Origin of the sequence: Loktanella sp. F6476L, from assembly GCF_023015725.1 — a bacterium.
GTDB lineage: Bacteria > Pseudomonadota > Alphaproteobacteria > Rhodobacterales > Rhodobacteraceae > Yoonia.
On sequence record NZ_JALKAR010000008.1, the window covers coordinates 56,835 to 154,550 of the forward strand.

General features: G+C 55.9%; 106 protein-coding genes (1 of these 106 cut by a window edge). 66 read left to right on the forward strand and 40 right to left on the reverse strand.

The genetic code is table 11. The features are described 5' to 3' along the window. A protein-coding gene (locus MWU61_RS15140; RefSeq protein WP_247129239.1) for a LacI family transcriptional regulator crosses the window boundary here: on the reverse strand, positions 1 to 156 show its beginning. Its footprint begins 873 nt before the window's first position; only the first 156 of its 1,029 coding nucleotides appear in the window; it begins with the start codon at positions 154 to 156; its stop codon lies beyond the left edge, outside the window. A gap of 203 nt (positions 157 to 359) precedes the next feature. Here MWU61_RS15140 and MWU61_RS15145 point away from each other — a divergent pair, with 203 nt between their 5' ends. The 7 genes from MWU61_RS15145 to MWU61_RS15175 all read left to right on the forward strand — a co-directional run bounded on the left by MWU61_RS15145 (position 360) and on the right by MWU61_RS15175 (position 8,842). Next, positions 360 to 1,586, forward strand: a complete 1,227-nt coding sequence (locus MWU61_RS15145) for an ABC transporter substrate-binding protein (RefSeq protein ID WP_247129240.1) — start codon at positions 360 to 362, stop codon at positions 1,584 to 1,586. A gap of 94 nt (positions 1,587 to 1,680) precedes the next feature. Next, on the forward strand, positions 1,681 to 2,598 hold the full coding sequence (locus tag MWU61_RS15150) for a sugar ABC transporter permease (protein ID WP_247129241.1): 918 nt from the start codon (positions 1,681 to 1,683) through the stop codon (positions 2,596 to 2,598). Between the two features lies 1 nt (position 2,599). Then, the gene (locus MWU61_RS15155; RefSeq protein ID WP_247129352.1) at positions 2,600 to 3,496 is read left to right on the forward strand and encodes a carbohydrate ABC transporter permease; all 897 of its coding nucleotides are present in this window, start codon (positions 2,600 to 2,602) and stop codon (positions 3,494 to 3,496) included. Positions 3,497 to 3,500: 4 nt separating this feature from the next. Further along, positions 3,501 to 4,580, forward strand: a complete 1,080-nt coding sequence (locus MWU61_RS15160) for an ABC transporter ATP-binding protein (RefSeq protein ID WP_247129242.1) — start codon at positions 3,501 to 3,503, stop codon at positions 4,578 to 4,580. Position 4,581: 1 nt separating this feature from the next. Next, the gene (locus MWU61_RS15165) at positions 4,582 to 6,948 is read left to right on the forward strand and encodes a glycoside hydrolase family 2 protein (RefSeq protein ID WP_247129243.1); all 2,367 of its coding nucleotides are present in this window, start codon (positions 4,582 to 4,584) and stop codon (positions 6,946 to 6,948) included. A gap of 10 nt (positions 6,949 to 6,958) precedes the next feature. Next, positions 6,959 to 7,705, forward strand: coding sequence for a sugar phosphate isomerase/epimerase (locus MWU61_RS15170; RefSeq protein WP_247129244.1), 747 nt, complete (start codon positions 6,959 to 6,961; stop codon positions 7,703 to 7,705). A 12-nt stretch (positions 7,706 to 7,717) separates the two neighbouring features. Beyond that, complete coding sequence (locus MWU61_RS15175) at positions 7,718 to 8,842, forward strand: Gfo/Idh/MocA family oxidoreductase (protein WP_247129245.1); 1,125 nt, start codon at positions 7,718 to 7,720, stop codon at positions 8,840 to 8,842. Here MWU61_RS15175 and MWU61_RS15180 read toward each other — a convergent pair. The 3 genes from MWU61_RS15180 to MWU61_RS15190 form a co-directional block, all read right to left on the reverse strand. Beyond that, positions 8,839 to 9,057, reverse strand: a complete 219-nt coding sequence (locus MWU61_RS15180) for a DUF2945 domain-containing protein (protein ID WP_247129246.1) — start codon at positions 9,055 to 9,057, stop codon at positions 8,839 to 8,841. The genes MWU61_RS15175 and MWU61_RS15180 overlap by 4 nt on opposite strands. A gap of 40 nt (positions 9,058 to 9,097) precedes the next feature. Beyond that, positions 9,098 to 10,282, reverse strand: a complete 1,185-nt coding sequence (rlmN, locus tag MWU61_RS15185; RefSeq protein WP_247129247.1) for a 23S rRNA (adenine(2503)-C(2))-methyltransferase RlmN — start codon at positions 10,280 to 10,282, stop codon at positions 9,098 to 9,100. Positions 10,283 to 10,421: 139 nt separating this feature from the next. Continuing rightward, entirely contained in the window at positions 10,422 to 10,946 is a 525-nt protein-coding gene (locus tag MWU61_RS15190; protein ID WP_247129354.1) for an invasion associated locus B family protein, read from the reverse strand. 185 nt (positions 10,947 to 11,131) lie between these two features. On the opposite strand from MWU61_RS15190, the gene MWU61_RS15195 reads away from it, so the two are divergent. Both MWU61_RS15195 and MWU61_RS15200 read left to right on the forward strand, forming a co-directional pair. Then, entirely contained in the window at positions 11,132 to 12,127 is a 996-nt protein-coding gene (locus MWU61_RS15195) for an asparaginase (protein WP_247129248.1), read from the forward strand. Between the two features lie 10 nt (positions 12,128 to 12,137). After that, positions 12,138 to 12,926, forward strand: a complete 789-nt coding sequence (locus tag MWU61_RS15200; RefSeq protein WP_247129249.1) for an exodeoxyribonuclease III — start codon at positions 12,138 to 12,140, stop codon at positions 12,924 to 12,926. On the opposite strand, the gene MWU61_RS15205 is transcribed toward MWU61_RS15200, so the two are convergent. Then, on the reverse strand, positions 12,921 to 13,562 hold the full coding sequence (locus MWU61_RS15205; RefSeq protein ID WP_247129250.1) for a GDSL-type esterase/lipase family protein: 642 nt from the start codon (positions 13,560 to 13,562) through the stop codon (positions 12,921 to 12,923). The two genes, MWU61_RS15200 and MWU61_RS15205, sit on opposite strands and share 6 nt — an antisense overlap. Before the next feature lie 104 nt (positions 13,563 to 13,666). On the opposite strand from MWU61_RS15205, the gene MWU61_RS15210 reads away from it, so the two are divergent. The 4 genes from MWU61_RS15210 (at position 13,667) to MWU61_RS15225 (ending at position 15,816) form a co-directional block, all read left to right on the forward strand. Continuing rightward, positions 13,667 to 14,581 carry a co-chaperone YbbN gene (locus MWU61_RS15210; protein WP_247129251.1) on the forward strand — a complete coding sequence of 305 codons (915 nt, stop codon included), beginning with the start codon at positions 13,667 to 13,669 and terminating at the stop codon, positions 14,579 to 14,581. Positions 14,582 to 14,608: 27 nt separating this feature from the next. Further along, complete coding sequence (locus tag MWU61_RS15215; protein WP_247129355.1) at positions 14,609 to 15,247, forward strand: LON peptidase substrate-binding domain-containing protein; 639 nt, start codon at positions 14,609 to 14,611, stop codon at positions 15,245 to 15,247. Next, entirely contained in the window at positions 15,244 to 15,423 is a 180-nt protein-coding gene (locus tag MWU61_RS15220) for a Trm112 family protein (protein WP_247129252.1), read from the forward strand. Before MWU61_RS15215 ends, MWU61_RS15220 begins: the two co-directional genes overlap by 4 nt. Positions 15,424 to 15,492: 69 nt before the next feature. Next, the gene (locus MWU61_RS15225) at positions 15,493 to 15,816 is read left to right on the forward strand and encodes a hypothetical protein (RefSeq protein WP_247129253.1); all 324 of its coding nucleotides are present in this window, start codon (positions 15,493 to 15,495) and stop codon (positions 15,814 to 15,816) included. Here MWU61_RS15225 and MWU61_RS15230 read toward each other — a convergent pair. Then, positions 15,813 to 17,060 (reverse strand): UbiH/UbiF/VisC/COQ6 family ubiquinone biosynthesis hydroxylase, encoded by a 1,248-nt coding sequence (locus tag MWU61_RS15230; RefSeq protein ID WP_247129255.1) that lies wholly within the window; start codon positions 17,058 to 17,060, stop codon positions 15,813 to 15,815. The two genes, MWU61_RS15225 and MWU61_RS15230, sit on opposite strands and share 4 nt — an antisense overlap. 46 nt (positions 17,061 to 17,106) lie before the next feature. On the opposite strand from MWU61_RS15230, the gene MWU61_RS15235 reads away from it, so the two are divergent. From MWU61_RS15235 to MWU61_RS15250, 4 genes are all read left to right on the forward strand, one after another. Beyond that, the gene (locus MWU61_RS15235; protein ID WP_247129256.1) at positions 17,107 to 18,465 is read left to right on the forward strand and encodes an amidase family protein; all 1,359 of its coding nucleotides are present in this window, start codon (positions 17,107 to 17,109) and stop codon (positions 18,463 to 18,465) included. A 100-nt stretch (positions 18,466 to 18,565) separates the two neighbouring features. Then, entirely contained in the window at positions 18,566 to 19,744 is a 1,179-nt protein-coding gene (locus MWU61_RS15240; protein ID WP_247129257.1) for an aminotransferase class I/II-fold pyridoxal phosphate-dependent enzyme, read from the forward strand. A gap of 10 nt (positions 19,745 to 19,754) precedes the next feature. Beyond that, positions 19,755 to 22,781 (forward strand): DNA translocase FtsK, encoded by a 3,027-nt coding sequence (locus MWU61_RS15245; protein WP_247129258.1) that lies wholly within the window; start codon positions 19,755 to 19,757, stop codon positions 22,779 to 22,781. Positions 22,782 to 22,960: 179 nt separating this feature from the next. After that, on the forward strand, positions 22,961 to 23,575 hold the full coding sequence (locus tag MWU61_RS15250) for an outer membrane lipoprotein carrier protein LolA (RefSeq protein WP_247129259.1): 615 nt from the start codon (positions 22,961 to 22,963) through the stop codon (positions 23,573 to 23,575). A 51-nt stretch (positions 23,576 to 23,626) separates the two neighbouring features. Here the strand turns inward: MWU61_RS15250 and MWU61_RS15255 are convergent, their stop codons facing one another. Then, positions 23,627 to 24,211, reverse strand: coding sequence for a lytic transglycosylase (locus tag MWU61_RS15255; RefSeq protein WP_247129261.1), 585 nt, complete (start codon positions 24,209 to 24,211; stop codon positions 23,627 to 23,629). Positions 24,212 to 24,286: 75 nt separating this feature from the next. Further along, positions 24,287 to 25,168 (reverse strand): AEC family transporter, encoded by an 882-nt coding sequence (locus tag MWU61_RS15260; RefSeq protein ID WP_247129262.1) that lies wholly within the window; start codon positions 25,166 to 25,168, stop codon positions 24,287 to 24,289. A gap of 82 nt (positions 25,169 to 25,250) precedes the next feature. Between MWU61_RS15260 and hspQ the strand changes: the two genes are divergently transcribed. Both hspQ and MWU61_RS15270 read left to right on the forward strand, forming a co-directional pair. Continuing rightward, on the forward strand, positions 25,251 to 25,577 hold the full coding sequence (gene hspQ, locus MWU61_RS15265) for a heat shock protein HspQ (RefSeq protein ID WP_247129263.1): 327 nt from the start codon (positions 25,251 to 25,253) through the stop codon (positions 25,575 to 25,577). Between the two features lie 330 nt (positions 25,578 to 25,907). Next, positions 25,908 to 26,432: a hypothetical protein gene (locus MWU61_RS15270; RefSeq protein ID WP_247129264.1), complete on the forward strand. Its 525-nt coding sequence runs from the start codon at positions 25,908 to 25,910 to the stop codon at positions 26,430 to 26,432. Here the strand turns inward: MWU61_RS15270 and MWU61_RS15275 are convergent, their stop codons facing one another. Continuing rightward, positions 26,433 to 28,010, reverse strand: a complete 1,578-nt coding sequence (locus tag MWU61_RS15275) for a gamma-glutamyltransferase family protein (protein ID WP_247129265.1) — start codon at positions 28,008 to 28,010, stop codon at positions 26,433 to 26,435. A gap of 123 nt (positions 28,011 to 28,133) precedes the next feature. On the opposite strand from MWU61_RS15275, the gene MWU61_RS15280 reads away from it, so the two are divergent. The 8 genes from MWU61_RS15280 (at position 28,134) to MWU61_RS15315 (ending at position 37,869) form a co-directional block, all read left to right on the forward strand. Further along, positions 28,134 to 29,294 (forward strand): acetyl-CoA C-acyltransferase, encoded by a 1,161-nt coding sequence (locus MWU61_RS15280; RefSeq protein ID WP_247129266.1) that lies wholly within the window; start codon positions 28,134 to 28,136, stop codon positions 29,292 to 29,294. A gap of 100 nt (positions 29,295 to 29,394) precedes the next feature. Then, complete coding sequence (locus tag MWU61_RS15285; RefSeq protein WP_247129267.1) at positions 29,395 to 29,847, forward strand: GAF domain-containing protein; 453 nt, start codon at positions 29,395 to 29,397, stop codon at positions 29,845 to 29,847. Between the two features lie 101 nt (positions 29,848 to 29,948). Next, complete coding sequence (locus MWU61_RS15290; protein ID WP_247129268.1) at positions 29,949 to 30,518, forward strand: helix-turn-helix domain-containing protein; 570 nt, start codon at positions 29,949 to 29,951, stop codon at positions 30,516 to 30,518. Positions 30,519 to 30,530: 12 nt separating this feature from the next. Then, positions 30,531 to 30,914, forward strand: coding sequence for a GFA family protein (locus MWU61_RS15295; RefSeq protein ID WP_247129269.1), 384 nt, complete (start codon positions 30,531 to 30,533; stop codon positions 30,912 to 30,914). 9 nt (positions 30,915 to 30,923) lie between these two features. Next, positions 30,924 to 33,374, forward strand: a complete 2,451-nt coding sequence (locus MWU61_RS15300) for an FAD-dependent oxidoreductase (protein ID WP_247129270.1) — start codon at positions 30,924 to 30,926, stop codon at positions 33,372 to 33,374. A gap of 71 nt (positions 33,375 to 33,445) precedes the next feature. Further along, a complete protein-coding gene (locus tag MWU61_RS15305; RefSeq protein ID WP_247129271.1) occupies positions 33,446 to 34,333 on the forward strand; it encodes a homocysteine S-methyltransferase family protein in 888 nt (295 codons plus the stop codon). 3 nt (positions 34,334 to 34,336) lie between these two features. Further along, positions 34,337 to 35,308, forward strand: coding sequence for a helix-turn-helix domain-containing protein (locus MWU61_RS15310; RefSeq protein WP_247129272.1), 972 nt, complete (start codon positions 34,337 to 34,339; stop codon positions 35,306 to 35,308). 110 nt (positions 35,309 to 35,418) lie between these two features. Continuing rightward, a complete protein-coding gene (locus MWU61_RS15315; RefSeq protein WP_247129273.1) occupies positions 35,419 to 37,869 on the forward strand; it encodes an FAD-dependent oxidoreductase in 2,451 nt (816 codons plus the stop codon). A gap of 12 nt (positions 37,870 to 37,881) precedes the next feature. Here MWU61_RS15315 and MWU61_RS15320 read toward each other — a convergent pair whose 3' ends face one another. The 7 genes from MWU61_RS15320 to MWU61_RS15350 form a co-directional block, all read right to left on the reverse strand. Further along, positions 37,882 to 38,961: a sensor histidine kinase gene (locus tag MWU61_RS15320; protein ID WP_247129274.1), complete on the reverse strand. Its 1,080-nt coding sequence runs from the start codon at positions 38,959 to 38,961 to the stop codon at positions 37,882 to 37,884. 312 nt (positions 38,962 to 39,273) lie between these two features. Beyond that, positions 39,274 to 40,614, reverse strand: coding sequence for a S41 family peptidase (locus MWU61_RS15325; RefSeq protein ID WP_247129275.1), 1,341 nt, complete (start codon positions 40,612 to 40,614; stop codon positions 39,274 to 39,276). A gap of 20 nt (positions 40,615 to 40,634) precedes the next feature. Continuing rightward, entirely contained in the window at positions 40,635 to 41,747 is a 1,113-nt protein-coding gene (locus tag MWU61_RS15330) for a peptidoglycan DD-metalloendopeptidase family protein (RefSeq protein ID WP_247129276.1), read from the reverse strand. After that, a complete protein-coding gene (gene gpmI, locus MWU61_RS15335; RefSeq protein WP_247129277.1) occupies positions 41,744 to 43,261 on the reverse strand; it encodes a 2,3-bisphosphoglycerate-independent phosphoglycerate mutase in 1,518 nt (505 codons plus the stop codon). The genes MWU61_RS15330 and gpmI overlap by 4 nt, the downstream gene beginning before the upstream one ends. 102 nt (positions 43,262 to 43,363) lie before the next feature. Further along, the gene (rlmH, locus tag MWU61_RS15340) at positions 43,364 to 43,834 is read right to left on the reverse strand and encodes a 23S rRNA (pseudouridine(1915)-N(3))-methyltransferase RlmH (protein WP_247129278.1); all 471 of its coding nucleotides are present in this window, start codon (positions 43,832 to 43,834) and stop codon (positions 43,364 to 43,366) included. Next, the gene (gene rsfS / locus MWU61_RS15345) at positions 43,834 to 44,226 is read right to left on the reverse strand and encodes a ribosome silencing factor (protein ID WP_348108767.1); all 393 of its coding nucleotides are present in this window, start codon (positions 44,224 to 44,226) and stop codon (positions 43,834 to 43,836) included. The genes rlmH and rsfS overlap by 1 nt, the downstream gene beginning before the upstream one ends. 142 nt (positions 44,227 to 44,368) lie before the next feature. Continuing rightward, positions 44,369 to 44,935 (reverse strand): hypothetical protein, encoded by a 567-nt coding sequence (locus tag MWU61_RS15350; RefSeq protein ID WP_247129281.1) that lies wholly within the window; start codon positions 44,933 to 44,935, stop codon positions 44,369 to 44,371. A 70-nt stretch (positions 44,936 to 45,005) separates the two neighbouring features. On the opposite strand from MWU61_RS15350, the gene MWU61_RS15355 reads away from it, so the two are divergent. Next, the gene (locus tag MWU61_RS15355) at positions 45,006 to 45,539 is read left to right on the forward strand and encodes a DUF2975 domain-containing protein (RefSeq protein WP_247129282.1); all 534 of its coding nucleotides are present in this window, start codon (positions 45,006 to 45,008) and stop codon (positions 45,537 to 45,539) included. Beyond that, positions 45,539 to 45,757 (forward strand): helix-turn-helix transcriptional regulator, encoded by a 219-nt coding sequence (locus tag MWU61_RS15360; protein WP_247129283.1) that lies wholly within the window; start codon positions 45,539 to 45,541, stop codon positions 45,755 to 45,757. The genes MWU61_RS15355 and MWU61_RS15360 overlap by 1 nt, the downstream gene beginning before the upstream one ends. Here the strand turns inward: MWU61_RS15360 and MWU61_RS15365 are convergent. Next, entirely contained in the window at positions 45,754 to 47,124 is a 1,371-nt protein-coding gene (locus MWU61_RS15365) for a mechanosensitive ion channel domain-containing protein (RefSeq protein WP_247129285.1), read from the reverse strand. The genes MWU61_RS15360 and MWU61_RS15365 overlap by 4 nt on opposite strands. Before the next feature lie 96 nt (positions 47,125 to 47,220). Between MWU61_RS15365 and MWU61_RS15370 the strand changes: the two genes are divergently transcribed. The 8 genes from MWU61_RS15370 to MWU61_RS15405 all read left to right on the forward strand — a co-directional run bounded on the left by MWU61_RS15370 (position 47,221) and on the right by MWU61_RS15405 (position 53,686). Then, positions 47,221 to 47,502, forward strand: a complete 282-nt coding sequence (locus tag MWU61_RS15370) for a hypothetical protein (RefSeq protein WP_247129286.1) — start codon at positions 47,221 to 47,223, stop codon at positions 47,500 to 47,502. 236 nt (positions 47,503 to 47,738) lie between these two features. Beyond that, complete coding sequence (leuC, locus tag MWU61_RS15375; RefSeq protein WP_247129287.1) at positions 47,739 to 49,145, forward strand: 3-isopropylmalate dehydratase large subunit; 1,407 nt, start codon at positions 47,739 to 47,741, stop codon at positions 49,143 to 49,145. Between the two features lie 9 nt (positions 49,146 to 49,154). Beyond that, complete coding sequence (locus tag MWU61_RS15380; protein ID WP_247129288.1) at positions 49,155 to 49,667, forward strand: hypothetical protein; 513 nt, start codon at positions 49,155 to 49,157, stop codon at positions 49,665 to 49,667. After that, positions 49,654 to 50,124, forward strand: coding sequence for a hypothetical protein (locus MWU61_RS15385; RefSeq protein WP_247129289.1), 471 nt, complete (start codon positions 49,654 to 49,656; stop codon positions 50,122 to 50,124). Before MWU61_RS15380 ends, MWU61_RS15385 begins: the two co-directional genes overlap by 14 nt. Next, complete coding sequence (locus MWU61_RS15390) at positions 50,121 to 50,585, forward strand: hypothetical protein (protein WP_247129290.1); 465 nt, start codon at positions 50,121 to 50,123, stop codon at positions 50,583 to 50,585. Before MWU61_RS15385 ends, MWU61_RS15390 begins: the two co-directional genes overlap by 4 nt. A 48-nt stretch (positions 50,586 to 50,633) precedes the next feature. Then, positions 50,634 to 51,239: a 3-isopropylmalate dehydratase small subunit gene (gene leuD / locus MWU61_RS15395; protein ID WP_247129291.1), complete on the forward strand. Its 606-nt coding sequence runs from the start codon at positions 50,634 to 50,636 to the stop codon at positions 51,237 to 51,239. 513 nt (positions 51,240 to 51,752) lie between these two features. Next, the gene (locus MWU61_RS15400; protein WP_247129292.1) at positions 51,753 to 52,688 is read left to right on the forward strand and encodes a hypothetical protein; all 936 of its coding nucleotides are present in this window, start codon (positions 51,753 to 51,755) and stop codon (positions 52,686 to 52,688) included. Between the two features lie 92 nt (positions 52,689 to 52,780). Next, positions 52,781 to 53,686, forward strand: coding sequence for an endonuclease/exonuclease/phosphatase family protein (locus MWU61_RS15405; RefSeq protein ID WP_247129293.1), 906 nt, complete (start codon positions 52,781 to 52,783; stop codon positions 53,684 to 53,686). Here the strand turns inward: MWU61_RS15405 and MWU61_RS15410 are convergent. Beyond that, positions 53,609 to 54,517, reverse strand: a complete 909-nt coding sequence (locus MWU61_RS15410) for an NAD-dependent epimerase/dehydratase family protein (RefSeq protein WP_247129294.1) — start codon at positions 54,515 to 54,517, stop codon at positions 53,609 to 53,611. The two genes, MWU61_RS15405 and MWU61_RS15410, sit on opposite strands and share 78 nt — an antisense overlap. A gap of 100 nt (positions 54,518 to 54,617) precedes the next feature. Between MWU61_RS15410 and MWU61_RS15415 the strand changes: the two genes are divergently transcribed. The 3 genes from MWU61_RS15415 to MWU61_RS15425 all read left to right on the forward strand — a co-directional run bounded on the left by MWU61_RS15415 (position 54,618) and on the right by MWU61_RS15425 (position 57,758). After that, the gene (locus tag MWU61_RS15415; protein WP_247129295.1) at positions 54,618 to 55,514 is read left to right on the forward strand and encodes a LysR family transcriptional regulator; all 897 of its coding nucleotides are present in this window, start codon (positions 54,618 to 54,620) and stop codon (positions 55,512 to 55,514) included. Between the two features lie 59 nt (positions 55,515 to 55,573). Further along, on the forward strand, positions 55,574 to 56,677 hold the full coding sequence (gene leuB, locus MWU61_RS15420) for a 3-isopropylmalate dehydrogenase (protein ID WP_247129296.1): 1,104 nt from the start codon (positions 55,574 to 55,576) through the stop codon (positions 56,675 to 56,677). Positions 56,678 to 56,798: 121 nt separating this feature from the next. Further along, positions 56,799 to 57,758, forward strand: coding sequence for a DMT family transporter (locus tag MWU61_RS15425; protein ID WP_247129297.1), 960 nt, complete (start codon positions 56,799 to 56,801; stop codon positions 57,756 to 57,758). Positions 57,759 to 57,789: 31 nt separating this feature from the next. Here MWU61_RS15425 and MWU61_RS15430 read toward each other — a convergent pair whose 3' ends face one another. Next, positions 57,790 to 58,782: an NAD(P)H-quinone oxidoreductase gene (locus MWU61_RS15430; protein WP_247129299.1), complete on the reverse strand. Its 993-nt coding sequence runs from the start codon at positions 58,780 to 58,782 to the stop codon at positions 57,790 to 57,792. Between the two features lie 12 nt (positions 58,783 to 58,794). Continuing rightward, complete coding sequence (locus MWU61_RS15435; RefSeq protein WP_247129300.1) at positions 58,795 to 59,496, reverse strand: COQ9 family protein; 702 nt, start codon at positions 59,494 to 59,496, stop codon at positions 58,795 to 58,797. A gap of 103 nt (positions 59,497 to 59,599) precedes the next feature. Between MWU61_RS15435 and rpsU the strand changes: the two genes are divergently transcribed. Together rpsU and MWU61_RS15445 are read left to right on the forward strand one after the other, a co-directional pair. Further along, positions 59,600 to 59,806 carry a 30S ribosomal protein S21 gene (rpsU, locus tag MWU61_RS15440; protein ID WP_100367708.1) on the forward strand — a complete coding sequence of 69 codons (207 nt, stop codon included), beginning with the start codon at positions 59,600 to 59,602 and terminating at the stop codon, positions 59,804 to 59,806. Between the two features lie 86 nt (positions 59,807 to 59,892). After that, positions 59,893 to 60,774, forward strand: a complete 882-nt coding sequence (locus tag MWU61_RS15445; protein WP_247129301.1) for an alpha/beta hydrolase — start codon at positions 59,893 to 59,895, stop codon at positions 60,772 to 60,774. An 81-nt stretch (positions 60,775 to 60,855) separates the two neighbouring features. On the opposite strand, the gene rnhA is transcribed toward MWU61_RS15445, so the two are convergent. From rnhA to MWU61_RS15470, 5 genes are all read right to left on the reverse strand, one after another. Further along, positions 60,856 to 61,308 (reverse strand): ribonuclease HI, encoded by a 453-nt coding sequence (rnhA, locus tag MWU61_RS15450; protein WP_247129303.1) that lies wholly within the window; start codon positions 61,306 to 61,308, stop codon positions 60,856 to 60,858. A 1-nt stretch (position 61,309) separates the two neighbouring features. Beyond that, the gene (locus MWU61_RS15455) at positions 61,310 to 61,903 is read right to left on the reverse strand and encodes a methyltransferase domain-containing protein (protein ID WP_247129304.1); all 594 of its coding nucleotides are present in this window, start codon (positions 61,901 to 61,903) and stop codon (positions 61,310 to 61,312) included. Continuing rightward, entirely contained in the window at positions 61,903 to 62,361 is a 459-nt protein-coding gene (locus MWU61_RS15460) for a DUF3429 domain-containing protein (protein ID WP_247129305.1), read from the reverse strand. Before MWU61_RS15460 ends, MWU61_RS15455 begins: the two co-directional genes overlap by 1 nt. A 114-nt stretch (positions 62,362 to 62,475) precedes the next feature. Further along, positions 62,476 to 63,426, reverse strand: coding sequence for a 4-hydroxy-3-methylbut-2-enyl diphosphate reductase (ispH, locus tag MWU61_RS15465; RefSeq protein WP_247129306.1), 951 nt, complete (start codon positions 63,424 to 63,426; stop codon positions 62,476 to 62,478). 191 nt (positions 63,427 to 63,617) lie between these two features. Further along, the gene (locus MWU61_RS15470; protein WP_247129307.1) at positions 63,618 to 64,190 is read right to left on the reverse strand and encodes an NYN domain-containing protein; all 573 of its coding nucleotides are present in this window, start codon (positions 64,188 to 64,190) and stop codon (positions 63,618 to 63,620) included. A 92-nt stretch (positions 64,191 to 64,282) separates the two neighbouring features. On the opposite strand from MWU61_RS15470, the gene folK reads away from it, so the two are divergent. From folK to recO, 13 genes are all read left to right on the forward strand, one after another. After that, on the forward strand, positions 64,283 to 64,882 hold the full coding sequence (gene folK, locus MWU61_RS15475; RefSeq protein ID WP_247129308.1) for a 2-amino-4-hydroxy-6-hydroxymethyldihydropteridine diphosphokinase: 600 nt from the start codon (positions 64,283 to 64,285) through the stop codon (positions 64,880 to 64,882). Between the two features lie 77 nt (positions 64,883 to 64,959). Further along, a complete protein-coding gene (gene rpoZ / locus MWU61_RS15480; protein WP_247129309.1) occupies positions 64,960 to 65,313 on the forward strand; it encodes a DNA-directed RNA polymerase subunit omega in 354 nt (117 codons plus the stop codon). Positions 65,314 to 65,344: 31 nt separating this feature from the next. Beyond that, on the forward strand, positions 65,345 to 67,483 hold the full coding sequence (locus MWU61_RS15485; protein WP_247129310.1) for a bifunctional (p)ppGpp synthetase/guanosine-3',5'-bis(diphosphate) 3'-pyrophosphohydrolase: 2,139 nt from the start codon (positions 65,345 to 65,347) through the stop codon (positions 67,481 to 67,483). A 12-nt stretch (positions 67,484 to 67,495) separates the two neighbouring features. Next, positions 67,496 to 68,152, forward strand: a complete 657-nt coding sequence (locus MWU61_RS15490) for a DUF2062 domain-containing protein (RefSeq protein WP_247129311.1) — start codon at positions 67,496 to 67,498, stop codon at positions 68,150 to 68,152. 33 nt (positions 68,153 to 68,185) lie between these two features. Then, positions 68,186 to 68,938 (forward strand): pyridoxine 5'-phosphate synthase, encoded by a 753-nt coding sequence (locus MWU61_RS15495; protein WP_247129312.1) that lies wholly within the window; start codon positions 68,186 to 68,188, stop codon positions 68,936 to 68,938. Next, entirely contained in the window at positions 68,935 to 69,243 is a 309-nt protein-coding gene (locus tag MWU61_RS15500) for a Dabb family protein (RefSeq protein WP_247129313.1), read from the forward strand. The genes MWU61_RS15495 and MWU61_RS15500 overlap by 4 nt, the downstream gene beginning before the upstream one ends. A gap of 32 nt (positions 69,244 to 69,275) precedes the next feature. Then, on the forward strand, positions 69,276 to 69,734 hold the full coding sequence (locus tag MWU61_RS15505) for a hypothetical protein (RefSeq protein ID WP_247129315.1): 459 nt from the start codon (positions 69,276 to 69,278) through the stop codon (positions 69,732 to 69,734). Then, a complete protein-coding gene (acpS, locus tag MWU61_RS15510) occupies positions 69,731 to 70,129 on the forward strand; it encodes a holo-ACP synthase (protein WP_247129316.1) in 399 nt (132 codons plus the stop codon). The genes MWU61_RS15505 and acpS overlap by 4 nt, the downstream gene beginning before the upstream one ends. A gap of 96 nt (positions 70,130 to 70,225) precedes the next feature. Then, complete coding sequence (gene lepB, locus MWU61_RS15515; protein WP_247129317.1) at positions 70,226 to 71,062, forward strand: signal peptidase I; 837 nt, start codon at positions 70,226 to 70,228, stop codon at positions 71,060 to 71,062. Further along, entirely contained in the window at positions 71,059 to 71,739 is a 681-nt protein-coding gene (gene rnc, locus MWU61_RS15520; protein ID WP_247129318.1) for a ribonuclease III, read from the forward strand. The genes lepB and rnc overlap by 4 nt, the downstream gene beginning before the upstream one ends. Beyond that, on the forward strand, positions 71,736 to 72,659 hold the full coding sequence (era, locus tag MWU61_RS15525) for a GTPase Era (RefSeq protein WP_247129319.1): 924 nt from the start codon (positions 71,736 to 71,738) through the stop codon (positions 72,657 to 72,659). Before rnc ends, era begins: the two co-directional genes overlap by 4 nt. Continuing rightward, positions 72,656 to 72,982, forward strand: coding sequence for a DUF1491 family protein (locus MWU61_RS15530; RefSeq protein ID WP_247129320.1), 327 nt, complete (start codon positions 72,656 to 72,658; stop codon positions 72,980 to 72,982). The genes era and MWU61_RS15530 overlap by 4 nt, the downstream gene beginning before the upstream one ends. A 69-nt stretch (positions 72,983 to 73,051) precedes the next feature. Continuing rightward, complete coding sequence (gene recO / locus MWU61_RS15535) at positions 73,052 to 73,783, forward strand: DNA repair protein RecO (protein WP_247129321.1); 732 nt, start codon at positions 73,052 to 73,054, stop codon at positions 73,781 to 73,783. Here the strand turns inward: recO and MWU61_RS15540 are convergent. From MWU61_RS15540 to MWU61_RS15560, 5 genes are all read right to left on the reverse strand, one after another. Continuing rightward, positions 73,771 to 74,154, reverse strand: coding sequence for an META domain-containing protein (locus tag MWU61_RS15540; RefSeq protein WP_247129322.1), 384 nt, complete (start codon positions 74,152 to 74,154; stop codon positions 73,771 to 73,773). The genes recO and MWU61_RS15540 overlap by 13 nt on opposite strands. 52 nt (positions 74,155 to 74,206) lie before the next feature. Beyond that, on the reverse strand, positions 74,207 to 75,895 hold the full coding sequence (locus MWU61_RS15545; RefSeq protein WP_247129323.1) for an acyl-CoA dehydrogenase family protein: 1,689 nt from the start codon (positions 75,893 to 75,895) through the stop codon (positions 74,207 to 74,209). Positions 75,896 to 76,022: 127 nt separating this feature from the next. Continuing rightward, a complete protein-coding gene (locus MWU61_RS15550) occupies positions 76,023 to 76,562 on the reverse strand; it encodes a DUF3859 domain-containing protein (protein WP_247129324.1) in 540 nt (179 codons plus the stop codon). Between the two features lie 48 nt (positions 76,563 to 76,610). Then, positions 76,611 to 77,396: an aminoglycoside phosphotransferase family protein gene (locus tag MWU61_RS15555; protein WP_247129325.1), complete on the reverse strand. Its 786-nt coding sequence runs from the start codon at positions 77,394 to 77,396 to the stop codon at positions 76,611 to 76,613. A 93-nt stretch (positions 77,397 to 77,489) separates the two neighbouring features. Next, entirely contained in the window at positions 77,490 to 79,088 is a 1,599-nt protein-coding gene (locus MWU61_RS15560; protein WP_247129326.1) for a phosphoenolpyruvate carboxykinase, read from the reverse strand. Between the two features lie 311 nt (positions 79,089 to 79,399). Here MWU61_RS15560 and MWU61_RS15565 point away from each other — a divergent pair, with 311 nt between their 5' ends. Genes MWU61_RS15565 through MWU61_RS15595 form a run of 7 tightly spaced genes read left to right on the forward strand, consistent with a single transcriptional unit; the run spans position 79,400 to position 84,779 of the window. Next, positions 79,400 to 80,101, forward strand: coding sequence for a response regulator transcription factor (locus tag MWU61_RS15565; RefSeq protein ID WP_247129327.1), 702 nt, complete (start codon positions 79,400 to 79,402; stop codon positions 80,099 to 80,101). An 11-nt stretch (positions 80,102 to 80,112) separates the two neighbouring features. Further along, on the forward strand, positions 80,113 to 81,855 hold the full coding sequence (locus MWU61_RS15570) for a sensor histidine kinase (protein ID WP_247129328.1): 1,743 nt from the start codon (positions 80,113 to 80,115) through the stop codon (positions 81,853 to 81,855). A 14-nt stretch (positions 81,856 to 81,869) separates the two neighbouring features. Beyond that, on the forward strand, positions 81,870 to 82,289 hold the full coding sequence (locus tag MWU61_RS15575) for an HPr kinase/phosphatase C-terminal domain-containing protein (protein WP_247129329.1): 420 nt from the start codon (positions 81,870 to 81,872) through the stop codon (positions 82,287 to 82,289). After that, complete coding sequence (rapZ, locus tag MWU61_RS15580; RefSeq protein ID WP_247129330.1) at positions 82,286 to 83,209, forward strand: RNase adapter RapZ; 924 nt, start codon at positions 82,286 to 82,288, stop codon at positions 83,207 to 83,209. Before MWU61_RS15575 ends, rapZ begins: the two co-directional genes overlap by 4 nt. Next, positions 83,206 to 83,598 carry a PTS fructose transporter subunit IIA gene (locus MWU61_RS15585; RefSeq protein ID WP_247129331.1) on the forward strand — a complete coding sequence of 131 codons (393 nt, stop codon included), beginning with the start codon at positions 83,206 to 83,208 and terminating at the stop codon, positions 83,596 to 83,598. Before rapZ ends, MWU61_RS15585 begins: the two co-directional genes overlap by 4 nt. A gap of 2 nt (positions 83,599 to 83,600) precedes the next feature. Beyond that, positions 83,601 to 83,870, forward strand: a complete 270-nt coding sequence (locus tag MWU61_RS15590) for an HPr family phosphocarrier protein (protein WP_247129333.1) — start codon at positions 83,601 to 83,603, stop codon at positions 83,868 to 83,870. Between the two features lie 51 nt (positions 83,871 to 83,921). Further along, entirely contained in the window at positions 83,922 to 84,779 is an 858-nt protein-coding gene (locus MWU61_RS15595; RefSeq protein ID WP_247129356.1) for a lysophospholipid acyltransferase family protein, read from the forward strand. A 5-nt stretch (positions 84,780 to 84,784) separates the two neighbouring features. Here MWU61_RS15595 and MWU61_RS15600 read toward each other — a convergent pair whose 3' ends face one another. Continuing rightward, entirely contained in the window at positions 84,785 to 85,660 is an 876-nt protein-coding gene (locus tag MWU61_RS15600; RefSeq protein WP_247129335.1) for a 3-hydroxybutyryl-CoA dehydrogenase, read from the reverse strand. A gap of 160 nt (positions 85,661 to 85,820) precedes the next feature. Between MWU61_RS15600 and MWU61_RS15605 the strand changes: the two genes are divergently transcribed. Then, positions 85,821 to 86,675: a DUF6473 family protein gene (locus MWU61_RS15605; protein ID WP_247129336.1), complete on the forward strand. Its 855-nt coding sequence runs from the start codon at positions 85,821 to 85,823 to the stop codon at positions 86,673 to 86,675. A gap of 54 nt (positions 86,676 to 86,729) precedes the next feature. Here the strand turns inward: MWU61_RS15605 and MWU61_RS15610 are convergent, their stop codons facing one another. The 6 genes from MWU61_RS15610 to MWU61_RS15635 form a co-directional block, all read right to left on the reverse strand. Then, complete coding sequence (locus MWU61_RS15610; protein ID WP_247129337.1) at positions 86,730 to 87,659, reverse strand: FAD-binding protein; 930 nt, start codon at positions 87,657 to 87,659, stop codon at positions 86,730 to 86,732. Between the two features lies 1 nt (position 87,660). Next, the gene (locus MWU61_RS15615; protein ID WP_247129338.1) at positions 87,661 to 88,419 is read right to left on the reverse strand and encodes an electron transfer flavoprotein subunit beta/FixA family protein; all 759 of its coding nucleotides are present in this window, start codon (positions 88,417 to 88,419) and stop codon (positions 87,661 to 87,663) included. A gap of 192 nt (positions 88,420 to 88,611) precedes the next feature. After that, entirely contained in the window at positions 88,612 to 89,184 is a 573-nt protein-coding gene (locus MWU61_RS15620; protein ID WP_247129340.1) for a cob(I)yrinic acid a,c-diamide adenosyltransferase, read from the reverse strand. Between the two features lie 3 nt (positions 89,185 to 89,187). Further along, a complete protein-coding gene (locus tag MWU61_RS15625; RefSeq protein ID WP_247129341.1) occupies positions 89,188 to 89,394 on the reverse strand; it encodes a twin transmembrane helix small protein in 207 nt (68 codons plus the stop codon). A 71-nt stretch (positions 89,395 to 89,465) separates the two neighbouring features. Further along, positions 89,466 to 90,293, reverse strand: a complete 828-nt coding sequence (locus MWU61_RS15630) for an SDR family NAD(P)-dependent oxidoreductase (protein WP_247129342.1) — start codon at positions 90,291 to 90,293, stop codon at positions 89,466 to 89,468. Between the two features lie 45 nt (positions 90,294 to 90,338). Next, on the reverse strand, positions 90,339 to 90,863 hold the full coding sequence (locus MWU61_RS15635; RefSeq protein ID WP_247129343.1) for an SH3 domain-containing protein: 525 nt from the start codon (positions 90,861 to 90,863) through the stop codon (positions 90,339 to 90,341). 139 nt (positions 90,864 to 91,002) lie between these two features. Here MWU61_RS15635 and MWU61_RS15640 point away from each other — a divergent pair, with 139 nt between their 5' ends. Together MWU61_RS15640 and MWU61_RS15645 are read left to right on the forward strand one after the other, a co-directional pair. Further along, the gene (locus MWU61_RS15640; RefSeq protein WP_247129344.1) at positions 91,003 to 93,321 is read left to right on the forward strand and encodes a DNA topoisomerase IV subunit A; all 2,319 of its coding nucleotides are present in this window, start codon (positions 91,003 to 91,005) and stop codon (positions 93,319 to 93,321) included. Between the two features lie 101 nt (positions 93,322 to 93,422). Further along, the gene (locus MWU61_RS15645) at positions 93,423 to 95,318 is read left to right on the forward strand and encodes a PhoX family phosphatase (RefSeq protein WP_247129345.1); all 1,896 of its coding nucleotides are present in this window, start codon (positions 93,423 to 93,425) and stop codon (positions 95,316 to 95,318) included. A gap of 38 nt (positions 95,319 to 95,356) precedes the next feature. On the opposite strand, the gene MWU61_RS15650 is transcribed toward MWU61_RS15645, so the two are convergent. From MWU61_RS15650 to MWU61_RS15660, 3 genes are read right to left on the reverse strand one after another with little or no spacing between them, the layout of a single operon-like run. Then, on the reverse strand, positions 95,357 to 95,728 hold the full coding sequence (locus MWU61_RS15650) for a VOC family protein (RefSeq protein ID WP_247129346.1): 372 nt from the start codon (positions 95,726 to 95,728) through the stop codon (positions 95,357 to 95,359). A 50-nt stretch (positions 95,729 to 95,778) separates the two neighbouring features. Further along, a complete protein-coding gene (locus MWU61_RS15655) occupies positions 95,779 to 97,011 on the reverse strand; it encodes a sigma-70 family RNA polymerase sigma factor (RefSeq protein WP_247129348.1) in 1,233 nt (410 codons plus the stop codon). Positions 97,012 to 97,017: 6 nt separating this feature from the next. Next, positions 97,018 to 97,368, reverse strand: coding sequence for a YciI family protein (locus MWU61_RS15660; RefSeq protein WP_247129350.1), 351 nt, complete (start codon positions 97,366 to 97,368; stop codon positions 97,018 to 97,020). Between the two features lie 210 nt (positions 97,369 to 97,578). Between MWU61_RS15660 and MWU61_RS15665 the strand changes: the two genes are divergently transcribed. Beyond that, positions 97,579 to 97,716, forward strand: a 138-nt coding sequence (locus MWU61_RS15665; protein ID WP_247129357.1) for a GTP-binding protein, incomplete at its 3' end; no start/stop codon positions are given.

Below are 97,716 nucleotides of genomic sequence, written 5' to 3' on the forward strand. Positions count from 1 at the left end.
CACCTTCGTATCGCTACCAATATCGGGGGCGTCGTTCAGCGCACGCGACACAGTTGGGACGGCGAGACCGCTCATCTGTGCAATGGTCTTCAACGTCGGCTTGCCGCCTGCTGGTAATGCGGCCTCAAGTGTCATTGGCGATTTGGTGCGTGCCATCGTGTTTCCTCCCCGTATCGCGACAGAATCCGGTGATTCTGTTTTATTTTCCGCGACCCTACTATCCGCTTTTTTGTGCAATTCTAAGGTCTTGGTGAATAATTGCGTTGAACGTACCTACAATGATTTTTTATGTCTTGCTAGAACTATCTAAATCGATATAGAATTTTCTACAACGATTTAGAACCAGGGAGGAGAGAATCGTGAAGCTAACAACTAAACTCTTGGCGGCGACTGCAATGGTCAGCGCATCCGCAGCATCTGCGGTAGAACTTGAAGTGACGCATTGGTGGACATCTGGTGGCGAAGCTGCCGCTGTGTCCGAGTTTGCGAAAGCGTTCAACGAAACAGAGCACACATGGGTCGACGGCGCGATCGCCGGATCCGGCGGTACTGCACGTCCAATCATTATTTCCCGTATCCTCGGCGGCGACCCAATGGGTGCGACACAGCTGAACCACGGTCGTCAGGCGGAAGAACTGATCGAAGCTGGTTTGCTGCTTGACCTGACAGACGTTGCCGAAGCTGGCGGTTGGACTGACATTGTTAACCCAACATCGCTTCTCGATTCCTGCACACTGGACGGTAAAATCTACTGTGTGCCTGTAAACATCCACTCTTGGCAGTGGCTGTGGTTGTCCCACGCTGCGTTTGAAAAAGCTGGCGTAGACGTCCCAACCGACTGGAACGAATACATCGCAGCTGCTGACGCACTGAAAGCTGCTGACGTGATCCCACTGGCGATGGGTAAGCAGGGTTGGCAGCAATCCGGTGCATTCGGCGTTATGGCCGTTGGTATCGCTGGTCAGGACGCATGGCTTGCTGTGAACCGTGACCACGACGAAAGCGTTGCGGCTGGTCCTGAGTACGCAAAAGTATTCGAAGCGGCTGCTGCTGCACGTGAGCTGGCTGCTGACAGCAACGTTCAAGACTGGAACCAAGCGACAAACCTCGTGATCACTGGCCAAGCTGGCGCACAGATCATGGGCGACTGGGCGCAGGGTGAATTCTCTGTAGCTGAAGCTGTTGCTGGCGAAGACTACTCCTGCTTGCCAGGTCTGGGTCTGAACGAAGTTCTGGATACAGGCGGCGACGCATTCTACTTCCCAGTGAACGACGATCCTGAAATCACAGCGGCCCAGAAAGAACTGGCTGCATTGTTGATCTCTCCTGAAGTTCAGGTGTCTTTCAACCTCGCCAAAGGCTCTTTGCCAGTGCGCGGTGACATCGATCTGTCTGCAGCCAACGACTGCATGCAGAAGGGTCTGGAAATCTTGGCATCTGGCGGCATCTTGCCATCCGGTGACATGAACAACTCTGCTGATACATCAACACAGATCGAAGATCTGATGGCTCAGTTCTGGTCTTCTGACATGTCCGCAGCCGATGCGCAGGCGAAATACGCCGACATCATCGCAGACGCTGACTAAATCTTTCGATCAACCTCCCCGGTTCGGCGCGTCTGACGCGCCGGGCCGACCCGAAGACCCCACCCGACAACCTTTCCTAGATGGAGCCGACACGATGACCGTGGCCTCGGACCCCCCTGCACGTCCAGCAAAGCGACCAAGTCGCTTATTCCGCAACCCGATGGCCAAGATCGCGTCCATCCCAATGATCCTGACCGCCCTTGTGGTATTTGTCGGGGCGACGACGTGGACAGTCGTTTATTCTTTCACCGGCTCGCGCATGTTGCCCAAAACCAAATGGGTTGGCTTTGACCAGTATGAACGGCTGTGGGACACAGATCGGTGGTGGATTTCGATCACCAACCTCGGGATTTACGGCATCTGTTCGATGATCTTTACGTTGGTCGTGGGCTTTACGCTGGCGGCATTGCTGGACCGCAAAATCCGGTTCGAAAATGTGTTTCGGTCCATTTTCCTATACCCTTTCGCGCTGTCATTCGTTGTGACAGGTCTTGCTTGGCAGTGGATTTTGAACCCCGAATTCGGCATCCAATCTGTTGTGCGCGGCTGGGGCTGGGAAACATTCACCTTCAACCCGCTCAATGACCCCAACACTGTGATGTTCGGTCTGCTGATCGCCGGTTTGTGGCAGGGCACGGGTCTTATCATGTGCATCATGCTCGCTGGTTTGCGCGGTATTGATGAAGATATCTGGAAAGCCTGCCGCGTTGACGGCATCGGCACTGTGAAAACCTACATCAAGGTCATCATCCCGATGATGCGTCCTGTGTTTATCACATCCTTGGTGTTGATCGCATCAGGTATCATCAAACTTTACGATCTTGTGGTCGCCCAAACGGGCGGTGGACCGGGCCTTAGTTCCGAAGTCCCCGCAAAATACGTGATCGAATATATGTTCCGCGCACAGAACCTTGGACAGGGGTTTGCAGCCTCAACCATGATGCTGTGTTCCGTGATCATCATTCTTATCCCTTGGGCATACCTCGAATTCGGAGGGAAGAAACGTGGCTGATATGACAACCAACACAATGACCGGTCCACGCGGACCAAAACCGAAAAAAGCGTTCAGCCGGGGCAATATCTTCCTCTATGGCACGTTGATCATGGTCTCCATGTATTACCTGTTGCCGCTCTACGTGATGATCGTGACATCGTTGAAAGGCATGCCGGAAATCCGCCTTGGCAACGTGTTCGGGCCACCAATGGAAGTCACATTCCAACCGTGGGTCAAAGCATGGGCCGAAGCCTGCACAGGCATCAACTGCGACGGTTTATCGCGCGGATTTGGCAATTCGGTCCGTATTCTGATCCCGTCCGTTCTGCTGTCCATCACGATTGCGTCCATCAACGGCTACGCGCTGTCGAACTGGAAATTCAAAGGGTCAGAGGCGTTCTTTACCATCCTGATCATCGGGGCCTTCATCCCATACCAAACAATGCTGTATCCGATCGTGATCCTGCTGCGTGAAATCGGGCTGATGGGGTCCATCGGCGGGCTTGTCCTTGTGCACACCATTTTCGGTATGCCCATTCTGACGCTGCTGTTCCGGAACTACTTTGCCTCGATCCCCGAGGAATTGTTCAAAGCGGCCCGCGTCGACGGTGCTGGGTTCTGGCGGATTTACTTCCAGATCATGTTGCCGATGGCGCTGCCGATCTTCGTGGTTGCGATCATTCTGCAGGTGACTGGTATCTGGAACGACTTTCTCTTTGGGGTCATCTACACCAAACCCGCGACGTATCCGATGACGGTCCAGCTCAATAACATCGTGAACTCGGTGCAGGGCATCAAGGAATACAACGTTAACATGGCGGCGACATTGCTCACCGGTATGGTTCCTCTCATCATCTATTTTGCCTCGGGCAAACTCTTCGTGCGCGGCATTGCCGCCGGCGCAGTCAAAGGCTGAAACCATGACAAATTCTGTAGAAATCAAAAACCTCGACCTCAGCTTTGGTGCTGTGAAAGTCTTGAAGAACCTCAATCTCGATATTCGTGACGGCGAATTCATCGTTCTGCTCGGGTCATCCGGCTGCGGCAAGTCAACGCTGTTGAACTGCATCGCGGGCCTGCTCGAAGTCACCGACGGCCAGATCTTCATCAAAGGTCAGAACGTCACATGGGCAGAACCGTCTGAACGCGGCATCGGCATGGTGTTCCAATCCTACGCGCTTTACCCGCAGATGACCGTGAAGGGGAACTTGTCCTTCGGTCTGAAAAACGCGCGCTTGCCGAAAGCCGAGATCGAAGAACGCGTGGCACGTGCCGCGTCTATTCTTCAAATCGAGGCGTTGCTTGACCGTAAACCGGGCGCACTGTCAGGCGGTCAACGTCAGCGGGTCGCCATCGGTCGTGCGTTGGTGCGTGATGTGGATGTGTTCCTTTTCGACGAACCGCTGTCCAACCTCGACGCGAAATTGCGTGTTGATCTGCGGGTCGAATTGAAACGCCTGCACAACCAGCTGCAGAACACGATGATCTACGTGACGCACGATCAGGTCGAAGCGATGACATTGGCCGACCGGATTGCTGTCATGAAAGGCGGCAAGATCATGCAGCTTGGCACACCCGACGAAATCTACAACCAACCTAAGAACCTGTATGTGGCTGACTTTATCGGGTCACCGTCAATGAACTTCATCGAAGGGCACCTTGAAGACGGCGTGTTCAAAAAGGGTGAATTGACGCTGCCCATGACCGGTTACGCCTTTGCAAGCCCACAAGTCACGGATCGTCCAGTGACGATCGGTATCCGGCCCGAACATATCGTGACCGGCGAACTTGCCGCCAAAGCACCTGTGCAAATGGCCGTGTCTGTCGATCTGGTGGAATCCATGGGGTCCGACACGTTGGTCTACGCAACGATGAACGGCGAACCCTTCCGCATCCGGATGGACGGGCAGGCAGTAATCAAATCAGGTGAAACGCTTGGCATCGGTATCGATCCGTCACGCGCATCCCTGTTCGACAATAAAGACGAGGCACGTCTGTAATATGGCTACACATCTCAATACTGACTGGACCCTTACGGACGGGTCCAGTGCCTACACTTGTCCAATTACGTTCCCTAACGATGGCATTTCGGCGTTGTACGACGCTGGACTGATTCCTGATCCGTATTTCGGCAAAAATGAACTTGATCTGCGGTGGATTTGCGAACGCGATTGGACTGCGACGCGGACGTTTGATCTGATCGACGTGGACGTTGATCTGGTTTTGTCGCGCATGGATACGGTCGTGACCGTGCGGGTCAACGATGTGGTCGTGTTGGAAGCCCAGAACGCGTTCCGCGACTACCGCGTTGCACTTGGCGGTGTGGCCAAATCTGGTGAAAACACCATCGCGATCACGTTCCACAGTCCGGTGGACGCGGGCCGTGCATTGCAAGACGCGCATGATTTCGAACTGCCGATTTCCAAAAACTGCCCGATCCCGTTCGGAAACTTCCTGCGCAAACCCGCCTGCGATTTCGGCTGGGATTGGAACATCGCGCTGGCCCCGTTTGGCATCTACGGCGACATCGCGCTGGAACCATCCAAAGCCGCCCGCATCGACACGTTGAATATCCATCAGGATCACAGCGGCGACGGCGTGCTTGTGACAGTTCAGGTGGCGACAACAAACCACGATGGCGGGGTGACGCTCGACTTTGACGGCCAGACCATCACGGGCGCGGCGGTGCACGGGTTGTGCACGCTTAGTGCACGCGTATCACAACCGAAATTGTGGTGGCCAGCAGGGCAGGGCGATCAGCCGCTCTACGACCTGAAAATCACCGCTGGTGACGCGACAGCGACCCGCCGTCTTGGCCTGCGCCAGATGGAATTGGTCACGGAAAAAGACGACGTAGGGCTTGGATTCAAGTTCCGCGTGAACGGGCGCGATGTGTTCTGCAAAGGGGCCAACTGGATTCCCGCAGACGCGCTGGCGGGTCGCATCACGGACGACAAAACTCACGCGCTTCTGGTCTCTGCGAAAGAGGCCAACATGAACATGATCCGCGTTTGGGGCGGTGGCCGGTACGAACCAACATCCTTCTACGACAGCTGCGATGAACTCGGGCTGTTGGTCTGGCAAGACTTCATGTTCGCCTGCAACCTCTACCCGTCTGATCGCGCTTATATCTCTGAAGTTAAAGCAGAAATTCGCGATAACGTCGCACGGATGCACCATCACGCCTGCCTTGCAGTTTGGTGTGGCGACAACGAACTCATCGGGGCATTGGGCTGGTACGATTGTTCCATCAACGACCGCGATCGGTACTTGGTCAACTACGACCGTCTGAACCGCGCCATCGAAGATACGCTACTTGAAACCGACCCGCACGCGATCTGGTGGCCGTCATCACCATCACCCGGTCCGCTGAATTTTGGCGACGCGTGGCACGATGATGGGTCAGGCGACATGCACTTCTGGTCGGTTTGGCACGAAGGCCGCGATTTTGACCACTACCGCGATGTAAGTCCTCGTTTTTGTTCGGAATTCGGATTCCAGTCCTATCCTGGCATGAACGCCGTGCGTGACTTTACCGGCGAAGCGGACCGCAACATCGCGGCACCCGTTCTGGAAAGCCACCAGAAGAACGAAGGCGGGAACGCGCGGATCGCGGAAACGATGTTCCGCTATTTCCGCTGGCCTGAGAAGTTCGAAGATTTCGTCTACCTCAGCCAAATCCAACAGGGCGTTGCGATCAAAACAGCCGTCACGCATTGGCGCACGCAAAAGCCGCGCTGCATGGGCACGATCATCTGGCAGCTGAACGATACGTGGCCCGTCTGTTCATGGGCGTCGCTGGATTACGGCGGGGACTGGAAACTGATGCACCACATGGCGCAAGCGTTCTACGCCGACGTCATGGTCACTGCCGTGCCCACGGGCGACACGATCACACTGCGCGGAACCAACGACGCACATGTGTCAGTCGATGTTGCGGTGACGGCACAAGCTGTTGATATGGCTGGTAATCTGCGCCCGTTGGCGAAAGCAACTTCTACGATCGGGGATACATCCATTGATATGCTCAGCATGCCAGTAACCGATTTGAACGACGGCGAAATGCTGGTCGTATCGTGGAAAAGCGATCAGGGCGAGGGGCGCGAAATCTATACGCCGAAGCCGTACAAAACCTTCGATCTGCTCCCTGCGAACGTCGCCATGGACATCACGGGGAACACGATCACATTGACTGCACAGGGCCTGTCTTTGTTCACCTCGCTCGAGGCAGACACACAGGGACGTTTCTCTGACAACGCGTTTGACATGCTGCCCGGCGAAAGTCGGACCATCACATTCACGCCAAGCGACGCGTCTCAAACACCAACCTTTACACTGCGCGATTTGCACAGTGCCACGACTGCCTAGAGGACATCGAATGACTCATATTTCTTACCAGCTTTATTGTTCGCGGAACTCCCCGCCGCTGTCTGAAACGTTGAAAATGCTGTCTGCAGCAGGCTTCAAAGAGGTCGAAGGGTACGGCGCGCTTTTCGACGATGTGGACGCGGTGAAAGCGGCCTTCGAAGACACAGACCTGAAGATGACAAGCAGCCACATCGGCCTTGATCTGATGGAAGGCGATCCTGCCAAAGCGATTGAAATCATTCGCGATTTCGGAATGCGGGCGGCGTTTGTACCGTATCTGCAAGAAGACGAACGGCCGACAGATGCGGCTGGCTGGACTGCCTTCGGCGAACGGCTTGCCAAGATCAGCGAACCCTTTGTGGCAGCTGGGATCAAGTTCGGTTGGCACAACCACGACTTTGAATTGGTTGCGACAGAAACAGGTGAAATGCCGCTCGATCTGATGATGGCGGCGGCACCTGACATGATGCTGGAACTCGACCTTGGTTGGGTGACGCGCGCGGGCGAAGACCCTGTCGCATGGATCAACAAATACGCAGGCCGGATCGCAGCGGCCCACATCAAAGACGTCGCGCCTGCGGGTGAAAACACAGATGAAGACGGCTGGGCTGACGTTGGCCATGGCACCATGGATTGGGCGGCGATCCACGCGGCTTTGCAAGCTGCGGGCGTTGATCACTACGTCGTTGAACACGACAATCCGTCTGACCACCAGCGCATGGCGACACGCAGCCTTGCCAGTGCGTCCAACTTCTAAGGAATTGATAATATGACACAACTTGGTGTTGGCATCATCGGATGCGGGAATATCTCGAAAGCGTATTTGACACTTGCGCCGATCTTCAAATCGCTGAAACTGGTCGCGGTTGCGGACCTCAACATGGACAATGCAAACGCGCGTGCGGCTGAATTTGACGTGCGGGCGGACACGGTAGACGACATTCTGAAAGCATCCGACGTCGATGTGATCGTAAACCTGACGATCCCCGATGCGCACTTCGCCGTGACCAAATCCATCTTGGAAGCAGGCAAGCACGCCTATTCCGAAAAGCCATTGGTCCTGACCTTGGAAGAAGGTCAAATCCTGCGCGATCTGGCTGCGTCGAAAAACCTGCGGGTCGGCTCTGCGCCTGACACGTTCCTTGGAGGGGCGCATCAGCAGGCCCGCGCAGCGATTGATGGTGGCCAAACCGGCAAAATCATCGGCGGCACATGTCACGTCATGGGCCACGGGATGGAGGCATGGCATCCAAACCCTGACTTCTTTTTCAAACCCGGCGGTGGTCCGGTGCTCGACATGGGGCCGTATTATGTCACCAACCTGATCCAACTGATTGGGCCCGTGAAATCGGTGGCTGCTTTGGCGAACAAAACCTTCCCAACACGCACAATCGGCAATGGCCCGCGCGATGGCGAAGTCATTCCGGTGGACGTCGCAACAAACATCCACGCGCTGCTGGAATTCGAAAACGGGGCAGCCGTGACGATGGGGGCCAGCTGGGATGTTTGGACAAATAAGCACACGAATATGGAGCTTTACGGCGAAGATGCATCAATCTTTGTGCCTGATCCGAACTTCTTTGGCGGTGACGTCGAAATCGGCGGGCAGGACCGTGACATCAAGGTGCTTGATGCATGGGATCACCCATTTGGTGTGAACAACTTCGAGGACAACAGCAAAGCCAACTATCGCTGCGCGGGTCTAGCGGATATGGCCGCGGCCATCGCTGAAGGGCGTGACCACCGCTGTAATGTCGATGTCGCGGTGCATGCGACGGACGTCATGACAAGCATCCTGAAGTCCGGCGAAGAACGCCGGTTCATCACGCTATCCACGACATGCGAACGCCCCGCAGCACTGTCACCGGATGAGGCACGGGCGCTGTTGGCCTAAGACGCCTTCGACAGCTCTGATTCAGATTTCAGGACGGCGTCACCGTCGTCCTGTTTGATGTAGTAAGCGGGATTATCGCTATCCGCATCGCGGGTGACTTCGGTGCCGCTGATTTTGCGCGTCACCTTTTCGGTGTAGGATTTTTCAACCTGACCAGTGCCGGTCCCGTTGCCCCAGTTCCATTCAACCTTGTCGCCCTTGTTATACTTGGTCATGCTGATCTCCTTTTCAGAAGGCACAACAGGGTAAAGGGCGTCAGGTTCCGGTTTCAGCCGCGATTTGGGCTTTGGATTTACGGCCGCGTTCTGTTTCAGACTTCAATTGACCACAGGCGGCCATGATATCTTCACCGCGTGGGCGGCGAACTGGTGACGAATAGCCAGCGTTATGTACAATATCAGCGAACTTGCGAATGCGGTTGTTTGATGACCGTTTGTACGGCGCACCGGGCCATTCATTGAATGGGATCAGGTTGATCTTGGCGGGGATGCCGTCGATCAGTTTGACCAAGCGATGCGCATCTTCGTCGCTATCGTTCACACCGTCCAACATCACATATTCGAACGTGATCCGCTCTGAATTGGATACCTTCGGGTAACTGCGCAACGAGTCGAGCAAATCGGCCAAAGGCCAGCGTTTGTTGATCGGGACCAACTTATCGCGGACTTCATCGGTGGTGGCGTGGAACGAAATAGCCAACTGACAGCCGATTTCTTCGGCAGTGCGAGCAATCTCTGGCACGACACCAGACGTCGACAACGTAATACGGCGGCGCGAAAGCTGGATGCCATGCGGGTCCATCGCGATTTTCATCGCATCACGGACGCTTTCAAAGTTGTAAAGCGGCTCGCCCATGCCCATCAGAACGATGTTCGACAAAAGGCGGGTGCGGTCGGCTTCGGTGCGGGTGCCGGGTTCTGGCCATTCGCCCAAATCATCGCGGGCCACCATGACCTGACCGATAATTTCAGCCGCAGTCAGGTTACGCACCAGCTTCTGTGTGCCCGTATGACAGAACGAACAGGTCAGCGTGCACCCAACCTGCGACGACACACATAGCGTGCCGCGATCTGTCTCGGGAATATAAACGATCTCAACCTCGTGGCCGCCAGCAATACGGACCAGATATTTGCGGGTACCATCTTCGGACACCTGACGGGTCACAACCTCTGGTACAGCGACAACAAATGTCTCGGCCAACATCGCGCGGTAATCTTTCGCGAGGTTCGTCATCTGTTCAAAGTCGCGAACACCCCAGTGGTAAATCCATTGCCAAATCTGGCCGACCCGCATCTTCGCCTGCTTCTCAGGCGTACCGGCAGCGATCAACGCATCACGCATCGCATCGCGTGTCATTCCGACAAGATTCGGCAGGCCACCGCCCGTATCCTTACGGGGGATCGTCAGCATATCAGGTGTAACAGGGGCCGTGGCGGTCATAGCAGAATCTCCAACATCTGGGCCTCATATAAACAACAAACGCCGGTTTCCAATGAAAACCGACGCCTTATTTCTTTTGGTCGTAAATACCTCGGGGGTATGGGGGCTGGCCCCCATCCGATTTTTCGCGAAAAATCGACTACCCCGCGCAGCGCCGTGCGGCTTCTTCAACTGCGGCGGTGAAGCCAAGCAGTGAAAACGTATCTTTTGTGACCGTGCCGCGACCAGACCGCGCTGTCATGCTGGCACCAGACCCGCGTTTCATCGCAGCAACGATTTTCGCGTCGTCTTCAGGTGTCGCAGGCCAAGCCCATTCACCTTCGGTGAACAGTTCAAACGTTGTGCCGCCGATATCCAGCGTTGCAGTTGATCCGCTCGCAAATGGATAACCGCCAGTAAAGGCGACTTGGCCTTGGACAGACGCACCCGGACGGTAGAAAACGAACAGCAGGATATCGCCACGGCGCACCTGCACGACGTTCCCGTCACGGCTGTTTACGGTTTCTTTTGGGGCCGATACACCCCAGCATTCGGTCGGGTTATCTTCGACAAACACGCTCCAATCGGTGTTTGCTGCGACCCGGTTTGACGATTCCTGTGCGCTGACGCTGCTGCTCGCGGCGATCAGGGCCGTTGCCGTCAGGATCCGTGCAAAATTCTTCATCATAGTGACAGCCTCCACGCTGTGATTGCCTCTGGATGCCCAACTCAGCCATCCGTGCATCTGATGTGCACCTTTTCGGCTAGCGGGTCGTGTTTCAACTCGATAGGCATAGGGTTAGCAAAAAACTGCCCAGTTGGGAAAGCCCTAAAGGCCAACCACCTGGCGTTGTGACATGAGGGACGCAGATGACACACCCAGTAGACCTGATCGAAATTTGGCGGGGCGACATGATTGAATGCATGCACCAAGGCCATGCAGTCGTCTGCGATGCGTCCGGTCAGATCATTGACGCATGGGGTGATCCGGAAACTGTGATCTTCCCACGGTCGTCTTGTAAGATGCTGCAGGCGTTGCCGCTGGTTGAAAGCGGGGCTGCGGACGCCTTTGGGTTGACTGAAAAACAACTGGCCTTGTCCTGCGCGTCCCATGACGGGTCCTACATTCATACAGAAGCCGTTTCTGCATGGATCAAGGACCTTGGGCTCGCGGAACCCGATTTCCGCTGTGGCCCGCAGGTGCCCGGCGATAAGGACGTGCGCGATGATCTGATCCGCGCGGGTGACCAGCCTTGCCGCATCCACAACAATTGCTCGGGCAAACATTCCGGTTTTCTGACGCTGAACAAACATCTCGGCGCAGGGACCGAGTATACGCAGATCGACCATCCCGTGCAGCAAGCCTGCAAAACAGTATTCGAAGAGGTGACACAAGAAACATCGCCCACCTACGGCATCGATGGTTGTTCCGCCCCGAATTTCGCCAGCACCCTGCACGGGTTAGCGCGGTCGATGGCGTTTTTTGCATCGGCCCACACCCGCAGCGATACACGTTCAACAGCCGCCGCCCGCCTTGCGCAGGCGATGATGGCCTATCCTGAAATGGTTGCAGGCGAGACCCGTGCATGTACCAATCTGATGCGGGCCATGGATAGCAAGGTCGCCGTGAAAACGGGTGCAGAAGGCGTGTTCATCGCGATTATTCCTGAAAAGCAGCTCGGCGTGGCGCTGAAAATCACAGACGGCGCGACCCGCGCCAGCGAAGCCGCGATTGCAGCGATCCTTGTGAAGCTCGGCGTGTTGGATGCCAGCCACCCGACCGCCAAATCCCTAATGACACCTGATATTCGCAACTGGGACGGCCTTGTGACGGGCCGGATTTCCCCTGTTTCTGCACTGATTTAAGGACTGCCCGATGCCGTTTACACTTGCCACTTGGAACATCAACTCTGTCCGCTTGCGCGAAGACATCGTGCTGCGCTTGATGCGTGAAGAAGCACCCGATGTGCTGTGCCTGCAGGAATGCAAAAGCCCGGTCGAGAAAATCCCGATGGATGGCTTTCGCGACCTTGGCTACGAACATGTCGTGGCGCGCGGGCAAAAGGGATACAACGGCGTGGCGATCCTGTCGAAAATCCCGATGGAAGAGGCGGGCGCATACGACTACGCCGATCTCGGTCATGCCCGTCATATCGCGGGCAAGCTGGAAAACGGGGTAACCATCCACAACTTCTACGTGCCTGCAGGTGGCGACAAGCCGAACCGCGAGATCAACGAAAAATTCGGTCAAAAACTGGATTATTTGCGCGATATGCAGGCCGGTTTTACTGCGGATAAACCGGAAAAATCTATTCTTGTCGGCGACTTGAACATTGCGCCACGCGAAGATGACGTGTGGGACCACAAGAAACTGTTGAAAGTGGTCAGCCACACGCCGGTAGAAGTTGAAGCCTTGGCCGCAGTGCAAGCCGCTGGCGATTGGGTCGACGTCACCCGCGCGGATGTGCCTGAAGGCAAACTGTACAGCTGGTGGTCGTATCGGTCACCTGATTGGGACACCGCTGACAAAGGCCGCCGTTTGGACCACGTTTGGGCCACCCCCGATATCGCCGGGTCCGCGTCCGGCAGTCGGGTCATCCGCGACGTGCGCGGTTGGGAAAAGCCAAGCGATCATGCGCCTGTTTTCGCGACCTTCGATCTATAGCGACGCGATCTTGGCTGCGACCAACCGTCCAAGTGTTTGATGCGCGATCTCATCAAAATGAACGCCGTCTTCGGCGCAGGTTGTGACATGCGGGCTCGCATCAAGGAATGCGATCCCAGCATGGGCGGCGAGATCTGCGTAAAGGGCTGGTAGGGCCGCTGATTTGCCTGCTGCCTGCCAAAGCTCTGCCACGAAGGCGCCGCGTTCTTGGACCACTGGCGGGGCGATCAGCAGAATTTCAAAACCACCGTGTTTGGCCTGTACGTCCGGGTCCTTTGCAATCGCAATCAGCCCCGCTACAGCGCTTGCAATACCTTGCGCTGTCAGGCCGAAGTAGGGTTTGCAGTCATTCGTCCCTAACATGATCGTCAGCAGATCAATGGGCTTGTGGCTACCAAGCGCAATCTGTAGTCCGATCTGCCCGTTCATATGCGCGCCCATAATGGGATCGCAGGCCGCCGTCGCTGTCCGCCCCGGTAGGCCTTCTTCTATCAGCCGCCACGACGATCCGAGTGCCTGGGCGGTCACGCTTGGCCAACGTTGACCGACGCCATAACGAAAATTGTCGGATGCCGCAGTCATCGGCATCGTGCCATGGGTGTTGCTATCGCCGAATGTGAGCAGTGTTTTTTGCATCTTTTTGGTCTAAGGCCAGCGCTGTCGCCAGTAAACCTTGAAATGGCCCTTGGCCTTTTGGTGCGCGTCTCCATATATAGTCCAACTGATTTGAGGAGAGCCCGATGTTAGAGCTTGGCACGACACCATCCGAACCCGCCGCCGCTGATATGATTGTAGATGGCACCGACGCGACCTTTATGCAGGACGTGATTGAAGCCTCGCAAACGGTTCCCGTGATCGTGGATTTTTGGGCCCCGTGGTGCGGACCATGCAAAACTTTAGGACCAGCGATTGAAGCGGCGGTGACTGCCGCTGGCGGTCGCGTGAAACTGGTCAAGATCGATGTTGATGCCAACCCTGGCTACGCGGGCCAGTTGCGGGTTCAATCGATCCCGACGGTGTTCGCGTTTCATCAAGGCCAACCTGTTGACGGTTTTCAAGGGGCGTTGCCGCCGTCCGAAATTCAGGCCTTTGTCGATAAGATTGCGGCGATGGGCCCCGAAGCTGACAATGGTTTGGCCGACGCGATTGAAGCTGCAGAGCAAATGCTGACGGACGGTGAAGCCGCCGATGCCGCAGAAACATTTGCCGCAATCCTGCAGGAAGACCCTGCGAATGCTGCTGCTTATGCGGGGCTTGTCCGGTCATATCTGGCGCTTGATGATGTTGATCAGGCAGAGGCCGTGTTGAATGGCGCGCCTGCCGAAATCTCAACGGATGCGTTGCTGGAAGCAGCCCATGCCCAAGTCACATTGGCGCGTGAAGCACAAAACGCTGGCCCGCTTGCTGAATTGGCGGCATCGGTTGACGCGAACCCAGACGACCACCAAGCGCGATTTGATCTGGCCGTCGCGCAGCATGCGGGCGGCGACGCCGAAACCGCCGTCGCGACGTTGCTCGAACTGTTCCGCCGTGATCGCGAATGGAATGATGGTGCGGCGCGAGCCCAATTGTTCAAGATTTTTGACGCGCTCGCGGCGAATGATCCAGTCGTTTTGAACGGGCGCCGCAAATTGTCGTCTTTGATATTTGCCTGATCAGGGAAACACCCTACCTTGTTCGTTATGAACAAACACGAATTGCCCGACACGATCCCGGTGTTTCCATTGCCCGGCGCATTATTGCTGCCGCGGTCTCGCTTGCCGCTTCATTTGTTTGAACCGCGGTATCTGGCGATGATGGATGACGTCTTGAAAACAGACCACCGGTTGATCGGGATGGTCCAGCCCTTTGATGGTCCGGGAAAGCCGGATCAGCTGCACAAAATCGGCTGCGCGGGGCGGCTGACTGCGTTCTCTGAAACCGAAGATGGCCGCTATATGGTGACGTTGTCGGGCATGTCGCGGTTCCGCATTATCGAGGAAACAGAAGGATTTGCGCCCTACCGCAAGTGCAAAGTCGACTGGGGCGGTTTTGGTCGTGATCTAGGTCCGACCGAAATGGATGACGACTTTGACCGGTCTGCATTCCTGAAAACTTTGGGACGCTTTTTTGAAGACCAAGGTCTGAATACGGATTGGGAATCGCTGTCCGAGGCCGAAGACGAATTGTTGATCAATTCACTGTCGATGTTGTGTCCGTTTGAACCCGAAGATAAGCAGGCATTGCTTGAAGCACCGTCATTGACGACGCGCCGCGAAACACTGGTCACACTGATTGAATTCGCGCTACGGGGCGGATCAGCAGAGGAAATAATGCAATGAACGCCGACACTTTTGACCCGAAAATGCTTGAAGCGCTGGTTTGTCCCGAAACCCGCAATGCGTTGAAATACGACGCCGAAAAGCAGGAACTGGTGTCCGAAAATGCGGGCCTCGCGTTCCCGATCCGTGGTGGCATTCCCGTCATGCTTGTCGATGAGGCGCGTGTGCTCGGCTAAATTGCCGAAGTTTACTTTATATTTTGAATTTTACGGTCTCCTGAGCGAAGTTGCTAAAGGGGATTCTGAATGAGAAATATGCATCCGGCTGACGAATTGGCCATGATCCGAACTGATATTCGTCGGCTGCGTGAACGCGAAGATTATCTGCGGAAGGGGTTTTTGTCGTTGCGGCTGCCGACCCACGGCGTCGACGCTGTCGCGACGGTTAAAATCGTGAAAAACCGCCGGTTATGTCAGCATAAACTGCCCGCACATCTGCTGGATGATCCTGATCTTTGGGAAACGCAGGTTATCCGTCACGTGCATATCGACGAAGTGGGCCATCCGGCTGCGCAAATCCCGATGTGGGCCAATCAAGCGGCCAACTGCGATCTGATCGAACCGATCTAACGCTTCATGAGGTCGGGAAGGTCACCAGTCAGGCCTGCCGCTTCGCGCATAAATGATCGGCGCAAGTTCGGCGCCTTGTTGACCAGACCCATCCCCAGATCGCGCGCTGCACGCAGGAGGGGGTTATCGTTGGAAAACAGACGGTTGAATGCATCTGTCGCAACCGCAAGCGTCGCCGTATCAAACCGACGCCATTGTTGGTAGCGCGACAGCGTTTGTGCGCCACCAATGTCCTCACCACGCGCGCGGGCTTCTTTCAGCACCTGTGCTAGGGCTGCAACGTCGCGCAATCCTGCATTCAGGCCTTGGCCCGCAATCGGGTGTACACCGTGTGCCGCATCACCAACCAGCGCAACACGGTCTGCGATAAAACTGTCGGCAAGCGATAGGCCAAGCGGATAGGTGAACCTTTGTCCGACCAATGAAATCTCGCCAAGGAAACTGCCAAATGCTGGCCGTAGCGCATCCAAGAAACCCGCGTCATCAAGTCCTGCGATCATGTTCGCGCGACTGGTTTCTTCTGACCACACAATAGATGATCGGTTTTCGGTCAGTGGCAGAATTGCGAGCGGCCCATTGGGCATAAAGAATTGGTGCGCGATGCCGCTGTGCGGTTTTTCATGGGCGACTGCGCAAACAATCGCAGTTTGGTCATACCCCCACGCGGTCCGCCCGATACCAGAACGTTCAGCAGTGCCGCTACGGCGACCATCGGAACCGATCAGGACCTTGCCGGACATCGTGCTGCCGGATGCTAGCGTCACCTCTACCTCGTTCGGTTTAACTGTTTGACTTACAACGGTTTCGCCCGACACTTGCGTAATCAAAGGCTGCGCGGCCATGGCATCCAAGAACGCCCGCCGCAGGTGCCGATCTTCGACGAGATACCCCATCGGCCCTTCTTCGATTTCAGCATGGTCAAAGTGCATCATCCAAGGCGACGGGCCTTCGCCCGCGCGGCCATCGGTCACTTTAATCTCGAGCATGGGTTGCGCATGATCAGCGACCTGTTCCCAGACGCCAATCTGCCGCAACAGTCGCATCGACGTCAGCGCCAGCGCATAGGATCGCCCGTCAAAGTCACGGTCTTTGCGCGTATCTTCAGGCAGGGCGTCAATAATCGTGACCGAAAACCCTGCTTTCGCTGCTGCCAATGCCAAGGCCGGACCGTTCAGACCGCCACCTACGATAATCAAATCATTGCTCATGGGCCTAGATATGGGGGTCTGCACGGGATTGTCCATGCGCCGCGTCGCCGCTACCTTCGACGTGAATAAATAGGAGACCGCGATGCAAGACTGGCTATGGATGACCGCCGCTGATTTGGGGCGCGGGGTTGCGGATGGGACGATTGACCCCGTTGCGTTGACCGAAACCTATCTGACAGCCATCGACGGACATCCGTTGCGCGACCGCATTTACGCGCGGGTCAGCCACGATCGGGCACGGGCAGAGGCAAAAGCCGCAGCAGCACGTGCCGCCAGCGGGCTGCGCAGATCGCCATTCGATGGTGTGCCTGTGTCGTGGAAAGATCTATTCGACACAGCAGGCTTAGGAACTGAAGCAGGGACCAACCTGATGGCAGGCAGGGTCCCTGATGCCGACGCAGACGTTTTGCAAAACGCCACTGCCGCTGGCCTTGTTTGCCTCGGCAAGACCCACATGTCTGAAATCGCATTTTCGGGGTTGGGCCTGAACCCCATGACCGCAACACCGCCCTGCAAAAACGATGCAGAGGCGGTGCCGGGCGGGTCGTCCAGTGGCGCCGCCGCATCGGTCGCATTTGGGCTGGCAGCGGCTGGCATTGGGTCAGATACGGGCGGGTCGGTGCGCATCCCGTCGGCATGGAACGATTTGGTCGGGCTGAAAACAAGCCACGGATTGCTAAGCCTCAAGGGCGTCGTGCCGCTTTGCCAGACTTTTGATACGGTCGGGCCGCTGTGCCGGTCTGTCGAAGACGCGAACCTTCTGTTTGGCCTGCTCGGCGGTACCAAGCCCGCCGATCTTGGCGCGGCATCTTTGGCGGGCTTGAATGTCGCGATCTTGGATACCATCGCAATGGACGGTGTGCGTGACGCACCGCTACAGGCTTTCGAAAACGCTGTCGCGGTGCTGGAAGCACAGGGTGTAAACGTCACCCACGCAAGTTTCCCGCAATTGGCACAAGCCTTTGATGTCGCTGGAAACCTGTACGCGGGTGACAGTTACGGTTGGTGGCGGGACAAAGTTGAAGCCGCGCCAGAAAAGATGTTCCCGCAAATCCTTGAACGTGTACGCGGCGGGCAGCACGTTTCTGCGGCTGATTACGTCAGCGGATGGAATTTGCTACGACAGGTGCGCGACGCCTTCACGGCCGCGTTCGCGGGGTTCGACGCCGTGATCATGCCAACGGCCCCGATTTTGCCGCCCAACGCAGATCGGCTTTTGACCGACGACGCCTACTACAAAACCGAAAACCTGCTGGCATTGCGCAATACTCGCATCGCGAACTTGTTAGACCTCACGTCTTTGACCCTGCCCACAGGGACACCGTCCTGCGGGATCATGTTCAACACACCAAAACACGCCGAAGCGCGTCTATTGCGGATCGGCGTTGCGGCAGAGGCGGCATTACGCGCAGGACAGGACACAAAAGACACAATCGCCTAACGGCTTGCCACAATCTGCCCACGCTATTCTGGACAGACGCCTAAACCAGCGGCTACGTTGGACAAAAGCGGGGCGAAATGATCCCGTACATGAGGCAGTTATGGTATACCCTGAGCGGTTTTCTTCCCTTCCGGAAGCGACATGGCCCCGTTTGCGTGGGCTACTCGATCATCGGACACCCGGTGGCGAGGTCATTAATATGACCATCGGCGAACCACAGCACGCGTTCCCTGATTTCGTTGGGCCACTGTTGGCAAAGCACATGGGCGATTTCCGTAAGTATCCGAATAATAACGGAACTGTGGCCCTGCTGGACGCGATCACACTGTGGTTGGACAAGCGGTACAATGTATCTGTGACGCCAGACAATATCCTAAACCTGAACGGCACCCGTGAAGGATTGTTCAACGCGGCAATCGCCCTTGGGCCGGAGACGAAGAATGGCAAACAGCCTGTCGTTTTGTCGCCGAACCCGTTTTATCCGGCCTATTCCGCTGCTGCGAATGCGATTGGGGCTGAAGCGATTTTTGTGCCTGCGACGGATGAAACCGGGCATTTGCCGGATTACACAGCCATGCCAGAGGACGTGCTGGAACGCACAACGCTTGCCTACATTTGCTCGCCAGCAAACCCGCAGGGCGCAGTAGCTGACGAAGCGTATTGGACAAAACTGATCGCCTTGGCGGAAAAGTACGACTTCAAAATCTTCGCCGACGAATGTTATTCCGAAATCTACCGCGACACGCCGCCTGTTGGTGCGTTGGAAATGGCGCAGCGCTTGGGATGCGACCCTGACCGCGTGATGATCTTCCATTCGCTGTCGAAACGGTCGAACCTTGCTGGTCTGCGGTCCGGTTTCTGCGCTGGTGGTCTTGAGAGCATTCGCCGTGTGCGCCAATTGCGCGCCTACGCGGGCACGCCGTCGCCGGAACCGTTGCAAGCCGTGGCAGCTGCGGCATGGCTGGACGAAAACCACGTGATCGAAAACCGCGCCCTTTACCAACAAAAATACAAAGCCGCCGACCAGATCATGGGCGATGTGCCGGGCTATAAATCACCCGACGCCGGTTTTTTCCTGTGGTTGCCCGTTGAGAACGGCGAAGCCGCAGCTGTGAAGCTGTGGGAAGAAACAGGTGTGCGCACGTTGCCGGGGGCCTATTTGGCCCGCGATTTCAACGGCGTGAACCCAGCAGACAAATTTTTACGGGTCGCTATGGTGGCCCCAACACAAGAAATGCAGCGCGGTCTGACGATCCTCCGCGACTGTCTCTACGACTGAGGGAATAACGATGGCATCTTATCAGGCACGCAAGCGCGATCCACTTTTGGACAGCAACACACAGGCGGTGATCGAAAAACGCAGCAAGGAATTGCTGGGTTTTGCGTTGATCGGCGTGGGTTTGTTGTTCGCGGCGATGATCTACAGCTTTTCGCCAAACGATCCGTCGTGGATTTCCGCAACTGACGCACCTGTGCAGAACTGGTTGGGTCAATCCGGCGCGTCCGCCGCTGCAACCTTGATGATGATCGTGGGCAAAGGCGCTTGGATGATCCCGCTCGCGTTGGTCGCGTGGGGCCTGCGTTTTGCGCTGCACTACGGCCACGAACGCGCGATGAGCCGTGCGATCTTCGCGCCCATCGCTGTTGTCGTTGCGTCCCTTTATGCCGCGACATTGGTGCCAAGCGTGAACTGGCCACCGAACTTTGGCCTTGGTGGCCTGTTCGGTGACACTGTTCTTGGCGTGACGCTGCAAATCCTGATCCCTCTGGGTGCGCCGTTTGCGTTGAAATTGCTGTCACTTATTTTGGCGGTCTGCATGATTGTGGTGACGCTGTTCACCTTGGGTTTCACCAAAGAAGAAATTCGCACAGGCATCCGCTTTATGTTCTTGGGAGTAGTAATGGCCTACGCGCTATTGCTACGCGTGCTTGGCAGAGGTGCCGCCGCCTCTGCCAATGCCGCAAATGGTTTGGGCCAAACGATTGCTGCAAAGCGCGAACAATCCCGTTTGAACCGTGAAGCAGCAGCGCTAGCCGCAGCCGAAGAAGCCGAAGCCGCTGCCTTGATCCCCGATCCGATTATGCCGGTTCCAGCCGCTGAAATGAAGAAACGTTCGACAGCCGTTGTGCGCGCAAACCCAGCGATGCCTGTGGAAACACCGCGTAAAATGCCGCCGATGCCGGGGTCTCAGGTCGAAGAACCTGCTGTTGCGGCGCCTGTCGAAGAACCTGTTCTCACGGCACCAGCACGCGAACCTGCCCCGCAATCGACTGGTTTCTTAGCTGGTTTGCTCAAGCGCAACGCGCCCGAACCCGTAGTTGAAGAAGCACCTGCAGCGCCTGAAGATCGTGTATCGGCACGGATCGCTGACGCTGTTCGGTCTCGCAAAGGTCCATCACCTGTCACCGATTTAGGTGCACGGATTGAACCATCACTGACCAAAGGGCGCGGTCCACAGCCGATGATTTTGGACACCACACCACGTGGTCTGCCGCCATTGCCGGAAGACGTGCCAATGGTCGAAGCGGGCTTTATGGACGCGCCTGTCGATGATCCTGTGATCGAAGAGATCGCAGAAATCGAAGCGCCGATGGAAGTCGCGACACCCGTGCGTCCAGTTTTGCAGCGTAATTTTGCACCCGTGCAAGAACCTGTCGCTGAACCAGAAGTCCAGCGCGTGGAAATTCCAGAGCAGGCCCCGAAGAAGGTCGTGCAGCATCCGCTGAAACGCGAAACGCTGCCGTCCAAGCAAGCCTTGCGCGAAAGCCAGCCTGCGTTGCCGCTGGAAGAAAACAAATACGCTGACTTTGAAATGCCGCCGCTGAACCTGCTGCGCGGGCCAGAGACGATTGAACGCTATGTTCTGTCCGACGAAGCACTGGAAGAAAACGCGCGGATGCTGGAAAGCGTTCTCGACGACTACGGCGTCAAAGGCGAAATCGTATCTGTACGTCCGGGTCCCGTTGTCACGATGTACGAACTCGAACCGGCCCCCGGTTTGAAAGCATCGCGCGTGATCGGCCTTGCCGACGATATCGCACGGTCCATGTCCGCGCTGTCCGCACGTGTGTCCACAGTGCCGGGCCGGTCTGTGATCGGGATCGAATTGCCGAACGAGAAACGCGAAATGGTCGTGCTGCGCGAAATGCTGTCTGCACGTGACTTTGGCGATAGCAGCATGAAGCTGCCGCTTGCGCTGGGTAAAGACATCGGTGGTGAACCGATCATCGCGAACCTTGCGAAGATGCCTCACCTTCTGATCGCGGGTACAACCGGTTCCGGTAAATCCGTGGCGATCAACACGATGATCCTATCGCTGCTGTATAAGCTGTCGCCAGAAGATTGCCGGATGATCATGATCGACCCGAAAATGCTCGAACTGTCCGTTTACGACGGCATCCCGCATCTGTTGTCCCCCGTTGTGACTGACCCGAAAAAAGCGGTTGTTGCTCTGAAATGGGTCGTGGGCGAGATGGAAGAACGCTACCGCAAAATGTCCAAAATGGGCGTGCGGAACATCGACGGCTATAACGGGCGTGTACGCGAAGCACTTGGTAAGGACGAGATGTTCAGCCGTACCGTGCAAACTGGTTTCGACGATGAAACCGGCGATCCGGTATTTGAGACAGAAGAATTCAAGCCAGAGGTGCTGCCATACATCGTCGTCGTTGTGGACGAGATGGCCGACCTGATGATGGTTGCCGGTAAAGAAATCGAAGCCTGCATTCAGCGTCTGGCGCAGATGGCGCGTGCATCGGGTATCCACCTGATCATGGCGACGCAGCGTCCGTCCGTTGACGTCATCACCGGTACGATCAAGGCCAACTTCCCAACGCGGATTTCATTCCAAGTGACGTCGAAAATCGACAGCCGCACCATCCTTGGTGAAATGGGCGCTGAACAACTGCTGGGCATGGGTGACATGCTTTATATGGCGGGCGGCGGTAAGATTAGCCGTATCCACGGACCATTCTGTTCGGACGAAGAAGTCGAAGAAATCGTGAACCACCTGAAAGGCTTCGGTCCACCAGAATATATGTCCGGTGTTGTTGAAGGCCCAGAAGACGGGAAAAGCAGCGATATCGATCTGGTGCTTGGCCTTGGCGACGGGTCCGATACGGAAAACGCGTTGTACGACACGGCTGTGGCCATCGTCATCAAGGACCGGAAATGCTCAACCTCCTACATCCAGCGAAAGCTCGCGATTGGGTACAACAAAGCAGCGCGGCTCGTGGAACAGATGGAAGACGAAGGCGTCGTTTCATCAGCAAACCACGTCGGCAAACGCGAAATTTTGGTGCCTGAACAGCACTAGGATCGCCTTGTGAGCGACAGTTGAAATAGGGGCGGGGCGCGTAAAGCGTCTCGCCTTTCCTTATTTTAAAGGGTGATAACCCGTGACGGCGGCATGTTATCGCTTATCATGTGGCACAACGGCCATGTTGGGCTTATGTCCTTGGGTGAAACATTGCCCGGTAACTGATAGGTAGCTTTATGAAACGACGTGATTTTCTGTCCATTGGTGTTGCAGCACTTGCGACCCCCGCCTTAGTGACCTCTGCCTCTGCGCAGCAATTGTCATTGGGTGAAGTGTCCGGATATCTGAACCGTCTTGTGACTGCTCAGGGTGGTTTTACCCAGATCAATGGCGACGGAACGCTGTCCACGGGCCAGATTTTTATCAAACGGCCGGGTCGTATCCGGTTCGAATACAACGCGCCGGACAATTCTTTGATGATTGCTGGCGGTGGTCAGGTGGCGATCTTTGATCCGCGGTCTAACACGGCACCGGATCGGTATCCGCTGAACCAGACTCCGCTCAGCATTATTCTGGAACAGAACGTTGATCTTGGTCGCCGCCGCATGGTGACGGGCCATACGTCCGACGGCACATCCACGACCGTGACCGCGCAAGACCCCGATCATCCGGAATACGGCAACATCCAACTGGTGTTTACGGCGAACCCTGTTGAGCTGCGTCAGTGGGTTGTGACCGATGATACCGGTGGTCAGACGACAGTGATCCTGAACGACGTGGTGCCGGGTGCGGGTATCGCTGAATCAAAGTTCAACATTGTCAGCGAAATGCGCCGTCGCGGTTTTGAATAAAACCCGCGCATAGAGCAAAAAAGCCCGCGTCACTGACGCGGGCTTTTTTGTTTAAATCTTGCCGCAGGATCGCAGCTGGGCCTCATAGGTCGTGGCGCGTCGTGCCACTTCGCCCGCGATCCGGATCAGCCACGGTTTGCGCCGCCATGTACCGCGCAGATATCCTGACCGCCCATCGTGGTAGGCCAGATACTGATTGCGCGTGTCACCCAATGGCACGCCAGTTTCGCGGACCGTCGCGGTCATATACCAGCCCATAAAATCGGTCGCATCACGGATGCTTTCACGGTCAGCGCCGCGCCCGCCTTCTTGGTCTTGGTATTCTTCCCACGTGCCATCAAGCGCTTGGGAATAACCAAGTGCGGATGACTGCCGTCCAATCGGGATCACACCCAAAGCATATTGATGCGGCGGACGGTTGTTCGAAATAAACTTACTCTCTTGGTAGATCATCGCCATGATCGTCGGAACAGGCACACCCCATTTGCGTTGGGTTGCCTTGAATGCCCGCAGGTATTCGGGTCGTTCGTTCACAATGGCACATGCATTATCAAGATCACGCGGGGCCGTGCCGTATCCAGAGGAACAGCTGCCTAGCAGAACTAAAAGTACCATTGCGCGGAAGAAACTGCTCATCGCCTCACGCCTATCATTTGTTTTTTTCCAGCCTAGCCCAATGCGGCTTGGCTGTGAACGGTGAATTCGCCGCAGTTAGATCACAAATGCAAGGATGAGCGGTAAACTGATCACAGAAAGCACCGTTGATGCGACGACCAATCCCGCGACAGGCTGGGCATCGGCCCCGTATTTTTCGGCCAGCATGTAGGATGTAACCGCAACGGGGGTAGAGACCTGCACAATCAGCACCGCTGCCGCCACGGGGGACAGCCCAAACCACGTCGCAGCCCACCATGCAGCACCTGCACAAACGCCGACCTTCACGACGGACAAGATCACGGCCTGCGTCATCGCCTTTGTCTCTAACCGCGCAACGGCAACCCCAAGTGTAATCAGCATGATCGGAATCGCCATTTGGCCAATCAGTTCTAGTGCATTCGTTAGGAATTCAGGGGTCTGCCAGCCGTTCCACAGGAACAACGCGCCAAGTAACGTGGCGGCAACCAGCGGTTCTTTGACAACCTTGGTTAACGACCCGCCGCCAGACACCAACCAAATGCCAACCGTGAACGACAGGATCGCCATGACGGCGAAAACAACCACCGCGTAACCCAATCCGACCTCGCCAAAAGCGAGCAAAGCAAGCGGTAGACCAAGGTTGCCGGTGTTCCCGAATATCAACGGGGCAAGGAAGGTCTGCATGTCCAGCTTGCAAACTTTCACGACGACCGAAAAGGCAATAGCAACAAGGGTGTAGGCAACAAGGCTGGCCAATGTCAGCGTGGCCAATGCCTCTGGGTCGATCTCGGTTTTCATCAACGCCACAAAGATCAAACAAGGCACCGAAAGCGTCATCGCAAGGCGGGTTACAAACTCTACGCGGTATTCAAACCCCATCTTGACCCATGCAAAGCCAACAGCGGCAAGAAGAAAGACTGGGGCAGTGATGTTCAGGACTGTCAGTGCAAGGTTCACAGACTGTTTCCTTTTTTTGAAGGTGTTTACCGTGGACTTTGGCAGGCTTCCGCGGCTAGTAAAAGGGTAGGGGACTATTGTTATGTTTAAGACGCGTGCAAAATATCATTTGGGACAAGTTGTCCGTCATCGCAAACATCCGTTTCGCGGTGTTGTTTTTGATGTCGATGCAATGTTTTCAAACACCGACGCTTGGTACGAAGCGATCCCAGAAGACAGCCGTCCGGAAAAAGGGCAGCCGTTCTACCACCTTTTGGCTGAGAACGACCAAAGCTACTACGTGGCTTATGTGTCCGAACAAAACCTTGTCGCAGACTACTCTGGCCAGCCGGTAGAACACCCTGATCTCGACGACCTGTTCGGTCCCTTCGAAGATGGGCACTACCCGCTTCAGGTGCAAATGAACTAAGCCATAGGCTTGGATGCGACGCATCGCGGTACGTGATCCCAATTATCTTAAGATGATCATTTCAAAGACTATTTGATCAATGTTTGGGCTGTTGTTCAGGCATTTCTGTTTCGACGGCAAGTTTCGAAACGAATACCAATACTGATGGGTAGGTTGCGGAAAGAATTCTCGACACAATCGTAACGATAGCGTTAGCATAAGGTTAAGATCAGCGCTTTGCTCGCTCCTGATCGCTCAATAGCTGCCTAACGAGAGAGATTTGTTTTGGAGATTTTCGAAACGTACTTAGATATTTTGCGCGCCACCCATCTATTCTGCTTCGCAATGGGAATGGGCACGGCGCTTTATTTTGACTACCGGTCTTTCCAGTCGCTTTCCGATCCAATCGGTAAAGTTGACATCGAAGACCTCGAACGCATCCACGTTTGGATCACCGCCGCATTTGTCGGGCTTTGGATCACTGGGATTACATTGATCTACATCCGAACCGGTTTCCAGCTTGAAGCATTTTCGCCAAAGCTCTGGACGAAGATATCCATCATGGTCCTGATGACCCTGAATTCGTTCATGGTCGGGGCGTTCATCCGGCCGATGATGCGTAACAACATGATGCGCCCGATGATTTCATTGCCGCCGATGCAATTTGCGGTCGCGACCCAAGTTGCGGTCGTGTCATTGTTCTGCTGGTCGTCAGGTCTGTTGCTGGGGTCCAGTGCCGCGCTCAAAACCGCCCCATGGGACGTGTTGTTGGTCATTTTCCCGATCTGGTTTGCCGTGCTGACCATCGGTGGCCATTTGACCATCGTGTTCGTGCGCCGGCGTGCCCTTGGGCACTTCGCGGCACCCGCCGAATAATCAATACCCTAAGGCGATCCCATCTTTTCTGGGGTCGCTTGCCCCTTCCAATACACCACTGTCATGGATCGCAATGGCCTGTGATCCGCCCATCGGACCTGATGGCGTGACGACAACGTGGCCCATATCGGTCAATTCCTGCCTGACCGCATCGTCATAGGTGCTTTCCATCCGCAATTCGCCAGCTTCCGCAAAACAACGCGGCGCGTCCATCGCGGCCTGCATATCCATCCCGTAGTCGCGCATGTTGCTAATGAAACGCGCATGACCCGTTGGCTGATAGGCCCCGCCCATGACGCCAAACGGCATGTACGGTTTGCCATTGCGACACAGCAACCCCGGAATGATCGTATGCATCGGACGTTTGCCGCCCATTGCTTCGTTCGGATGCCCTTCGTCCAATGTGAACCCCGCACCGCGGTTCTGGAACAAGATCCCGAACTTGTCGGACGCAAGCCCCGACCCAAACCCGTGGAAAATCGAATAAATCAACGACACGGACATCCGGTCCTTATCGACGACGGTGATGTAAACGGTATCTTTGTGGACGGCTTCGGTACCGGGCAATGACGCGGGCAGGGCACGCTTGGGATCAATCAGCGAGGCCAGCTTGGCGGCTGTATCCGGCGACAACATATGCGCCAATCGCGCGGTGTGATCCGGATCGGCAATCACGCGGTTGCGGGTGTCATAGGCCAGTTTTGTGGCTTCCGCTTCGATATGGGCCCGCAGCGCACCCAGCGGTTCCATCGCTTTCAGATCGAAATGCTTGAGGATGTTCAGGATCAGGATCGCAGTCGCACCTTGGCCGTTCGGCGGATGCTCATACAGATCAAGCCCGCCATAGCCGCCGCCAATCGGATCAGTGTAATCGCTTGAAACAGCGGCGAAATCGTCCAGCGTATGCGTGCCACCCAAAGCGTTCAGCGACGCGACCATGTCTTCGGCCACTTCGCCTTCGTAAAACCCTTCGCGAGCGTCCATCGCGATACGGCGCAACACCTCTGCTTGCTGCGGTGATCGGAACATTTGTCCAGCGACAGGTGCTTTATCATCAATCAGATACTGGTCACGCGCGACGCCTTGCAGATCGCCTTGCAACAGGTTCCAGTCAAAGGCCACGCGCGGCGCGACAGGCACACCAGCCTCCGCATAATGAATCGCAGGGGCGAGCGATGCCTTCAGGCCGATCTTGCCAAAATCCCGCGATAACGTGCAAAACGCATCAATCGCACCGGGTACGGTGACGGCTTCTGGCCCACGCAATGGCACGGTCGAATGCCCCTGATCACGCAGTTTCGCGGCGTCCAGTCCAGCAGGCGCACGACCCGACCCGTTTAGCGCAATCACGCGGTCTTCACCCGGTGGGGTCAACAATACGAAACAATCGCCACCGATCCCCGTCATCTGCGGTTCGCAAATCCCGAGTAGAACAGCGCCAGCAATCGCCGCATCAACGGCGTTTCCGCCCGCCTCTAGAATCTGCACAGCAACCTTCGCGGCCAGCGGATGCGACGTGGCGCACATACCGTTGCTTGCAAAAACGGCCGACCGGCCCGGTGTCGAAAAATCGCGCATCATATTCCCCCGAGGTTTGCACGCGACCTTACGAAAATGCAGCCGCATCGCAATCGAAAACCGGACCTTTTGCTTCACAGATTTCCGGTCTAGCCTGCGCGCAATTGGTCAGGGAGGACTAAAATGGAAAACGTGGTCATCACAGGGGCGGCACGTACCGCCATGGGCGGATTTCAAGGGGATTTCGCAGATGTCGACGCAGCCACATTGGGTGGTGCGGCGATCAGGGCGGCGGTTGCGCAGTCCGGCGCGGTCATTGACGAAGTCTTGATGGGCTGCGTGCTACCGGCTGGACAAGGGCAAGCGCCTGCACGTCAGGCGGCGTATAAGGGCGGTTTGACAGATAACGTGCCCGCGACGACGCTGAACAAAATGTGCGGGTCCGGCATGAAAGCGGCGATGATGGCCTTTGATCAAATCGCGCTTGGCGGGGCCGATCACGTCGTTGCAGGGGGCATGGAAAGCATGACCAACGCGCCGTATTTGCTTCCGAAAATGCGGGCAGGGGCGCGGATCGGCCACCAAGGCGTGATCGACAGCATGTTCCTCGATGGTCTCGAAGACGCCTACGATAAAGGACGCCTGATGGGCACATTCGCCGAGGATTGCGCCGATAAATTCAAATTCTCGCGGGCCGACCAGGATGATTACGCCCTGCAATCGCTCGCCAACGCAATCAAAGCGCAGCAAAGCGGGGCCTTCGCGGACGAAATCACACCTGTCACGTTTGAAACGCGGCGCGGCAGTGTGACGATTGGCGAAGACGAACAACCAGCCAAAGCGCGGCCCGAAAAGATCCCGACATTAAAGCCTGCATTCCGTAAAGACGGCAGTGTCACAGCAGCCAACGCATCGTCCATTTCGGACGGCGCTGCTGCCCTCGTGCTGTCCGTGCAAAGCAAAGCTGCGGGTCCGGTGCGTGCCATCATCAAAGGCCACGCCAGCCACGGCCAAGCCCCCGGTTGGTTCACGACCGCCCCTATTCCCGCCGCGCAAAAACTGATGCACCGGATCGGTTGGACGACAGCCGACGTCGATCTGTGGGAAGTTAACGAAGCCTTCGCCGTGGTGCCCATGGCCTTCATGCATGACCTCGGTATTCCGCGCGACAAAATCAACGTAAACGGCGGTGCCTGCGCATTGGGGCACCCGATTGGGGCGTCTGGGGCAAGGATCATCGTCACGCTTTTGAACGCGCTTGAAAAACGGAACCTCAAACGCGGGATCGCTGCGATTTGCATCGGTGGCGGCGAAGGCACAGCAATCGCAATCGAACGTCCCTAACTTCTTTTGGTCAAAAATATCTCGGGGAGGTCTGGAGGGGCTGGCCCCTCCAGTGTAGCGGCGCGGAACGCGTCGCATATCCATTCAAACAGGCAGCACCATGCAAGCAGACTACGACACTCTTTCCAAAACCATCGCATCCTTGACCGAAGGCGAAACCGACACCGTGGCCCTAATGGCAACGATTGCCTGCGAATTGCATCACAGCGACGACCGTTTCGACTGGACCGGATTTTACCGCGTCACAGCGCCCGAAATGCTCAAAATCGGACCGTATCAAGGCGGGCACGGTTGTTTGCAGATCCCGTTTTCACGGGGCGTTTGTGGGGCTGCGGCGCGGACAGGTGAAACCCAATTGGTCGACGATGTTGACGCCTTTCCAGGGCACATCGCCTGCGCGTCGTCTACGCGATCAGAGGTCGTTCTTCCCGTTAAAAACAAGGCGGGCGAAGTGATCGCGGTGCTGGACATCGATAGCAATCAACCGGCGGCTTTCACGACTGCTGATGCGTCCGCGTTACAAGCGATATTAGACGCTACTTTCGCGCGCTAAACAGAGAAATTTCACCAAGACTACCACTTGGTGAAATTTTGCTTTCAAATTTCACGGACCTGTGTCACGTTGCTGAAAATGAAACCAGCGATGCGATTCCGATGAAGCACGACATCCCCCCTGATGCCCAAACACTTGGTGCCGACCTGCGTGCATTGCGCAAGGCGCGCGGGATGACTTTGATCGCTTTGGCCGACGCGCTCGGCAAATCGGTTGGCTGGCTCAGTCAGGTCGAACGCGACCTGTCTGAACCGACCGTTGCCGATCTGCGTGCAATGGCAAAGGTGCTGGACGTTTCGGTCTCCAGCCTATTCCGCACAGCATCCGCCCCCGGCGAAGAAGGCCTGATCGTCCGCGCCGACGCCCGCCGCCCCATCGGATCGCGCGTCGCGGGATCTACGGAACAATTGCTGTCACCCGATCTGACCGATGATTTCGAAATGATCCATTCGGTCTTTGAACCCCATGCTGCCCTTGTTGAACCTGCCTCACGGCCCACCCAAGAGGTCGGTTATATCGTGTCGGGCCGGTTCGATTTGTGGCTCGACGGCACGCTCTTTCACCTGACTGCTGGCGATAGTTTTCGCATTCGCGGTCATCAGTACCGCTGGGCAAACCCGCATGACGAACCTTGTGTCGTCATCTGGGTCATCGCTCCGCCAATCTATTAAGGGATAGGACAGATGGTAACAGGTCAGTGCGAATGTGGTGCGGTGAAGTTTGAAACTGCGACCGTGCGTCCGGAAGTGACATTTTGCCATTGCAGCCAATGCCGCCGCTTATCCGGCCACCTTTGGGCATCGACCCATGTGCCGTTCAGTGCCGTTACCTTCACCAATGACGCAGGCCTTGCATGGTACGCGTCATCTGGTTGGGCCGAACGTGGCTTCTGCAACACCTGCGGGTCCACCTTGTTTTACCGCCTGACCGGCAAAGACGATCTTGGGATCGCGGCAGGCTGTTTGGACGATGATGCAGGGCTAAAGCCCGGCAAACACATCTTTGTCGCTGACAAAGGCAATTATTACGAAATAGCGGGCGATGCGCCCCAACTGGATACACACTAGGGAGGTATCATGTCAGATTTTCCAACAACGGCGCGTGTCGTCATCATCGGCGGCGGAGTGGTTGGCGTATCGACGCTGTACCATTTGGCGAAAGAAGGCTGGACCGATTGTGTTCTGCTCGAAAAGAACGAATTGACGGCGGGCTCTACGTGGCATGCCGCGGGCAACTGCCCGAACTTCGCGCCGAACTGGGCCGTGATGAACATGCAGCGGTATTCGCTGGACATGTACCGGACGCTGGCGGACGACGTTGATTATCCGATGAACTACCACGTCACGGGCGCGCTGCGTTTGGGGCACACCAAAGAACGTAAACAGGAATTCGAACAGGTCTGCGCACAGGCGCGCGCGATGGGCCTGCCGCTCGAGATGATCGGCATCGAAGACATGAAGAACTTCAACCCGTTCATTGAAACGCACGACCTGTCGGCGGTGTTGTGGGATCCATTGGACGGCGACATTGATCCGGCCCAGTTGACCCAAGCTCTGGCGAAAGGTGCCCGCGATCTGGGCGCACGGATCGAACGATTCTGCCCCGCGACTGGGGTGACGCAAAAGCCGTCCGGCGAATGGATCGTGCATACCGAAAAGGGCGACATCACCTGCGACAAAGTCGTCAACGCCGCTGGTTACTACGCCGCCCGCGTTGGTGAATGGTTCAAGCCATACGGCGGTCGAGATGTGCCGCTGACCGTCATGTCTCACCAGTATTTCCTGACCGAAGAAATAGACGAAATCGCTGCGTGGACCAAAGAGAACGGTAAGAAAACCCCAATGATCCGCGATGTGGACAGCAGCTATTACCTGCGTCAGGACAAGAACGGTCTGAACCTCGGGCCATACGAGAAAAACTGTAAGGCGCATTGGACAACCAAAGACGATCCGATGCCGCATGACTTTAGCTTCCAGCTGTACCCAGATGATCTAGAACGTCTGGAATGGTATATCGAAGACGCGATGGAACGTGTGCCTGTCCTTGGCACTGCTGGTGTTGGCCGCAATATCAACGGTCCGATTCCCTATGCGCCCGACGGTCTGCCGATGATCGGCCCGATGCCCGGTGTGACGAACGCGTTTGAGGCGCATTCCTTCACCTTCGGCATCGTTCAGGGCGGTGGGGCCGGTAAAGTGATGGCCGAATGGCTGATCAACGGTGAAACCGAAATCGATATGTGGGCCGTCGACCCGCGTCGTTACACCGATTACGCCGATGCGGACTATTGCGAAGCCAAAGCGCTGGAAACCTACGGCCACGAATACGGCATGCATTTCCCGCACAAAATGTGGCCAGCGGGCCGCGACAAAAAGCATTCGCCAAATCATGACCGCCTGATCGCTGATGGGGCGCAAATGGGGGCCTACAACGGTTGGGAACGGGCGACTTGGTTCGCCGAAGACGGCGAAGACACGTCCGTTGAATCTACCGAGACATGGGAACGCGAAGGCCCATGGAAAGCAGGCGTAGCCCGTGAAGTGGACGCCGCGACAAACGATGTCGCGGTTCTCGATATGCCCGGTTTCTCGCGTTATGCGCTGACGGGTGAAGGTGCGGCTGAATGGCTGCGCACCCAAATCGCGGGGGCTTTGCCAAAAGCGGGCCGCATGAACCTTGGGTACTTCACCGACACACGCGGGCGGATCGTCACAGAGGTTACGATCATCCGTTGGGGCGAAGATGATTTCTGGCTGATGACGGCTGCCGTGGCGCAATGGCATGACTTTGAATTCCTCAAAGGCCGCCTTGCACCGGGTCTGACGATGACGGACATCACCAAAGAATGGTCAACGCATCTTGTATCAGGCGAAAAGTCACGCGGCCTGATGGCGCAGATCAGCGATGGTGATTTGTCGCTGGGATGGCTGACAATTCAGGACGCGGTTGTCGCAGGCAAGGACTGCAAACTGTTCCGTATCAACTTTGGCGGCGAACTCGGTTGGGAAGTCCATACCAAGTTCGACGATGCAGCACCCGTCTACACCGCAATCCGTGATGCAGGCGCCAAGCCATTTGGCATGTTCGCGCTGAACGCCATGCGGATCGAAAAAGGGTACCGGACGTGGAAGGGCGATTTGTCCACCGACTACACCCTGCTCGAAGGCGGGATGGAACGGTTCATCCGGTTCAACAAAGAACAGGATTTCCCGGGCAAAGCCGCATTGTTGGCTGAAAAGCAGCAAGGTAGCAAAAAGATGTTCTGCACACTGACCTTTGACGACGTGCCACCAGCAGACGCGCCTTACATGTCGCCGATCATGCATGGTGACGACGTCGTTGGCGAAACAACGTCCGGCGACTGGGGCTTCCGCGTGGGTAAATCCATCGCTTTGGGGATGTTGCGGACCGACCTGAACACGCCCGGCACGCAGGTCGAAGTTGCGATCTACGGCAAACGTTACACGGCCACCGTGCATGAAGACGCACCGCTGTGGGATGCCGATAATACCCGCATTCGGGCGTGATGATTGACGTCCCATGAAAAAACTATAAGGGGCGGCAATCTTCGCCCCTTATCTACGAAAGCGACCCTGACATGACTCGCGATATCATCCTTCTTGACGGCGGCATGGGCCAAGAATTGGTTCACCGCACGGACGACAAACCAACCCCGCTTTGGTCCACACATGTGATGTCCAAATATCCCGGTTTGGTGGGTCAGGTGCATACCGACTACTTTGATGCCGGTGCCACGATCGCGACCACAAACACCTATGCTATTCACCGCGACAGGCTTGTTGGCACCGAACTGGAAAACGATTTCGAAGCGCTGATGAAAACAGCCTTGAAAGAGGCCACGGACGTCAAACGGGATGGCACGCAAATCGCAGGGGCAATCGGTCCGCTGATCGCGTCTTACCGCCCCGACATTCACCCTGATCATGATACAGCAGTTCCGTTGTACGCAGAGGTCGCCGAACTGCTGAAAGCATCGGTCGACCTGATCATCTGCGAAACAGTCGCATCGGTCAGCCACGCGCAGTCGGTTCTGGCGGGTGCAATGACTGCCGGAAAACCTGTTTGGATGGCGTTCACGCTCAACGATCAAGACGGCACAATACTGCGGTCCGGCGAACCTTTGGCTGATGTAATTGACGTATGTGGCGATGCCGCGGCGCTTTTGGCGAACTGTTCCGCCCCCGAAGCATTAGACGCGGCGATGCCTATTCTGGCGCAATCGGGTAAACCTTTTGGCGGTTATGCAAACGCGTTCACAATGATTACCAAGGACTTCCTTGGGGCAAAGCCAACCGTTGATGCGCTCGAAGAACGCAAGGATATGGGCCCAGACGCATATGCCGCGCATGTTATGAATTGGGTCGCGCAAGGGGCAACAATCGTTGGCGGATGCTGCGAAGTTGGGCCGAAACATATCCAAACCATCGCCGACAAACTGCGCGAAGCAGGACATAGGATCGTCTGACACATGGCACCAACCACATCTTCGGCCGCCGCCCAACAGCCCATCGTTTGCGACATCATTGTCGCAGGCGGGTATGTGTTGACGGAATTGGCCGGGGTTGTGGATGTGTTGCGCTTGGCGAACCGGATCAGTAACCGCGAGGTGTTCCAATGGACCTATCGGTCGACATCCGGCGGTTACATCAGCAGCAGCAGCGACGCGGTTGTTGATACGGTGTCACTGCATCAACGCTCTGCGGCGGACTACGCGTTTGTTTTGGGCAATGCGGATGCTAACCATCCAGCGTTATCCCTAGGGGCGGTTCTATCTAGCTACACAACCCGCCAAGCACGGGTCATTTTGCTGTCCGAAGCGGCAAGTCGCTATATCGCGGACAAACGTGAAGACGGGGCAAAGCACACCACGCATTGGGAAAATCGGGCGGTTTTGCTGGAACGGCTCGGCCTGTTTGACACCAAATCCGCGCTTGCCGTCGATGCGGGTGCGATTGTGACCTGCGCTGGTATGGGGGCGACCGTGGATGTCACGCTGTCCATCGCAGCGCAGCATTTGTCGTCGGCCACGATGATGACCATCGCGGATATCCTGCTGCATGAACGCATCCGTCACTACAACACGTTGCAGCCCTTCGCGGGTCGTGCGGCATTGGCAACGGGGGACGCGGATCTGGATACCTGCGTCAGCCTGATGCAGGCCAATATCGAATTCCCGTTGCCTATCGCTGAAATCGCGGATCAAACCGGCGTTTCCAAACGATCACTCGAACGGAAATTCCATTCGGTTCTGCGGACCACGCCCAATGGCTATTACCGCGAACTGCGGCTTGGGAAGGCAAATAACCTGCTGCTCAACACCGATATGTCGATCAATGAAATCGGTCTGGCCTGCGGTTTTCCGTCCGGTTTTTCGGCAATCTACAAAGCGACATTCGGGATGACGCCAAACGCGGCACGGCGCAAAGGGCGCACAAAGTAGTTTGCGTTGAAATGGGTATTTTGCGCCATCTTTGACGCATTTTGATGGATCGAATCCGGCCCGTCGTGCCACCTTTTGCACAGACATATTTGCGGAAGGATTCTGTCGCCATGGCCACCCCACCTAGCAAAGCCCGCGTCGTCATTATTGGCGGCGGCGTGATCGGTTGCTCTGTTGCCTATCACCTTGCAAAACTTGGCTGGAAAGACGTTGTGCTGCTGGAACGCAAACAGCTGACGTCAGGGACAACGTGGCACGCGGCAGGCTTGATTGCGCAGCTGCGGGCGACGTCAAACATGACCAAGCTCGCGAAATATTCGCAAGAACTCTACGGGAATCTCGAAGCGGAAACAGGCGTCGCAACAGGTTTCAAACGCAACGGATCAATCACCGTGGCGCTGACCGAAGAACGCAAAGAAGAAATCTACCGCCAAGCAGGCATGGCCCGCGCGTTCGGCGTCGATGTCGAAGAAATCAGCCCGACAGAGGTCAAAAACCGCTACGAACACCTCAACATCGACGGCGTAACTGCTGGCGTTTACCTGCCGCTGGACGGGCAGGGTGATCCTGCCAACATCGCGTTGGCATTGGCAAAAGGTGCACGGCAAAACGGAGCGCAAGTGATCGAACGGACGCTGGTCACAGGCGTCAAAAAAGATGGTCGTCGGATCACCGGTGTTGATTGGGAACAAGACGGCGAAGCAGGGCATATCGCCTGCGATATGGTCGTGAACTGCGGCGGGATGTGGGGCCATCAGGTCGGCAAAATGCTGGGCACGAACGTGCCTTTGCATGCCTGCGAACACTTCTACATCGTCACCGAAAACATCCCGAACCTGACGCAAATGCCAGTGCTACGGGTGCCGGACGAATGTGCCTATTATAAAGAAGATGCAGGTAAAATCCTGCTCGGGGCGTTTGAACCCAACGCCAAACCTTGGGCGATGGATGGCATCCCGAAAGATTTCGAATTCGACCAGCTGCCCGAAGATTTCGATCACTTCGAACCGATCCTAGAACAGGCCGTCGAACGCCTGCCAATGTTGGCAGAGGCCGGCATCCACACCTTCTTCAACGGTCCTGAATCCTTCACGCCCGACGACGCGTACCATCTTGGTCTCGCGCCAGAAATGGACAACGTGTGGGTCGCAGCAGGCTTCAATTCCATCGGTATCCAATCGGCTGGTGGGGCTGGAATGGCGCTGTCGCAATGGATGGACAGCGGCGAAAAACCGTTCGATCTGGGCGACGTGGACATCAGCCGGATGCAGCCGTTCCAAGGCAACAAAACCTATCTGTTCGAACGGTCCAAGGAATCCCTTGGCCTGCTTTACGCCGACCATTTTCCGTTCCGCCAAAAAGCAACCGCGCGCGGAGTGCGTCGGACACCGTTCCATCACCACCTGCTCGAACGCGGCGCGGTGATGGGTGAACTTGCTGGCTGGGAACGCGCGAATTGGTTCGCGCGCGAAGCGCAAGAAGCGCAGTACGAATATTCTTGGTCGCGCCAGAACTTCTTTGACAACGTACGCGAAGAACATATGGCCGTCCGCCAGAATGTGGGCATGTACGACATGTCATCGTTCGGCAAAATTCGGGTCGAAGGGCCTGATGCGATGGCCTTTATGAACTACATCGGAGGCGGCAATTACGACGTCCCCGTTGGTAAAATCGTTTACACGCAGTTCCTGAATTCCACAGCCGGAATCGAAGCCGACGTGACGGTCACGCGGATCGAACCGGACTGTTTCCTCGTGGTGACGCCTGCGGCCACACGGATTGCCGACCAGACGTGGATGCGGCGCAACAAGGGCAATTTCAACGTTGTCATCACCGACGTGACAGCGGGCGAAGGCATTTTGGCCATCATGGGGCCACGATCACGCGAGTTGCTTCAGGCTGTGTCGCCGAACGATTTCTCAAACGAAAACAACCCATTCGGAACAGCGCAGGACATCGAAATCGGCATGGGCACGGCACGTGTGCATCGGGTCACCTACGTCGGGGAACTCGGCTGGGAGGTCTACGTGCCAGCCGATCAATGTGGTCACGTGTTCGAAGTGATCGCGGCGGCGGGCCACGATTTCGGGATGCGATTGTGCGGCATGCACATGATGGACACCTGCCGGATGGAAAAAGGGTTCCGTCATTTCGGCCACGACATTACTTCCGAAGATCACGTGTTAGAGGCCGGATTGGGGTTTGCGGTGAAAACGGACAAACCGGAATTCATTGGACGGGACGCGGTATTGCGCAAACGCGAAACGGGTCTGACCCATCGCCTCGTGCAATTCAAACTGACCGATCCTGAACCGCTTCTTTACCATAACGAACCGATCCTGCGGGACGGGAAGGTCTGCGGTTACCTGTCATCCGGTGGCTATGGGCACCACGTCGGGGCGGCGATTGGGATGGGCTACGTGCCATGTAGCGAAGCCGGTGAAAAAGTCGCCGATATGCTGGCCAGTTCATATGAAATTGATATCATGGGCACGCGGGTCAAGGCCGAAGCGCAGCTTAAGCCGTTCTATGATCCAAAAGGTGAGCGCGCCAAAGCCTAGGTTTTGCGCCGCTTATCCAGCGACGTTCATCAACAATTCGAGGTGAAGCCCCTGCGGCTTCATCTCTTTTGTGACTGTGCCGCCAAGGTTGATCGCGCAGTTTTCCAACAAAACTGTTCCAAATCCGCTTTGCGCTTCAGGTTGCGCATCTCGCGTGTCCGATGTTTCGGACCACACAAGCCGGACCATGTCGTCGGCCATTGGCGTCACCGCAATGTGGATTTCACCGACCGGTGTGGAAAGCGGGCCATACTTGGTCGCGTTCGTCGATATTTCGTAAAGAACCATGGCCAAGGGCGACACTTTGCGCGGATGAATCATCAGCGCGGGGTCGCAATCAATATGGACACGGGCAGGGGCGTCCTGCTTATCCGTTAACCACGGTTTCAACGACGATACGATAATATCATGAATGCCCAACAGCGAATCCGCATCCGCCGTCGTACGCGCCATGCGCGCCGATACGGCATGGGCCATTGCCATCGCTTCGACCTGGGATCGCAGCGTCGTGACAAATTCGTCTTTGCTGTCTGTGGTGCGATCACCAAGATTGATCAAAGCACGGATTACCGCAAAGGCGTTCTTGACTCTGTGGTCCATTTCGGCAGCCATGATAGCCAGTTTTTCTTCGCCAACCTTTTGTTCCGTCGCATCCCAACTGACGCCGACAGCACGCAAAGCCGTGCCATCCTCGGCCCACTCGGTGATTTGCGCCCGCGCACCCAGCCATTGAACCGGCATGCTCGGGTCAGCGCGACGCCTGCGGTATTCAACATCGTAGGTCGGGGTTTCACCGCTTATAGCCTTGGCGACGATGGCCTGAACACGGTCCAGATCAATAGGATCGATTAGGTCAAACCCATCCGCAAGCGACCACGGCTGCGCATCGTAATCGAGACCCAGAAGATTTGCGATGAAACGGTCGCCCAATACCTGTTCGGTCACTAGGTTCACTGACCAGCAGCCCATTCTGCCTGCATCCAAGGCAAGCAAAGCGCGTGTTGACGCATTGAAATTGTCGAACGGGTCCAACCTGTCCCTCATGCGGGTAACCGGCGCGGCTGTAATATCCGATTTGATTATAGAACTCATGAGGTGAACATTCCGTCGGTCAAGGCAGTCGTAACATTGGTCGTCAAACACCACTTTAGGTTTCAGTCGCGCGGTGATTGTACAGCTGCACAACACTGTCATGGATCGCCAAATTTGTCGAACTCACCCCGTATGTTTCGGCCGCAACATCGTAAAAACACAAACTGTCTACCGCGGCTCATCGTGAACATAGCGCGTTGCTATGAATTTTCAGTTAATTGATTGCATGCGGGTGCGTGCCTGAAAATTACGCGGCACCAATGAAAAAAGGCGCAACCACGGTTACGCCTTCTTCACATTGGTTAACCGATCTTAGTCCGCGACGGGACCAAGGGCGTTGAGACCTTTGAGGATGTCGATGGCATAGGCCAGTTGATAATCGTCTTCGCGCAACTGCGCTGCGGTTTCGGCGCGTGCCCGATCCGCTTCGATTTGATCGATCTCATCTTCTGTCAGACTGTCGTTATCCAGCGATCCGCGCAGATCTGCCTCTGACCGGAACTGACGTGATGTTTCCTCTTCCGCATCCGGATCAACAGGTGCAGGGCGCGGCTGTTCGACGATGATGTCAGGCGAAATGCCTAAGGCTTGGATCGAACGCCCTGACGGAGTGTAATAACGTGCCGTCGTCAGACGCATCGCCCCTTCGCCTTGTAATGGCACAACGGTCTGAACGGACCCTTTACCAAAGGATTTCGTTCCAACCACAATCGCCCGACGATGGTCTTGCAACGCACCTGCCACGATTTCGGACGCAGAAGCAGAGCCACCGTTGATCAGCACGACAATCGGTTTCCCTTCCGCCAGATCACCTGGCTGCGCGTTGTACCTATCCCCATCTTCAGGGTCGCGACCACGCGTCGATACGATTTCGCCTGCTTCAAGGAACGCGTCGGACACGTAAATCGCTTGGTTCAACAAACCACCGGGGTTGTTGCGCAGATCAAGGATCACGCCATCGATGTTGTCGATGCCACCTGCTTCTTCGACTTGCTCGCGCAGGCCTTCTTGCAGGTTCGGGAATGTCTGATCGTTAAATGTGGTCACACGCAGAACAACGGCATTGCCTTCGGTCCGGTGACGGACGGCAGTCAATTTGATCGTGTCGCGAACGATAGAAACCTCGAACGGCTCAATCTCGCCTTCGCGAACCACGGTGATGATAATTTCGGACCCAACAGGGCCGCGCATCAGGTCAACTGCGTCGTCCAAAGTCAGACCCAGAACGCTTTCGCCATCCACTGCCGTGATGAAATCGCCCGCCAGAATGCCAGCAGCATCCGCAGGGGTGCCGTCCATCGGGGACACGACTTTGACGAAACCTTCTTCTTGGGTCACTTCGATCCCAAGACCGCCAAATTCACCACGCGTCTGAACCCGCATCGCGGCCGCATCTTCTGCGGACAAATAAGACGAATGCGGATCAAGCGACGTCAACATGCCGTTAATGGCCGCCTCAATCAGGTCCTTTTCTTCAACGTCTTCAACGTAACCCGCACGGATACGTTCAAAGATGTCACCAAACAGGTCCAACTGTTCGTAAACAGACGCATTATTCTGCGCTTCCTGCGCGATCAACGGGCCTGCGATCTGCGTCGTTGCGATCAGTCCCAAAAGGCTTCCGCCCACTGCGGCGGTCATCAGCTGTTTCATACGTCTTCCCGTTTTTTGTCTTATTCTATCGCGAACCACGTCGCTGGATTGACCGGAGTTTGCCCGTCTCTGACTTCAAGATAAAGCGTTTGTGACTGTGTTCCATCTAATGATCGCGCAATTTCGGTCAATTCCGCGTCAGATTGCGGCGATGATCCGCCCAAAAGACCCAATGGGGCGCCCGCATTGATGATTTCACCGACCTCGCCGTAGACCTCTGCGAGGCCCGCAAAGATGAACATCACGTCAGCAGTGGGTTCAATAATCACAACATTTCCGTAGTCCAGCAGGGGACCACGAAACAGGATCGTCGCAGGTGTCGGGCTGGTCACAAGGGCGCGGGGACGGGCGGCCACGATAACACCGGGTCGCGTTACACCGGCGGCATCAGGGCTATTGAACCCACGCAAAATCTGGCCCTGCACAGGAAGGGACAGATCGCCCTTCGCGGCCAATGCATCTGTATTCTTTGGGCCGGTCAGTGTGGCATCGCTAATACCAGCGGCAAAACTATCCAACGTATCGGTACTGGCCAACAGCAACGCGGTTTGCACCTGATCTTCGACAAATCGCTTCGGCAGATCAGTCCGCTCTTGGATCGCAAGGCTTAATGCGGCCCGCGCAGACTGGGCACCTTGCAGACCAAGGGTCAGCGTTTCCTCTGCGGTCTCTTGCAGCAGACGCAACACGGCTAATTCTTCCAACTGCGTCTTCAAAGCATCCGCTTCGGCATGCAACGCAGGCGTGACTTCGGCGACGATCATACCAGATCGGGCTGTGCCCGTTGGGCCATTCGGATGCAACATCAGCAACGGGGCAGGGGCGCGACTGATCGACTGTAATACGCCCAACAGCTCGCCGATTTCGGCGGATTTTAATGCCAGCGATGTTTCCAGCGTCTGCTGCCTGATCGCTGCACGGCGCAACCCGTCGCGCATGGCGATCAACCCTTCTTCGTAGCCTTTGACGGCTTCGGTCAATGCCGCAACACGGTTACGCCCGCCGGACGCTTCGGACATCGCAATGCCCGCACGGGTCAACTGTTCGGCCGCCGCACGGGCCGCCGTGGCAGGATTGTCTTGCGCGAAAACAGGCCCCGCAAGAGCCAACAAAAGAAGGGTTGCGCGTATCATCTCACGATCAGGGTCTGACCCGTCATTTCTTCCGGCTGCGGCAGTTCCATCAGGTCCAGCACAGTCGGGGCAAGATCAGCAAGCCGGCCATTGCGTAACGTGACACCATCAGGCCCCCCCACCAACGCGACGGGGACAGGGTTTGTTGTGTGGGCCGTGTGCGCGCCGCCGGTTTCCGGATCAATCATCGTTTCGCAATTGCCGTGGTCTGCGGTGACGATCATCGCGCCGCCAGCGGCTTCCAACGCGGCCAGCACTTTGCCTAACCCACGATCAACAGCCTCACAGGCGGCAACGGCGGCATCGATATCACCGGTATGGCCAACCATGTCAGGGTTCGCGAAATTTGTGACGATCATGTCGTAGCCGTCGTTGATCGCGCCGACAAAGGCATCGGTGACTTCACCAGACGACATTTCTGGCTGCATGTCATAGGTGGCCACTTTCGGAGATTTCGGCATGAAACGGTTTTCGCCTTCCGCTGGCACCTCGATGCCGCCGTTCAGGAAGAACGTCACGTGCGGGTACTTTTCGGTTTCGGCCAAACGGAACTGGGTCTTGCCCTGCTTGGACACCCATTCGCCCAATGTGTTCGGGATCACGCGTTTGGGGAATACGGTTTCGAACCATGCGGTGTGCTTGTCGGAATATTCGACCATGCCAAGTTTCGCGCTGAGTTCAGGCATGTCGCGGGCAAACCCGTCAAAATCTGGATCAGCAATCGCGGCAAGGATTTCGCGCGCGCGGTCTGACCGGAAATTCAGGCAGAACAACCCGTCGCCCTTTGCAAATCCTGCGTAGCCATCAACGACAGTGGCCGGAATAAATTCATCCGTTTTGTCGGCATCATAAGCCTGTTCAATCGCCACTTCGGGATCTTCCGCCGTGGCTTCGCCCTGACCCAGAACCATCGCGTTATAAGCCGTCTCGACGCGCTCCCACCGATTGTCGCGGTCCATCGCAAAGTAACGGCCAATCACAGTCACGATTTCAACCGCCTCTGGCAGTTCAGCGCGCAAAACAGATAGGAAGTCGAGCGCCGAAGCCGGGGCAACATCCCGCCCGTCCGTAATCGCATGCAGCACAGTCGGAACACCCGCATCGTCCAATGCTTCAGCGGCCGCGATGATATGTGCGACGTGTCCGTGCACACCACCATCCGACATCACGCCCATCAAATGGGCCGTGCCACCTGTGTCTTTCATCTTGGCAATAAACGCGACAATTGCGTCTTGGCTCGCAAAGCTGCCGTCTTCAATCGACAGGTCAATCTGGCCCAAATCCATCGCAACAACGCGGCCCGCGCCAATGTTCGTATGACCAACCTCGGAATTACCCATTTGGCCGCTCGGCAAACCGGCGTCCGGTCCGTGGGTCAACAATTGGGCGTTCGGACCTTGCATGATGCGGTCAAAATGCGGGGTACGCGCCAGCAACGGGGCGTTGCCCTCGCGATCGTCACGTAATCCCCAACCATCCAAAATACACAGTACAACAGGTTTCGGCGCAGTCATCTCAAACTCCTTCTGGGCTTACATCGCGTCTATCCGATCCATCACAAAAGGAAAACCGACGCGGGCGTCTTTTGGCTGCAAATATCCCCGCCGGAGGCTCCCTCAGGCGCGGTGATACGGGCCATTCGATAGGATCGATGCGGCACGATACAATTGTTCGGCCAACATCACGCGGACCAGCATGTGGGGCCAAACCATTTTACCAAAACTCAAGGACGCATCAGCGCGGGCACGTAGGCTTGGATCAATCCCATCGGCGCCGCCAACCACAAAAGTCAGGTCGCTGCGACCTTGATCACGCCATTGCCCCAAACGTTTCGCAAAAGCAGGGGATGACATGACATCGCCGCGTTCATCCATTGTGCAGATCAATGATCCGGTCGGAATAGCACGTTCGAGCAAAGCAGCCTCTGCAGGCATGCCGCCGCCTTTCTTATCCTCGACCTCGATCAGTTTCGCAGGGCCAAGGGCAAGGGCGCGACCCGTGCGGTCAAACCGGGTCAGATAATCGTCGTAAAGGTCGCGCTCGGGCCCCTTTCGCAAGCGGCCCACAGCGCAGATATGAACGCGCATCAGTCGATTGCCGCAGGCGCCTCAACAGGGCCGGAACCCGGTGTCCACATTTTTTCCAACTGATAGAACTCGCGGACTTCAGGGCGGAAAATATGTACGATGACGTCGCCTGTATCGATCAAGACCCAGTCGCCTGTGTCTTTACCTTCGATCTTCGAAAGGACGCCAAATTCGGCCTTCAGTTTGTCCGCTAGCTTTTCGGACATGGCAGACACCTGACGGGTGGACCGACCTGATGCGATGACCATGTAGTCACCCATCTCGGACTTGCCGCGCAGGTTGATCTGCACAACATCTTCACCTTTGTCGTCATCAAGTGATTTCAGGATCGCCGCGAGAAGCGTTTCGCTGTCAGCGGTCTGGGCGCCGGTCATTGTGACCGCTCCACGAATGGCTGCATCTGCAACCGATGGGGATAAAGACAGAACATTGTCCTCCGTCGCGCGCCGTCAAAAGGGAAGAATGGGAGGCTCGGCGCGGTTGCCTGACTCCCATTTATCAACCAAATCAGCCTTTTTCAACCAACCCATTTGGTTATTCGCAACGGGCCGCTGGAAGGTTTTGTGCATCATCATCAAGATCTTCGACAGCCTCAATGGCATCCATGACACGTGCATTGCGGATTAAAGGCATGAAACCGCCATCGACCTGCGTGCGAATCGATACAGAAAACGTGGCGTCGTCGGCAGGACCGTCGCCCACAGAACAGGCAACAACTGAAACACCGAAACCGCCCGATGATGCGTCAGGATCATTGGCTTCCCATGTGCGCGCCTTGGTCTGAAAGGCCCGAACCATGTCCAAATCACGCGGATTGATGCGGAATAGAATGCGTCCATCGGCAGACTGGCGGCGCTGTAAAACATAGGTTTCAGTAACGTCCTCACCAAGCACTGTGTGGGACATGAACAGATTGATCGTTGCACCATCCGGCGCGATATCACCGCCTTCAGGCATATCAACGGCGACTTCAAACCCGGCAGGATCGGCGGTGAGAGGGGACGTGGCGTTCAGCGCTGCAACCGTGGACAAAACCACGGTCCCACAGCCTTGCAGTGCAAAACCTAGCGCAATGGATAGGGCGAGTATGATCGACTTCATAAGAATCTCCTTTGACAGGTATATTTTATTGTTTTACGATAAATTTTAGAAATGAAAAGAGGATTCTGAAATGCAAGTTGATCGTGTGCGACGCCTCGCCGGACCGCTCTATATCGCGACAATCGTCGTGATGGCGTTTGTCGTCATTGGAACTATCGCTGGACTGATCCTGACCTTCCCAACCGCTGAAACCTTGCAGCAAAAGTTTCCGGCATTTGCGGTCACCCCCGACATCCCCTATCATCTGATCTGGCTGTCGATGCTCGCGGGGCTGTTGTCGCTGGCCGTTTGGGTCTGGACGCTTGATCAAATGCGGCGCCTGTTCGGGTGCTACAAAAAGGGGGCCGTGCTGACGGATCAATCCGCAGGCTTTATCCAACGGATCGGCGTTGGTTTTATGGGGGTCGCATTGATCGAAATGATATTGATCCCCGTGCAATCGGTCATTCTTACATGGGCAAATCCGGCCGGAGAACGCGCAATTTCTGTTGGGCTCAACAGCGACATGCTTGGTTTTTTGATTGCAGCAGGCTTGATGACCGTCATCGGTTGGGCCATGCGCGAAGCCGCAAGTGCAGCAGCTGAAAACAAGGCATTCGTCTAATGGAAATCATCGTCCGTCTTGATGTGATGCTGGCCATGCGCAAAATGAAATCGCGCGATCTGGCCGCGGAAATTGGGATCACTGAACAAAACCTCAGCCTTCTAAAATCTGGCAAAGTCAAAGGGATCAGGTTCGAAACGCTGGCAAAGATTTGCGCAGCACTTGATTGCCAACCAGGTGATTTGTTGGAGGCCGCGCCGTCCGACGGTGACGCTTAATCCAATGCAACGCTTGGCGGTTTTATCGGACCGCCTTCCAATACTTTAACCTCACGCTGCGGGAATGGGATCGAAATGCCGTTTTCCTCGAACGCGTCCCAAAGCGCGAGGTACACATTCCCCCGAATGTTGGTCAGGCCGCCCGTCGGGTCGGAAATCCAGAACCGCAGAATGTAGTCCACCGAACTGTCGCCAAAACCGACGATATGGCACACGGCGGGGCGGGTGGTCAGGACGCGGTCCACGCTTTTCGCGGCTTCAATCGCGATGCGGCGCACTTCGCGCGGGTTGTCGTGGTAGGCGGTCCCGAAATAGATATCGAGCCGGACAAAATCGTTTGAATGGGACCAGTTGACCACTTGGCCCGTAATCAAATCCTCGTTCGGGATCAAATATTCCTTCCCGTCGCGGGTGACTACGGACACGTAGCGCGCGCCCAATGAATTGATCCAGCCGAACGTCGTGCCAAGGCTGATCACATCCCCCGGTTTCACCGATTTATCGAGCAGAATAATCACGCCGGACACTAGGTTCGACACGACCTTTTGCAGACCAAAACCAAGACCCACACCAATCGCACCGGACAGGACCGCGAGGCCGGTCAGATCAATGCCAATCGCTTTGACGCCTGCGTAAAACGCTATGCCGTAGAACCCGATTTGCAGCATCTTCACGATCAGAACTTGCATCGACGGGCTGATGTCTTCGTTCTGGCGAATTTTGTTTGATGTGGACGTGGTCAGTAGCCGCGCGACTGCGATCAACACGCTCAGGATGACAATCGCTTGGACGAGCAGCAGCAGGGAAAACCGAACCGACCCCACGCTAAAACCTGCGCTATCCAAAAGCGTTTCGGCTTCCCCCACGAGGTCCAAAATTTCTAAGGTCGCGTAAATCCACGCGCCGTAACGCACAAATTTGCGCAAAAACGGGCTTTTGATCAGGCGGGTCACAAAAACGATGAAGAGCCAAGCAAATGCCAGCGTCGCAACAATGCTCAGCAGGTAACTGCGGCTTGGCCATGTCCATTCACGCAACGCAAATACGGTCAGCCACAAAAGCGCGACGTAGAAGATCGGGCGCAGCCGTTGATGGATGACAACAAGGATACGAATACGCCATTTCGGCCAGTTTTCGCGGTTCGCCATCCATGTTCGGATATGCGGACCTAGAACGGCCCTAAGAACATGAGCGACCGCAAACAGACCGACCGCAATGGCGATCTGGTAAAGGTTCCATGGACGGAAAAGACTATCGAAAAGCGCCTCGGCGCGGACCAGCAAACTTTGCCCGACATCAATGATCTGATCGACCTCAAGATCACGTGGTTCAACCGCAAGATCAAGCGCTTCGGTGTGTTCTGCCATTGGTGCCCGCTTTTGTTTCTTTGTAAAACCGTCGCACGTCTTGGGGGATGCGATCAAGTGGTGGATAAGCCCAAGGGACGCGTGTAGGTTGCGAACATGTATTCGATTTATCCATTTGTAGCAGCGTTTTTGCTTTTGATCTGGGGTGCGATTTGCCCGTTTGCCGTGCTGATTGCGCACCCGATTTTTCTGTTTAGCGGTTGGTATGTTGCGCTGTTTGTTCTGATACCCGTCGTGTTGTTGACCGGACGCATTTGGTACAAAAGCGTCATGCCGACTCGTTTTGACGTGGGTGTCGCGATTGTCGGCACCCTTGGATGTCTGGGCGCGGGTTACTTTCACCTCAGTACGCTTGTTTATTTCCAGTACGCGCTGTGATCGGCTTGTAATTTAACGCTCATCTGTCGCGTGCTGTGCGGGCTTGGCCCTTGATAGAATGGGCATAGACGTATATCTGCTACGGCATGAAACAGAATTTCGACATGGATGATCGCGCACGACTGCCTTGGCGGTTCTATAGTGCTGCATGCACTTTGCTATCCATGGGCTGACTAGTCCTTCGTTTCCGCTCGCCCACTTACATCATCACCACCAAACCACGGGAGAGGACCAACATGTCCCCCAAAACGCTTTATGATAAAATCTGGGATGCGCACGTCGCGCATGAAGCAGAGGACGGCACCTGCCTGCTGTATATCGACCGTCACCTCGTCCACGAAGTGACATCACCGCAAGCCTTTGAAGGTCTGCGCATGGCGGGCCGCAAGGTACGTCGTCCGGATCAGACAATTGCTGTGCCAGATCACAACGTGCCAACAACGCTTGATCGCGCGAACGCGGCGACGATGACCGAAGACAGCCGTATTCAGGTTGAGGCTTTGGACAAGAACGCCAAAGATTTCGGCCTGCACTACTACCCAGTGTCCGACGTCCGTCAGGGTGTTGTGCACATCGTTGGTCCTGAACAAGGTTGGACATTGCCGGGCATGACCGTTGTTTGCGGCGACAGCCACACGGCGACACACGGCGCATTCGGTTCCTTGGCACACGGCATCGGGACATCCGAGGTTGAGCACGTTCTGGCGACGCAAACGCTGATCCAGAAGAAATCCAAGAACATGAAGGTCGAAATCACTGGCAAACTTGCCCCCGGTGTGACCGCGAAAGACGTAACCATGGCCGTGATCGGCCAAACGGGTACGGCTGGCGGCACCGGCTACGTGATCGAATATTGTGGTTCTGCGATTGAAAGCTTGTCCATGGAAGGTCGCATGACCGTCTGTAACATGGCCATCGAAGGCGGCGCACGCGCGGGCCTGATCGCACCTGACCAGACAACATACGACTACTGCATGGGCCGTCCACACGCACCAAAAGGCGCGGAATGGGAAGCGGCGCTGGCTTATTGGAAAACGCTCTTCACCGACGAAGGTGCGCATTTCGATAAGGTCCTGACGATCAAAGGCGAAGACATCGCACCGTTGGTGACTTGGGGCACATCACCAGAAGACGTTCTGCCGATCACATCTGTCGTGCCATCGCCCGACAGCTTTGAAGGCGGCAAAGTTGGCGCGGCTCAGCGGTCCATCGACTACATGGGTCTTGAGGCTGGTCAGAAACTGTCTGACATCGAAATTGACACTGTGTTCATCGGGTCTTGCACCAACGGGCGGATCGAAGATTTCCGCGCTGCGGCTGAAATCCTGAAGGGCAAAAAGATCAAAGACGGGATGCGCGCAATGGTCGTGCCCGGTTCCGGTCTGGTCCGTGCGCAAGCCGAAGAAGAAGGCATCGCGCAAATCTTCAAGGACGCCGGTTTCGAATGGCGCCTTGCGGGCTGTTCCATGTGTCTTGCGATGAACCCTGATCAGTTGAAGCCCGGCGAACGCTGTGCGGCGACATCCAACCGTAACTTCGAAGGCCGTCAGGGCCGGGGCGGTCGGACGCACTTGATGTCACCAGCAATGGCGGCAGCAGCAGCGATCACAGGCAAGCTGACTGATGTTCGGGACTTGATGTAAGCCATGCAAATGAAAAGACGGGGCTTTCTGACAATGTTTGGTGCTGCAATCGCAGCGCCCGCATTGCCTATGGCCGCACCAGCACCTGCAGCGGCGGCGTATAGCCGTTACATGTATGGGCTGGCCGTCTTTCATGCGCGGACCCGTGCACATGTCAGTGCGCGGGGGCTTGCTTTGGGATTGAAGGTTTCGACAGCGCAGGCTGAAGCGATGATTGCTGAAATGACGGCCAATGGATTGGTGAAAGCTGTTGGTGTCTCGGGCGGAAACGTGCGGGCTGTTAGCAATATCTTAAAGCCGGATGCGTGGGGGCTGGATAAGGCAGCACGTGCAGCGCGGTCCACGGCACGCAAAGTCAAGCAGGCGGCGCGTGCGATGGAACTGGAACCCGACTTATCGCCATTGACGGTGCACCTGCACCAGATCTGTCGCAAAGCGGGTTACGCGGTGCACGGGTTGTGCACGCCTTGTGCACGCAATTCACAGGCCGATTTCGGGAGGATCACCTATGCAACGACGTAGCTTTCTGCGGATGATTGGGGCGGTTGTCGCGACACCCATGATACCGACCGTTGGGGCTGCTGGGGGCTTTTCCAGTTCGACTTATGACCTCGCGATCTTGCATGCCAAGAAGTTCCCGTTGGTCAGTGTGGGTGGTTTGTCCAAACGCATCGGGATCGGTAAACCACAGGCCGAAGCGATCATCGAAAAGATGTCGTCTGAAGGTCTGCTTGGTGCGTTGAACCCAACACGGCCCGGTACGGTCAAAGCGTCGAGCAAGATTTTCGTGAACCCCAACGCGGGTCTCGCGAAAGCCTACGAACGACGTCAGGCCAGATCGGCGAAAGCAAAGCATGATCAACAGACGACGCGGCCATCGCAGCCTCGGGTCTCTGACATGTTTTCGCATTTGCACCAGCTTTGTAAGGCTAACGGCATGGACCTGTCTCCCCGGTGTTTCAGTGGGGTGCACGCATGAAACGGCGTGGTTTCCTGCAAGCATTGGGGGCGGCGGTAACGGCGCCGTTCGTGCCGCTGCCTGCGCTTGCGCGGACCGCAACTGCGGCGCCTTACAGTGCTGCGGCTGTTCATGCTGCGATCTATCACGCGAAATCGCGGTCGGTGTTCAGCGTCTGGGGACTTGCGAAAGCAACCAACATGACGCCGGACCAAGCCGTGGCTGTGATGGAACATCTGGCGGAACGGGGCGTCTTGGGACCGTTGCAAGGCACCACACATGGCGGGCGCTGGGCATCCAGCAATATCATGCAAAGTCAAACACTTGCCAAGGCGCGGGCGGCACGCGTTGCCCGCGAACTGCAAGTGAAAGCAAGCCAAACGCGCAAATTGCATTTCGACATCGACCTGACAAAGCTCACCGCACGGTTGCGGACAATTCAAGCACGCTATGAAAGCCAGCAACCGCTGGACATGGCGTAATTACAAAGATCAAAGTCGCCCAATCAGGGCGCAAGAAGGACACGACACATGGAAAAGTTTAACCAACTCAGCGGTATCGCGGCCCCAATGGATCTGGTCAATATCGACACTGATATGATCATCCCAAAGCAGTTCTTGAAAACCATCAAGCGCTCTGGCCTCGGCGTGAACCTGTTCGACGAAATGCGTTACAATCTCGACGGTACTGAGATCGAAGATTTTGTTCTGAACCAGCCTGCCTACCGCGAGGCGTCTATCCTCGTGGCAGGCGACAACTTCGGTTGCGGGTCATCACGTGAACACGCGCCTTGGGCCATCGCCGACTTTGGCATCCGCTGCGTGATCTCGACCAGCTTCGCCGACATCTTTTACAACAACTGCTTCAAGAACGGCATCTTGCCAATCGTGCTGCCAGAAGATCAGCGCGACGCGTTGATGAAAGACGCAGAGAAGGGCGCAAACGCGCGGATCGAAGTCGATCTGGAAGCACAGACCGTGACAGCGTCGGATGGCACGACATTCAGCTTTGAAGTTGACGCCTTTAAAAAGCACTGCCTGCAGAACGGTCTGGATGACATCGGACTGACAATGGAAAAGGCAGCGGCGATCGACACGTTTGAGGCCAGCGCCGGCCAAGCCCGTCCTTGGGTCTAAGCAAACCCCCTAAAGATCGATAAAGCCCGGCACAATGTGTCGGGCTTTTTTGTGGTTGGATGCCACATTCGCGGTTTAAACAACGCGAATTCGCCGTTTTGTGTCGAAATTGGACGGCCTTACGCCATAGAGAATCGGAATAAAGACCTGCACGGACAGCGTTGGAATGGGCCTAAACCCCTGATTCAATTGTGGTCATTCGAAGGCAAGTTCTTAGAAAAAACACATTTCCCGTCAGCTGCCCGACACCAAAACACCTGCAAATGGCGCGAAACATGAATCGCCGAAAAGGCCCATTAATCAAATATTAACCGCTGAATCGACGGTCGATTGCCCTAAATTTCATGTGGCAGGCTGGATCAAAACGGCTGGCGCTTCGTGAAATATCGCGCCGGTGTCTGGTTTTTTCGATGCATTGCTGCACCACTTGTGTCGCAAAACCGCCGCAGTTTTATCGTCTAAAATTTTCAAGGATTGATGACAAAAACAAAGTTAGGCAAAAACGTGGCAACAATGAGGCAACTCGCGCTCAAGTCGCGGGACATAGACGGAACAGGCGAACGGCAAAGTATCGTTCCCGGCCGGAACGAGGGTAAATTCGCAGTGTATCAACGACTGCCAGGAGCGATTGCGCGCGGGCTATTTGTGATCCTATTGATCATTTTGCCGTCTGCCTTTTTGCCGTCTTCATCGGGTGATGCACGCGTAGTCGTGATGCTTGTCGCTCTTTTTGCCGCTATCTTTACGATTGCAGAATATTCGTCCCAAAGCCCCAGCTTGATCGAATTTCGCGATGCGCCACCATACAACCGCGTGCGTTTCATTGCACTGTTTATTGCGATTTTTGCGATGTCTGTCATTCTCAGCGGGGACGCTTCGCACACGCCATCGACCTTCGTGATGTTCTTTGATGTCATTGGTGAACGGATTGGGGCGTCGATCGATTTCCCGTATTCGCCGGTACGGTTGATGTTGGTGATGATGCCGAACGACACATCGCCCGAAATCATGAGCTCATTGCGGACTGCTGCCGGGCTTAGCTACCTTGCGTCATTGGTGTCGCTTCTGGTCTTTATCATACTGCTGCGGATGCGCGCATGGCCACGTCGCAGTAAGACCTTTAACGTTTGGGTCAACTTGCCAACTTTTGACCCTGCCGCAGGTGGTGACGTCGTCGATCGGTTGAACCGCGATAGCCTTGTTAACCTTATGTTAGGTTTTTTGCTGCCATTCATTATTCCAGCGATGTTGAAGGTCGCGTGGACCTTTACGAACCCGCTGAGCTTTGAAGATCCGCAAACTTTGATCTGGGTTGTGGCAATATGGGCGTTCCTTCCTGCAAGTCTTTTGATGCGTGGCGTCGCGCTTTCGCGGGTGGCAGGGATGATCCATGTGCAGCGCAAAAAGGCCTACGCCGCCGCCGCTGCCGAAGGTATGCTGCCAATCTAATCTGCCTGCTTTGGACGTGCAGTGGTGCGGTTGCCGAGAACCTGCGCATTGCGACCTATGCAGCCCCATTCAGTCGCGATGGTCCCGGTCTTTTGTTGCGTGACCTGCAGAAGGGGGAAGATGCAGAACTGGCCGCGGCCCAAGCTGTGATCGCACATATTGATCCCGACATCCTGCTTCTGACCGATTTCGATTTCGACTATGACAGCATGGCGTTGCAGACGCTTGCGATGCTGCTGGACTATCCTCACCATTTTGCAGCGCGCCCGAACACGGGTGTACAGACAGCGCTCGACCTTGATGGGAACGGGTGGTTCGGGGAAGCCCGCGACGCCCAAGGTTACGGTCGGTTCTCGGGGGATGGGGGGATGGCCGTCCTGTCGCGCTTTCCAATCGACGCGGCGCAGGTGACGGATCATTCGCACCTGCTGTGGCGCGATGTGCCAGACGCGGTTCTACCAACGATGATGACGGATGATGTGGCGGCTGTGCAGCGGCTTTCTACCAGCGGTCACTGGATCGTACCGATCAAGACAGATGCAAGCACCGTCAACCTGCTGGCTTTTGCCGCAACACCGCCCGTCTTTGATGGTCCAGAGGACCGCAATGGCCTGCGCAACCGCGACGAATTGCGGTTGTGGACGTATGTGTTGAACGGGGTGTACGGCGATGCGCCGCAGGATTTTGTTGTCATCGGAAATGCGAACCTTGATCCGGATAAGGGGGACGGGATCAAGGACGCGATGGTTGACTTTCTGTCCGACGACCGTTTGCAGGACCCGCACTTTGGCTTGAACACTGCCGATTGGGATGACGATGGTCCCGGAAATCTGCGGGTGAGTTACGTTTTGCCCGCAACAACGTGGACTGTGACCGACGCGGATGTTTTCTGGCCCGCGCCGGATGACGATTATGCCGCGCTACTGGGCGACGATGGCTTGGCCGCTGGCGTGCACCACCTTGTTTGGGTGGACGTCAGACGGGACGCCGGACAATAGAGCGGTGCGCAGGTCCGTCGGTTTGAAATCCGGCAGCAATCGGTCGAATTTTTCATGGCCAAGCTGATGGGACGTGTTCGGCAGATACCGCATCTTGCGAAACTCGCGGATCATTTCGTTGAACGGGGCCACGAAAGCCATCAACCACCATGGAAAGTAGGACAGCTTCATCGGTTTGCCCAAGGCGTCCGCCATTTCGTCGCGCAATTGGTTCATCGTAAAGCAGTGACCGGGGAAGGGGATGTCTTCGAACCGTGCAAGATCGTTCCGCATGGCAGCAAGTTTCACCGCCGCCCGCGCCCAATCGGGCAGGTAGGCATGCGCCTGCATCGCGTCAGGGTCACCCAGCGTGGTTACAACCCCTTTGCCGACTTTGGCCACGTGCACCATTGAATAGGCGTCGCCGTCTTGACCCGGATCAATGAAATGCCCCGCACGGAGGATGATCGTTTGCACGCCTGCATCACGATATGCGGCTTCCATCGCGACCCTGATGTGCCCCTTTTCGGTGACAGGTGCCTGCGGGGTTGTTTCGTCCCAGATGCCACCCTTGTCGCCAAAGTTATATACGTTGCCGGGTACGATGACTGTTGCGCCGCTGGATTGCGCTGCCGCAATAACTTGGGACGTGATCGCGGGGATGTTTTTGGCCCAATCGTTGTATTTCGGCGGGTTCAGCCCGTTTACAATCACATCAACACCTTGCGCCTGTGCCGTCATATCAGTGCCGCGCTTGTAATGGCGGACCGTCCAACCTGCATTCCAGAATGCTTCTGCTGCGTGTTTGCCGATTTTGCCGCTGCCACCAAGGATCAATACTGTCTGTGTCATGGGTTGGTTTCCTGTTGATTTGTATCTGTTGCGGTTAAATTGACCCATGCGTGTGCGTATTTAAATTGCCTGATTATGCAGGTGTCCTATACGTAAACGTATGGATAAGACGCTGCAGCCTCTTGATTGGTCGCTCGCCCAAGCGTTTCTTGCTGTGGCGGAAACGGGAAGCCTGTCGGCAGCTGCCCGAAAGCTTGGCACGACGCAGCCGACCATTGGCCGCCAGATCAAAGCGATGGAACAGCAATTGGGTGCGGAGTTGTTTCATCGTGCGCCGCGTGGTCTGTCGCTGACCCACACGGGCACGCAACTGGTCGAACCAGCCCAAGCGATGCGCGATGCGGTGAACCAGATGACTCTGACGGCTGCTGGTCAGTCGGCCAGCCTCAAGGGCACGGTGCGGATCACGGCCAGTGTGGCGACGTCTGTCTACCACTTGCCGCAGATCATCAGCGATATCAGAGCGGCGGAACCTGATATCGAGATTGAACTGCTCGCATCTGACGAAAGCCGCAATCTACTGTTTCGCGAAGCTGATATCGCGGTCCGCATGTATCGGCCAACGCAGGAAGACCTGATAACCCAGCATATCGGAGAAATCGCTTTGGGCGTTTTTGCGTCGCGCAGTTATCTGAAACGCAAAGGCGGATTGGATGATCCGGCCCGGATCGCGGAACACGATGTCGTTGGTTACGACGCGGACACGAGCATCATTGACGGGATGCGCGATGCGGGTGTCCCCGTTGATCGGCACTTTTTCAAAGTCCGTTGCGACGATAACATCGCGTATTGGAACCTCGTGCGGGCAGGCTGTGGCGTTGGGTTTGCACAAAAAACGCTGGGGTTGGACGACCCCGAGATTGTCGAGATTGACCTCGGCTTCCCGTTACCAACGCTACCGGTTTGGTTAACTGCCCACGAAGCGATGCGGCGCACCCCGCGGATTAGACGTGTCTGGGACATGTTGGCAGCAGGCTTGGCACCCTTGGTATCTTGAACAAATGGCCTAAGCGGGGTACGCCGCGTCCAACAGAATTTAAGCCAAGGACGCAGCATATGTCGAACCCATCCCTTTTGATTCTTGCCGGTGACGGCATCGGCCCTGAAGTCATGAACGAGGTGAAGCGCGTCATCACGTGGTTCGGCGACAAACGTGACATGAAGTTTGACGTGTCCGAAGATCTGGTCGGTGGTGCCGCATACGACAAACACGGCGTGCCTTTGGCGGACGAAACAATGGCCAAGGCGCAAGAAGTTGACGCTGTTCTGCTCGGCGCTGTGGGCGGTCCGGCGTACGACGATCTGGACTTTTCAGTGAAGCCAGAGCGCGGCCTGCTGCGCCTGCGCAAAGAAATGGACCTGTTTGCGAACCTGCGTCCGGCGCAGTGCTTTGACGCGCTGTCCGACTTTTCGTCCTTGAAGCCTGAACTGGTGGCCGGTCTGGACATCATGATCGTGCGCGAACTGACATCCGGCGTCTATTTCGGTGAACCACGCGGTATCCACATCGAAGACAACATGCGTGTCGGTGTAAACACGCAGCGTTACACCGAAGCTGAAATCGAACGCGGCGCACGTGCGGCGTTTGAACTGGCCATGAAGCGGGACAAGAAACTGTGTTCCATGGAAAAAGCCAACGTGATGGAATCCGGCATCCTGTGGCGCGACGTGGTGACAGAAGTCAGCGCAGACTACCCAGAGGTCGAATTGTCCCACATGTATGCTGACAACGGGGCGATGCAGCTGGTGCGTGCACCAAAGCAGTTCGACGTGATCTACACCGACAACCTGTTCGGCGATATCCTGTCCGACTGTGCGGCGATGCTGACCGGATCGCTTGGCATGTTGCCGTCCGCATCCCTTGGTCTGCCAATGGAAAACGGTCGTCCAAAAGCGATGTACGAACCGGTACACGGCTCTGCGCCTGACATCACAGGCCAGGCTAAGGCGAACCCGATTGCCTGTATCCTGTCGTTCGCAATGGCGCTGCGCTATTCATTCGATCAAGGCGCGGAAGCGGATCGTCTGGAAGCTGCGATTGAAAAAGTGTTGGCTGATGGCGCACGGACTGGCGACCTGATGGGTCCAGAAGGCGGCACACCGCTGTCCACAATCGAAATGGGCGACGTCATTTTGGCGGCGCTTGACGCGTCGCTCTAAATCAAAACGCCATGTGTTTTGTGAAGGGCTGCCAATCTTGGCGGCCCTTTTTGCTTCGTGCCCTTGACCAAGCGTGAACCTTTTTGCACTAAACACTGGTAGCGGTAACGAGGACCTTATCATGACGCCCAATGCAAAAGGTGCGCTGTTTGCGCTTGGCGCGTTTGCGGTCTTTTCGACCCATGACGTCTTTATCAAGGTATTGGGTGGATCATATTCCCCGATCCAGATCGTGTTCTTTTCAGTTTTGTTGTCGTTCCCCTTGGCCACTGTGATGCTGATGCGGGATGCAACCGCTGGGACGCTGATCCCAAAACACCCTTGGTGGTTGGCCTTGCGGACGGCCGGTGCGGTCGTCACCGGTATTTCAGCGTTTTATGCATTCTCGGTTCTGCCGTTGGCGCAAGTCTACGCCATCATCTTTGCGTCGCCGCTAATGATCACGGTTCTTGCTATTCCGGTGCTGGGTGAAAAGGTCCGGCTGCGTCGGTGGATTGCGGTTCTGGTAGGTCTTGCCGGGGTGTTGGTCGTATTGCGTCCCGGTGCAACTGATCTGACCTTAGGCCATGCAGCCGCGCTGATGACTGCGATTGGTGGGGCGGTTACGGCAATTGTTGTCCGCAAAATCGGGTCAGAAGAACGGCCTGTTGTGATGCTGCTATACCCGATGGTCGTGAACTTCATCGTGATGGCGATGCTGTTACCGTTGGTTTACGTGCCGATGCCGATCAATCATTTGGGCATGCTCGGGATTGTCGCGATATTTGCGTGGATTGCGCAACGGATGATCATCACGGCCTATCAAAATGGTGAGGCGGCGATCATTGCACCTATGCAATATTCGCAAATCCTGTGGGCGAGCGTTTACGGCTTCTTCTTCTTCGACGAACTGATCGACATGAACACGGCGATTGGGGCCGCGATCATTATTGCGTCTGGTCTCTACATTGTTTTGCGCGAAAGCGGCGCAGGCAATTCCGCCAACACGCCAGTTCTGCGCAGCCGGTCGCGGGTGGAAACAGGAACAACCCCACGGGCGTCACTGATCATCCGGATGACAGGACGCACACCGCCGCGGTAAGAAACCGATTTTCGGAAGAATCGCGCGCGGTTTAACCGCCGACGCGTAAAACGATCTTACCAATATGCGCAGAGCTTTCCATGCGGGCGTGTGCCGCCGCCGCATCATCCAGCGCAAATTCCTGATCCATCACAGGCGCGACTTTGCCAGCGGCAAGTAGTGGCCAAACTTTTTCACGAAGGTCCGCTGCAATCCGCGCTTTTGCCAAATCTGATTGGGGTCGCAAGGTCGATCCTGTCATCGTCAGCCGCCGCGTCATCAGCTGAACCATATTCAATTCAGCCTTCATGCCCTGCAAAAATGCGATTTGCACCAGACGACCATCATCAGCGAGCGCTTTCAAATTACGCTGCATGTAAGGCCCGCCAACCATGTCGAGGATCACATCCGCCCCGCCTGTAGCGCGCATCACTTCCACAAAATCCGCGTCACGGTAATTGATTGCCTGTTCGGCGCCTAGATCTACGCAAGCCGCGCATTTGTCGTCTGATCCGGCCGTTGTGAAGACCCGCGCGCCGAATGCTTTCGCCAGTTGGATTGCTGTTGTCCCGATACCCGACGATCCACCATGAACCAAGAACCTCTCACCTGCTTGCAGGCCCCCGCGCTGGAACACGTTGGACCAAACGGTGAAGAACGTTTCTGGCAGGCACGCGGCCTGTTTCAACGTCATGTTCTCCGGCACTGGCAGGCAGTGGGCGGCAGGTGTGACCACGTATTCAGCATAGCCGCCACCGGGCAAAAGGGCGCAGACCTGATCGCCCACGGCCCAATCGGTCACACCTGCGCCAAGCGCAACGACCTCGCCGGCACATTCCAAACCGGGCAGGGGGCTTGCGCCCGCTGGCGGATTATACAGCCCTGCGCGTTGCAGCGCGTCAGGCCTGTTAACGCCCGCATAAGCGACCTTGATCAGCACTTCACCGTGCGCAGGCGTTGGCGTGTCCGCCATGTCAGGTGTCAAAACCTCTGGCCCGCCATGCTGTGCTATTTTTACGACGCGGCTTTGCTTGGGAAGGGTCATCAAAGGTCTTTCTTAGGAAGATTTGTGCGTGCGCCACACGCCCGGCAGGTCATCGCGTGTTGCGGTTTGCGGTGCTTTAATGCCCGCGGTCAGACGATCCATCAAGGTGGTCAGCGGACGCAAGGCAGGATTATCGCGGGTTGCGGATTTCACCCGTTCGAACTGCATCACGTTGTCGATACGGCGGTCGATGAATGCGTCGGTGGCGTGATGCCCGTCCGTTTCATCCCCAAGCCAGAACAAAACGACTGACCCGTAGACTGCCGATAAGGTTGCGCGTTTTGTGTACCAGTTTACGTCTTCAGACGTGTCGCCAAGGGCGGTCCAGATCGCATCGGCGGTCCCCCAGATCAGTTTGGCACCGTCTGGCGCCATATGCGGCAGGGCAAACAGCGTCGATCCGCGGCGCACCACTTCCTTGTCGTCAATCACAGACAGGCGCAGGCGCACGGCCTCTGCGACCTTGTCGCGAAACCGCATGCCTGCAAGATCAGCCTCTGCCAAGGCTTTGGCCATCGCGGCGTCACCCATCTGATGATAGGCAATCGCCAAATCCGTGGCACCACGCGGGCAGGCCGCGCGGGCTGCGTCCAAACCGATTCCCGCGTCGCTTGCGGCAGCTTTGAACGTCTCAACACCCCAGCCATCAAAGGGGACATGGGGCACAGCGGCGGCGACAAGATGCTGGGTCACTTGGTCAACAGATACGGTCATCACGGATCTCCTTATGGACCTTTGACAAGTTAGGGCGTCGTTGCTATATGCCCACTTCCTGCAACTTATTGCAAATCCAACTTAGAGAGGTGGTGAAAACCACATGCAGGTTAGTGTTCGTGATAACAACGTCGATCAGGCGCTCCGTGCTCTGAAGAAAAAACTTCAGCGTGAAGGTGTGTTTCGTGAGATGAAGCTCAAGCAACATTTCGAAAAGCCATCCGTGCGTAAAGCACGCGAAAAGGCCGAAGCAATCCGCCGTCAGCGTAAGCTGGCTCGGAAAAAGCTCCAGCGCGAAGGTATGCTCTAAGCACCCCTTTTCGATGTACGATCAAAGAACCCCCGTGGCTTGCGCTGCGGGGGTTTTTCTTTGCAAAACAGCTGTTAAGCTGCGGCATGTTTCCAGATTTCCAGACCTTTGATATCGCAACGAACGGCACGACCATCCACGGTGTTATCATCGGTGGCAGCGGTCCGCCGTTGTTGTTGCTGCATGGGTATCCGCAAACCCATGTGATGTGGCACAAGGTGGCGCCTGATCTGGCGCAACGCTACACGCTGGTGATCCCTGATCTGCGCGGCTACGGCGCATCCGGCAAACCACCAACGGACGCGGACCACAGCCCCTATTCGAAACGTGAAATGGCCCGCGATATGGCGGGCGTTATGTCGCACTTCGGACATACGCGATTCGCCGTCCTTGCCCATGATCGGGGCGCGCGCGTGGCCCACAGGCTTGCTGTCGATCACGCAGACCGGGTTTCGGCGATGATCCTGCTCGACATCGCGCCCACGCGCGAAATGTACGCCAACACAACGGCGGCCTTTGCAACGGTCTATTGGCACTGGTTCTGGCTGATCCAGGACGCGCCATTCCCGGAAACACAAATTGCGGCTGACCCATTATTCTACCTGAATAAAAAGCTGCGATCATGGGGGAATAAGCCGAAACCGTTCAGCGATGCGGCCTTCGCGGCGTATGCGGAGGCGATCAAAGATCCGGCCACGATCCATGCCATGTGCGAAGACTACCGTGCCGCCGCGACAATCGACATCACACACGATGATGAAGAGGGCATGATCACCTGCCCGCTGCATGTATTGTGGGGGGCTGAGGGTGCGATTGAGGCGCATTTCGATTGCCTCGATCTTTGGAAGCAACGGGCGACGACGGTGACCGGGCATAATCTGCCGGGTGGACATTATCTGGCGGAAGAACTGCCAGATATGGTCGCGCAAGAGGCGCTTCAGTTCTTCGCAGCCCAGCCGCGTTGGTAACGCTCTTCTTTTGGTCTCAAATATCTCGGGGGTGTGGGGGCTGGCCCCCACGCGTGGCGACGCCGAAGGCGGCGCAAAGCCTCAGGGTTTAAATGGCGCCATACCCGCGCGCGCCAATTCATCAGCGCGTTCGTTTTCTGGATGTCCCGCGTGTCCTTTGACCCATTCCCATGTCACCTGATGGCGCGCTTGCGCCGCATCCAATCGCTTCCAGAGTTCCACGTTTTTCACCGGCTTCTTTGCGGCATTTACCCAGCCGCGCTTCTTCCAGCCATGAATCCAAGACGTGATCCCGTCTTTGACGTAGGAACTGTCGGTCACCACCGTCACGACGCTGGACCGCTCCAAGGCTTCAAGCGCTGAAATCGCGGCCATCAGCTCCATCTGGTTGTTGGTGGTGTTGGCCTGTCCGCCGTTCAGCTCGCGTTCTTTCAGAACATTTTCGCCATCCTTCGCAATCAGAATAGCGCCCCAGCCGCCGGGGCCGGGATTGCCTGAACAGGCCCCGTCAGTATAGGCAAAAAGATCAGGCATTTCAGTCCTTTCGAGCGCGAATAGTCACCCATGGTGAGACGTCACCGGCTAAACCGGGGCCCATGCCTTCGTCAACGGCAAGAATGGAAAAACCGGCGTTCGTCAGCAATTCCGACAGCTCCGGAATGGTCACAAATGTGTACATGCGCCCCAAACGATCGCGTGTCGCGTCCGTCCCAGTCTTCATCGCAACGCTGAACACGCCTTGATCGCGTAACGCGGTGGCGATTGCATCCAAATGACGTGGTAGATCGCCGCGCTTTGCGTGCAGGAGGGAGAAATTCGCCCAGACGCCATCGTAGTCCGCAATCATGTCCAGTTCGTCAAACGTCAGTTTGCGCGCACCTAGATCGTGAAGGTCATTGGCGATCTTGATCATCCCGTCCGATGCATCGGCTGGATCACATTCAAATCCGGCGGTGCGCATATGGGCAGAGGCGGTCGCAGGCCCGCATCCCAGATCAAGCACCCGCCCACCGTTTGGCAGCAGGTTCATAAATGCGATCAGTTGCGCATCGGGGCGCGATTTTGCGAATTTTGCGGCATAGTCGCCAGCGGCGGTGTCATAGAAAGCAATGGTTTCGTCATCTATCATCACAGCACTCCGGTTAGTAAGCAAAGCACGACAATAGCGGTCAGCAGAACGCGCAATTTCATCCACCACGCAGGTGCCAGCCCTTGCCGCCAGAACTGCCAGTCGAGCAACAGTAGACCGACAAATCCTGCGATCAGGTTCATGCTTGCTCCAACTGCGCCGCCACCGGTCATAAAGAACGCCCATAAGGCAGGGAGCACTGACAAAATGTAGCCGCCCGTGGCCTTTGCACCGTCGGCCTTCGTAGCAAAGCCCCACAAAACGCCCGACATGAACGACAGGATCACAGCGCCGTAGTAAAGCTGCACGTAAGGCCCAACAAAACGGCTCCCAATTACACCCGAGGCCTGCAAGCCAAGTGTCGGCACCAGTGTGGTCAACGCACCCCAAACAAAGGGTGCGAGCCCTGCCAATCCCAACATAAGGGCGGATCGCGGGATGTTTTGCGGTGATGTCATGTGACCCTCATGTCTTGGTGCGCCCTCGATCAAGCACACGACTGTCGCTTCTTTGACGTTTTCCAAATCCCCGCCGGAGGCTCCCGTCGCGTTGAAAAGGCCCCGATTTCCCGTTTAGGCGGGTTCGCGCAAAACACGCGGTACTTTGAATTCGACGTTTTCGACCGCAGTTTCGACCATCTCGACTGTCACATCAAAGCGGTCTTTGAAGGCGTCGATGACTTCGTTGATCAGTACTTCAGGGGCGGATGCACCGGCGGTGATCCCCATGGATGTGATGCCTTCCAGCGCCCGCCAGTCAATGTCGGTGGCCCGCTGCACAAGTTGCGCATATTCGCAGCCAGCGCGTGCGCCGACCTCTACCAAGCGTTTCGAGTTGGACGAATTGGGCGCCCCCACGACGAGCATCGCATCGCATTTTGGCGCCATTGCCTTGACCGCTTCTTGGCGGTTTGTGGTGGCGTAACAGATGTCTTCTTTGTGCGGGCCGATGATCGCGGGGAACCGGTCGTGCAGGGCAGCGACGATGTCTTTGGTGTCGTCCACCGACAGGGTGGTTTGTGTCACAAAGGCCAGTTTGTCAGGGTTGCGCGGTGTGACAGTCGCCACGTCAGCGACGGTTTCCACCAGTAGCACTTCGCCGTCTGGCAACTGCCCCATGGTGCCGACGGTTTCAGGATGACCTTCGTGACCGATCATGATCATTTGCAGACCGTTGTCGGCATGACGCTGCGCTTCGATGTGTACCTTGGATACAAGCGGGCAGGTGGCATCGACGTAGACCATTTCGCGTTTTGCGGCGGCTGCGGGAACTGCTTTTGGCACACCATGCGCGGAAAAGATCACAGGCCGGTCGTCGGGGCATTCATGCAGTTCTTCAACGAATACAGCGCCTTTGTCGCGCAACCCGTCGACCACAAATTTATTGTGGACGATTTCGTGGCGGACGTAGACAGGTGCCCCCCATTTTTCCAACGCCATTTCAACAATCTTGATGGCCCGATCTACGCCCGCGCAAAAGCCGCGCGGCGCTGCAAGGTATAGCGTTAGAGGGGGCTTTGTCATGACTGTCTCCGGCTTGGCTTGTGGTAGAGGTAAGCCTTCGTAGCGGCGGCGTCCAGAGGGCCAGATTTGATCCAAAGGGGCGCCTACGGCGCAAGCCATGTTTGGCGGTCAATCAATGAGGCCAACATGGGCGTTGCGCAGCCGAACGAATAGGTGCGCAACGCGATTGGTAAGAACAGAAGCTGGCCGCTTTACGCGTCCGTAGTTTCTGCCGCTGTTTCTTCAACGCGCGGTTCGCGTGTCGGGCGACCGATCACGTCGCGCAATTCATCCAGTTCGATGAAATTGTCGCACTGACGGCGAAGCTCATCCGCGATCATTGGCGGTTGGCTGCGAATAGTGGACACCACTGAAACTCGTACGCCTTTGCGCTGTAGTGCTTCAACAAGCGGACGGAAATCACCGTCGCCCGAGAACAGCACAACGTGATCGACATGTGGCGCAAGTTCCATAGCATCGACAGTCAATTCGATGTCCATGTTCCCTTTGACTTTACGCCGTCCCATAGAGTCAGTGTATTCTTTTGCCGGTTTGGTCACCATGGTGAAACCGTTGTAATGCAGCCAATCCACGAGTGGACGGATCGGCGAATACTCATCGTTTTCTAGAAGTGCTGTGTAGTAGAAGGCCCGTAGCATTTTGCCGCGGCGCATAAACTCTGCGCGAAGCAATTTGTAATCGATGTCAAAACCGAGCGATTTCGCTGCTGCATAAAGGTTCGAGCCATCAATGAAGAGCGCGAGACGCTCGTCACGATAAAACATGGAAAAATTCCTTTCAAAATACAAAGCTTGCACAAACCGTGAGTGTGAGTGGTAGATGCCGTGCAAGCTTCAATACAAATAAGGATATTCCGTTGACCTCGCAAGTCCAGTCAAAGCCACGTAAGCATCACGACGTTGTGGTTGCTTTAGGGGCTAACCAGCGGTCAAACCTCGGAAAACCTGAGGAAACTATCAATTTGGCCTGCGGCGCCCTATCCGAACGGGTAGGTTTTTCTATACGTAAAAGCCACCTGTATCAAACGCCCGCTTTTCCGGCAGGCGCGGGGCCGGATTTTGTGAATGCGGCGGCGGTTTTCAAGACGCATTTACCACCTGGCGCGATTTTGCAGATTTGTCATGAGATCGAAGAAATGGCAGGCCGTACCCGCGAAATCCGGTGGGGTCAGCGGACCTTAGACATTGATTTAATTGCATTTGATGACGTCGTGTTGCCTGATCATACCACCCACGAAAAGTGGCGAATGCTGCCGTTGGAAGACCAGGTTCGCCTGTCGCCCGATCAATTGATTGTGCCGCACCCCCGCCTGCAAGATCGCAGTTTCGTGCTGGTCCCGATGGCGGATGTGGCCCCCGACTGGGTTCATCCAATTTTGGGCCAGACGACACGGCAGATGCTGGATGCGCGACCTGCCGCCGAAAAAGACACGGTTTGTCCGCTGGATGCGGCGTGAATCTGCTTGTCAATTTCTATTTCTGCGCCTAAAGACGGGGCTTCCTAGGAATCCACCCGCTGAATTGGAGTGCGCTCATGGCTCGCGTCACCGTAGAAGATTGTGTCGATAAAGTCCCTAACCGGTTTGAACTGGTCATGTTGGCCGCACATCGCGCCCGCGAAATCGCATCCGGTTCTCCGATCACTGTTGGCCGCGACAACGACAAGAACCCTGTTGTGTCACTGCGTGAAATCGCGGACGAAACACAGACTGCTGACGATCTGCGCGAGCGCATGATCGAAGCAAACCAGACGCAGATCGAAGTGGACGAGCCAGAAGAGGACAGCATGTCCTTGCTGATGGGCGCAGAAGCTGACAAGCCTGCAGAGGACGACATGTCCGAAGAGAAACTGCTGCGTGCCCTGATGGAAGCGCAAGGTCAACGCTAAGGCGCGACCACGAATAAAGGCGCAGGACGAGATGACGACTGCTGACGATCTGATCGCTCTGGTCCGCGCCTACAACCCTCGTACAAATGAACAGATGTTGCGCGACGCATATGCGTTCGGCGACGAAATGCACGACGGTCAATTCCGCCATTCAGGCGAAAAATACTTTACCCATCCTGTTGCTGTGACTGTCATCCTTGCTGAACAGCAAATGGATGACGCGACCCTTGTCACCGCTTTGCTGCACGACACGATCGAAGACACGAAGGCGTCTTTTGCCGAAGTCGAAAAACGGTTTACCCGCGAAATCGCTGAATTGGTGGATGGTGTCACGAAGCTGACGAATCTGCAGCTAAATTCACGCGAGACGAAACAGGCCGAGAACTTTCGCAAGTTGTTCATGGCCACGTCCCGCGATTTGCGTGTGACATTGGTTAAACTGGCCGACCGTCTACACAACATGCGCACGATCAAGTCGATGCGCCTCGATAAGCAGGCCCAGAAGGCCCGCGAGACGATGGAAATCTTTGCCCCGCTCGCCGGGCGCATGGGTATGCAGTGGATGCGCGAAGAACTGGAGGATTTGGCGTTCCGCGTTCTCAATCCCGAGGGGCGCAATTCCATCATCCGCCGTTTCATCACATTGCAGCGCGAAACAGGCGATGTGGTCCAAAAGATTACTGCCGATATGCGGGTCGAACTGGAAAAGGCGGGGATCAGCGCAGAGGTCGTGGGCCGCGCCAAGAAACCCTATTCGATCTGGCGCAAGATGCAGGAAAAAGACCTGAGCTTTTCGCGGCTGTCCGACATCTACGGGTTTCGCGTCCTGACGGCGACAGAGGCAGATTGTTACCGCGTTCTTGGGGTGATCCACCAGCGTTGGAAATCTGTGCCAGGTCGGTTCAAAGACTACATCAGCCAGCCCAAAACAAACGGTTACCGGTCGATCCATACAACTGTGTCAGGCCGTGATGGTAAACGCGTAGAGGTCCAGATCAGAACCCGTGAAATGCACGAAGTTGCCGAAACAGGTGTTGCCGCGCATTGGTCCTATAAAAACGGGGAACGTGTCGAAAACCGCTTTGCCGTTGATCCTGTTGAATGGATCAACAAGCTGACAGAACGGTTGGATCAGGAACAAGGTCACGAAGAATTTCTCGAGGCTGTGAAGCTTGAGATGTATCAGGACCAAGTGTTCTGCTTCACACCGAAGGGCGACGTGATCAAACTGCCGCGCGGTGCCACGCCCATTGATTTTGCCTATGCGATCCACACGCGGATCGGGTCTGCCATTGTGGGGGCTAAGGTTGACGGTTTGCGGGTGCCGTTGTGGACGCGTTTGAAGAACGGTCAATCGGTCGAAGCGATCACCGCCGAAGGCCAGACCCCGCAAGCGACTTGGATTGATATTGCCGTGACGGGCCGCGCCAAAACGGCGATCCGCCGCTCGTTGAAAGAAGAAGATCGGGATCGGTTTATCAAGCTGGGCAGCGAACTGGCGCGGGTCGCGTTTGAAAACGTTGGTAAGAAATCAACCGACAAGGCGTTGCAAACGGCAGCCAAAGCATTGGCGATTGAAAGTGTTGATGAACTGTTGTGCCAACTTGGCAGCGCAGAAATCACGGGCCGCTATGTCGTTGCCGCGATCTATCCAAAACTTGTTGAAAAAGAAGGCGAACAGATTGCGGCGAACCGTGCGGTGGTGGGCCTGTCCCCGAACCAGCAGCATCGCCGCGCGCGGTGTTGCCAGCCTGTACCGGGCGAACGGATCATGGGGATTACGTATCGCGGCGAAGGGGTGGTGGTGCACACCATTGATTGTGACGCACTTATCGATTTTGAAGATCAGCCGGAACGTTGGATTGATTTGCAATGGCAGGATGGCGTGCACGGTGCAGTCAACGCGGTGACGCTTGATCTGACGATCACGAACGACGCGGGTGTTTTGGGCCGGATTTGTACCTTGATCGGGGAACAGACGGCCAATATCTCGGACTTGAAGTTCATCGAACGCAAGCCAGATTATTACAGGTTGATGATGGATGTCGACGTCAGTGACGTTGAACATTTCCATCGGGTGCAAACAGCCCTTGAAGCCGACAGCAATGTGTCATCCATTGGCAGGCATCGCGACCCCGGGTTGGCGAATGTCGAACGAAGCGGCACCTAAGAGGACGTAAACTTGGTTTTTAAGCGCAGGGATAGACGCCCGGTCTGGCAAGTGGTTGCCGACTTTATCTATCCGCGCGGTGGGTGGTCGCGCGCGGCCCAATACGTCAAACACCGGGTGCGCAGGCTTCCTGATACCCCTGAAAAGATTTCGCGCGGGGTGTGGGCCGGAGTTTTCACCGCATTCACCCCGTTCTACAGCATGCACTTTGTCGTGGCGTTCCTGTTGGCGCGTCTCATGCGTGGGAACGTGCTGGCCGCGCTTATGGGCACGTTTTTCGGCAACCCGCTGACCTATGTTCCGATTGCGGTCGCATCGCTCGGGACCGGACACTGGTTGCTCGGAACCCGTCCGGTTGACGACGTTGACGCATCGATCGGGGCAAAATTTGGCGGCGCGTTCCATGATCTATGGCACAACTTTCTGGCAATTTTCACGCCAGCGCGTGCCGATTGGCATGGTCTGGCGATTTTCTATGACGAAGTGTTCTATCCCTACATGATCGGCGGGATCATCCCTGGCATTATCTGCGCGACGTTTTGTTACTACCTGTCTGTGCCGCTGATCAGCGCCTACCAGAAACGCCGCCAGAAGGTGCTCCGCGCAAAATTGGCATCGTTACAAAAGAATACTGGGCAAAACGATGACGGCGGTCCAACGTCGGGCTAGATGCTGCGTTAATCGATTGCAAAGGACACTGCGATGACCTCTTCAAAACTACGGCTTGGCGTGAACATCGACCATGTGGCGACTGTGCGGAATGCGCGGGGCGGGGCGACCCCCGATCCGGTGCGCGCGGCGTTGCTGGCGCAAGAGGCAGGCGCTGACGGGATCACTGCCCACCTGCGCGAAGATCGGCGTCATATTCGTGATGCCGACATGGCCGCCATTGCCGAAGCGATTGATATCCCATTGAATTTCGAAATGGGCGCCACGGAAGAGATGCAAAAGATCGCGCTCGCCACAAAGCCGCATGCTGTCTGTCTGGTGCCAGAACGCCGCGAAGAACGCACCACCGAAGGTGGGCTTGATGTGGCTGGTGATGATAACCGCCTTGCTGCCTACATTGCCCCATTCAAAGACGCAGGCACCCGCGTGTCGATGTTCATTGGTCCGGAGATCGCACAGGTTGAAGCATCGGCGCGGATTGGCGCGGACATTATCGAACTGCACTGTGGTTTGTACTGCGATCTGCACGATGAAGGGCGTTTTGATGAACGCGATGCCGAACTTGCGCGCCTGACGGCGATGGCGACCCATGCACATGGTTTGGGTCTTGAAGTCCACGCAGGCCACGGTCTGTCGTTTGACAATGTGACGCCCGTGGCAGTGTTGCCTGAGGTGGTCGAATTGAACATCGGTCACTTCATCATCGGCGAAGCGATCTTTACGGGCCTTGGTCCAGCAATCAAAGAAATGCGCCGTATCATGGACGCGGCGCGGGGCCTTTCATGATCCAACATATTGTGATGCTTGGCCTGCCTGAAGGCTACGACGCGGATGAACTTGATGCCGTGATGCAGGGGCTCGCCGCGCTTGATCTGCCGGGGTTCACAGGTTTCACCCATGGTTCAAACCGCGACCTTGAACACAAGACACCAGACTATCCTTACGGCTTTATCTGTACGTTCACCGACACCGACGCGTTGCGAATTTACGCGGCACATCCGGGTCATAAGGCGCTTGGCGGACGGTTGGTGTCGCTCTGCGGCAGCGGCGACGCAATCATGGTGATCGACCTTGAAGTGCCGGCCACCTAAGCGCATTCTTGGGCGATAGACCGGAGATGATTATGAAATCGATTTTATCCATTCCGCTGGTGGCGCTGTTTGCGGCTCCGCTGTCCGCGCAAACCGTCAGCGATTGTGACTGGGAATCTAGCGCCCGTAATTTGATCGAACCATGGGAAGATCACACAAAGGTCTTTGCTGAAGGGGCCGTGCGCCTTGCCATGTTGGACACGGTCGAACCGGCTGTAGCAGCGATGCATCTGTTGGTCTTATCCCCGCCCTACGACGAAGTTGGCGACAGGCAGTGCAAGACGATTGGGTCCGGCGACCGCATCGGGTTCAGTGGGATCAGGTGGGACGCCTTAACGGCCGGATATGATCCGGCGGCTGGGTTGATCTTTGAAGTCCCCGTTAGCCGATACGATCCCGAAAGCGACGGGTTCCCGACCAGCCTATTGTCGTTCACGCTGAACCAATCCACAGGTGAAATCGACGCGGTCATTTTGGCGGATACCGAATGATCCTGGGCATCGGGACCGATCTGGCAAACATCGAACGGATTGCGGGAACGCTGGAACGGTTCGGGGATCGTTTCAAAAATCGCGTGTTTACGGATGTCGAACAAGCCAAAGCCGAACGGCGTCGCGACGTGGCTGGCACCTATGCGAAACGCTGGGCCGCGAAAGAGGCCTGTTCAAAAGCGCTCGGCACGGGGCTTTCCATGGGAATCGCGTGGAAAGATATGTCGGTCACAAATCTGCGCACCGGCCAACCCGTGATGCATGTCACAGGTTGGGCAAAGGACCGTTTGGACCAAATGACGCCCCCCGGACACGAAGCCACAATTCACGTCACAATGACCGATGATCACCCGTGGGCGCAGGCCTTTGTCGTGATTGAGGCCAATCCCCTATAAATCAGTGGCGTTTTCCAGCTTTGCCGTTGTGGCATCGCTTGACACAGCGCAGTGTCGCCCGCATGTAGCCTTGCAACTCATCAAAGGAATTTGCCCATGTCCGAAGAGCCCGGATTTTTCGCAAGCGTCAAAGAAACCGTTAAGACGGTTGTCTATGCCTTGCTGATTGCAGGCCTGTTTCGGACGATCTTTTTCCAGCCGTTCTGGATCCCGTCAGGGTCCATGAAAGACACGCTGCTGATCGGGGATTTTCTGTTCGTGAATAAGATGGCGTATGGCTATTCCTACGCGTCATGCCCGTCGATCCGTATCCCGGCTGTTGGCATTGATATCGGTGCTGACGATTTCTGTGGCGTGTTCGAAGGTTCAAACGAACGTTTCTTGGGGTCTGAACCGGAGCGCGGCGATGTTGTCGTATTCCGTCATCCTGTGACGGGGCGTGATTTCATCAAACGTCTGATTGGGATGCCGGGTGACCGCATCCAAATGATCGACGGTGTTTTGCAGATCAACGACGAGGCTGTGGTTCTCGAAGATGGCGGCGTGTTCGAAGAAGTGATGGAATACCAAGGCCCGCAAGGTCTACGTCCGCGTTGCGAAAACGGCGCTGTGGGGCAAGGCGCGATTTGTGAAAAGTCGCGTCAGTACGAAACACTGCCCGGTGGCACACGTCATTCGATCCTGAACATCGGCGATCAGTTCTCTGATAATACTGGCGTGTTTACCGTGCCAGAAGATCACTTCTTCTTCATGGGCGATAACCGCGACAATTCCACTGACAGCCGTGTCGCACAGGAAGCACGCGGCGTTGGTTTTGTTCCCCGCGAAGATATCGTTGGCCGTGCTGACCGCGTGATGTTCTCATCCGCCGGTCGGTCCATGCTGGCGTTTTGGACATGGCGCAGCGACCGTTTCTTTAAGGCGATTGAATGAAGCTGTCGGCGGAACTTGCTGCTTTTGCAAAACGGATTGGCCATGATTTTGCCGATCCGTCCCTATTGATCCGCGCGGTCACGCATTCGTCGATGATGTCCGCGCATCGCGACGATAACCAACGGCTCGAATTTTTGGGCGACCGTGTGCTGGGTCTGGTGATGTCCGACGCCTTGCTGAAGGCTGATACGGATGCGTCCGAAGGCCTGCTTGCGCCGCGTTACAACGCGCTTGTGCGCCGTGAAGCTTGCGCAGATGTTGCCCGCCAGATTGATATCGGTGCTGTCCTGAAACTCGGTCGGTCCGAGATGAAATCAGGTGGGCGGCGCAAAGAAGCGTTGCTGGCTGATGCAATGGAGGCTGTGATCGCTGCTGTGTTCTTGGACGCAGGGTTCGAGACCGCCCAAAAGATGGTCGTGACCCTTTGGGGTAATCGCATCTATAATGTGGCTGACGACGCGCGCGACGCCAAAACCGCCCTGCAAGAATGGGCGCAGGCCCGTGGCGAACCGCCGCCCGCCTACGTCGAAGTGGCCCGCTCTGGCCCAGACCATCAGCCGGTATTTACGATTGAGGCGCGCCTGTCCTCCGGTCCCGCTGAAAAAGCGACCGCCGGATCAAAACGCCAAGCCGAACAAGCCGCCGCAACCGCCCTTTTGAAGAAAGTCGACCCATGACAGATACAACACGCGCCGGATTTGTGGCCCTGATCGGCGAACCAAACGCCGGTAAATCAACGCTTTTGAATCGGATGGTCGGCGCGAAGGTGTCCATCGTGACCCACAAGGTGCAAACCACACGGGCGCGTATTCGGGGTATCGCGATTGGCGGTGAATCCGGCGAAGCGCAATTGGTTTTCATCGACACACCAGGTCTGTTCAAACCGCGCCGCCGTCTTGACCGCGCCATGGTAGCAGCCGCGTGGACAGGGGCAGGGGATGCGGACATCGTGGTGCTGATGATCGAAGCGCACCGCGGGATCAGCGAAGGCGTGAAGGCGATCCTTGCGTCGCTGGAAGAACGCACAGGCGGAGGCAAAGTTGCCTTGGCGATCAACAAGATCGACAAGGTGAAGACCGAAGCACTGCTCGCGCTGACGTCCGAGATGAACGAACGCTACCCATTCGCGGAAACCTTCATGATCTCCGCTGAACGCGGACATGGGGTGAAGGCGCTGAAAACATGGCTTGCTGGTGAAGTGCCTGCTGGCCCGTGGCTGTATCCCGAAGATCAGATCGCCGACTTGCCGATGCGCAATATCGCAGCCGAGATTACACGCGAAAAACTGACGCTGCGCCTGCATCAGGAATTACCGTACGAGCTGACGGTCGAAACCGAAAATTGGGAAGAACGCCCCGACGGGTCCTGCCGCATTGATCAGGTCGTTTACGTTGCTCGCGATGGCCACAAAGGCATCGTGCTTGGCAAGAAAGGCGAAACCGCGAAAGCTGTGAATACAGCGGTGCGGTTGGAACTTGAAGAATTTCTTGGTCGTCGCGTCCACCTGTTTGTGCAGATCAAAGTGCGCAAAAACTGGTTGGAAGAAAAAGAACGTTACTCAGAAATGGGTCTCGAATTCAAAGACGGCAACGCTTGAAACTGACGGCTGACATCTGGGTGTCGGCCTATTTGACGCGCCTGCGCCTGTCCGAAATTCCCGCATTTGTCGTGCAAAAAGGGGATGCGACAGCGGGGGCGGTGCTCATTAAGCTGAATACACTTGATGGGCAGGCCTGCTGTTACCAACGCAGTTTCGATTTGATGACGGGCGACCGGAAATGGGTCGTGCTGTCGGACGGGCCCGAACCGGATGTTGACGGATCAATCGCAAAACAACGCGGCTTTGATCCTGATCTTTGGGTGATCGAGGTCGAAGATAAACAAGGCCGCCACCTGTTGGATGAATCTGGCTTGGACTGAGTTGTTGCGGGCAGAAGAAACAGATCGCCCGCCCTTTCCAACGCGTCTGTTTCCCCCCACATTAGCGCCATGATCAGTTGGACCGATGACGCAGCCCTTTTGGCCACTCGCCCGTTTGGGGAAACCTCGGTCATTATCGAAGTGTTTTCCGAAGAACACGGGCGTCATGCAGGCGTCGTGCGCGGTGGCACCAGCCGCAAGGTTGCACCATTGTTGCAACCCGGCGCGCAGCTATCGGTGACATGGAAAGCGCGGCTTGATCAGCACCTTGGGTCGTTCACCGTTGAACCCATCCGCAGTCGTGCCGCTGCCGCAATGGGCGACAGGTTATCGCTGGCAGGCCTGAATGCGGTCTGCGGTTTGCTGACGATGGTGCTGCCCGAACGCGAAGCCCATGCGCCACTGTATGACCGCACGATGGGACTGCTTGATTTGCTGGGGCAGACGGATATCTGGCCGTTGGCCTATTTGCGGTGGGAACAGGCGTTGCTAGAGGAAATGGGTTTCGGCATGGATCTGTCCGCTTGCGCTGTGCGCGGCGTGAACGAGGACCTCGCGTTCGTATCGCCCAAGTCGGGCAAAGCCGTCAGTCGCGACGCGGCAGGTGAATGGGCGGATCGTCTGCTGGCCCTTCCGCCTGTGCTTGCGGGCAAAGGCGACGCGACGCCGGGCGAAATTGTGAAAGCATTGGCTACAACGGGCTATTTCATTGAAAACCGCCTGATCAAAAGCCTTGGTGATCGCCCAATGCCCGCTGCACGCGCCAGATTGTTGGATGCGATCGGCCGTTATTCGACCTGAAACACCATTTCGCGGTCGTCTGTGTTGGACAGGATCAGCACATTTTCGAATGCTTCCGCCAACGTCATGTCTGCGAGCGTGGCGAAATATATCTGCTCTGCCGCGAGATCGGGACAGGCCATGCGCGTGCTCGCGATGGGGTCAAGGTTGAACCACGGATAGGGGAGGGTTTGCGTGCTATGAAAGCTGTTGCAAGGGCCGCGTCCTGTCACGCTGCCGTTGTCGCCGAAGCTGATCGTCGCGCGCGCCGCAAAATCGGTGCCATCGATGTCTATCAGTCTATAGGTCGCGTCGCGCACGGCGTAGCCTGAGATGGTTTCATCGGGGCCGCAAGCGGTGAGCAAAAGCACGATGGGAAGAAAGCGAAGCATGGTGTTGCGTCGCATTGCAGGCCTGCGAAGGCAAGCCTGCTACACGTATGTTTTACCCAAGCAGCCGCCGCGCGATGACTTGCGCTTGGATTTCTGCGGCACCTTCAAAGATGTTCAGGATACGCGCGTCGCACAAGATACGGCTGACTTTGTATTCCAGCGCAAAACCGTTGCCGCCGTGGATTTGCAGCGCGTTATCCGCGCAGGCCCATGCCACGCGCGCGCCTAACAGTTTCGCCATACCCGCTTCCAGATCGCAGCGGCGATCAGCGTCCTTTTCGGCGGCCGAGAAATAGGTCAACTGGCGTGCCACCATGATTTCAACGGCCATCATCGCAAGTTTGCCCGATACACGCGGGAAATTGATCAGGGATTTGCCAAATTGTTTGCGGTCTTGCGCGTATTGCATCCCGACATCAAGCGCGGATTGCGCGACACCGATGGCGCGGGCTGCCGTTTGGATGCGCGCAGATTCAAAGGTTTGCATCAATTGCTTGAAACCCTTGCCGGTTTCGCCGCCCAACAGGTTTTCGCCCTTCACAGCAAATCCGTCAAAGGCCAGTTCGTATTCTTTCATGCCACGATAACCGAGAACCTCGATCTCGCCACCGGTCATGCCGTCGGTTGGGAACGGGTCTTCATCCGTGCCCGGGGTCTTCTCTGCAAGGAACATCGACAGACCTTTGTAGTCGGTCGTGTCGGGATCGGTCCGTGCGAGCAATGTCATCACTTGGGTGCGGGCGGCGTGGGTGATCCACGTTTTGTTACCGGTCACTTCCCAATCGTCACCCTTCTTCACCGCACGCGTACGCAGCGCGCCAAGGTCGGATCCGGTGTTAGGTTCTGTGAAGACGGCCGTCGGCAGGGTTTCAGCGCTGGCCAATTGCGGCAACCACTTCTGTTTCTGCTCTTCGGTGCCGCCGCATAGGATCAGTTCTGCTGCGATTTCGGACCGCGTCCCAAGTGATCCAACACCGATGTAGCCGCGCGACAATTCTTCGGAAACCACACACATCGACGATTTCGACAGGCCAAAGCCGCCGTATTCTTCAGGGATCGTCAGTCCGAACACGCCCATTTCGGCAAGCTCGTCGATGACTTCCATCGGGATCAATTCGTCCTTCAGGTGCCAATCATGGGCAAATGGTTCGACCTTTTCGACCGCGTAGCGGCGGAATTGGTCGCGGATCATTTCCAGTTCTTCATCCAGACCGGACGCGCCCACGGTCACATTCGCGGACTGTTCCTGCATCAGTTCGACAAGACGGGTGCGGGCGGCCTGCGTGTTGGCGTTGTCAATCAATGCTGCGACTGCACTGTCCGCTGCGAAAGCTGCCTGATCCGCCGCTGACACGCCCATGTCGCGCAAACGGATCATTTCGCCTTGGTTCATTTGGATGCCACCAGCGATCTGCGCAAGGTATTCGCCAAACGCGATCTGGTGGATCAATTGTTCTGTTTCGCCAAACTTACCGTCAGCCGTCAAACGATCAGCCCAAGCCTGCATTTGCTGCAATGATTGGTCGTATGTGGCCAACCAAGCATAGCCATGCGCCGCCGTTTGATTTTCTTCGATCAACGCGCCGGAGATGCGCCCGCCATCTGTGGTCAGCGCTGCGACGCTGGTTTTTGCAGCTTGCACGATGGTCGCCACGGCGGGCAATGACGCGGCGGTCTGTGCCAGCAGATCAGGCATTCCTGCGGTTGCGATCAATGTCATGTCTTGTCCGTCATGGGCCATGGGGCGACTCTCCTGCTTGTGCAGGTGCAGAGATAAAGTGTTTGCATCCGCAGCGCAACAATCATTCGTCAGGTAATTCGTGTTTGAACAAAAGTGTCGCAGCGACTTGCCTGATCGCGAGCCCGTCCTACGAAAACAAGTCTACATAGCCGCAGATATCGGCCAGTTCGGGTATTTGTTCTGCAGGCAGTACTTCGAATGTTGTGCGGTAAAGAGTTTCGCCAGCATAGGACGCTTCGATCTGCCAGATGCCGGGCAAGAGTTCATAGTCAAAGTCGAACTGATAAAACGTCAGGGACGGGTCCGTGCCGCGAATAGTTGACGTGAACGTCTGCACGGTTTGGCCCGTCGCGCCCATCGGCGGGTGGGTCACCGTCATTTGCACGCCATTGATGCCGTCAATATCGAGCGCTTGCGACTTGATCCCGAACCCGATCCCAAGCACCGCAGGCACCCGCCGCGTCGCTGCGACAAACGCAGGCTCTTCTTCAATAACATGGGTCGTTCCCGCGATCGTACCGGGGGCTTCCCGCACGCCAAGCGTATCTGGTGCACAAATGACCCCAACTTCCATACTCGCAATCGCCGGCGCCTTTACATCGGGCTGCGGGGCTTGGGCAAAAGCCACAACGGGCATACAAATAAGCAAAGCGAGAACATGTTTCATAGGGTGTTCGTAACCCAGTTCGGGTAAATGCGCCAAGCTTTGTTCAGCTTAAACGTCTAGGTTGGCTGCGATCTGCCCTTTGATTTGGGCGAAATCGGCTAAAGATTGGGCCCATTGGTCAAGATGGCCGCCCGCGATCAACGCCTGCGTGGCGACGTCACCAATCATGCGGGACGTGGCATCAGAGTCGCTCATGTGGGTTAGGACTTCGGTGATCATGTCTAAAAGGGCGCGGTTGGCTGGTACCCCATACGTCTTGCAAAGCAGTTTAAGACGACGGCTTTTGGCATCCAAATCGGCCTGCGTGGCCGCATCCATCGCGGCGTCCTGCTGACCAAGCGGGACGACCCACCACGCCAGATAGGCCAGATCCCTGATCCGCGGCGCAGGTCCTGCTAGGTCAAAATCGAAGACGCCGATCACCGCACCGTTCGCGTTGAACGTCATGTTGTAGGGGGCAAAATCGTTGTGGCAGATGACCTCGTGCAGCAACGGATCTGGGTGGCTGTAGGCCCAAGGCACAGTCGCATCCATCAAGGACAGGGTGGCGTTGTGGATGCGGCGTAGCAGGCGAGCTGCTGATAAAAGTGCTGCGTCGTCGGTCCAAAAGTTTGCTGGAAAATCGGTATCGCCCGACACAAAGCGCAGCATCTGGCGGTTCTTGTCGTCGATCCCCAAAAATTGCGGAACGCCGTTCACACCCGCCGCCGCGAGTTTTGTCAGCAGCGCCTGTGTCGCGGGCGTATTTGCCGTGACGGGTTTGCGGATCGTGTCGCCAACGCGCGTGACACCAGCTGCGACGTTGCCACCGGTCAGGGGAATTTCATCATCCATGGCGGGCAAGTGTTCCAAAGGAGTGCGAACAAAGAAAAAGGGTCAGGCGCATCGCCCGACCCTAATTGATCGCCTTCAAGGTGCAAGCAGAGCTTACCCGATTGACGCAGCTTTCACGTCCGCGTCAATGAACGGCACATACTTTTCAAAGTTGTCGCTGAACATGCCGACCAGCTTTGCGGCCTGCGCATCGTACGCGTCTTTGTCGGCCCATGTGGCGCGTGGATCGAGCAATGTGGCGTCCACGCCGTCGCATGTCATTGGGACTTCGAAGCCAAAGTTCTCGTCTTTGCGGAACTCGTTTTCGACCAGTGATCCGTCCAATGCTGCGGACAGCAAGGCACGGGTCGCTTTGATCGGCATCCGTGATCCGGTACCGTAGGCACCGCCAGTCCAACCTGTGTTCACCAACCAGCATGTCGCACCATGTGTCGCGATCTTTTGCTGGAGCAACTTGCCGTACGCCTCTGGGCGGCGTGGCATGAAAGGTGCGCCGAAACATGTCGAGAATGTCGGCTCTGGTTCTGTCACGCCACGTTCTGTACCCGCAACCTTTGAGGTGAAGCCGGACAGGAAATGGTACATCGCCTGCGCAGGTGTCAGGCGGCTGATTGGGGGCAGTACGCCGAACGCATCACATGTCAGCATGATGATATTCTTCGGATGGCCACCCAAGGCGCTTTCGGACGCGTTGCCGATGTAGTTCAACGGGTAAGCGCAGCGCATGTTCGCGGTCAGGCTATCGTCGTTGAAGTCCAGTTCCTTGGTGTCTTTGTCGAACACCATGTTTTCGATAACCGTGTGTGGCATCGAACAAGTGGCGTAGATTTCAGGTTCAGCTTCTGGGTCCAAACCGATCGTCTTGGCGTAGCAGCCGCCTTCAAAGTTGAACGTGCCGCGATCTGACCAACCGTGTTCGTCGTCGCCGATCAAAACGCGGGACGGATCAGCGGACAGCGTTGTCTTGCCGGTGCCGGACAGGCCAAAGAAAACAGCCGTATCAACCGGATTGTTTGGCGCGTGGTTGGCAGAGCAATGCATCGGCATGATGCCTTTTTCTGGCAACAGGTAGTTCAACAGTGTGAAGACGGACTTCTTGTTTTCGCCAGCGTATTCGGTGCCACCGATCAGAATGACCTTCTTTTCAAAGTTCAGCGCAATGACCGTTTCAGACCGGCATCCGTGCTTGGCCGGGTCCGCTTTGAACGACGGGCAGTTGATGATGGTGAAGTCCGGTGTGAACGTCTCTAGCTCGGACGCCTCAGGGCGACGCAGCAGGTGACGAATGAACAGCGAATGCCACGTCAGTTCCGTGATCACGCGCACATCAAGACGGTGCGCAGGGTCAGCGCCGCCGAACAAATCTTGCACGTCAACGCGGCCGCCTTGCATGTGGGACAGCATATCCGCGTAGAGAATGTCAAACTTGTCCATATCCATCGGCGGGTTGTTTTCCCACCAGATCGTGTCTTCGACAGATGGCGTGCGGACAACGAATTTGTCCTTCGGGGACCGACCCGTGTGTTTGCCAGTGGTGACAAGGAATGTGCCGCCTTGGCCTTCAACACCTTCGCCTGCTGCAATTGCAGCGGCCTGTAATTCGGGTTCAGAGCGGTTATAGTACACATAACCCAGCCCTTTGATGCCTTGATCTTCAAGCTTCATCTGCGGGTTGACCGTTCCTTGGTCCATGGGTTCGCTCCTTTTGGCGTTTTGGGTCTGTTTGACCTAAAACTGTCATATCAGTGGATTATGATCCGCCTAGCCCCCTTGCGCTAACGTTAGCGCTACCAATTTTATGTTAGCGCAAGCACGAAAAAGTTAGCGCTACCATCAATGGGCTGGCGTGCACGTTAAGGTGGCCGTAACGTTAATAGAGGCAAATAAGGCACGAATTTGGCACTGATTCGCTGAACGGCTTGATTCGCTACACCAAAAAGGTGAATGATTCCGCTCAGTAGTGGGCAGAAACCAACAAACAGAGCAATAAGGGGCAAATCCCAATGTCAAAAATCGCCTTGGTCGATGATGATCGCAACATCCTGACCTCCGTTTCCATGACGCTTGAAGCTGAAGGCTTCGAGGTGGAAACATATAACGACGGCCAATCCGCACTGGAAGCGTTTAACAAACGTATGCCAGATATGGCTGTTCTCGATATTAAGATGCCGCGGATGGACGGGATGGACCTGCTCCAGCGTCTGCGCCAGAAAACATCAATGCCGGTCATTTTCCTGACCTCCAAAGATGATGAAATCGACGAAGTCCTTGGTCTGCGCATGGGCGCGGACGATTATGTCAAAAAGCCATTTTCGCAGCGTTTGTTGGTTGAGCGTATTCGCGCTTTGCTGCGTCGGCAGGATGCAATCTCAGGCGAAGAGATTGAAGAGACAGAAGACACCAAGGTTATGGTGCGGGGCGAATTGTCGATGGACCCACTGCGTCACGCTGTGACGTGGAAAGGTCAGGACGTATCTCTGACTGTCACGGAATTTCTGTTGCTGCAGGCATTGGCGCAACGCCCGGGTTTCGTGAAATCACGTGATCAGTTGATGGACGTGGCTTACGATGATCAGGTGTATGTGGACGACCGGACGATCGACAGCCACATCAAACGCCTGCGCAAGAAGATGCGCAATACAGACGACACATTCTCGGCGATTGAGACGCTGTATGGTATCGGATACCGTTACAACGAAGAGTAAAGTTGTAAGTTATGACTGTGACCACCCAAGAGATTGATGTCAGAGACCTCGAGTCCGTGCGCAAAGCCGCGCGGGCCCCTGATCTTGTGATTGGTGATGATTGGGTGGCGCCACAAGCGCTCGGCGAAAACGAACAGGGCGAACGGCGTCGGTCGCGCGGCCTGCTGTCGTTGCTGCGCAGTTCGCCGATTGCCCGAAAAATCATTACGATCAATCTGATCGCTGTCATGCTTTTGATCGCGGGCGTTCTGTATCTCAGTTCATCACGTGACAGCCTTGTATTCCAACGCGTAAACAGCCTCGTCAAAGAGGCAGAGCTGGTCGCGGATGTCCTAGAAGCGAATTTACCCGAAACCGAAGCGGTCGATCTTGCGACGTCCGCAGGTATCGATGTGATTGCTGGTCTGGCCAAAATCACGTTGCGTGACCGTATTCAGGTGATGATCTTTGATCCCAATGCGAAATTTATCGGTGCGGCAGAAGGCACCGGCAAAATTCCAGACGTTTCAGGTCTAGATGAAATCGCTGGGAACACGCTGATTTTGGACATTTTATCCGGTGTATGGGATCGCATGTCCGGCGTTTTCGGCGGGTCTGAACCGCAAACCAGCAGCAATATTGAACTGGTCCAATTCACCAGCGCCCAAGTCGCAAGTGCGATGGAAACGGGAACCCAGTTTCATGCGTTTGGTGACGAAGGGAACACAACGTTCATCGTGACAACGCCGCTGAAACAGAACGGCCAAAACATCGGTGTCGCCGCACTGGCATCTGCAGCGGGTGAAATTGATCAGTTGGTCGCGCAGGAACGTGAACAGGTCCTGCGGTTGTTTATCGTGGGTATCGTCATTTCCATCGGTTTGAGCCTTGTTTTGGCGTCGACTATTGCGAATCCGCTCGCGGATCTGGCGGCAGCCGCTGAACTTGGGCGCGATAAAAACGCGCGCAAAATGTCACCGACGAAAATTCGTATTCCTGATTTGACAGCGCGTCCCGATGAGATCGGCCGTCTGTCCGGTGCGTTGCGTGGCATGGTGCAAGCCCTGTACGAACGTATTGAAGGCAATGAACAATTTGCCGCTGACGTCGCGCATGAAATCAAAAACCCGCTCGCATCGTTGCGGTCCGCAGTTGGGACCATGCGGGTCGCGAAACGTGATGATCAGCGCGAAAAGCTGTTGGAAGTGATCGAACATGACGTGCGGCGTTTGGATCGCCTTGTCAGTGACATTTCGAACGCGTCGCGTCTTGATAGTGAATTGGTCAAGGAAGAAGAAGAAACCTTTGACCTGCTGAAAATGCTGAGCAATTTGAACGAATTCTTGGGCAAAGAAGCAGAAGACAAGGGGATCGATTATATCGACGATCTGCCTGATCAAGCCATCATGGTGCAGGGGCTGGAAGGCCGTCTCGCTCAGGTTTTTGTCAACTTGATCACCAACGCGATTTCGTTCTGTGAAGACGGTGATGCGATCCGTGTGTGGGCCAGACGCCGTGAAAATCGAATTCTGGTGGTTGTCGAAGATACCGGTCCGGGTATCCCGAATGAAGCGATCCATAAGGTGTTCCAGCGTTTTTATTCGGAACGTCCTGAAGGTCAGTTCGGGAATAACTCTGGTCTTGGGCTCGCGATTTCAAAACAAATCGTCGAAGCGCATGGTGGCGTGATCTGGGCTGAAAATATCCGCCCGACAGAGGCTGATCTGACGTCGGAACCGCTTGGTGCGCGCTTTGTTGTAGGTCTGCCGGTTTAAGGTAAAGTTGGCGTATGACCCTTACGCTTCATGCCACTGCTGTTGCCTTTGACGAAAAGGCGCTTGTGATTACCGGCCCATCTGGGTCCGGAAAATCCAGCCTTGCTTTGCAACTGATGGCATATGGTGCGGCGCTTATTGCGGATGACCGCGTGACGTTAATCACCGACCAACAGAATTTGGTTGCAACATGTCCTGCGACCATCGCGGGATTGATCGAAGCCCGACAAATTGGCGTTCTCAACGCTGAACCGGCCCCCCCGTCACCTGTTGTTCTTGCCGTCGATCTAGGGCAAACCGAAACAGAGCGGGTCCCGGAACACCGAACCGTGACTTGGCTTAATCACAAAATCCCCTTGCTTTGGGGCGCAAAAAACCCACATTTTCCTGCATCACTGCTGCAAATGCTGAAAGCAGGCCGGAGCCTTCGATGACCACCACCGATGCACCTACCGCCCAATCGCCTATTCCGGTCGTCATTGTCACCGGACCGTCCGGTGCTGGCCGATCCACCGCTGTACGGGCGTTAGAAGACCTCGGTTTCGAGGTGATCGACAATCTGCCGCTATCGCTGTTGCCCCGACTACTGGATGGCCCACAGGCCGGACGCCCGCTGGCCCTTGGCGTTGACGTGCGGAACCGTGATTTCGGGCCGAGGGTCCTGAAAGACATCATCGAGGACCTGCGCAGCCGTGATGACGTGAACGGGCAGGTCTTGTACCTTGATGCGTCGCAGGATGTTTTGGTGCGCCGGTATTCTGAAACCCGCCGCAGGCACCCATTGTCACCCGACGGGACGCCGCTGAACGGGATCGAAGAAGAGATCGCAAAACTGAAAGGAATCCGTGATTTGGCGGATATCCTGATCGAAACAACGGATCTGTCCCCGCACGATCTGAAGGCGGACATCGAACGACAGTTTGCGGTGAATGGCGGGCCTTTCCTTGGTGTGACCTTGCATTCGTTCTCGTACAAACGGGGACTGCCACGCGGGCTGGATATCGTGATGGACTGCCGGTTCTTACGCAATCCGCACTGGGATCCAGCGTTACGTGCCAAAGACGGGCGGGATGCGGATGTGGAGGCCTATGTGGCCGAAGACAAAAGATTCGATGACTTCTTTGCAAAGATGCAAGATTTGGTTGCTATGCTGCTGCCAGCCTACAAAGAAGAAGGTAAATCGCACCTTTCCATCGGCTTTGGGTGTACCGGCGGGCAACACCGTTCGGTCGCCGTTACGGAAAAGCTAGCCACAGCACTTGAAATGGGTGGCTGGCCTGTATCTATACGTCACAGGGAATTGGAGCGGCGCGAAGGTGCCGCGCAAACTTTAACGTCAAGGCAGATTGCGTGATCGGAATTGTCATCGTAGCACATGGACGTCTGGCCGAAGAATATCGGTCTGCGATGGAACATGTCGTTGGCCATCAGGACGGTGTTCGCACGATTGCAATTGGTGCCGAAGATGACCGCAGCACGAAACAAACCGAAATTTGCGACGCGGCCGATGCTGTCGATTTCGGCAGCGGCGTTGTCGTCGTGGTGGATATGTTTGGTGGTTCGCCGTCTAACCTTTCGATCAAAGCCTGCAATCCAGAGAATCGGCGCATCATGTATGGTGCAAATCTGCCGATGTTGATCAAATTGGCCAAGTCGCGCCATCGCCCAGTAGCCGATGCTGTTGACGCGTCCCTGACTGCCGCGCACAAGTATATCAATAGTATGAGCGTTGGGGCTTCCTAAATATGCCAACCCAGTCAATGGAAATTCTGAATATCAAAGGCTTACATGCGCGTGCATCTGCCAAGTTTGCCGAAGTGTGCGAAGCGCACGACGCCCAAGCGACCGTTAGAAAAGACGGCATGGACACTGGCGGCGATAGCATAATGGGCCTTTTAATGTTGGCAGCATCCATCGGAACCTTTATTGAGGTCGAGACCAGCGGATCGGACGCAGATGCCTTGATGGCAGCACTGCAGGATCTTGTTGCAGATAAGTTTGGCGAAGGCGATTAGTCTAGCCGAGGGTGATTGAAGGAACCCGCTTTGACCGAAACCACCCAAAAATTGGCGCAAGGCTCCGGCACGTCTTCTATCGTGAAGCCGCATTATGACCGAAGCGCGCTTAGCTATGCTGGGTCTTTCGACAGTCCGTGGCAGCGTGGTGTCATCCGGTCTATCGAAATGATGACGGGTAAGATCAAGATCGGTCGCCTTGTCCGCAAGTTTGAACAGCAGGGCGCCCCACGTGGTCAGGAAGTGTTCACACGCGTTCTGGAAACGATGGGTATTGATCTGCAAACCCCCGCGGAAGAACTGGCCAATATTCCAAAGACCGGTCCGGTGATCCTTGTCGCGAACCATCCCCATGGTTTGGTCGATGGCATCGTATTTGCTGAACTGGTTGGCCGTGTCCGTCCGGATTACCGTATTTTGACGCGGTCGTTGCTGACTGGGCTAGACGAAGAAGCCACGAATTACCTCATTCCGGTACCATTTCCCCATCAACCTGACGCGCAGGAACAGATGGTCGAGATGCGCAAGAAGGCGATGAAATATCTGTCCGAAGACGGACTGATCGCTTTGTTTCCATCAGGCGTCGTCGCATCGTCTGACACGATGTTCGGCCCTGCAATCGAAGCTCCATGGAACGCCTTTACTGCAAAAATGATCCGCAAATCCGGTGCGACCGTTGTGCCGATGCACTTCTTGGGCAGCAATTCGCGAGCATACCAGATCGCAAACCAGGTGTCGGCGACATTGCGACAGGGTCTGTTGATCCACGAAATTGCCCGCGCGGTGAACAAGCCGATGGCGCCAGTCGTGGGCAAGCCGTTCTCATGCGAAGAAATCGACGCGCGCATCGGCGATACGCGCAGCTTTATGGCGTGGTTGCGTCAAGAGACTTTGTCGCTAAGTCGTTGATATAGTTAACGAGTCGGAACCGGGGTTTCGCCGTTGTAGTCATAAAAACCGCGTTTTGTTTTGCGACCCAACCAGCCTGCTTCAACGTATTTCGTCAAAAGCGGGCAGGGGCGATATTTGGTATCCGCAAGTCCATCGTGCAGGACGTTCATGATGGCAAGGCACGTATCCAAGCCAATAAAATCAGCCAATTCCAATGGTCCCATCGGGTGGTTTGCACCCAATTTTAGGGACGTATCGATGGATTTCACTGACCCGACACCTTCGTAAAGCGTGTAAATCGCTTCGTTGATCATTGGCATCAGAATGCGGTTCACGATGAAGGCGGGGAAATCTTCGGACGCCGTGGATGTTTTGCCAAGGCGTGCGACGACACCTTCGCAGGCCTTAAATGTCGCCTCATCGGTGGCGATTCCACGGATCAATTCGACCAACTGCATCACTGGAACAGGATTCATAAAGTGGAAACCCATGAACTTTTCAGGCCGATCTGTACGGGCTGCAAGGCGGGTAATCGAAATAGATGACGTATTCGACGTCAGAATCGTATCCGGTTTCAGGTGCGGGACGAGGTCTTCGAAAATCGCGGATTTGATCGTTTCGCGTTCTGTCGCGGCCTCGATAATCAGATCGGTCTGGCCCAGATCGGTCAGCGTTGTTGTCGTGTCAATCAAACGCAGGGCTTCTTCCTTCGCATCGGCAGTGATCGCGTCGCGGCTGACCTGACGATCCATATTCTTATCAATACGTTGCACGGCAGCGGTTAACGCATCAGCGTTGATATCGTTCATGATAACTTCGTAGCCGGCAAGGGCAAAAACATGGGCAATCCCATTGCCCATTTGGCCTGCACCAATAATTCCAACGCGTTGAATCGTCATAGGATCGCCTCTCGCATGATTGTGGCCACCTTATGCTGCACTTGCACGCGGCTTCAAGCGGGGGCGGTACGTAAAAGGAATATCAATTTCTATCTTTAGCAATTTCCCAATGTTTTTCGGCGAATCTGTTCTTCTATCGAAGCTATGAAGTGTGGGAACCATGAAACATGACATCATCGAAGGCGGGGGCCTATCCTATGCGCCATGTCGCTATGGGATGTCGCGGATTTTTTTCCGGGGCCCAAAACGTGATCTAGATTCGCCCTATTTGGCGTTTTTGGGCGGCACCGAAACCTTTGGGAAATTCATCGACCGACCGTTTCCTGCGTTGGTTGAAAAAGAACTGCGACGAACCTGTGTGAACTTTGGCTGCGTCAACGGCGGCGTGGATGCCTTTGTGAACGATCCAACGATTATGGCGGCCTGCCACGATGCCGACGTGACCGTTGTGCAAGTGATGGGTGCTAATTACCTGTCGAACCGGTTCTATTCCGTGCATCCACGGCGCAATGACCGCTTTTTGCGGGCCTCAACTGTCTTGCAAGCGATCTACAACGAAGTCGATTTTTCCGAATTTACCTTTACCCGCCACATGCTGGGCGCATTGTATGATCGGTCGCCAGATCGGTTTGATATCGTGGTGTCGGAATTAAGGGCGGCTTGGTCTGCGCGTATGCGGAATATGTTGGGGCAAATCGGTAAGCGGACGATCCTTCTGTGGTTTTCACGCGAAGAACTGACAGATCAGCCGTGGCAAGAACGTGAAAAACCGTTGTCCGCTGATCCGCTGTTTATCACGAAAAGCATGGTGGATGGGTTAAGCGATCTTGTAATGAATACAGTTATCGCACGGCCGTCTGACATTGCATTGTCGCAAGGCACCACGGGTATGTATTTCCCAACGATGCAGGCAAAAGCTGCGGCCGATATGCTGAGCGTAAATTCACATATCGAAGCAAGTGCAAAATTGATCCCGAAAATCAAAGAAGGGCTCACTGTCTCAGATAAGATCTAAAACGAAAAAGGCCCGCTGAAAACAGCGGGCCTTTCCAAATTCTTGCGACAGGGCTTAGCCCAGTTTCGCAGTCAATTCAGGAACAGCGTCGAACAAGTCGGCAACCAGACCGTAGTCTGCAACTTGGAAGATCGGTGCTTCTTCGTCTTTGTTGATCGCGACGATGATCTTGGAATCTTTCATACCAGCAAGGTGCTGGATTGCCCCAGAGATACCGACAGCAACGTACAGATCAGGTGCAACCACCTTACCTGTCTGACCAACCTGCCAGTCGTTCGGCGCGTAACCACTGTCCACAGCAGCACGGGATGCACCCACAGCCGCATTCAGCGTGTCAGCCAGTGTTTCGATCAGTTTGAAGTCTTCCTCAGACCCAACACCACGACCACCAGATACAACAACACCCGCAGATGTCAGTTCTGGACGATCGGACGCTGCAACCTTGTCTTCAACCCATTCGGACAGACCGGGATTACCAGCCGCGTCGATTTTCTCGACTGAGGCTGATCCACCGTCGGCAGCTGCATCAAAACCAGCAGTCCGGATCGTCATGACCTTTTTCGCATCCGCAGACTTTACAGTCTGGATGGCGTTACCGGCGTAGATTGGACGTTCAAACGTTTCAGCATCAACAACGGCTGTTACTTCGGAAATCACCATCGCATCCAAAAGCGCTGCAACGCGCGGCAGGATGTTTTTGGATGCCGCGGTGGACGGGGCTGCAATGTGGTCATAGTCGCCAGCCAGCGACACGATCAGATCAGCAACAGGTTCCGCCAGATCGTGGCCATATGCGTCGTCAGAACAGCACAGAACCTTGGATACGCCAGCCAGTTTTGCAGCTTCGTCAGCCGCACCTTCGCAGCCGGAAGATGCGCAAAGAACAGTCACGTCGCCAAGCGATGTCACAGCGGACAATGCTTTTGCAGTCGCGTCGGCGTTCAATGTGCCGCCATTAACTTCAGCAATCAGAAGTACAGCCATCTTACACAGCCCCCGCTTCTTTAAGTTTCTCGACGAGTTCGTCCACAGACCCGACCATGATACCCGCTTTACGCGCTTCTGGTTCGGTTGTGCCGACAACGGTCAGACGTGGTGTCACGTCGACGCCGTAGTCCGCAGGTGTCTTTTCATCCAAAGGCTTTTTCTTGGCCTTCATGATGTTTGGCAGGGACGCGTAACGTGGTTCGTTCAGACGCAGATCAACAGTTACGATTGTTGGCAGCTTCACTTTGATCGTTTGCAAGCCACCGTCGACTTCGCGTGTCACAGTTGCTGTGTCGCCGTCGACGTCAACTTCAGACGCGAATGTCGCCTGTGACCAACCGAGCAGGGCAGACAACATCTGACCAGTCGCGTTCATGTCGTTGTCGATCGCTTGTTTGCCAGCAAGAACCAAACCTGGTTCTTCTTCTTTCACGACTGCAGCAAGCAGTTTGGCAACGGCCAATGGTTCGATATCCGTGTGAACATCGTCAGCCGCGTTGATCAGGATCGCACGGTCAGCACCCATTGCGAGGGCCGTGCGAAGCGTCTCTTGGGACTGCTTCACACCGATAGAAACGGCCACGACTTCAGTCGCTTTGCCAGCTTCACGCAGGCGGATCGCTTCTTCGACGGCAATTTCGTCGAACGGGTTCATGGACATTTTGACGTTGGCGAGATCGACACCTGAACCGTCCGCTTTGACACGAACCTTCACATTGTAATCAATCACGCGTTTGACGGGTACGAGGACCTTCATCAGCGGTTATCTCCCATTAGAATCAAGCGCAATAAAATTGCTCTATGGGGTGTTACCGCGAAGCGAAACGCGAAAACAGTGCAAAATCGACGCGGCAAAGCTTCGTGACGCCATGTCTTAAAATGCGCTTCAGCATTTCTGACGGTTCAGCGTTTCGTCCTTCCTGTTGCTAAAGATCCGTGTTCCCCGCCCTCAGCGGTTCGCGCCGGGAACCCACAACACGTCGTCCGCGCCGTTGTTATTCGCGATCCGGCCTGCTTGGAAAAACCAGTCAGACAAGCGGTTTAGGTATTTTACGGCGGCTGGGTTCACCGATTCCATGGTCGCCAATTCAACAGTCAAACGTTCGGCGCGGCGCGATACGGTCCGGCACAGGTGCAGATGTGCGGCAAGCGCTGATCCGCCCGGCAAGATAAAGCTTTTCAGCGGTTGCACAGATTTTGTCATGACGTCGATTTCAGCCTCAAGCCGTTCAACCTGCGCATTTGTGATGCGTAACGGCGCGTATTCCGCGTCGGCGTCCTTTTCCATACCCGGTCGGCAAAGATCGGCCCCAAGATCGAACAGATCGTTCTGGATCATCGCCAATTGACCGTCGATGTCACCAGTAGCGTGCAGGCGGGCCAATCCCACCGTCGCGTTGGTTTCGTCAACCGTGCCGTAGGACGTCACCCGCATCGAATGCTTCGCAACACGGCTGCCGTTACCCAGTGCCGTTTCGCCTGCGTCACCAGTTTTTGTGTAGATTTTGTTAAGTGTGACCATGGTTTAGCCCCCCTGTCTGCGCAGATAAACGTAAAGTAGGATCAGAAGGATCGCGACGAACTGTGCCCCGATGCGCCAACGCATGATCTTGTTCGCGTATTTACGATTGAAATCGCCACCCTTGCCGAAGCTGCCAACGCCCACCAACAAAATGGCAAGTACGATCAGCACGGCGATGACGACGATGATAAAAAGCGGGTCGTTCAGCATGGTCGGTCCTTTTTGTATTCACTCAGGACTTAGCAGGGCGAGGCCAGAAGGAAAGGGGCCTGATTGCCGCGTCATCCCTTTTGGATCACCCAATCAAGTGCACGTGTTGGCAGAACCCGCCGCAACGCCCCCATCAGATAGGTCGGGAATGTCACGTAGTAGCGCGGCTTGGGCCGTTTGCTTTCCAGCGCATGGATCAGCTTTTTGGTCGTGGCGGACGGCGGCAATTCGAATTTGTCGGGCCCGCTGTCCTTATACAGACGTTCGCGTAATTCGACGTATTGCTCTGCACGGGCAGAATTTTCGTGGTCGATCCATTGTTCAAAATGGGGAATCGCGTTTTCGCGGATTTTCGATGTGATGGGACCGGGTTCGATCAGGATCACTTTGATCGGGGTATCTGACATTTCGATCCGTAAGACGTCGGTCAGCCCTTCCAGTGCAAATTTTGTCGACACGTAGGCGCCGCGCCACTTCATCCCGACAAGCCCTAGGACAGAGGAACAATTCACAATCCGACCGTGCCCTTGGTTACGCATGACCGGAATGACCGCTTGGGTCAGGTCGTGAACGCCAAATACATTGGTTTCATAGATTTCACGCAATGCGCCGCGCGGCAGGTCTTCAACAGCCCCCGGACAGGCAAAAGCCCCGTTGTTATATAGCGCATCAAGCGTACCGCCCGTCGCCTCAAGCACTTCGGCAAGACCGTTGTAAATCGAATTTGCGTCGGCGTAGTCGATCAGCGGGGCTTCGAACCCTTCGCTGATCAGTCGGTCGCAGTCATGTTGTTGACGGCAAGACGCGAAAACGCGCCAACCGCGGGCGCGTAATCCATGTGCTGCGTCATAGCCAAGACCGCTAGAGCAGCCTGTAATCAGAATGGTTTTTTGTGTCATGACACTTTGTGCTGTCATGTGAGGCAGGGCGCAAGGCCCGACCCGTTAGCCGTCGGTCAAAAGCCGCTCGGCCATCCAGCCGATTTGGCCTGTGTTCAAAACTTCGATGCGTGCCCAACCGTCAGCATTCACTTCAAGCACTTCGGTTTGAGTGCCGCCATCAAGTGTGTCGAGAACGTTAAAGTTCGTGCCAGGACCCTGACGCATGTTCACACGTGATCCAGCGACGGCGCGAATATCAATAGGGTCCGCTGCAACGACAGGTGCTGTTTCTTCAACAACGGCTTCGGTGACCGCCTCTGATACAGCCGGTGTCACCGCGACTGCGGGTTCTGCCACTAGTGTCGTGGTTTCCAGCGAAACGGTCGTTACAGCCGGGTTCAATGCGATCAGGGACGCTGCATTGTTACGTGAAACGGCAACATCGGTTGTTTGTCCCACACGAGTGTCTGACGCGATGGGGGCTTTTGCGACGACGACGCGTTCTTGCGGCACGAAGTCTGAACCGCCCGACATTTCATAAAATGCGAGGCCAAGTGCCAGAAAAGAAACAATGATAAACTTGCCCATAGGGTCCCCCGAAGAATCGTTACGCGTCCATACCCCCTCAGCATACACAAGCCGGTGTCGTTTTCGCAGGGGGAAAACTTTCGATTGAGAGACCTAACCGTGCTTTACGCCAAAAGTTCCGCCCGCTAAACCAGCGGGCATGACCAATGATACATCCGACAACGATATTGATCCGCAAATGCCCGAAGTCGCAGAACCGCTGCGCCGTGCGCTGGGTGATCGCTATCTAACATACGCCCTTTCGACGATCATGAATCGGGCCTTGCCCGATGCGCGTGATGGTTTGAAACCTGTACACCGTCGGATTCTTTACGCGATGCGCGAACTGAAACTGAATTCCACAGGTGGTTTCCGGAAGTCCGCGAAAATCTCTGGCGACGTGATGGGGAACTACCACCCGCATGGTGACGCGGCGATCTACGATGCGATGGCACGCCTCGCGCAGGACTTTAACGTCCGCTACCCGCTGGTTGATGGTCAGGGTAACTTTGGCAACATCGACGGGGATAACCCTGCGGCTGCTCGGTATACAGAGGCGCGGATGACCGCTGCCGCTGAGGCCTTGATGGAAGGTCTGACCGAGAACGCCGTTGATTACCGCCCCAACTACGACGGCACGCTAGAAGAACCAGTCGTGTTTCCGGCGGCTTTCCCGAACTTGTTGGCCAACGGGTCGTCGGGGATCGCTGTGGGGATGGCGACGAACATTCCGCCACATAACCTGCATGAACTGATCGACGCCTGTTTGCATCTGATCAAAACGCCGGATGCCCGCGACGAAACCTTACTGAACTACATTCCCGGGCCGGACTTCCCGACGGGTGGTGTGATCGTCGAGCCAAAAGAAAACATCGCCGAAGCGTATCGGACCGGTCGCGGATCTTTCCGGCTGCGGTCGAAATGGGAAATCGAAGACTTGGGTCGCGGTCAGTGGCAGATTGTCGTCACTGAAATTCCATATCAGGTGCAGAAGTCGAAGCTGATCGAAAAACTGGCCGAGATTATTCAGATCAAAAAGGTCCCGCTTCTGGCCGACGTCCGCGACGAATCTGCTGACGACATCCGCGTGGTGCTGGAACCGCGTGCGAAAACTGTTGATCCAGAGGTTTTGATGGGGATGCTATTCCGCAATTCCGATTTGGAAACGCGGTTTAGCTTGAACATGAACGTACTGATCGACGGTCTGGTGCCGAAGGTTTGTTCGATCAAAGAGGTGCTGCGCGCCTTCCTTGATCACCGTAAAGAAGTCTTGATCCGTCGCACGCAACACCGCGTCGAAAAGATCGATCACCGTTTGGAAGTCTTGGACGGTTTCATCATCGCATTCCTGCATCTGGACCGCGTCATCGATATTATCCGCTACGACGACAGTCCAAAGCCTGCTTTGATCACCGAAGACTGGGCGCTGGACCATGTCCGTGCCACGTCTGACAAAGACTACGTATCGCCGATTGGGGTGGTCACAGACCCTGAAATTGCGCTGACCGAAGTACAGGCCGAAGCGATCCTCAACATGCGCCTGCGGTCCTTGCGCCGCTTGGAAGAACTGGAATTGATCGCTGAACGCGACGCCTTGCGTGCAGAACGCGCTGGGCTGATCGAATTGCTTGGGTCTGTTGATCTACAATGGAGCACGATCGCGGACCAATTGCGCGAAACACGCAAACAATTCGGGCGCACTAGCCCGGGTGGCGCACGCCGTACGCAATTCGCCGAAGCTGCCGAAATTGTCGAAGTCCCCCTTGAGGCGATGATCGAAAAAGAACCGATCACCGTTGTCTGTTCCAAAATGGGATGGGTGCGGGCGATGACAGGTCATATCGACCTGACGCGCGAACTAAAATTCAAAGACGGGGATGAGGCGCGGTTTATCTTCCACGCGGAAACGACAGACCGCCTACTGGTCTTTGGCGCGAACGGGCGATTCTACACCGTGTCCGCTGCGAACCTACCCGGTGGTCGTGGCATGGGTGAACCGCTGCGCCTGATGATTGACCTGCCCAACGACGTCGAAATCATTGACATCCTGATCCATAAACCGGGGATGCGGCTGTTTGTGGCGTCGACCGAAGGCAACGGTTTTGTCGTGCCTGAAGACGACGTTCTGGCGCAAACACGGACCGGTAAACAGGTGCTCAACGTCGCCTCTGCGAAGGCGTTGATTTGTAAGCGCGTGAACGGCGATACAGTTGCTGTCGTCGGTGAGAACCGCAAGGTGCTTGTGTTCTCTCTTGATGAATTGCCTGAAATGGGTCGCGGCAAGGGTGTTCGTTTGCAGAAATACAAGGATGGCGGTCTGTCCGATGCGACGACATTCCAGCGTGCGGATGGTCTGACATGGCTTGATCCTGCCGGTCGCACACGGACCGAAACTGAACTTGATGAATGGACAGGCAAACGCGCAAGCGCAGGCCGCATGGCCCCGCGTGGTTTCCCGCGCGACAACAAATTTACCTAAGTCCGCCGGTGTCATAAAACTGAAATGCTAACGTCACAAATCTGAAAATTACCGCTCCTAGGGTCGCCCCAAAATTAGCCACCACTTGGGGAGCCACGGTGATGAAAGATAACACAACATACGACCTGTCATGGGACGAATGGGACGAACTGCAACGGCCCGCTGCTGCAACAACTGAATTCGACGCCGTTGTTGAAAAAGCAATTTCACGCCGCGGTTTCCTAAGCGGTATTGTGGCGTTCGGGTCCGGTGCGGCAGTGATGGGCGCGGGCACAATGCTGTCCACCACCTCTGTCGAAGCACAGGCTGCTAGCCGTTTCGGTTTCACACCGATCCCGATCCAAACAGACAACACAGTGCATGTACCCGACGGATATTCATGGGCGCCAGTTGCGAAATGGGGCGAACCGCTTTTCTCTGATGCGGAAGAGCTAAGCCAAGATTTCGGCGTCGGTGTTGCCAGCTCTGATCGTGTGTTTGGCGAAAACACAGACGGCATGGAAGCCTTTGTGGTTGATGGCCGTCAGGTGATCGTCGTGAACCATGAATATGTGAACACAAAGATCAACTTGCCGCAAAACGCTGACGGCGCGGTTTTGAGCGCCGATGACGTGCTGACACTGCAAAACATGCAAGGTGTCACGGTCATGGAAGTTGCCGAAGGCGACAACGGTTGGGGCATTGTCGTAGACAGCGACCTGAACCGTCGCATCACGCAAAACACGCCAATGACCATCGCGGGTCCAGCTGCTGGCCATGACCTGATGAAGACAGAGGCGGATCCAATAGGGCGCGTCGTTCTGGGCACGATGAACAACTGCGGTGCAGGTAAAACGCCTTGGGGCACGTATCTGACCTGTGAAGAGAACTTCAACGGTTACTTCGGTTCCACCGACGAAGGTTTTGAAGCACCCGAAGACTACGCACGTTACGGCATCGCTGCTGAGGGCCGTTATTCATATGAGAAATTCGATGCGCGTTTCGATACGTCTAAGAACCCGAACGAACCGCACCGCTTTGGTTATATCGTTGAAATCGATCCATCGGACCCGACATCCACACCGATCAAACACACAGCCCTTGGCCGTTTCAAACACGAAAATGCGGCTGCTGTAATCGCACCAGATGGCCGTGTTGTTGTCTATATGGGCGACGATGAGCGCGGCGAATTTATGTACAAATACGTCTCCAATGGCGTGTACACTCCGGGTGGTCCAACGTCAGAATTGCTCGATGACGGTGTGCTTTATGCCGCCAAATTCGACACCAACATGACCGGTGAGTGGATTGCGTTGACGCCAGAAGCGACTGGTATGGACGCTGCTGAAATCGCGATCTTCACGCGGAAAGCGGCCTCTGCGGTGGGTGCGACCACGATGGATCGCCCTGAATGGGTCGCCGTGAACCCTGTGGCTGTCGAAGGCTACTGCGCGCTGACCAACAACTCGCGCCGTGGTCCTGACTTCACCAATGCGGGCGGTGATCCTGCCTTTGCGGTCGAAAATTCGCCAAACCCGCGTGATGCAAACCGTTACGGTCAGATCGTGCGCTGGCGCCCTGAAAACGACGATCACGCAGCGATTGATTTCACATGGGATCTCTATGTGATGGCGGGCAATCCGACTGTGCATGACGATCTGAACGCCGGGTCTGACAACATCAACGAAGGCAACCTGTTTAACTCGCCTGACGGGATGATGTTTGACAGCACAGGTCTGCTGTGGATCCAGACTGATGGTGACGACAGCAACGAAGAAGGTTTTGCCGGAATGGGCAACAATCAGATGTTGGCAGGTGATCCAGTGACGGGGCAGATCGAACGCTTCATGACGGGGCCAAACGGGTCCGAAGTCACTGGTCTGACATGGTCTGCCGACAAACGCACGATGTTCGTGGGCATCCAACACCCTGACGCGCCTTTCCCGGACGGTGAAGGTATGCTGGCACGTTCTTCTATCATCGCGATCAAACGCGACGATAACGCCCTTGTTGGTTAATGAGTGATTGGGCGGGTCAGCAATGGCTCGCCCACTTCTTATCTGTGTTGGTCGATCAGGATGGCGTTGTCGTCAGGGTCCATCACCATGATATGCGCAGGGCCACTGGTGTCCGGATCGCATGTCGCTTCTAACTTAATCCCCGCATCTTGCAGGCGTTTTTGAATGGCGCGGACGTCCTCGAACGGATCGACGTTCTGGGCGTTGTTGTCCCAGCCGGGGTTAAACGTCAGCGTATTTGCAGGGATGTGCCCCTGAAACAGCCCAAGTAAAGTCTCGCCATTTTTAAGGATGGCGTAGTTATGTTCGCTATTATCGTGGAACGTCTCAAACCCGAGCGTTTTGTAAAACGCAATTGATGCGGCAAGGTCTTTGACGTTGAGGCTCGTTGAAAATGCACCAAGTGACATGGCGGTCCTCCTTTATGTGAATGACCTGACCCTAACGGGTGTCGCGGGCTTTACAAAATGCTGTCGCGCTTGGCCTGCAAAAACGCGCGCTCGGCTGCCAGTTCGGTCAGCGCTATAGCGGCATCATAGGCGGGCAGGGCGTCGGGATGCCCCGATCTATGCAGCAGGTCAGCCCGCGCCGTCAGAAACGGTTGGTACCGGTGCATATCGGGATCTTTGGCAACCGACGACAGCATCTCTAGCGCCGCATCAATCGACGTCGCATAGGAAACAGCCATCGCCTGATTGATACGCACAACGGGGGACGGTTGGATCCGGTACAGCAGTGCATAAAGCGCTGCGATCTGAGACCAGTCAGTGTCATCCCATGCAGGGGACTGCGCGTGCAGCGCGGAAATAGCGGCTTGCAGTTGGTACGGCCCGACACGTCCCTTGGGTAGCGTGGCCTGCAAGATTGCATCGCCTTCGCTGATCTTGGCACGATCCCAACGGTTGCGGTTTTGCTTTTCCAGCGGGATCATCTCGCCCGCGTCGGATTTTCGCGCAATCCGCCGTGCATCATGCAACAGCATTAGCGCCAGTAACCCAGCGATCTCGGTATCATCCGGCATCAGGGTGCGGATGATCCGCGCCAGCCTGATCGCTTCGTCACTCAACCCCCATTTGCCCGCATTAGCGCCCGTGTAACCCGCGTTAAATATCAAATAGAGCACAGACATCACGGCAGCTGTCCGTGCGGGCAGCATATCAGCAGATGGGATTTCATAAGGGATACCAGCAGCGGCAATCTTACGTTTCGCGCGGACAAGGCGCTGGGCCATCGCGTCGGGTTGATCCAGAAATGCACGTGCAATTTCGCCGGTCGTTAAGCCACCCAATGTACGCAAGGTCAGCGCCACTTGGGTCTTTTCTTCAAGCGCGGGGTGGCAACAGGTAAAGATCATCTCAAGACGTTTGTCAGGGATCACGCTGTCGTCGCTTTCATCAGGTGTGTTTTCAAGGTCAGCCAGATACGACAGTTCCGGCACTTTGGCTTGAAAACGGGCGGTGCGGCGCAGACGGTCAATGGCGCGCCTGCGGGCCGTTGTGATCAGCCACGCGGCAGGTGCGCGCGGCAACCCGTCTCGCGCCCAGACTTCTATCGCCTTGGTAACGGCATCTTGCAGGCAATCCTCTGCAAGCTGCATGTCACCCAGCGATTTGGTCAATGCGGCAAGGATGCGACCCCATTCTTCACGCGCACAGCGGTCAATGGCTTGGCGCAACGAATGGGGTGGCAACATTTTGGGTTATTCCCAGACCATCACGGGGCGAATCTCGATCCGGCCATAGGTGGACGTTGGAATTTTCGCAGCCTGTGCAATGGCGTCGTCCAGATCATCACATTCCAGCAGGTAATACCCGCCAAGCTGCTCTTTCGTCTCGGCGAATGGTCCGTCGGTCGTGATGGTTTTTCCATCACGGACAGTCACCGTTGTGGCAGTGGCAATCGGCTGCAACGCGTCGGCATGGACCATCTTTTTACTGTTGGCCATTTCGTTCGTGAAATCGGTGTAGCCCTGCATAAAAGGGCCAAATTCGTCAGAACCGGGTTGTGGACCAGTGCCCTCGGCGGAATAGATCAAACACATATATTGCATGGGGTCATCTTTCATTCTCTACACAGGCGTCATTGCCTTTGTATCATCCAGACGCACAAGAAATGGCGAAATCGACACCTGCGACAAAATTTTTTTGCGAAGACGTTCCGGCAGACAACCTGACGCTTGATTTCCGGCGCGATTCCCAATAGATCGCGTGCGAAGTTGAACCGGGCCAAATTGGCCCCTCGAATTTAAGGGCTTTGGCATATGGCTAAGGAAAAGTTTGAACGCACGAAACCGCACGTCAACATCGGTACAATCGGCCACGTTGACCACGGTAAAACGACGCTGACAGCGGCGATTACAAAGTACTTTGGCGACTTCCAAGACTACGACCAGATCGAC

What these genes read in the sequence shown, in the direction of transcription:
- rapZ (WP_247129330.1), top strand. Translation starts at nt 82,286, where the DNA reads ATGACCACCACCGATGCACCTACCGCCCAATCGCCTATTCCGGTCGTC.
- MWU61_RS15180 (WP_247129246.1), bottom strand. Translation starts at nt 9,057, where the DNA reads ATGACCAAGTATAACAAGGGCGACAAGGTTGAATGGAACTGGGGCAAC.
- MWU61_RS15300 (WP_247129270.1), top strand. Translation starts at nt 30,924, where the DNA reads ATGTCAGATTTTCCAACAACGGCGCGTGTCGTCATCATCGGCGGCGGA.
- MWU61_RS15640 (WP_247129344.1), top strand. Translation starts at nt 91,003, where the DNA reads ATGACCAATGATACATCCGACAACGATATTGATCCGCAAATGCCCGAA.
- MWU61_RS15655 (WP_247129348.1), bottom strand. Translation starts at nt 97,011, where the DNA reads ATGTTGCCACCCCATTCGTTGCGCCAAGCCATTGACCGCTGTGCGCGT.
- MWU61_RS15400 (WP_247129292.1), top strand. Translation starts at nt 51,753, where the DNA reads ATGAGGCAACTCGCGCTCAAGTCGCGGGACATAGACGGAACAGGCGAA.
- rlmN (WP_247129247.1), bottom strand. Translation starts at nt 10,282, where the DNA reads ATGACCGCCACGGCCCCTGTTACACCTGATATGCTGACGATCCCCCGT.
- MWU61_RS15430 (WP_247129299.1), bottom strand. Translation starts at nt 58,782, where the DNA reads ATGACCCTTCCCAAGCAAAGCCGCGTCGTAAAAATAGCACAGCATGGC.
- MWU61_RS15620 (WP_247129340.1), bottom strand. Translation starts at nt 89,184, where the DNA reads ATGGTCACACTTAACAAAATCTACACAAAAACTGGTGACGCAGGCGAA.
- rpoZ (WP_247129309.1), top strand. Translation starts at nt 64,960, where the DNA reads ATGGCTCGCGTCACCGTAGAAGATTGTGTCGATAAAGTCCCTAACCGG.
- MWU61_RS15200 (WP_247129249.1), top strand. Translation starts at nt 12,138, where the DNA reads ATGCCGTTTACACTTGCCACTTGGAACATCAACTCTGTCCGCTTGCGC.
- MWU61_RS15455 (WP_247129304.1), bottom strand. Translation starts at nt 61,903, where the DNA reads ATGATAGATGACGAAACCATTGCTTTCTATGACACCGCCGCTGGCGAC.
- MWU61_RS15410 (WP_247129294.1), bottom strand. Translation starts at nt 54,517, where the DNA reads ATGACACAGACAGTATTGATCCTTGGTGGCAGCGGCAAAATCGGCAAA.
- era (WP_247129319.1), top strand. Translation starts at nt 71,736, where the DNA reads ATGACAGATACAACACGCGCCGGATTTGTGGCCCTGATCGGCGAACCA.
- MWU61_RS15470 (WP_247129307.1), bottom strand. Translation starts at nt 64,190, where the DNA reads ATGTTTTATCGTGACGAGCGTCTCGCGCTCTTCATTGATGGCTCGAAC.
- MWU61_RS15645 (WP_247129345.1), top strand. Translation starts at nt 93,423, where the DNA reads ATGAAAGATAACACAACATACGACCTGTCATGGGACGAATGGGACGAA.
- ispH (WP_247129306.1), bottom strand. Translation starts at nt 63,426, where the DNA reads ATGACAAAGCCCCCTCTAACGCTATACCTTGCAGCGCCGCGCGGCTTT.
- lepB (WP_247129317.1), top strand. Translation starts at nt 70,226, where the DNA reads ATGTCCGAAGAGCCCGGATTTTTCGCAAGCGTCAAAGAAACCGTTAAG.
- MWU61_RS15175 (WP_247129245.1), top strand. Translation starts at nt 7,718, where the DNA reads ATGACACAACTTGGTGTTGGCATCATCGGATGCGGGAATATCTCGAAA.
- MWU61_RS15590 (WP_247129333.1), top strand. Translation starts at nt 83,601, where the DNA reads ATGCCAACCCAGTCAATGGAAATTCTGAATATCAAAGGCTTACATGCG.
- MWU61_RS15320 (WP_247129274.1), bottom strand. Translation starts at nt 38,961, where the DNA reads ATGAGTTCTATAATCAAATCGGATATTACAGCCGCGCCGGTTACCCGC.
- MWU61_RS15605 (WP_247129336.1), top strand. Translation starts at nt 85,821, where the DNA reads ATGAAACATGACATCATCGAAGGCGGGGGCCTATCCTATGCGCCATGT.
- MWU61_RS15215 (WP_247129355.1), top strand. Translation starts at nt 14,609, where the DNA reads ATGAACAAACACGAATTGCCCGACACGATCCCGGTGTTTCCATTGCCC.
- MWU61_RS15660 (WP_247129350.1), bottom strand. Translation starts at nt 97,368, where the DNA reads ATGCAATATATGTGTTTGATCTATTCCGCCGAGGGCACTGGTCCACAA.
- MWU61_RS15280 (WP_247129266.1), top strand. Translation starts at nt 28,134, where the DNA reads ATGGAAAACGTGGTCATCACAGGGGCGGCACGTACCGCCATGGGCGGA.
- rnhA (WP_247129303.1), bottom strand. Translation starts at nt 61,308, where the DNA reads ATGCCTGATCTTTTTGCCTATACTGACGGGGCCTGTTCAGGCAATCCC.
- MWU61_RS15390 (WP_247129290.1), top strand. Translation starts at nt 50,121, where the DNA reads ATGAAACGGCGTGGTTTCCTGCAAGCATTGGGGGCGGCGGTAACGGCG.
- gpmI (WP_247129277.1), bottom strand. Translation starts at nt 43,261, where the DNA reads ATGACTGCGCCGAAACCTGTTGTACTGTGTATTTTGGATGGTTGGGGA.
- MWU61_RS15610 (WP_247129337.1), bottom strand. Translation starts at nt 87,659, where the DNA reads ATGGCTGTACTTCTGATTGCTGAAGTTAATGGCGGCACATTGAACGCC.
- MWU61_RS15500 (WP_247129313.1), top strand. Translation starts at nt 68,935, where the DNA reads ATGATCCAACATATTGTGATGCTTGGCCTGCCTGAAGGCTACGACGCG.
- MWU61_RS15550 (WP_247129324.1), bottom strand. Translation starts at nt 76,562, where the DNA reads ATGAAACATGTTCTCGCTTTGCTTATTTGTATGCCCGTTGTGGCTTTT.
- MWU61_RS15250 (WP_247129259.1), top strand. Translation starts at nt 22,961, where the DNA reads ATGAAACGACGTGATTTTCTGTCCATTGGTGTTGCAGCACTTGCGACC.
- MWU61_RS15220 (WP_247129252.1), top strand. Translation starts at nt 15,244, where the DNA reads ATGAACGCCGACACTTTTGACCCGAAAATGCTTGAAGCGCTGGTTTGT.
- rnc (WP_247129318.1), top strand. Translation starts at nt 71,059, where the DNA reads ATGAAGCTGTCGGCGGAACTTGCTGCTTTTGCAAAACGGATTGGCCAT.
- MWU61_RS15575 (WP_247129329.1), top strand. Translation starts at nt 81,870, where the DNA reads ATGACCCTTACGCTTCATGCCACTGCTGTTGCCTTTGACGAAAAGGCG.
- MWU61_RS15460 (WP_247129305.1), bottom strand. Translation starts at nt 62,361, where the DNA reads ATGACATCACCGCAAAACATCCCGCGATCCGCCCTTATGTTGGGATTG.
- MWU61_RS15295 (WP_247129269.1), top strand. Translation starts at nt 30,531, where the DNA reads ATGGTAACAGGTCAGTGCGAATGTGGTGCGGTGAAGTTTGAAACTGCG.
- rlmH (WP_247129278.1), bottom strand. Translation starts at nt 43,834, where the DNA reads ATGCGCGTTCATATCTGCGCTGTGGGCCGCTTGCGAAAGGGGCCCGAG.
- MWU61_RS15315 (WP_247129273.1), top strand. Translation starts at nt 35,419, where the DNA reads ATGGCCACCCCACCTAGCAAAGCCCGCGTCGTCATTATTGGCGGCGGC.
- rpsU (WP_100367708.1), top strand. Translation starts at nt 59,600, where the DNA reads ATGCAGGTTAGTGTTCGTGATAACAACGTCGATCAGGCGCTCCGTGCT.
- MWU61_RS15650 (WP_247129346.1), bottom strand. Translation starts at nt 95,728, where the DNA reads ATGTCACTTGGTGCATTTTCAACGAGCCTCAACGTCAAAGACCTTGCC.
- MWU61_RS15275 (WP_247129265.1), bottom strand. Translation starts at nt 28,010, where the DNA reads ATGCGCGATTTTTCGACACCGGGCCGGTCGGCCGTTTTTGCAAGCAAC.
- leuD (WP_247129291.1), top strand. Translation starts at nt 50,634, where the DNA reads ATGGAAAAGTTTAACCAACTCAGCGGTATCGCGGCCCCAATGGATCTG.
- MWU61_RS15565 (WP_247129327.1), top strand. Translation starts at nt 79,400, where the DNA reads ATGTCAAAAATCGCCTTGGTCGATGATGATCGCAACATCCTGACCTCC.
- MWU61_RS15225 (WP_247129253.1), top strand. Translation starts at nt 15,493, where the DNA reads ATGAGAAATATGCATCCGGCTGACGAATTGGCCATGATCCGAACTGAT.
- MWU61_RS15290 (WP_247129268.1), top strand. Translation starts at nt 29,949, where the DNA reads ATGAAGCACGACATCCCCCCTGATGCCCAAACACTTGGTGCCGACCTG.
- MWU61_RS15285 (WP_247129267.1), top strand. Translation starts at nt 29,395, where the DNA reads ATGCAAGCAGACTACGACACTCTTTCCAAAACCATCGCATCCTTGACC.
- MWU61_RS15540 (WP_247129322.1), bottom strand. Translation starts at nt 74,154, where the DNA reads ATGCTTCGCTTTCTTCCCATCGTGCTTTTGCTCACCGCTTGCGGCCCC.
- MWU61_RS15435 (WP_247129300.1), bottom strand. Translation starts at nt 59,496, where the DNA reads ATGACCGTATCTGTTGACCAAGTGACCCAGCATCTTGTCGCCGCCGCT.
- MWU61_RS15555 (WP_247129325.1), bottom strand. Translation starts at nt 77,396, where the DNA reads ATGGATGATGAAATTCCCCTGACCGGTGGCAACGTCGCAGCTGGTGTC.
- MWU61_RS15170 (WP_247129244.1), top strand. Translation starts at nt 6,959, where the DNA reads ATGACTCATATTTCTTACCAGCTTTATTGTTCGCGGAACTCCCCGCCG.
- MWU61_RS15360 (WP_247129283.1), top strand. Translation starts at nt 45,539, where the DNA reads ATGGAAATCATCGTCCGTCTTGATGTGATGCTGGCCATGCGCAAAATG.
- MWU61_RS15195 (WP_247129248.1), top strand. Translation starts at nt 11,132, where the DNA reads ATGACACACCCAGTAGACCTGATCGAAATTTGGCGGGGCGACATGATT.
- MWU61_RS15350 (WP_247129281.1), bottom strand. Translation starts at nt 44,935, where the DNA reads ATGAAGTCGATCATACTCGCCCTATCCATTGCGCTAGGTTTTGCACTG.
- MWU61_RS15240 (WP_247129257.1), top strand. Translation starts at nt 18,566, where the DNA reads ATGGTATACCCTGAGCGGTTTTCTTCCCTTCCGGAAGCGACATGGCCC.
- MWU61_RS15570 (WP_247129328.1), top strand. Translation starts at nt 80,113, where the DNA reads ATGACTGTGACCACCCAAGAGATTGATGTCAGAGACCTCGAGTCCGTG.
- MWU61_RS15425 (WP_247129297.1), top strand. Translation starts at nt 56,799, where the DNA reads ATGACGCCCAATGCAAAAGGTGCGCTGTTTGCGCTTGGCGCGTTTGCG.
- MWU61_RS15495 (WP_247129312.1), top strand. Translation starts at nt 68,186, where the DNA reads ATGACCTCTTCAAAACTACGGCTTGGCGTGAACATCGACCATGTGGCG.
- MWU61_RS15415 (WP_247129295.1), top strand. Translation starts at nt 54,618, where the DNA reads ATGGATAAGACGCTGCAGCCTCTTGATTGGTCGCTCGCCCAAGCGTTT.
- MWU61_RS15635 (WP_247129343.1), bottom strand. Translation starts at nt 90,863, where the DNA reads ATGGGCAAGTTTATCATTGTTTCTTTTCTGGCACTTGGCCTCGCATTT.
- MWU61_RS15325 (WP_247129275.1), bottom strand. Translation starts at nt 40,614, where the DNA reads ATGAAACAGCTGATGACCGCCGCAGTGGGCGGAAGCCTTTTGGGACTG.
- MWU61_RS15235 (WP_247129256.1), top strand. Translation starts at nt 17,107, where the DNA reads ATGCAAGACTGGCTATGGATGACCGCCGCTGATTTGGGGCGCGGGGTT.
- MWU61_RS15370 (WP_247129286.1), top strand. Translation starts at nt 47,221, where the DNA reads ATGTATTCGATTTATCCATTTGTAGCAGCGTTTTTGCTTTTGATCTGG.
- MWU61_RS15365 (WP_247129285.1), bottom strand. Translation starts at nt 47,124, where the DNA reads ATGGCAGAACACACCGAAGCGCTTGATCTTGCGGTTGAACCACGTGAT.
- recO (WP_247129321.1), top strand. Translation starts at nt 73,052, where the DNA reads ATGATCAGTTGGACCGATGACGCAGCCCTTTTGGCCACTCGCCCGTTT.
- MWU61_RS15155 (WP_247129352.1), top strand. Translation starts at nt 2,600, where the DNA reads ATGACAACCAACACAATGACCGGTCCACGCGGACCAAAACCGAAAAAA.
- MWU61_RS15330 (WP_247129276.1), bottom strand. Translation starts at nt 41,747, where the DNA reads ATGATACGCGCAACCCTTCTTTTGTTGGCTCTTGCGGGGCCTGTTTTC.
- MWU61_RS15355 (WP_247129282.1), top strand. Translation starts at nt 45,006, where the DNA reads ATGCAAGTTGATCGTGTGCGACGCCTCGCCGGACCGCTCTATATCGCG.
- MWU61_RS15165 (WP_247129243.1), top strand. Translation starts at nt 4,582, where the DNA reads ATGGCTACACATCTCAATACTGACTGGACCCTTACGGACGGGTCCAGT.
- MWU61_RS15625 (WP_247129341.1), bottom strand. Translation starts at nt 89,394, where the DNA reads ATGCTGAACGACCCGCTTTTTATCATCGTCGTCATCGCCGTGCTGATC.
- MWU61_RS15160 (WP_247129242.1), top strand. Translation starts at nt 3,501, where the DNA reads ATGACAAATTCTGTAGAAATCAAAAACCTCGACCTCAGCTTTGGTGCT.
- leuB (WP_247129296.1), top strand. Translation starts at nt 55,574, where the DNA reads ATGTCGAACCCATCCCTTTTGATTCTTGCCGGTGACGGCATCGGCCCT.
- MWU61_RS15630 (WP_247129342.1), bottom strand. Translation starts at nt 90,293, where the DNA reads ATGACACAAAAAACCATTCTGATTACAGGCTGCTCTAGCGGTCTTGGC.
- MWU61_RS15505 (WP_247129315.1), top strand. Translation starts at nt 69,276, where the DNA reads ATGAAATCGATTTTATCCATTCCGCTGGTGGCGCTGTTTGCGGCTCCG.
- MWU61_RS15190 (WP_247129354.1), bottom strand. Translation starts at nt 10,946, where the DNA reads ATGAAGAATTTTGCACGGATCCTGACGGCAACGGCCCTGATCGCCGCG.
- MWU61_RS15210 (WP_247129251.1), top strand. Translation starts at nt 13,667, where the DNA reads ATGTTAGAGCTTGGCACGACACCATCCGAACCCGCCGCCGCTGATATG.
- acpS (WP_247129316.1), top strand. Translation starts at nt 69,731, where the DNA reads ATGATCCTGGGCATCGGGACCGATCTGGCAAACATCGAACGGATTGCG.
- leuC (WP_247129287.1), top strand. Translation starts at nt 47,739, where the DNA reads ATGTCCCCCAAAACGCTTTATGATAAAATCTGGGATGCGCACGTCGCG.
- MWU61_RS15445 (WP_247129301.1), top strand. Translation starts at nt 59,893, where the DNA reads ATGTTTCCAGATTTCCAGACCTTTGATATCGCAACGAACGGCACGACC.
- MWU61_RS15310 (WP_247129272.1), top strand. Translation starts at nt 34,337, where the DNA reads ATGGCACCAACCACATCTTCGGCCGCCGCCCAACAGCCCATCGTTTGC.
- MWU61_RS15150 (WP_247129241.1), top strand. Translation starts at nt 1,681, where the DNA reads ATGACCGTGGCCTCGGACCCCCCTGCACGTCCAGCAAAGCGACCAAGT.
- MWU61_RS15245 (WP_247129258.1), top strand. Translation starts at nt 19,755, where the DNA reads ATGGCATCTTATCAGGCACGCAAGCGCGATCCACTTTTGGACAGCAAC.
- hspQ (WP_247129263.1), top strand. Translation starts at nt 25,251, where the DNA reads ATGTTTAAGACGCGTGCAAAATATCATTTGGGACAAGTTGTCCGTCAT.
- MWU61_RS15255 (WP_247129261.1), bottom strand. Translation starts at nt 24,211, where the DNA reads ATGAGCAGTTTCTTCCGCGCAATGGTACTTTTAGTTCTGCTAGGCAGC.
- MWU61_RS15380 (WP_247129288.1), top strand. Translation starts at nt 49,155, where the DNA reads ATGAAAAGACGGGGCTTTCTGACAATGTTTGGTGCTGCAATCGCAGCG.
- MWU61_RS15560 (WP_247129326.1), bottom strand. Translation starts at nt 79,088, where the DNA reads ATGGACCAAGGAACGGTCAACCCGCAGATGAAGCTTGAAGATCAAGGC.
- MWU61_RS15385 (WP_247129289.1), top strand. Translation starts at nt 49,654, where the DNA reads ATGCAACGACGTAGCTTTCTGCGGATGATTGGGGCGGTTGTCGCGACA.
- MWU61_RS15615 (WP_247129338.1), bottom strand. Translation starts at nt 88,419, where the DNA reads ATGAAGGTCCTCGTACCCGTCAAACGCGTGATTGATTACAATGTGAAG.
- MWU61_RS15485 (WP_247129310.1), top strand. Translation starts at nt 65,345, where the DNA reads ATGACGACTGCTGACGATCTGATCGCTCTGGTCCGCGCCTACAACCCT.
- MWU61_RS15305 (WP_247129271.1), top strand. Translation starts at nt 33,446, where the DNA reads ATGACTCGCGATATCATCCTTCTTGACGGCGGCATGGGCCAAGAATTG.
- MWU61_RS15270 (WP_247129264.1), top strand. Translation starts at nt 25,908, where the DNA reads ATGGGCACGGCGCTTTATTTTGACTACCGGTCTTTCCAGTCGCTTTCC.
- MWU61_RS15205 (WP_247129250.1), bottom strand. Translation starts at nt 13,562, where the DNA reads ATGCAAAAAACACTGCTCACATTCGGCGATAGCAACACCCATGGCACG.
- MWU61_RS15545 (WP_247129323.1), bottom strand. Translation starts at nt 75,895, where the DNA reads ATGGCCCATGACGGACAAGACATGACATTGATCGCAACCGCAGGAATG.
- MWU61_RS15230 (WP_247129255.1), bottom strand. Translation starts at nt 17,060, where the DNA reads ATGGACAATCCCGTGCAGACCCCCATATCTAGGCCCATGAGCAATGAT.
- MWU61_RS15600 (WP_247129335.1), bottom strand. Translation starts at nt 85,660, where the DNA reads ATGACGATTCAACGCGTTGGAATTATTGGTGCAGGCCAAATGGGCAAT.